We start from the raw sequence: 115,343 nt of genomic DNA on the forward strand, positions 1-115,343 counted from the left end.
GTTGACCTTCACCACCCGGGTGCCGATGGGCAGGTTCAGCACATAACGGAAGTTGAAGGCCTGACCGTAAAGCTTGCCCTCGGCCACCCCTTCCACATCGGCGGCCCGGCCCTCGTAGGTGTGTTCGTCGAGGCGTCTCAGGCGCCATACCCGCCGGTCTTTTTCACCGTCCAGGTAGACGAAATCCTCTTCCAGCACCAGTTCATCGTCTTCCACGTATCCCCGGATATCCACCGTGAACTGGCGCCTGACCTTGCCGAAACGATCCTGGAACAGTCCCCAGGCCCGCACGTCGCCGGTGAAATAGGCCTCCAGATCAAGGGCCGGTGTGGTGTTCGCATAGTCTTCGGGTTTCATGCCGCACCCCGTCAGTGTCAGAAGGAGAACAAGAAGGGCGGATGCCCATCCATATCGGGACGCAAGACCTTGCTGCGCCATGTCACGGGGCCTCCAGCACGGCGTGCATCAGATCCGTGTTGCGGGAGCGGAATCCTGCTTCGCAATAGGCCAGATAGAAACGCCAGGTGCGCAGGAATCGCTGGTCATAACCATCCAGGCTCAGGATGGCCGGTGCCTGCTCGCATACCCGCTGATACCAGTGGTGCAGGGTGTCCGCATAGTCCTGGCCGAAGAAGGCGGTTTCCCTGATCTTCAACCCGGCCTCGGTGGCGTGCTGTTCGAAGACCGGTACCGAGGGCAGCATGCCTCCCGGGAAGATGTAGAGCTGAATGAAGTCCGCATGGGTGCGGTAGTAGTCAAAGGCCTTGACGTCGATGGTGATGACCTGGACGGCGGCACGGCCGCCGGGACGCAGGCATTGCCGCACGGTCTGGAACCAGGTGGGCCACCACCGCTCCCCCACGGCTTCGAACATCTCGATGGAAACCACATGGTCGAACTGCTCGTTCAGATCGCGGTAGTCCTGCAGTCGCAGTTCCACCCGATCCGACAGTCCGGCGGCCTCAATGCGTCGGCGGGCATGGTCCAGTTGTTCCCGGGACAGGGTGATGCCGGTCACCCGGTAGCCCCGGCGGGCCGCGTGTTCGGCAAAGCCGCCCCAGCCGCAACCGATCTCCAGGATATGCGCACCGGGCGCGGCCTCCAGGCGTTCCAGCAGCCGGGCATACTTGCGTGTCTGTGCCGTCTCCAGGGATTCCTCCGGCTGCTCGAACACGGCCGCGGAATAGGTCATGGTGGAGTCCAGCCATAGCTGGTAGAAGTCGTTGCCCAGGTCGTAATGAAAGGCGATGTTGCGGCGGCTGCCGGGACGGCTGTTGCCCCGCAGGCGATGGCGCAGGATGTCCCACAGGTGGGCCGGCCTTGAACCGTTCACCAGGTGGGGAATATGGGGTTGATTCACCGCGCCCATGTTGAGCAGGGCCGGCAGGTCCGGGCTGTCCCAGTCACCCACCATGTAGCCTTCACCGAATCCCACCAGCCCCCGGGTGAGCAGACGTCGCACCAGCGCGAAGGGACGGTGGATGCGGATTTCTCCGCTGCCGCCGGGATGTTGCCCCTGGATGGTCCAGCGATGACCATCCGGCGTCTCGATGGTGAGATCCCCCTGATGCAAATGCCGAAGATGGCGCAGCAGCAGACGCAGGGCCAGGGACGGGGCGCGGGAGGCGAGGGTGCTGGTGCTGCCTTGGGTGGGGGTCTGTTCCAGGGACATCGGTGTTTCTCCTCTTCAGGACGGCGTCGGCTTGCTGTAGTACTGTCCACCCTTCCACCAGATCTTCAGGGCATGCCAGTGGATGGCGGCGATGACCTTGAGGGTCATGAAGGGAACGGCGACCGTCGCCCTGAGCAGCTCAGTGTCGTTGAGGGGACGGGCATGGCCGGTCTGGGCCGCGGACAGCATCAGTCGGGAATCCTGGTATTCGTGGATCAGGACATTCAATGTCTCATCGGGCTCCGACAGCCGGAACTGATAGCGGGCGTCCATCTCGATGAAGGGGGAGACGTAGAACAGCTTCTCCTGTGAGGCGCGCACCGGCCATGTCATGGGGGTGCCGTCGGCGTGCAGGAGGTAATGATGGCAGTCTCCCAGGGTGTTACTGACCTCGCAGATGATGGCCCGCAGGCTGCCGTCCCGGTGCCGGCAGTACCAGAGGCTCAGCGGGTTGAAGGTGTATCCCAGCACCCTGGGAAAACACAGCAGCTGGACCTGCCCCCCCTCCAGATCGATCCCGGCCCGACCCAGGCAGGTATCCACCCAGGGTCGCCAGGGTGAGCCGTCACGGGGGCCGTGATCGCGAACATTCAGGTTCAGCAGGTTGAAGCGGTTGACCGAGAGCAGGCGCAGGGACTGGTCCAGTTCGTCCAGCCGGTCCACGTCCACCAGCAGGCTGAAGACGCGATGGATGAAGCGGTACTCCACCGGGAACAACCGACGGTGCATGACCCGGGTGCGGTAGAGCCGATGAGGTTGTGTCATGCCTCAGACCGCCTCGACCCGGGGCAGGGTGCGAACCGGAAGGGCATCCACGGCCTGGGACGCCACGGTCCAGGGCGGGTTGACACCGAGTTGGGCGGCCACCTGCAGGGCTGAGCGCAGTCCGTCTTCGTGGAAGCCGTAACCGGTCCAGGCGCCGCAGAACCACAGGCGGTCGCGGCCCTGGATCGTGGGCAGGGCCTGCTGGGCCTCCAGGGCGCCCTGGTCGAAGACCGGGTGGTGATAGAGGATTTCCCGTATCACCTTCTCCGGCCGGGGTTCTTCAAGGGGGTTGAGGCTGACCAGATATTCCTCCGGCCCGTCCAGGGCCTGGAGGCGATTCATCCAGTAGGTGACGGAGACCTCGTTGGCCGGAGCATCGGTCAGACGGTGGCGGGCCAGGTAGTTCCAGGAGGACCAGACCTTGCGCAGCTTCGGCATCAGGCGGGTATCGGTGTGCAGGATGGCCCGGTTGGGTTGAAAGTGAAAGGCATCCAGGATACGGACTTCCTCGGCCGTGGGTGCTTCCAGCATGCCCAGGGCATCATCGGCATGACAGCCGAACACCACCTGATCGAAGAAGGCCTCGTCACCGTCATCGGTGATCAACCGGACCTGCGTCTCCTGACGCTGCACCGCCACCACCCGGCGGGCCACATGGACATTGTCAGGCAGGGCCTTGAGCATCTTTTTCACGTATTCCCGGCTGCCCCCGGTGACGGTGTGCCATTGGGGGCGATCGCGCAGGTCCAGCAGACCGTGATTGGCAAAGAAGTTCAGGAAGGACAGCAAGGGAAAGTCCAGCATCTTGTGGGTGGGGCAGGACCAGATGGCGGCGGCCATGGGCAACAGGTAGTCGTCCCGGAAGCCGGGGCCATAGCCTTCGTTGAGCAGATACCCCCCCAGAGTGATGTCCGTACAGCTGCCGGCCTGCAACAGGCGTTTGCCGGCCCGGTTGAAGCGCAGGATGTCCGCCAGCATCCTCAGGAAACGTGGATTGGTGAGATTGCGACGCTGGGCAAACAGAGTATTGAGGTCGGAGCCAGCGTATTCCAGACGCCCGTTGCCCACGGAAGCGGCAAAGGACATGTCGGTGGGCTGACTGGTGATCCCCAGATGCTGGAACAGGGCGGTGAGGTGAGGGTAGTTGCGGTGATTGAACACCATGAATCCCGTGTCCACGCCGCGGGGGTGTGGGCCTCCCGGGATATCCACCGTGTTCGTGTGTCCGCCGATGTAATCGTTCTTTTCGAACAAGGTCACGTCATATTGTCGGGACAGCAGCCAGGCGGCGGCGAGTCCGGCGATACCTGCGCCGACAACGGCGATACGTTCACGGGCCATGGGTTCAGTTCCTCTGATCTGGAATTGTTCTTATACATTATCTGTACAAGTCTTGTAAAATGCTGTACAAGCAATGGCGTGGCTGGTTTGCACGGCCCGAGCGTCTTCCGGCATGAGTCTGACAGACTGGTTCGACATTCACTGCTTCCGGATCGTTCCTGATTCGTACCGGCGCTTCCGTGCTTCCCTTGCCCCACACAGGCCAGCATAGCTGCTAAAACACTGGAAGCCAGCATCAGCAAGGCCGGGAAAGGCCGTGATGCCCGTGAAGATGGTTTGAAAAGGCGGCGACCACCCCTTTGGGCGGTGGTCTTTCATGAATCATCAGGAGATCAAGACATGAAGCCAGTTGCACAGATTGCCGGAGACGGCGCCATGAAAGCCCCGCTCAAGCTGATGTCGGCGGATGCCCTGGCGGACCATTACCGGAAGATGCTGGTGGGCCTGGGGGAGGACCCGGAGCGCGAGGGTTTGAAGGGCACCCCGCTGCGTGCCGCCAAGGCCATGCAGTACCTGACCCGGGGTTACCATGAGTCGCTGGATGAGTTGGTCAACGGCGCCCTGTTCGCCTCCGGCAGTGACGAGATGGTGCTGGTGAAGGACATTGAACTGTATTCCCTGTGCGAGCATCATCTCTTGCCCATCATCGGCAAGTGCCATGTGGCCTATCTGCCTGACGGGAAGGTGTTGGGATTGTCCAAGGTGGCCCGCATCGTGGACATGTTTGCCCGTCGGTTGCAGATTCAGGAAAGCATGACCCGGGAGATCGCCCAGGCCATCATGGATGTGACCGGGGCCAAGGGCGTGGCCGTGGTGGCGGAGGCGCGCCACATGTGCATGATGATGCGGGGCGTGGAAAAACAGAATTCCACCATGGTGACATCGGTGATGCTGGGTACCTTCCGTGAGGATGCCCGTACCCGGGCGGAGTTCATGGAGCTGATCCGGCGCGGCTGATCAGGTTCCTTTTCCCGTTTCCCTTGTGCCACAGCCCGGCTCCCCTTTCGTGACTCCCGCGAAGTCCCCCCCTTCGTCACTCCCGCGAAAGCGGGAGTCCGGCATCTTCGGTTCAGCACTGGATTCCCGCATTCGCGGGAATGACGGGATCGGCGCATCTTTGTCGCGGGGGGAGGGAAGGATTGCGGTTTCAGGGCATCCCTTACGTCCCTGAGCGTTCGGCGCCTTTCAGTTGCTCCCATGCCGCCAGGGCCGCCTTGCGGCTTTCTCCCAGATCCACCAGCGGACGCGGATAGTCCGCCCCCGGCAACAGACCGGCAGGTGCGTTCCAGGGGGCCTGCAGATAGCTGTCCGGTAGCCGTTTCAGCTCCGGCACCCAGCGCCGGATATAGTCTCCCCGGCCATCGAAGCGCTCTCCCTGCAATACCGGATTGAATACCCGGAAGTAGGGGGCGGCGTCGGCCCCGCAGCCGGCGGTCCATTGCCAGCCCAGGGTATTGGATGCCAGGTCCGCATCCACCAGGGTGTCCCAGAACCAGCGTGCTCCCGTCTGCCAGGGAATGCGCAGGTTCTTGACCAGCAGCGAGGCAGTGATCATCCGTACCCGGTTGTGCATCCAGCCCGTGTGCCACAGTTCCCGCATTCCGGCATCGACCAGGGGGATGCCGGTGCGGCCCTGACGCCAGGCTTGCAGCTCGGTTTCGTAGTCCCGGGGGGCACGCCAGGGGAAGTCCGCAAAACGTCCATCCAGCGGCTGTTCCGGGGTATGGGGAAAATGAAACAGCAGATGGAAGGCGAATTCCCGCCAGCCGATTTCCCGCATGAAGGCCTCCACCGAGGCGGTGCCGCTTGCCCCGGCTCCCTGTGTCAGCAGGGGCCGGCAGGCCCGGATCAGCTGCCTTGGGCCGATCTCACCGAAATGCAGGTGGGGGGACATGCGTGATGTGCCCGGCTGTCCCGGCAGGTCCCGGTGGGTCTTGTAGGTCAGGATCGCCCCGGAAAGGAAGCGCTCCAGCGCCCGGTGGGCACCTTCCTCTCCTGGCTGCCAGCAGGCGGCCATGCCCTGGTCCCAGGGGATGCGGGGCAGCAGGTTGAACCGTTCCAGGAGTTCGCTGCCGGGCCAGTGTGCCGGTGCTGTGATGGCTTCCGGCCTGGTTTCCATGTCATCGGGCAGCCCCATGGCGCAGCAGGCTTTCCAGAAGGGAGTGAATACCCGGTAGGGTTCGCCGCTCTTGTTGCGGACCGTCCAGGGTTCGAACAGCAGGGCGCTGTTGAAGCTTTCCACCACCAGACCCCGATCTTTCAGCGCTGCCTTGATCCGTTGGTCCCGTTCCATCAGGACGGGTTCATAAACCCGATTCCAGACCACCTGTTCGGCTTCCGTCTCATGGATCAGTTGCAGGAGTGCCTCAAGGCTGGGACCCCGGCGCAGCGTCAGGCGCGAGCCCAACCCTTCCAGGGACCGGGACAGGGCCGTCAGACTGTGATGCAGCCACCAGCGGGAGGCGGCTCCAGGGGGCCAGGGGGCCTCTTCTTCCGGGGCGTGGATGTGGACGGGGATCACCGGACGTCCTGTCCGCAGGGCATGGGACAGGGCCGGGTTGTCGGCCAGCCGCAGATCCCGGCGCAGCCACAGCAGGATGGGTTTCATGGGTATTTCACCATGGGATTCCGGGGTTGTAGCAGCCGGCCGCTGATCCATTCGGTGGCCGCTTGCGGATCCGGGGGCAACAGGTGAATGCCCTGGCCATGCCAGGCCGAGGGAGATTGTCCGCCCTCGGCCAGGGCCAGAAAGACCGGGATGTGCAGGGTGGCGGCCCATGGTTCAAGCTGCGCGGCCCGGGGATGCTGTCCGCACAGAACCATGCCTGCCGGTGCGGCCTGACGGGACAAGGACCCGATGGCCGCCAGGGAGAGCGGGCCCGAGAGACGCACGACCTGCAGTCCCCGGACGGCGAGCAGCAGGGACAGCAGGATCAGTTCCAGGTGGTCGGTTTCATGGGGCAGGGGGGCGATGCCCAGCACGGGGCCGGTGCCGTGGTGCAGCTCATGACGCAGGCGGGTACTCAGGGCGTGAAAGGCCCAGGCCTGGAAGAACCGGCTTTCCGCCTCCGCGTCTTGCGCCGTGTGTTGTGCCAGACTCTGGTGCAGCGGGTGGATCAGGTGGCACATCACCTGTTGCAGGGGAAACAGGGATATGGCGTCACCGTAGACCTTTTCCAGTCCCCGGGTGTCGAATCGTCGTGCCGCATGTTCCATCCGGTTGCGGTAATCCTGCCAGGCATCCGCCGTGACCCGGAGCGGGGATGCCTGTGGGGGAACGACGGAGGAGGCCGGTGGAGGGGTTTGTTCCAGCACGCCGGGAATCTGGCTGATGGAAATCCCCTGTTCCAGCAGGATCAGTACCTGTTGGATGCGCTCGATGTCCTGAATGCTGTAAAGCCGGTGTCCCTTGGGGGTGCGCCGTGGCGTGATCAGGCCATGACGTCGCTCCCAGGCCCGTAGTGTCACCGCGTTGACGCCGGTGACCGAGGACACGGTGCGGATGGGATAGAGCCCGTCTTCGTCCGAAGGGGGCAGGCGAAAGGCCGGCGCAGTGTTCATCTGCAGGATTGTACAATCATTGTATAATTTTTGTGTAGACCTTTGGGCGGCAGGAGAATGGCAATGACGCATCAGACACAGACAGTAACCCCGGTTTCGGTAGTCTGGCTGGTGGGTGCCAGCACCGGCATCGGCAAGGCCCTGGCCCTGCGCCTGGCCGCCACCGGTCGGCGCGTGGCGGTGACCTCTCGCAACCGCGAGCGGTTGCAGGCACTGGCGGATCAGTCTCCGGTGGCCGGTGCCATCGAGGTCTTTCCCGGAGATGTCACCGATACCCAGGGCATGACCCGCCTGGCCGCACAGATCGAATCCCGGATGGGTCCCATCGGGACGGCCATCTTCAACGCCGGTGACTATGAGCCCATGGGGCTGGAGGACTTCGATCCCGACCTGTTCCGGCGCATCATCGAGGTCAACTACCTGGGCGTGGTGAATGGGCTGGCGGCGGTGATGCCCTCCATGCTGTCACGGGGCGAGGGGCAGATCCTGGTGACCGCCAGCCTGGCCGGGTATCGGGGCTTGCCCAGGGCCGCGCCCTATGGGGCCTCCAAGGCGGCTGTGATCAACATGGCCGAGTCCCTGCAGCCCGAGCTGGCCATGCGGGGGGTGCAGCTGCGGGTCATCAATCCCGGCTTCGTGAAGACCCCCATGACCGACAAGAACCGCTTCCACATGCCCTTTCTCATGGAACCCGAGGCGGCGGTGGATGCCATCATGAGGGGGCTTGAGGGCAAGGGGTTTGAAATCAGTTTTCCCCGCCCCTTTGCCCTGATCATGAAAACCCTCAGAATATTGCCCCATCGCCTCTTTCTGGCGCTGACCCGACGCATGGTGGACAGTCGATGAATGAACAGATGGATGTCTGGGCACGGCAATACGCCGATTTTTTTTCCCATCTCAAGGAACCGGATCTGGGGCGGCTGGATGAGTTTTTCACGGTGGATGCCCGTTTCAAGGACCCTTTCAATGACGTCACGGGTCTGGATCAGATCGCTGCGGTATTCCGGCACATGTTCCGTCAGTGTCCCGCCCCCAGATTCTATGTGCACCGATGGGCCGTGCACGGCAATACCGCCTTCTTTCACTGGCGTTTCATGGATCGTGACGAGGATGCCCATGGCCGCATGAAGCTGGACGTGGACGGCATCAGTCGCGTGCTTTTCAACGATGAGGGAAAGGTGTTCAGTCACGTGGACTACTGGGATCCGGTGGAATATCTCTATGATCAGATCCCCCTGCTGGGTGGCCTGCTCAGGTTTGTGCGCCGGCGGATCGGGATCTGATGTCCCGCGGTGTTGAATCTTTGTCTTGCACCGAAGTCTTAAAAGACCATACCCTGCATAAGACTCAAGCTTGAGGCCGGTATCATGTCAGATCGCATCCATTCCCGTTCCCATGCCCTCTCCGGTGATCTTTCCTTCATGATGGGAAGTCTGGTCATGCTGACCGGACTGGTGTTCACCCTGCAGACGCCCGTGTCACAGGATGCCGTGGCTGATCTGTTCAGCGGCATGGAGAGCCCCACCCTGGCCCGAACCCTGGAGATGTGGCCCGGCAATCCGCCCCCCTGGATGGACGGGGATCAGCTGATGACCGAAGAGGTGGAAGATCTGCCGATGCTGCTCGGGGGTGATCGCCGGACCCATGATGACGCAGCGGCCTTGCGCGAGCGTCCCGCCGCCAGATGACCGGCAATCCCGCCGAGCCGTGACGGCCGCTCCGTGGGCGGTCATCACGGCTCGGCGGAATGGGATGATTCCGTTTGCGGGCCAAGCAGCTTTTCGCATTGATCCGGAGGAAGTGGGCGGCCGTAGAGATATCCCTGTGCCTGCTGGCATCCCCGTTCCCTTAGCCAGGCGGCCTGCGCCGGGGTCTCGACACCTTCCGCGATACAGATCAGGGACAGGCTCCTGGCCATGGCCAGCACCGCCTCAGCGACGCTTTCCCCCTCTTGGTCGCCCCCGGCTTCCAGATCCTGTACGAAGCGTTTGTCAAGCTTCAGGGTGTCTACCGGGAAACGCCTCAGATAGGCCAGGGAAGAATAGCCGGTGCCGAAGTCATCCACGGACAGTGAAATACCCCGTTCCACCAGTTGCCGCAGTACGGAGACCGCAGTATCCATGTCTTCCATCAGGCCACTTTCCGTCAGTTCCAGTTCCAGAGCCTCGGCGGGCAATCCCGACAGCGCCAGCGCCTTTTCCACCCTTTCCAGCAGATCCGCCTGGTAGATCTGCACGGTGGACAGGTTGACCGCCATGGTCAGTGTCGGATGACCGTGTTCCCGCCAGTACTGGGCCTGACGACACGCTTCCCTCAGGACATAATCTCCGATTTCAATGATGGTGCCGTTGGCCTCGGCCCTGGGGATGAACATGTCCGGGGGCACGTTCCCCCGGTCAGGGTGCTGCCACCGCAACAGCGCCTCCACACTGACGACAAGGCCTGTTTCCAGATCAATCTTGGGTTGGTAATGCAGGGTGAACTGCCCTTCCTTCAGCCCTCTTTCCAGGTCCTGGTCCAGTTGCTTGAGGCTGGTGTGATTGGCCAGCATCACCGGCTCGTACGAGCGGATGTTCCGCCGGTTGTCGGATTTTGCGTGTTCCAGGGCGAAGGCAGCCAGGGAGAGCAGTTCCGCGGCATGTTCGGGATAGGGAGGACAGGTAACCAGACCGGCCTTGCCGCCTGTGTCGATCCGCCTTTGTCCCACCTCCAGAGGGGTGTCCAGTGTCTGTAGGGCCCGTTCCGCCAGGGCCGTCGAATCCCTCGCATCTGCCTGATGTTCCATGAACAGGGCGAACTGATCTCCATAGATCCGTGCCAGCAGCATGTCCGGGGGACTGGTGGCCCGGATGTTGTCGGTCACCTGCAACAGCACCTGATCCGCTACCGACTCACCCCAGATCCGGTTCACATCCGCAAACCCCTTGAGGTCCAGCAGGCAAAGGCTGCATGGGGTTTGGGTCGATCTGGCGGATTGCAGTCTTTGCTCCAGCAATTCGGTGAAGTAACGTCGATCGGGCAGGTCCGTCAAGGGGTCATGGCGGGCCATGTGAGCAATCCGATCCATGGACGCCTGATACATCCTGTAGCGGCGGATGAGATCGCGGGCAATGGCGGCCGATAGTCCCAGGCTCAGACTCAATAGCACCAGAATGGTGATCAGCAGCACGGTCACCTCATGCCGGGCCCGTTTCCGGGCGTCACTGGCCTTGGTCATGATTTCCCTGGCAAGGGTTATCTCCAGTTCCAGCAGGGCATCAATCCGTTCGGTGGTGACATGGAACCATCGAACGGCGTTCAGATACTCGGGTTTGTCCGCCGCACCGTAATTGAGGATGGCGGCACGGGTGGCCAGCAACTCCTGGTTGGCTGGCTGGGCTTCGATGCTGATGAGGATGTCAGCCAGATGGGCGGGGGCGAGCGCCAGGAACTGGCGACGATGATTGCCCTGAATGGCAACCGCGCTGACATAATGCTGGAACACCAGCGAGTCTGGTGTTTGTGCGCTCAGCCAGGCGCTGCCCAGTGCCCGCTCAAGACCCGAGTACTCCTTGAAGAGGAGCAGCGGCCGGTAGGTGGTGATGAGTTTTTGGATATCCGCATTGGGCAGTGCCTCGGGGATATGGGTGGCAATGAGGATCATTGCTTCCACGAGGCGGTTGTAAAAGGGCAGGGCCTCTATGGGCTCCAGCCTGAGGTGGTCCACCTCGGTGCGGTGGTTTTCCAGTTGATCCAGATCGTTCAGCACCTTTTCCATGAGCTGCTGAAAGATGGGATCCCTGATATCCAGGGCATGTCTTGCCAGGGGTATGAATCGCTCCATGACGGCATCCGTGCTTTGTCGCGCCCCTTCCATAATCGTCTGGAAATCGTTGTCCTGGGCACTGAGAAAACCCACGGAACTGCCTCGTTCCGTCTGCAGGGCGTGGATCAATCTCTTTCCTTCCAGGGCGAGACCCGCGGCAGCCAGACCCCTGGACACGTCATGGCTGAACTGTTGCCGGTCAAAGAGCGCCATGCCGGCTATCACCATGAAGGCGATGATGGGGACGCCGATGGCCAGGCTGATTCGGGGTCCGAGTCGATCCATGAACCCTCCGGAGGGGGGGTGATCCACTGATGGAAACAGTATCCTGCGTCGTGGTTCGAGAGTCCATACCGGCAGAAAATACAGTAACTTCCCCGCGATCTCCTCCGGCAGGGTATCCACCGCTTCCAGGTCTTTCCGGGGCCGTGCACCATAGTAACGGGGCTTGGCCTCCATCATGTGCCGCAATAGCACTGCGCTGTATCCGCGGTTTCCCTCCGATAGCTTTCCTCCCCGATTTGCTTCTCTCTTTTGTTTTTTAAGGCATTGAATTTAAAGATTTAATATTTTGGCCGACACGCGGTCGACTTGTCCTGTCAGTGGGCGACGGGGCTATGCTGCCGTCACCGGTCACATTGATCATGTCTTCGGCGTGATCAATGTGAGAGTGCGGCACAACACGGGAAAGCAGGGGATGATGTCGATGGGTGGCAGGATTGGGTCCATGAAGTCCATGGTGGTTCGTGTGACCGGCATGTTGCTGGGCATTGTCCTGATGGCGGTTTTGCCCTTGCCTCTGCAGGCCGGTGGCGCAACCTGGGAAGCGGCCATCCTGGATCCGGATGTGGTGGACTGGAGTAGTCTGGATCGACCGGGATATCGCTATCGGGGCATGGAGCCTGCGCAGCAGCGTTTCCACGACTACATTCAGGAGAAAAGAGGCCGGGGGGAGTCCCTTTCCATGGCGGAAGAAGCGATGATCCGGCGCCTGCAGTCCATTCGCCGTTGGCCCGAGTCACCCGAGCCCAATGAATTCTGGCGTGAATTCATCCGCTATATCCGAGAACAGCCCGTTGATGATCTGAATGTTGCCCAGCGACTGCTGCTCTGGCAGGGAATGTCGCGAGGTTACATTCCCATGGACATGGCGGAATCTGAGGATGTACGCCGTGCCATCGACTATCTCAATTCCCGGCCGTTTCGGGCACGCAACTGGTTTGAGCGATCCTTCGGTCGGGTCGAACCTTGGATGGAGCAGTATCTGGGCTCACAGGGGGCGGATTTGCGCACGGAATCCGGTGGCGCTGGCCAGGGGGTCTTTCCACCTGGTGGCGCCTTCAACGGACTTCGCATCCGCTACAACCTGTCCGGTGTCACCTTGGGAACGCCGGAAGACAAAGATGGGTTCACGACCAGCCGCAGCTATTCCGGAACCATGGGACCGGGGGTGATACGGTTGTCCGGGTCTGGCCATCTGGACCTTGGCTGGGACGCGGTACTGCAGGTGTCTCTGCGGGCAGGAGGCGAGTCCGTTTCGGAAGAATGGCGCTTTGAATCACCTGGGGGGGAGTCCTTCAACCTCTTCGTGCCGGTGCCGGCGGGGGCAGACCTGAGCTCTGGAGGGCATTTTTCCATCAGGCTGACGGGACGGTATTCCACTGCGGGGGCCGGTTCCAGCATCACCTCCCGCGGGTTGGTGGTGTCCGGCACGCTCAGGGAGTCGGACGAGGCAGCGAGACTGCGTCAGGCCCTGGCCGATGCCGACTGGCGGGCCGAGGTGGAAGAAACCCTGCGCAGACTGGGCTACGAGCAGACGCCGGCAGTACGGGAGGCTGCCCGGATGCGGGAGGCCATGGCCGCTGGAGAGCCGGCCTGGCGTGACTACATCAACCGTCGGCAGCAGGAGCTGGGCTATGAGGAAGGGGCGCACGAACAGGCCTTTGACGCCCTGGAGCAGGCCATGCTGTCGGGTGGTGACAGTTGGGAGCAATATATCGTTGATCACAGCGATGACACTCGACGCGGGGTGGGGCCGCATGTGGCCAGGAAAGCACGGGAACATTTCAGTTCCGCACGTGCGCTCTGGAATGAAGGGCGCATTGATGAAGCCTTGTCCATGGCGCGGGAGGCCGCGGCCATGGACCCCGGCAGCAGTGATCTGGACGAGGGGGTTGCCGACCTGGCCGCCCGTTTCCGGGCCCACGAGGGTCATATCCGTGACATGAGGGAAGGCACCCGCATGGGGCTTTTGGATGAGGCTATTCTGGCCGCCCATTCCGCCCTGGAGGTCGTTCCCGGGGATCGGGAGGCTCAGGATAACCTGCGCCGTCTGGAATATCTCAAGCAGACCGTCGATCGCCGACTGGAGACCATTAATGACCTGATTGTCGAAAGGCATTTCACCGATGCCCGTCAGCAACTCAATGAGCTCCAGCATGCCCATGGGCTGTATTCGCCGATTCAGGCCATGGATGAACACCTGCGTCGTCAGCGCCAGATCCATCATGAGGGTTTTCTGCAGGCCCTGGATGCACTAAACCCTTATTGGCGGGACCATGACTATGAACGTGTCTTGGTCGGTCTGGCCGCTATTCGTGAGCAGTTTCGTCCGCATGGGGCCCAGATCCACATCCTTGAGCATCATGAGGTCCGCCTGCGGGACTTGCTGGAGCGCAGGCAGCAGGCACGCACACTATTGCGGGAGGGGGAGAGGCTGCTGGCGGCCCATGACCTTGACGGTGCTATTCATGCCCTGGAAGAGGGCCTGCACATGGCTACCTGGGCACCGTTCGATCCAGAACCCGAGCGCCATGGCGCAATCCTTGCCCAGGCCCGGGCAAATCAGGCGCGATTATCCGAGTTGTTACCTCCGATCCGTCGTGCAGCCTCGGCGGAAGGGCAGCGGCTATCCGGGGCTGCGCTTGAGGAGTATCTGCGTTATGCCGAGGAATCCCTGAAATTCAAGCCGGATGATCCGGTACTCTCCGGCTATCGGGAGGCGATCCAGCGGCATCTGTCCTCACGCCGAACCGCTCCGGCGGAGACGGGGGCAGACCTATCCCCTGAGCGTCTGGCACTGGCGGCGCTGTCGGGGTATGACGTCCCGGGTTCGGCCCGTCCGTCATCATTTGCCGGGGAGCTGAGCAGTGGTAGTACCGAGGCGAGGCATACCGTATCCCTTCCACAGCCGGGCCGCCTGTTGGTCATGGCCGAAGGCCAGGGAGAGTTGCGACTGCGTCTGGACCTGTACGATGAATCCGGTCGAAATCTCCTGGCTTCCGATCATGCGGGGCAGGCATCCGGCAGGCGGGTTGAACGCACGGATCTGCAAGCGGGAACCTATCAGTTCAGGGTCCAGCGTCAGTCCGGTCAGGGTGGCTATCGAGTCAGGACCGAATTTACACCGGCGCTTTTCCCGTTTGACGATGGTGGTCATGACAGCCATGAAGAGGCACGGTCGGTTTCGCCGGGAGTCGATCATGGTGGCTTGCTGGGATACATGCTGTCTGGCCTGACGGACCAGAATGATTGGTTCCGACTGGATACCGAACATCACGGCCGCCTCGACCTGACGGTGCAGGGGGAGGAGTCCCTGAAACTACGCCTGGACCTTTACGATGGGTCCGGCAGCCGCCTGTTAGGCTCCGACCACGGCGGTCAGGCCGCTGTCCGCCGCGTGAGCCGTGCCGATCTTGCACCCGGGACCTACCTGGTACGGCTTCAGCGTCAGGCCGGTCACGGTGCCTACGTTTTCAGCCCCCGCTTTGAACCCGCGCCGGTGAACGCCGTGTTCGGGGCTCATGATCGTCCCGAACAGGCCCGGGAGCTGTCACCGGGGGACAGTTCCGCCGGTTTACTGGGCTATGTCGATTCGGGAGTCACGGGACAGAATGAGTGGTTCCGCGTGACCACCGATGCCGCTGGTGTTTTGACGCTGGCGGTGGAAGCTGAAGACACCCTGACCCTGAGGATGGATCTTTACGATCACACTGCCAGCCGGTTGCTGGCCTCGGATCATGGGGGTCAGCAGTCGAAGCGATCCCTGGAACGTCCTGATCTGGCCGCGGGGACCTATCATGTACGGCTGCAGCGCCAGACCGGTCACGGGGCCTATCGATTCTCCTCACGCATGGAGCAGACCCATCTGCCCGGTGAACTAGAACCCAATGACACCCACGAGCAGGCCCGTCCGCTCTCCGTTGGTGAATCGGCGACCGGTCTGCTGGGGTTTGTCAGTGCCGGCATTACGGATTCCAATGACTGGTTTAGCGTGACGATGGAGCACCCGGGCCTGCTGCGAGTGAAGGTCGAGGCAGAGCCCGCGCTATCCCTGCGACTGGATCTTTATGATGCCTCCGGGGCGCGGAGTCTGGGTGCCGACCATGGTGGTCAGCAGTCAAGTCGCCTTGTGGAGCGCCCTGATCTTGCTGCCGGGACTTACCTGATTCGTGTGCAACGTCAAACGGGGCAGGGGGGCTACGTGCTGTGGCCCGAGGTTGTCAGAAATCCCTATCCGGCCACTGCTGCCGAATCGAACCATACGGCCCAGGATGCCGTGGATACCGTTCTGGGCCGGGATACCGCGGGCCTTCTGGGTTACTGGAGTCTGGGGATTACCGACCAGAATGACTGGTTCCGGCTCACGACGGATCAGGTTGGCGCATTGACCGTCACCGTGTTGGCGCAGGACAGCCTGAGCCTGCGTCTGGATTTGTACGATGAAGCCGGTGGTCGGGTTCTGGCATCGGATCATCAGGGGCAGTCTTCACGCCGGCGGGTTGTTCGGGAAAACCTGGACCCGGGAGTCTATCTGGTTCGTGTACAGCGCCAGCAGGGGCAAGGCGGCTACCGGCTACGCTCCGTGCTGTCCACGAAATAGCAGGATCATGGGGTCATCTTCCCGGATTTGAATAACAAACAGGACACGCTCATGCTCACAAAGCAAGGTATCAACCCGGAGTCAGGTTTTGACATCCCATGGGGTTCAAGCACTGGTCGTCATGGCCCAACACGACGAATCCCCATGCTGTGCGGCCTTTTGGTCCTGGCGATGTCGGGGCTACCCATTGGCGCGGCCATTGCCGATACCCGCTATCAGGTCCTGGAACTGGGCGATACGGTGGAGCGGGCGACGGGACCCGTGGAACTCCTGTCTCTGGATGCGGATGCGGCCATCACCTTAAGGGCCCTGCGTGCCTTCGGCAAGCTGCCTGATGAATTCAACCGTCTGGCCCTGTCCTTGAGAGGGAGCGGCATCGATCTCTTTGCCGCCGGGGAAAAAGAGGTCGAAGCACTGCTGGGGCAGGTTCGGGCGGGTAGCCTGTCGGCGGATGCGGAAGCCCTGGAACGGCTGCTGCAGTTGTTGCGCCAGCGGGATTACCTGGACTGGCAGCCCCTGACCGAAGGGGAGCAGGTACGGTTGAGCGACACCACTCGCCTGCGCGGTCAGGGCCGGGCTTTGCTGCAACCCGAGTCGGGAGAGCCCCTGCTGTTCGATTCGCACCTTGGGGTGCAGGCCCTGTCTGATCTGCGGGCGATGGACACGGACGTCAAAGGGTTGCCCACACCGGCCGTGGCGCTGTCATCCCGTGATGAGGAAATACGGGTCTACTGGCATGAGCGCCTTGACGAGGCGCGTGAGGCAGGCTGGCTCTACATGGATGGGGAGCCGGAATTCACCCCGTTACCGGGGGATCAGCTCCGGGTGGTGCTGCCGGCGGTGTCCCTGAGGACCCCTCTGGACCTGGGGCCTCACCAAGGGATCATGCTGATGCTGGATTCTCCGGTCATGACGCTGGACATGGGCCATGCGGCGCGTCCGGCGTTCGAGATCCGGCTCCCCGCCTCGATCCCCGTGCATGACCGTGACGGCGATGAAGTGGGGCTGTTCACCATGGGCCGGCCAGTACTCACGGGTGTCTGGGCCCGTGACCTGGATACCCTGCTCAAGGTCACCGTCGATACCGGTCCGATGCAACTGGGCATGCGGCCCGAGCCATCGTCTCAACCGTCCGCCCTGAAGGGGGCGGATGTCCCTCTGCCTGGACGGGATGAGCTTGAACAGTTTGCGGCCGAGGGACTGCGGCTGACGCTGGATCTGGCGCAGGGAAGTGATGGCCGCTTCAAGGGGCCGCTGGAGATGCAGCTGCTGGGTCTGACTGCGAAAAGTGTCCATGGCATCGTGCCCTTGCGCCTGGGCGCGGTTACCCTCAAGGCGGATTATCAGGACCTGGATCTGGTGGCCCTGAATCAGCTGACCGAACAGCTGGGGGACGACCCTGAAGTGCTGTTCTTGCAGGATCCGGAAGGGTTCTTCAGTCGTATGATCACGGCCATGGGCGTGGGCGGTACCGAACTGGGCATTTCGGACCTGGAAATCCGCAATCCCGATGGTGCCGGTGAGATGCATCTGGCCCTGGCGCGGCTCGGCAGTCGCTGGCTTTCCAGTGGACCGGAGCGTCTGGAACGGGACCTGCAGATTGCCTTGAGCATGGAAAACTGGCGCTTCGAGGATGATGAAATGCGGTTCGGGCTGGATGCCCTGGCCGTGGAGGGTGGGCTGCAGCGGATTTCTCCGGTGACATTATTCAAGCTCGGACTGGCCTCTGCGATGGGGGGGGAGTTGCCGGAGGAGGAAGTGCTACGCCTGTCCCAGAGCCTTGTGGGAGGCTTCCGCCTGAGCGTGGATCTCAAGGGGGGTGGCGTGCAGATGCCCACTGGATCTTCCGAAGGGGGAGAGCGCATGGAAGTCGGGCATTTCAGCTTCGGGCTGGATGGGACGGATCTGGATACGCCGACGCCGGGCCTGAAACTGGCCTACCGTCACCAGGACGTGACCCAGATCCTCGCGGACATGAATCCCTTGCCCGAGGGGCTGTTCCCCGGCCTTGTGGAGATCAATCTGTCGGCCACCGGTTTGCCCGCGGGCATGCTGGCGGACGATGCCCTGATGACGCAGATCAGGACCGGGCAGGTGGATGTGATGGAAGCGCTGATTACGCAACTGATCAGCAATGCCTCCCTGCTGGCGCTGGATAAGGTGCTCATCGACATGCCGGCCGGCCGGATCAGCATGAACGGGAGGGGCACAGCGGAAAGGCTGTCCGCCGAAGAGGCGGGGATGCTGGCGGGAACCCTGAACATCGAGGTGCGCGACCTGGATGCCCTGGCGGAACAGTGGGCCGCCCAGGCCGGTCATGAAGATGAACGACGTCAGATCCGGCAGATGGCCGCTTTCCTCAAGATGATGGGAGAGCCCCGTCAGGAAGGTTCCGGTGAAACGGTGCATGTGTTCCGGATCAAGGCCGACACCCGGGGCGAGATCACGGTCAACGACAACGATCTGGCCCCCTTGCTGGAGGGCTTTGGAGGATAGGCCGGATCCGTGGATCGGGTGGGGGTGGGCAAGCCGATCCACGGTCCTGGTCCGGATGGGATTCTAGAACGCCAGTGCCTCCCGCACGATCTCGTCCAGCAGGGTGTCCACCGCCTCCAGGGCTTCCCGGGAGCGTGCATCACCCAGCAGGGTGGGGCGCCGGTAGGCCAGATGAATGACGCCCGGTTCGTCCGCCAGTTCGTACACGCTGATGACATAGGGGCAGAAGACGATGTGATGGGGCTCGGCCTCCATCATGCGCCGCGACAGCACGGCACTGCAGAATTCCAGGGCCTCGGCCTGGATGAAGATCGCCTCTCCGCCGATGTCCGCCCCGGTGCGGGAGAGCATGGTGCCGATATGGGCCACGTTGTTGATGACGATGCCGCGGTCGATGATGGCCATCTCCAGGGCTTCCCGGTACAGGGCATAGTCCCCTTCGATGCTGTAGACCTTCATGTGTTCATCCACGATCCTCGGCTCCATGGCCTGGACGGGCAGGCCCAGGGCCAGGCAGCCCAGCAGAACAAGACACAGTGCACGGGCGGAAGTGGGCATCATGGCGGTGTGCTCCTTCAGGGTGAGTAGAAATGGCCGGCATGCAGGAACCGCCGGCTCCAGTAGGGGTGATCCAGGTCTTCCGTGGTGACGGGGCTGCCGCTGGAGGGGGCATGCACGAAACGCCCATCGCCGATATAGATGCTCACATGGCCGGGACCGGCCCGGCCGGTGCGAAAGAACAGCAGGTCCCCCGGCGTCAGTGCGCTGGTCGAGATTCGTCGTACGCCCTGACTCTGGGTGGTGGTGGTGCGCGGTACCGGGATGCCTGCGTTATGGTGGGTGAACCACACCAGTCCGCTGCAATCGAAGCCTTCCTCCGGTGACGTGCCGCCGTATCGGTAGGGTTTGCCTACCATGGACAGGGCGTGAAACACCACTTGGGAGCGTTGGGGATCCAGGGTCCCGGGGGGATGCGAGGGGGTGGTGCCGCAGGCCCCCAGCAGCAGGGCCGTGGCGACCAGGGCAAGGCGAAGCCATGGACTCATCAGGATTTGCCTCGTCAGCTCGATGGGGTACACAGCAGTTCCCGTATCTGATCCAGCGGTGGGGGGTGGTCTGCCAGGATGGTGATGACGGGCTCATCCGGTCCCAGCGGGTCATGGTGTTGCAACTGCATCTCCAGCACTTTCAGGTCGGCGTCCGAGGCATCATCGCCCGCGGCCATGCGCCGGCTGATCCGTTCCCGCAGACATTTCGGATCTGCCCGGTAATCCAGTATCCGGAACGGGACACCCAGGTCCCTGGCCAGATCGGCGAAGCGGGTGCGGGCGTCCGCCTTGAGAAAAGTGGCGTCCACGATCACCGGATGTCCGGCCCGGACCAGCAGATTGGACAGTGCCGCCAGCCGGTCGTAGGTCCGGGTGGTCTGGTCCCGGCTGTACAGGCCCTGCTGGTACCCGCCCTTGCCGCGCTCACGGGCGTCCATGCCCGACAGTCGCTTACGCTCCACATCGGAGCGGACGCGGATGGCGCCCGCGGCTTCCACCAGGGGCTGACTCAGGGTGGTTTTGCCGCTGCCGGAAAAGCCGTGGTTGATGAACAGGGCTGCCGCGCCAGGATGGGTGAAGTGTTCCGCCAGTTGCAGATAGGCGCGGCAGGCCGCCATGGCGGTGCGGGCCTCTGTGTCGGGCAAGTCCGGTTGTTTCAGGCGAATGGCGGCCACCTTGGCCCGCACCATGGCCCGATAGACCTGGTAGAAACGCAGCAGGGGGATGCCTTCGTAATCCCCCGTGAACTCCAGCCAGGCATTGAGAAAGCGGTGGGCGTGGGCCTGTGCGCCCCGGTCAATGAGATCCATGGTGAGAAAGGCGACTTCGCTGATGATGTCGATCCAGCGCAGGTCGGGGTTGAATTCAATGCCGTCGAACAGGGTGGGCTCCCCTGCCACCATGGCGATGTTGCCCAGGTGCAGGTCGCCGTGACATTCGCGGATGAAACCCTCCCGGCGCCGTTGCTCCAGCAGGGGAGTGAGTGTCTGGAGCCGTGTCCGGGTCCATGTTTCCAGGCGCGCCAGCGGCGCAAGATCCAGCCCGGCCGGTCGCAGGTGCCGGATGTGCTCGAAGTTCTGCAGCATGGGTTCCACGACCTGCTCCGGGCGTCCATGGTCCCGGGTGGACGGGATGTCGGCGTGGAAGCGGGCCAGCCGGGCGGCAATGGCATCCATCAGGTCCAGGGACAGCAGGCCCCGGTCATGCAGGTGATCCAGGGTGTTGCCGGGATCGAAGCGGCGCATGCGGACCGCATACTCAAGCACAGGACCTGAGCCGTCGAAGTCGGGGTGCTCCGGGTTGCCGGAAAAGGCGATGACGCCGTCGTAGATGTCGGGTGCCAGGCGACGGTTCAGGCGCAGCTCCTCCTCACAAAAGTGCCGTCTTCGTTCCAGGGTGGAAAAGTCCAGAAACCCCAGGTCCACCGGTTTCTTGATCTTGTAGGCAAACTCACCGGCCAGCAGTACCGTGGAGATATGGGTCTCGATGCACTGCACCTGCTCCACGGCATGGGGATAGGCGGCCGGATGCCTCAGGCTCCGGATGAGGGTCTGCTGAGTCGTCTGGTCGGGTTGCATGGGGATGTGAACAGACTCCGGAAGGGAAGTGGATTCAAGGGTATAGTGTAGGGCACGAAACCGCAGCCTTCCTGTCGATCAGCGTCATGACCAAGACCCGCAAGACTTCCACCTCCAGTCGCCCAGCCCGCAGCAAGGCGCGTGCCCGGGGCGCACCTCGCAAGGGTGGCAAGTCCCGGCCGCCCCGTCGGTTCCGGCTCTGGCCCTTGCTGCTGGTGATCCTGGTGGTGGGGGGTGTGTTGCTGGGGCATCACGCAGTGCAACTGGATCGACAGATCCAGGCCCAGTTCGAGGGTAAGCGCTGGGCGCTGCCGGCGCGGGTGTTCGCCCGTCCCCTGGAGCTGTATGTCGATTTGCCGCTGGATGCCGATGCCCTGCTCCGGGAACTGAGCCTGCTGCATTATCGGGAAGGGGATCGGGAGGGAGAGTACCGGCGCCAGGGAAACAGCCTGGTCATCCGTACCCGGGGATTCCCGTTCGCCGATGGCCATGAGCCGCCGCGTCGGGTCCGGGTGAGCTTCGCTGGTGGCCGGGTTTCGTCCCTGGAGGATCTGGATGCCCGCGCCCCCCTCTCACTGCTGCGGCTGGAGCCGACGCTGATCGCCAACATCTACCCCTCCCATGGGGAGGACCGGGTGCTGGTGCGCCTGGAGGATGTACCGCCGGAGCTGATCCAGGCCTTGGTGGTGGTGGAAGACCGCAAGTTTTATCGGCACTTCGGGATTGACCCCATGGGCATCGCCCGGGCCGCCCTGGCCAATCTGCGGGCGGGGCGCACCGTCCAGGGGGGCAGCACCCTGACCCAGCAGCTGGTGAAGAACTACTTCCTCACCCAGGACCGTACCCTGGCGCGCAAGTTTGACGAGGCCATCATGGCCCTGCTGCTGGAACGTCGCTATGACAAGAACGAGATCCTGGAGGCCTATCTGAACGAGGTCTACCTGGGCCAGGACGGGGCACGCGCCATTCACGGCTTCGGGTTGGCCAGCCAGTTCTATTTCCAGCGCCGTCTCAATGAGCTGGATGTATCGGAGATGGCCCTGCTGGTGGGCATCATCCGTGGGCCGAATTTCTATGAGCCAAGGCGTCGTCCGGAACGGGCCATGAACCGTCGCAACCTGATCCTGGGCCTGATGGGGCAGGCGGGTTATCTGAACATGGAGGAACTGGCCACTGCCCAGGCCCGGCCGCTGAACGTCAGTGCCCAGGCCCCGTCCGGTGTCAGCCCCTTTCCGGCCTATATCCAGTTGGTACGGGAGCAGTTGCGGCGGGATTATCGGGATGAGGACCTGCGGGAGGAGGGCCTGCTGATCTTCACCACCCTGGATCCGATGGCCCAGCTGGCGGCCGAGCAGGCCCTGACCCGGGAACTGGACCGGCTGGAGCGGGAGCGGCGTCTGGAGGCGGGGAGCCTGCAGGGGGCGGTGGTGGTGACCAGCGCGGACAATGGCGAGGTCCTGGCCCTGGTGGGGGACCGGCAGATGCGTCAGGCCGCCTTCAACCGGGCCCTGCAGGCCCGTCGGCCGGTGGGTTCGGTGATCAAGCCGATGGTCTATCTGGCCGCCCTGTCCCGACCGGAACGCTTCACCCTGGCCACCCTGCTGGATGACGAGGCCCTGACCGTGCGTCTGGAGAACGGCGATACCTGGAGTCCGCGCAATGCCAACCGTCAGTACCATGGCTGGGTCACCGTCCAGGAATCCCTGGTCCAGTCCTACAACATCTCCACGACCCGGCTGGGTCTGAATCTGGGCGTTGCCAACGTGGTGGATCAGCTCCATGCCCTGGGGCTGGACCGCCGGGTGCAGCCGTTTCCCTCGCTGGTGCTGGGGGCGGTAGACATGACGCCTCTGGAAGTGACGACCCTCTATCAGGGGCTGGCCTCCGGCGGCTATCAGGTCCCCCTGCGGGCGATCCGGGAAGTGGTGGATCGGGAAGGCCAGTTGTTGCAGCGTTATCCCTTGTCCCTGCGCATGGCGGCGGATCCCGAGGCGGTCTATCTGGTGACGGCGGCGTTGCATGAGGTGACCCGCAGCGGCACGGGCCGTGCCCTGCAGCGCCGTCTGCCGGCGGATCTGCCGGTGGCGGGCAAGACGGGCACCACGGATGAACTGCGGGATGCCTGGTTTGCCGGCTACAGCGGGGATGTGCTGTCCGTGGTCTGGGTGGGACGGGATGACAACCAGCCCACCGGGCTCACCGGCGCCAGCGGGGCATTGCCGGTATGGGGGGAAGTGATGGCCCGGGTGGCCCGCCGGGGGCTGTCGCAGAGTCCGCCGGAGGAAATCGAGTGGTTGCTGGTGGACCCGGCCTACGGTTTGCGGGCACTGGAGCAGTGCGAGACTGCGCGCTGGATGCCGTTCATCCGCGGCTCGGCCCCCCGGGAGTATTCACCCTGCGGGATGATGCCGTAAGCCCCTGTTCGCAGGCAGGCCGGCTCCCACGGAAGGCTCAACGCGCCATCGTGCGATCAGTCGATGGTGGCCGGCAGTTGCATGGTCACGCAATGGAGGCTGCCGAACTGGTGGATCAGGGCGCGACAGTCGATGCCCACGATCTCCCGGTCCGGGAAGGCTTCCGCCAGACGGGTGAGGGACACCGCATCAGTGGGGTCTCCGTAGGTCGGCACCAGCACCGCCCCATTGATGATCAGGAAATTGGCATGGGTTGCCGGCAGTCGGCGCCCTTCCTCGTCACGGATCGGGGCCGGCAGGGGCAGGGGAATCAGCCGGTAGGGCTTGCCCTCCGGGGTCCTGAAGGCCTCCAGCTCCGCCGTCATCGCCGCCAGGGGGGCATGGTGGGGATCTTCGGGGTCATCGCAGACCACGTGGGCAATGGTGTCGGGGCTGCACAACCGGGCCAGGGTGTCCACGTGGCTGTCGGTATCGTCACCTTCCAGGTGGCCATGGTTCAGCCATAGTACCCTCTCAACCCCCAGTTCCCTGCGGAGCAGGGCTTCTATGGCTGCCTCGTTCAGGTCAGGATTGCGCGTCGGGGACATCAGGCACTGGCGGGTGGTCAACAGGGTACCCTGACCGTCCGTTTCGATGGAGCCGCCTTCAAGCACGAAATCCAGCGTGGTCAGCGGCAGATTGCCGAAGATGCCCTGCTGGTGCAGTTGCCGGGAGATGGCATTGTCCGCGTCAGCCTCATATTTGCCGCCCCAGCCATTGAACGTGAAGTCCAGCAAAAGCGGTGATTCCGCGTCGGTGAGGACGGTCAGCGGGCCGTGATCCCTGGCCCAGGTGTCGTTTGACTCGGCCAGTCCGGTGACGACGCGCGTCATGTCCACGCCGGTGTCGGTGAGGCGCTGGCAAACGTGGATCTCGTGGGCTTCATTTCTGCAGGTCACTATCAGCCCCTGGCGTTTCGTGACTTCCAGGGCGATCCTGCAGAAGACTGCTTCGGCCTCCTCCAGAATAAAGGCCCAGTCGGTGTCTTCATGGGGCCAGGTGAGCATGACGGCGCTTTGGGGCGCCCATTCCGGAAGAAATATGCGGGACATGGAGTGGACTGCTTGAAAGGGAGGGATCAGGGATGCACCGTGGTGCTGGAAGTTTGGGTACTGCGGACCACCGTATGGATTACGAATCTACCCTCGAAGATCACTGAAAAGCCGTCATAGTCCCAGCGGGTGATGGGTGGGTCGCCTACCGTGGAATGTCGGATCTCGGGTTCACCATGACGGTTGAGCACGGAGTTCATATCCATGCCCCGGGAAGGCTGTTCCTTCTTCTGGATCACCTGCGGTTCGCCACTGGGCATGATGAGAATATCCGCTGTTGCGTTGGATACCATGAACATGGCCCCGGCAAGGACTGCAAAGAAGGGGGATATTCTTGGCATCATGCTCTCCAAAATGGTGTCATGTGTCTGAATATAGCATCGCATCCAGGGCGAGAAAACACCGCCTGATTCCGCTCGTTCCCCCTCTGAGGCCCTCTGTCCGATGATCTTTGCCCAGCCCCTGATATCCGGTGTGTTACAGCGTCGCTACAAGCGTTTCCTGGCGGATGTTCTCATGGATGATGGGGAGGTGATCACCGCCCATTGCCCGAATACCGGCTCCATGATGGGCTGCATGGAGCCGGGGTCGCGTGTCTGGCTCAGTCATTCCGATGGGGCCACGCGGAAATATCCCCATACCTGGGAACTGGTGGAGGCTGACGGGGTTCTTGTAGGTATTCATACGGGCCGCGCCAATGCCCTGGTGGAGGAAGCCATTCGGGCAGGAAGAGTGCCGGAATTGTCCGGTTTCAATACGTTGCGTCGCGAAGTGAAATACGGGCGGCATAACAGCCGCATCGACCTGTTGCTGGATCCGGGAGGTGTGGAGTGTTTCGTGGAGGTGAAGAATGTCACCGCGGCAGTGCGGGGCGGTGTCGCACTTTTTCCGGATGCGGTTTCCACTCGTGCCAGCAAGCATCTTCAGGAGTTGATCGCCATGGTGGAAGAAGGCTATCGGGCCGCCCTCGTGTTTTGTGTGCAGCGTGAGGATGTTTCCCGGGTCCGTCCTGCAGACACCATTGATCCAGCTTATGGGGAATGGTTGCGGCGGGCCCATGATGCTGGTGTGATGGTGCTGGCTTTGGGAGCACGGGTATCACCGCGAGGGATAGAGCTTACCCGCCGCCTTGAGGTGGATCTGTCGTTTCAGGGGCGGGAACCTCACTGCTGAAGGATTTTGTGACGCAGTCCTCACGTCTTCTTCGGAAGATCATTATGATTCCATCCTTTCCTGTGATTTAATCCGCGCATGTTTCGACCCCTTGAGATATTTGTCGGCCTTCGCTATACCCGTGCCAAGCGCCGCAATCACTTCATTTCCTTCATCTCCCTCATTTCCATGCTGGGGATCGCCTTGGGCGTGACCGCGCTGATCACGGTGCTGTCGGTGATGAACGGGTTTGAAAAGGAGCTGCGTGAACGCATTCTGGGCATGGCCTCACACGCCACCATTGCCGATTTCGATGGTCGACTGCGCCACTGGCCCGAGGTGATGGCCCAGGTGGAAGGGACTGGCCGGGTCGTGGGCGTGGCGCCTTTCGTGGAAGCGGAAGGCATGTTTTCCAGTGGTCGGCAGGTCAGCGGCGCCATGATTCGCGGCGTGGTTCCCGATCTGGAATCCCGGGTCTCCCGGGTGGGTGAACATATCATTCTCGGTAGCATGGATGAGTTGCAGCCGGGACGCTTCGGTGTGGTGCTGGGACGGGAACTGGCCCTGGCCCTGGGTGTGGGCGTGGGCGACAAGGTGACGTTGATCACCCCCAAGGCGGCGGTGACCCCCGTGGGCGTACTGCCCCGCATGCGTCGCCTGGATGTGGTGGGGATATTCGAGGTGGGCATGTTCGAATATGACCGAAGCAGCGCCTTCATTCACCTTGATGATGCCCGGCAGATTTACCAGATGGATGATGCCATCACGGGCCTGCGTCTGAGGCTGGATGACATGATGCGGGCACCGCTGATTGCCCGTCAGGTGGCTTCCGAACTGGAGGGGCGGTTCTGGGTCAATGACTGGACCCGCCAGCACGCCAACTTCTTCCGCGCCGTGCAGACGGAAAAGACCGTCATGTTCATCATTTTATCCCTGATCGTGGCGGTGGCAGCCTTCAATATCGTCTCCACTCTGGTGATGGTGGTGATCGACAAGCAGTCGGACATTGCCATCCTGCGCACTTTGGGGATGACGCCGTTCTCGGTGATGCTGGTCTTCATGGTTCAGGGTACGCTGATTGGTGTGGTCGGCACGGTGTTTGGGGTGATCGGTGGGATCTCGCTGGCCTTGAACGTGGAAACCATCGTCCCCGCCATCGAATCCCTGTTGGGACTGAAGTTCCTGTCGCCGGATGTGTATTACATTTCCGACCTGCCGTCCGACCTGAAACTGAGCGACGTCACCCGGATCGGTCTGCTGGCTTTCGGTCTGACGGTGATCGCCACCCTGTATCCGGCCTGGCGGGCTTCCCGCACCCAGCCGGCGGATGCCCTACGGTACGAGTAGCGGGAGAACGCGCATGGTGGATTGGCAGTTCGAGAACAACGGCCCGGTCATTCAATGCCAGGGCCTTGGCAAGACATTCGATGAAGGTGGGCTCAAGGTCGATGTCCTGCGTGCCATCGATTTGCAGGTACAGCCTGGGGAAAAGGTGGCCATTGTCGGTGCTTCCGGCAGTGGCAAGAGTACCCTGCTGCATCTGCTGGGGGGGCTGGATCTGCCTACCCAGGGGAATGTGACTATCTGTGGTCAGGATGTGGCGCAGCTCTCCGATGCCCGGCGGGGCATGTTGCGCAATCGGCATCTGGGTTTCATTTATCAGTTCCATCATCTGTTGCCGGAGTTCACGGCATTGGAAAACGTGGCCATGCCATTGCTTATCCGTGGTGAAAACCCGGGCATGGCCGCGGATCGTGCCGGTAGCCTGCTGGAACGGGTGGGACTGACCAATCGCGTATCCCACAAGCCCGGCGAATTGTCCGGGGGTGAGCGTCAGCGGGCGGCCATTGCCCGGGCGCTGATCACCGAGCCCCATGCGGTGCTGGCTGACGAGCCTACGGGCAATCTGGACCGAGGGCGGGCGGAGGAGATATTTCAACTCATGCTGCGCCTGAACCGTCAGCTTCGAACTGCTTTCGTGGTGGTGACCCATGATCTGCACCTCGCCGAGCGCATGGACCGGATCATGATGCTGGAAGAGGGGCGGCTTCGGCCCCTGCGCCGGACGCCCGCACCTGCGTAGGCGGGTTCCCGGGATTATCATGGACTGAGGAGCCTGGGCTCCCGCTTTGGCGGGAGTGACGGCAGGGACCCTCGGGGGTGGGGACTTTTTCAGTACCGCCCTATGGATCGGTGGGAGGCGATGAGGATTCCCGGCGGCGGCCGAGCCCGGGCAGGCGTCGCCGCTTGAGGTCCAGGCGCCGCACGATGTGGAAGCGCCACAGCAGCCGTATCGTGACGTATCCCGTCAGTCCGGCGATCACGCTCATCACCAGACTGCCCAGAAGCAGCGGTTTCCAGATCATCACCAACTCCCCGGTGAACCAGGACAGGTTCAACTCAAAGGGAAACCCCCGCCGCGGTTCCCCCATCAGGAACCGCCCGATGGTGTAGGCGACATAGTAGATGGGGGCCATGGTGAGGGGGTTGCTGATCCAGACCAGCAGCACGGAAATGGGCAGGTTCACCCGCACAATGATCGCCAGGGCTGCCGCGGTGAGCATTTGGGCCGGAATGGGCAGAAAGGCCACAAACAGGCCGACGCCGAAGGCCCCGGCTACGGAGCGTCGGTTCAGATGCCACAGGTTCGGGTCATTGAGTACCGCGCCGAAAAAGCGCAGGGATTCATGCTCCCGTACTTTGTGGTAGGTTGGAAACAGGCTCTTGATGAGCTTTTTTGCCATGGATTCTTGCACGGTTCGGGGGGCCACGGTCCGGCGGCGGATGCCTCGGGCGGGCCGCCCATTATGGATGCTTTTCCAGGGAGCGGAAGATGCAAAGCCAGGCCTTGGCGTTTCTTCTCGGGGTGGCGGTACTCCATAGCCTTCCCCGATTGCCCGCGCTTGCGTGGGTCGTTGTCTGCCTGGCCGTGCCCCTATTCTACAGATTCATGCCGTTGGCGCGATGGCCGGCCATCGCCCTGTTGGGCTTTTCATGGGCCTTGATGCATACCCATCTGGTGACCGGTCCATGGTTGCCGACAGGGCTCTCGGGGCAGGACATGACCCTGGTCGGGGTGGTGGACTCCCTGCCGGAAGCACTGGATCGCGGGGTTCGCTTCGGCTTTCGGGTCGAAGGCCGGGCGGACGGCAATCACGACCCGGCGGAGAGGCTGCCCCGGCGGGTACGGGTGGCCTGGTACGGGCATCCCCCCGAACTGGTGCCGGGGGAACGCTGGCAACTGACCCTGCGTCTGCGTCGGCCCACGGGATTTCGCAATCCCGGTGGTTTCGATTACGAGGGCTGGCTGTTTCGCCAGGGTTACGGCGCCACTGCCTATGTGCGCGAGCCGGACTCGGCACGGCGGCTCGGCATGGATGAACGTCCGACCCACCGGTTGAACCGCATACGGGCTGATCTGGTCGAGCGGATGGGACAGGCGCTGGACGAACGACCCTACGTCGGGACCCTGCAGGCACTGGCCGTTGGGGACCGTTCCGGTATCGCGCCGGAGCAGTGGACCACCCTGATCGATACCGGAACCAATCACCTGATGGCCATCTCCGGTCTGCATGTGGGCCTGATGGCGGGGATGGGCTATGGCCTGATGCTCTGGGGCTGGCGACGGGTGCCGGCGCTGGCGGTGCGACTGCCCGCCCAGCGAGCGGCGGTGATCGGCGCCCTGATCTGTGCCGCCGGTTATGCGGCCCTGGCCGGGTTTGCCATCCCCACCCAACGGGCCCTGGCCATGCTCGTGGTGGCCTTGGGGGCCCTGTGGCTTGGGCGCGTGGCCCGGCCGGGTCGGACCCTGGCGCTGGCGCTACTGGTAGTCCTGGTTCTGGACCCCCGGGCGGTGCTGGATGCCGGTTTCTGGCTCTCCTTCGCCGCCGTGGGGGTGATCCTGTATGCCATGACGGGGCGATTGCAAAGACCCCGCGGTATCAGGGCGGTACTGCGGATCCAGTGGGTGGCAGGGGTGGGGCTGCTGCCCCTGACCCTGGTCATGTTCCAGCATGGGTCGCTGGTTTCCCCGCTGGCCAACCTGGTGGCGGTGCCCTGGGTCAGCGTGGTGGTTGTCCCCCTCACCCTGGGCGGTGTGTTGCTGGCCCCGCTGATCCCCTGGGCCGCGCAGTGGTGCTGGCTGGTGGCCCATCTGGCGGTCAGCCTCCTGTGGCCGCTGCTGGAGCACATGGGGTCATGGCCCTGGTCCCTGTGGCAGGCGGCGCCACCGTTCTGGACCCTGTGGCCGGCCCTGCTGGGTTTGGCCCTGATCCTGGCGCCCCGGGCCCTGCCTGCCCGTTGGTTGGGGGGGCTTTTGCTGTTGCCCATGCTCTGGCCGGTCAGGCCATCACTGCAGCCGGGGGAGTTCCGGCTCACCGTGCTGGATGTGGGGCAGGGGCTGGCCACGGTGGTGCAGACCCGGGACCATACCCTGGTCTACGATACGGGCCCGCGCTTCAGTCCACGCTTTGATGCCGGATCGGCGGCGGTGGTGCCCTATCTGCGGCACGAGGGACGGGGGCGGGTGGACCGGCTGGTGGTCAGCCACGGCGACAACGATCATATCGGCGGCGCCCAGTCCGTTCTGGACAGCCTTCCGGTGGGCGAGGTGCTGAGCCGTTCTCCGGACCGCCTGGCCCATGCCCTGAGCCGGGAATGTCTGCGGGGTGAGACCTGGCAATGGGACGGGGTGACGTTCCGCATGCTGCATCCTCCGCCGGGCTGGGGGGATGACAATGCCTCTTCCTGCGTGCTTCATGTGAGCGGCCTCGGCGGTTCAGTGTTGCTGCCCGGGGATGTGGAGCATCTGGGAGAGGCCGTGCTGGTGCGTGGTGAAGGGGAGGGGTTGGCCGCAGACGTGTTGCTGCTGCCTCACCATGGTTCGCGCACGTCCTCGTCGGAGGCCCTGCTGGACCGGGTTTCACCCCGGTTGGCCCTGGTGAGCACCGGTTTTGAAAACCGTCTGGGGCATCCCCACCAGGAAGTTCTTGATCGGCTCGGAGCCCGGGGCATTGTGCTGCTGGACCCTGCCCATGAAGGTGCCCTGCGGGTGGACTTCGTGCCGGGGGAGGGGGTGGTTGTTCAACCGGGCCACCGTCACGTGGCCCGTCGCCACTGGCACCGCTGAGGGCTGGCACGTCATTTCTGCGGGCACGTCATTCCCCCTCAAGGGGGGATCCGGCAGATGGCGGTTGGCCGACGCGTCATTCCCGCGCAAGCGGGAATCCATTGATCGAATACAGAAACAAAAAGGTAAATTGATGATCACCAGCCTGAGTACCGGGATGATCCTGGGATTTTCCGCCGGCATGGCGCCCGGCCCACTGCTGGCCCTGGTGATCTCCGAAACCCTGCAACATGGCGCCCGCGCCGGGATCAAGGTGGCCCTGGCACCGGTGCTGACGGATCTTCCCATCATTCTGCTGACCCTGTTCGTCCTCAGCCGGCTTTCCGGACTGGACACCCTGCTGGGCCTGATTTCCCTGGGAGGTGGGGTGTTTCTGTGCTATCTGGCCTGGCAGGGCCTGACGTTTTCCGGCAGTCCCATGGGACCGGAGACGGCCCCCCGGGAACGGTCGCTGCGGAAGGCGGTGCTGGTCAATGTCCTGAGCCCTCACCCTTACCTGTTCTGGCTGACCGTGGGAGGCCCGCTCACGACCAGGGCGCTGGAGCAGGCATGGTTTGCCGCGGCAGCCTTCATCGGCAGCTTTTATCTGCTGTTGGTGGGGGCGAAGATGGGTATTGCCGTGCTGGTGGGGCGGTCGAGACACCTGCTCTCCGGCAGACCCTACATCTACACCATGCGGGCCCTGGGCGGGATGCTGTTGGTGTTGGCCCTGCTGTTGCTCCACGAAGGCTGGGAGATGATTACCGTCGTTTCATGAGGTCGGTGCCGGCCGGTATTGCTGACGGATCTGCTCATGCCGGCGTTCGATCTCCTGACGCAGTTCCCGGCGCATGGCGGCATTCTCGTATCGGCGGCGTTCGGTGGGCGTCTCGATCTGCAGCGGGGGAACCCGGACCGGGCGACCGTTGCCATCCACCGCCACCATGGTGAAATAGGAGGTCATGGCATGGCGGCTCTGGTGAAGGATGATGTCTTCCGCAATCACCCGGATACCCACTTCCATGGAGGTCTTGCCGGTGTAATTCACCGAGGCCATGAACGTTACCAGTTCCCCCACCCGAAGGGGTTCGCGGAAAAAGACCTGATCCACCGACAGGGTGACCACATAGTTGTTGGAGTAACGGGCCGCGCAGGCATAGGCGGCCTGGTCCAGAAGACGCAGTGTGGCTCCGCCATGGACATGCCCGGAAAAATTGGCCATGTCCGGAGTCATCAATATGCTCATGGTGAGGGTTTTCTGTTGTTTTTCCATATTCGTCATGTTGCAGCCTTGAAGACCCAAAAGAAACACCGAACGAGTCCGCCATCGTCACTCCTCGCCCGGGAGGGGGAATGATCATCCGGTGACTGGATTCCCGCTTGTGCGGGAATGACGGGTTCAGGTTATCCCGGGGAGCGACAGGGGATGTTTCCGTTGATGGCCCGGATGAATGTGTCGTGTTTGTGACGATTTGTCAGGTTTGTCCGCTTGCGGATAAGTACGATCCGTGGCGCAGCGGGGTTGTTCCGTCCAGCCTTTTCCTTCTCGCCCACATTTCAAGTATCATGCCCAACGCCTTTATTTCCCAAACAAACCCAAGGTATCGAAGTCGTGTTTGAACTGGTCAAAGCCGGTGGCTGGCTGATGTTGCCCATCATCGCATGTTCGGTGATTGCGCTCGCCATCGTGATTGAACGCTTCTGGACCTTGCGTCGGCGTCGGGTCATTCCTCCTCAGCTCGTGGTGCAGATCTGGCAGTGGATTCAGGCCGGGGAAATGAACGATGCACGGATTCGCACTCTGCGGGAAGGCTCGCCTCTGGGCCGTATCCTGGCGACCGGGCTGGTGAATCGGCGCAGCTCCCGGGAAGTCATGAAGGAAACCATCGAGGAAACCGGCCGTCGCGTGGCCCATGAGCTGGAACGCTTTCTCAATACCCTGGGTACCATCGCCGCCATCACCCCGCTACTGGGGCTGCTGGGGACTGTCGTCGGCATGATACAGGTGTTTTCCGTCATCACGGCGGTGGGGGTGGGTAGCCCCGGTGAACTGGCCGCCGGTATCTCCCAGGCGCTGATCACCACGGCAGCGGGGATTTCCGTGGCCATTCCCGCCATGATCTTCCATCGCTATTTCCGCGGTCGCGTGGACGAGCTGGTGCTGGATATGGAGCAGGAGGCCATCAAGCTGGTGGAAGTGCTCAAGGGCGAACGGGTGGCCGCGCCCCGGGTGAAGCCGTCTTGAATTTCCGTCGTCGACAGACCGAGGAGATCGGGGTCAATCTCACCCCCCTGATCGACGTGGTGTTCCTGCTGCTGATCTTTTTCATGGTCTCCACCACCTTCGATCGCCATTCCGTGCTGGAGCTGGAACTGCCCCGGGCCGAGTCTACGGAGCAGGAGACTCCCCCCCGCGCGCTGGATCTGATGATCGATGCCCAGGGACGCTATTTCCTGGATGGGGCCGAGCTGGTCAACACCCGTCCCGAGACCCTGCGGGCGGCACTGATGGAATTCCTCGGTGGCCGGGAAGATGTTCCCCTGGTGATCCGGGCCGATGCCCGTACCCCGCACCAGTCCGTGGTTACCGCCATGGACGTGGCCGGGCGTCTCGGGGTGTCCCGTGTGTCCATCGCCACCCTGGGTGGTGAGCCGGAATGAGTCGTGCCTCACTGCCTGGGCCACCCCAGTATCAGATCCCGGGTGTGGAGGTCTATCGCCGACTCCTGTCCCATTCCCTGAAATACTGGCCCTATCTGCTGGTGGCCCTGGTGACCATGCTCATCACCGCCGCCACCGAAACCGGCTTTGCCGCCCTCATGCGGCCCCTGATGGACGGCAGTTTCGTGGACCGGGATCCGGATGCCATCCGCTGGATTCCCCTGGCCATCATCGGCATCTTCTTCATCCGCGGTGTGGCGGAGTTCCTGTCCAACTACACCATGAAGTGGGTGGGTCGGCAGGTGGTGAAGGAATTGCGCGGGCGCATGTTCCGGCATCTTTTGCAGATGCCCGTATCCTATTTCGACCGCAATGCCGGCGGTCAGCTCATCTCCCGTCTGACCTACAACGTGGAACAGGTGGCGGCGGCCTCCACCGACAGCATCACCATCCTGATCCGGGATACGGTCACGGTCCTGGGTCTGCTGGGCTGGATGCTGTATCTGAACTGGAAGCTCACCCTGGCGGTGCTCATCGTGGCGCCGGCGGTGGCCTTCGCGGTGGACCGGGTGACCCGTCGATTCCGCAAGATCAGCCGCCGCATCCAGGCTTCCATGGGAGATGTGACCCATGTGGCGGGCGAGGTGATGGACGGCAACCGGGTGGTCAAGATCTTCGGCGGCGAGCACTACGAGCAATCCCGCTTCGACGAGATCAACGAACGTAACCGCCGCCTGCACATGAAGATGGTGGCTACCCAGGCCAGCAACCTGCCCATCATCCAGTTCTTCGTCGCTATCGCCCTGGCCCTGATCGTGTGGATCGCCACCCATGAGTCCCTGCTGCAGGATGTATCGGTGGGGACCTTCGTGTCCTTCATCACCGCCATGCTGCTGTTGCTGACCCCCATCCGCCGTCTGGTGAACGTCAATGCCATGCTGCAGAAGGGCATCGCCGCCGGACAGAACATCTTCGGTCTGCTGGACGAGCCCCTGGAGCAGGACCAGGGCACCCGGTCCCTTGATCGGTCCCGGGGGGAGATCCGGTTGCGGGATGTGAGCTTCAGCTACGATGCCGCCAAGGGGGAAGTGCTGCGCCAGATTGATCTTGACGTGGCCCCGGGAGAAACCGTGGCCCTGGTGGGCCGTTCCGGCAGCGGCAAGACCACCCTGGTCAACCTGCTGCCCCGCTTCTATGAACCCCAGCGGGGCGAGGTGTTGCTGGATGGGGTGGACATTCGCCAGTACCGCCTGGCGGATCTGCGTCGCCAGATCGCTTATGTGGGTCAGCACGTGACCCTGTTCAACGACACCATCGCCAACAACATCGCCTACGGCAGCCAGGTGGACCCGTCCGATGAGCGCCGGATCCTGGAGGCGGCGGAGGCGGCCCAGGCCATGGAGTTCATCCGTCGTCTGCCCGAAGGACTCAACACCCTGGTGGGGGATAACGGGGTCCTGCTCTCCGGTGGTCAGCGCCAGCGCCTGGCCATCGCCCGGGCCCTGCTCAAGGATGCTCCCATCCTGATCCTGGACGAGGCCACCTCGGCCCTGGACACGGAGGCAGAACGGCACATCCAGAAGGCGCTGGAGCTCCTGCTGCAAAATCGCACCACCCTGGTCATCGCCCACCGTCTGTCCACGGTGGAAAAGGCCGATCGTATCGTGGTGATGCAGGAGGGATGTATCCTCGAAACCGGTACCCATCGTGACCTGCTGGCCCGGGGCGGTATGTATGCCCACCTGCATCGCCTGCAGTTCAATGACGACGGGATGGACCAGGCTTGATACAGGGGGCGTGCAGCCGGTGAAATCCCTGGATCAATACTGGAACGACCGTAACCCGGTCGCCCTGGCCCTCTATCCGCTATCGTTGCTCTATACCGCCGTGGTCCTGCTCAACCGGGCCCGTCATCATCATCGCAATCGCTACCGTTCCCGGCTGCCGGTGCGGGCTGTGATCGTGGTGGGCAACCTGACCGTGGGGGGGACCGGCAAGACCCCCATGGTGGTCTGGCTCTGCGGTCTGCTCAAGGATCACGGTTATCGCCCCGGGGTGGTCAGCCGGGGGTATGGCGGTCAGGCCCGGCACTGGCCCCAGGCGGTGACGCCCGAGAGTGATCCGGCCCTGGTGGGGGATGAGCCAGTGCTGATCGCCATACGCAGCGGTTGCCCGGTCTATGTGGACCCGGATCGCAACCGGGCGGCGCGGGCATTGCTGGCGGCCCATGACTGCGACATCATCGTGGCCGACGACGGTCTGCAGCATCATGCCCTTGAGCGGGATCTGGAGATCGTGATGGTGGATGGGCAAAGACGCTTCGGCAATGGCCTGTGTCTGCCCGCCGGTCCTTTGCGCGAGCCGCTGGGTCGGCTGAATGAGTCGGATTTCGTGGTGGTCAATGGCCCGGCCCTGCCCGGCGAGCGTGCTCTGCAACTCATCGGTCGCATGGCGCTGTCGGTGCGCCAGCCGGAGCAGGTCATGCCCCTTGATACACTCTCCGGCCGGTGGGTCCATGCGCTGGCGGGCATCGGCCATCCACCCCGTTTTTTTGACATGCTCACGGCGGCCGGCCTGGAGGTGATCCCCCATCCCTTTCCGGATCATCATCCCTACACGGTGGATGAGATACGCTTTGATGACGGACTTCCGGTACTGATGACCGAGAAGGATGCCGTAAAATGCCGGGGCATCGCCGGCCCCGAACACTGGTTCGTACCCGTCAGCGCCGTGCCCGAGCCGGCCCTGGCATCGGCAATACTGCGCGCGGTCCAGGCCCTGGATCGCCTTCACAGCTTGAGGTAATGGAACGATGGATAAACGCCTGCTCGATATTCTGGTCTGCCCGGTCACCAAGGGCCCCCTGATCCATGACAAGGACCGGGGTGAACTCATCTCCCGCAGTGCCCGTCTGGCCTATCCCATCCGTGACGACATCCCGGTGATGCTGGAGGACGAGGCCCGTCGGCTGACGGAAGAAGAAGTGGAGAAATGGAAGGACAAGTGATCCGTCACGGATCATCCATGGCTGCAGTCACAGGGGAGAGGTACTGAATGTCCTTCAAGGTGGTCATCCCGGCCCGTTACGGTTCCACGCGTCTGCCCGGCAAGCCGCTGGTGGACCTGGCGGGCAAGCCCATGGTGCAACATGTCTGGGAACGTGCCCAGGCCAGCGGGGCTGAAGAAGTCATACTGGCCACGGATGACAGCAGGGTTGAGGCCACCGCCCGGACTTTCGGAGCCCGGGTCTGCCTGACGTCCGTCCACCATGCTTCCGGCAGCGACCGAATCGCGGAAGTGGCGGCGAGGATGGACTGGCCCGATGACGCCATCGTGGTGAATTTGCAGGGAGATGAACCCCTGACGCCCCCTTGCATCGTGCGCCAGGTGGCCGAGAACCTGGCAACCCATCCCGAGGCCGTGATTGCCACCCTGTGTACCCCCATTACCCGGGCGGCCCAGCTCTATGATCCCCATACCGTGAAGGTGGTGCGGGATGCCCGGAATTTTGCCCTTTATTTCAGCCGTGCCCCCATCCCCTGGGAACGTGATGCCCTGGACATGGAAGTATCACCGGCTCTGCAGGTCTGCCAGCGTCACATCGGCATGTATGCCTACCGGGTGGGGTATCTGAAGCGCTTTACCCGCATGGAGAGCTGCGCCCTGGAACGGATCGAGAGCCTGGAGCAGTTGCGGGCCCTCTATCAGGGGGCCAGGATTCACGTGGACGTGGCCCTGGAAACCCCGCCGGCGGGGGTGGACACCCCGGAGGATGTGGAGCGTGTATCCATGGTATTGAAACAGGCAGGATAGGTACTGTCTTTGCTTCTGACTGGCCCTCATGTCAGGGAGATGATCTGAAGATCAGTTGATTAACGGCTTGGGCACTCTGACGTTCGGGGGTGCGCGTGAAAAAATCCTTCTGCATGGAGTCCTCCCCGCCAAGAGGTAAAATTGCCAGAAACTTGCCTGACAGTTCAGGGTGTTGCGGGTGGTCATGGCGCGTCTCCCACATGGCCAGGAACTGACTCCGACTGAAGGTGCGGTTGCCCAGACTGGGATCTGAAAGCCATACCACGTCATCGCTGATACCGCGCAATACCGAGAAGTGATCGTCCTTGCGGTGCTTCAGGTAGACCACCACAGGTATCCGTAAACTGGTCATTTGTTTCCAGCTTGCTGCAAATCCTTGTGCCTTGAAACCGAATTGTGGCAGCGCCTGCTGCATGTCTTCGAAGCTTGCTCGCCCATCGCCCTTATTCATGGCTTTGAGCAGATCTATTTCGGTCAGGTTTTGACCGTAGAATTCGTTCAGCAGGGTGGCCAGTGATGCTGCTCCACAGGAATAGTCCAGTTCCTGTTTGACGATCCTGTCATCCCGAAGCTGTTTCCAGCTTCTGACCGCTATGGTACCCATGGTTGAGTGAGTGCTGAGTAATACACCCGAGAACTCTTCGAATGGTATTCCGTCCGCATGCAAGGCACCACACCACCACAGAGCTGTTGTCAGTATGCAGCAAAGGTTGGATTTTTTGATTGTTGGGGTCATTTCAAATGATTTGATCTGAGTTTGCGGCCTGGGGGGGTTCTGAACAAGCTATTTTTTCGAATGCGAGAATCCTGCGTTATATGGGGATTTCTGAACTCCCGCCTTGGCGGGAGTGACGGCAGGGAGGTCATTGATTCCTTTTTTGATTTTTGGATAATTTATGGAAAAGGAAGAATGTTGCAGTGGCAAATATGGCCACTATAGTGGATCTCCATAGTGATTCATGGATTCCATAATTATGTATTTGGTATGAGTAAAATGTTGTTGTTATTGTGAGTATGAATGGTATGAGTGAAAAGGTTAGTGGGTTGTATTTTTGGATTGCGCAGATTTTTGCGAGTAAGCCAATTACGATTACCATGGGCACTATAAGAAAATGAATGAGGATTTCATGATTCATGATTGTCTTCTTTCTGGAGGCGGCCATCGTGAGATGGACGCCTCAATGTTTTTCGTGGCTACCAATGATACCAAGATGCTGCCCCAAGCGCTCCTAAACCATAGGATAGAGGCTCCCCAAGCGCCCTGATTGGTATTATTGAGTTATAAAATCCAGCTGTTGCACCACTGCCAATTGCGCGGACCAACCCATCTGTATAGGTGGGCGGTGATTGAGACCCATCCATGCATCGGCAAATCGGGATTCACTGTGACTGGAAGAGGTTTCTCCGTTGTCATGGCGATACCAGTGCTTGATGAAGGTCGATCGGGCATATATTTCAGTGTCTCCCGTCAGACCATGACGCAAACCAATGCTGCCGGCCAAGGTGTCCATGTTCCACGTATTTTCGGAGACTATGCCAGGTAGTGTGATGAATGCAGTCGGGCCGATCTGTATCAGAATTGGATCGCCGGTAGAGAGATGCTTGCTGTCCGTATTGGCATAGGAAAGGGAAAGATCAAGTCTGATCTTTTTCTTGGCGGTGATGAGCTCTTCTACAGTAAGAGGCAGTTCGGAGTGAGCCGGCGCGGCAGCACAGAAAAATAAGCCGAACAAAGACAGGCCAGCCAGAAGGCGGAAAGTACGCATCGAATTCCCTTTCGTTTCATTTCTTCCCTGAGACTCATTATGTGACGGCCGTGTTGATTGTCAAGAGTCCTGGTTTATAAATTTCTTTTCGTCGATGATTTTTAGGCGCTTGGCACGCCACCACCGCGCAAGCAGGCCATGGCGGGGTGCCAGCAGCAGGGTGATCAGGAACAGGGCCGCCGCCACCAGCACGATGGCGCCTCCCGATGCCACGTCCAGCCTGAAGGACAGGTAGAGTCCCACCACCGATGCGGTCACGCCGACGGCCACCGACAGCATCATCATGGTGGTCAGCCGTTCCGTCAGCAGGTGGGCGGTGGCCCCCGGCGTGATGAGCATGGCCACCACCAGGATGATTCCCACGGTTTCCAGGCTGGCGACGATGGTCAGGGTCAGCAGCAGGATCAACCCGTAATGGATCAGCCCGGTGTTGAAGCCCAGGGCCTGGGCCTGCATGGGGTCGAAGGTGTACAGCAGCAGCGGCCGGTAGAAGGCCCATACCGCCAGCAATGCCAGCAGTCCCGAGAACAGGGTCAGCAGCAGGGCGGGGTACTGGACGCCCAGCACGTTGCCGAACAGGATGTGCATGAGGTGGGTGTTGGTGGCGATCTTGCCGATGATGACCACGCCCAGGGCGAAGGCCGCGGTAAACATGAGCCCCATGGCGGCATCCGCCTTGAGCCGGGTGTGTCTCTCCAGGGCGCCGATGCCCACCGAGGTGAGGGCGCCGGCGATGAAGGCGCCGATGAAAAAGGGCCAGCCCAGCAGATAGGCAATGGCTACGCCGGGCAGGACCGCATGGGAGATCGCGTCTCCCAGCAGCGACCAGCGCTTGAGCACCACAAAGCAGGACAGCAGGCCGCAGATGGCGCCCACCAGGATGGCGGTGAGCAGGGCTCGCTGCATGAAGCTGTAACTGAAGGGTTCCGCCAGGGTGTCGGGCAGCAGGCCCACTCCCAGCATCAGCACCCACAGCAGGGCGTCGATCAGCCCGATACCCAGGGTTTCCAGGATCTCCATCATGGAAAGGCCTCCAGGGGTGGGTCGCGCCGGGCTACCGGGCGCCACCCGGCCACCGCCGTGCGTGCCAGCATCTCATCCACCAGCATGTTGTCGGGCGCGCCCATGCCCACGATGGTGCGATTGATCAGCAGTACCTGATCGGCATAGCGTCGGGCACTGTCCATGTCGTGAGTGACCATCACCACCGTGCAACCGGCGGCCCGCTGCCGGGCCAGCAGGTCCAGGATCAGCCGTTCACTGGCGGTATCCACTCCGGCCAGGGGTTCATCAAGCAGCAGCAGCCGGGCTTCCTGGGCCAGGGCCCGGGCCAGTAGCACGCGCTTTTTCTGTCCCCCGGAGAGGGCACCGATGGGGCGGTGGGCGAAGTCCTGCATGTTCACCGCCTCAAGGCACCGGTGCACCACCTTCCAGTGGTGGGGTTCGGCCCAGCGGGGCGACAGCATTTGGCGCCACCAGGGATCTCCACGCATATGCCCGAAACGTCCCGTCAGCACCGTGTCCTGCACGGAGATGGGGAAATCCCATTCCACCGCTTCCTGCTGGGCCATGTAGGCGATATGCCCCAGGCGGCGCTGCCGGGCCGGGTCCTCTCCGTGCACCGTGACCTCTCCGCGCAGCGGTTTCATCACCCCCAGCAGGATGCGGAACAGGGTGGACTTGCCGGCACCATTGGGGCCGATAATGGCGGTCCACTTGCCCGTGGGCAGGGCGACATCCACATCCTCCAGCACGGGCTGGCCGTCATAGGCGGCGCTCAGGTGTTTCACCTCGACGGCCATGGGTTTGGGTGTCAGTCTCAGGACCACATCGGGTTTCCTCATGGTGTGCCCAGATGCCGGCGCAGCAAGGCGGCATTATGGCGCATCATGGCGGCATAATCTTCGGCACCGCTACCGGGTTCTCCCAGGGAGTCCACGTAGAGCGGTCCTGCCACGGCCACGCCGGTGTCGGCGGCCACGCTACGCACATGCCGGTCCGAAATCGTGCTTTCCCAGAATAGGGTCCGGGGCTGGCTTTCGCGTACCCGGTCCACGATGCGCATGAGTTGTCTGGGGGAGCCTTCGGTTTCCGCATTGGTACCCCAGACCCCGTCATGCTCGAAACCATAGGCGGCGGCAAAGTAGACGAAGGCAGCCTCGCTGGTGATCAGCAGGCGCTGATCATCGGGGATGTCGGCCAGGGTCTGTTCGAGTTCTTCATGCAGGGCCAGCAGGCGTTGTTCCAGACGGTCGGCCCGTTGCCGGAAATCCCGGGCCTGCTCCGGCCATTGTCCGGCCAGGGCTGTGGCGATGGCATGGCCGTAGGCGGCGGCCGCCCGTGGGTCCATCCACAGGTGGGGATCGGGCACGCCCGCGAATTCGCCGGTGATGATGGGGCGGGTCTCGAATCCGGAGGCTTCGGCGACAGCGATCACGGGGGTCCGTTGGCGCACGGTGCCTTTCACCTGAGGCATCCACTGTTCCAGATCCAAACCGTTGTAGAAAACGATATCTGCCCGTTCCAGGCTCATGAAGTTCCGTGGCGTGAGTTCCCAGTCGTGGACCTCGGCACCCACCGGGGTCAGCACGTCAACGGTGATGTCTTCACCGGCGACTTCCCTGACCAGGTCGCCCAGTATGGAAAAGGTGGCCACCACCCGGTCCTCCCGCGCCCCGGCGGGGGCGGTCCAGGTGATCAGGAGTACGAGCAGGGTGAGCAGGCTGGTGCGGAACATGGGGGCAATCCTTTTTTTGGGCGGCTTACCGTTATGATAATTGGACTTATTCAATATTGTAAGTTCCATGTTGTTCCTCTTTTGTCGCCTCAATGCTCCCTTCGTCAGTCCCGCGCAAGCGGGAATGACGAAGGATTGTCAGCATGGGAATGACAGGGCGTTGCCAGCAGGGGAATGACGGATCCGGAGCAGTCCCCTCGGGAAAAAGGGCTTATCATTTTCCCGCCTGTCTGATCTAGAATCGCCCCCCATGAATCATCCCCCCATGGCTCGCCACTTCGATGTGGTCATCATCGGCGCCGGGGCCTCCGGGCTCATGTGCGCTGCCGTCGCAGGCGCCCGAGGCAGGCGAGTGCTGGTGCTGGACCACGCCAACAAGGTGGGCAAGAAGATCCTCATGTCCGGCGGCGGGCGCTGCAATTTCACCAATCGTCATGTGGGCCCGGAAAACTATCTGTGCCGTAACCCCCATTTCGTCAAATCCGCCCTGAGCCGCTATACCCCGGTGGATTTCATTGCCCTGGTGGAGCGTTACGGCATCGCTTATCACGAGCGCAGCCACGGCCAGCTGTTCTGCGACCATTCCGCCAAGGACATCCTGCGCATGCTGCTGGATGAGTGCCGGTCCGGCGATGTGCGTATCGAGACCCGCAGCCCGGTCAGCGATCTTCAAATCGGTGAGCCCCACCAGATGCTCTGCCCTCAGGGGCCCGTGAGCTGCGAGTCCCTGGTGATCGCCACCGGCGGTTGCTCAATCCCCACCCTCGGTGCCACCGATTTCGGCATGGTACTGGCGCGTTCCCTGGGCATGACCGTGCATCCTCCCCGACCCGCCCTGGTGCCCCTGACTCTGTCCGGCCGCACCCTGGAACGGGTGCGTGATCTTTCCGGCATCGCCCTGGAGGCACGGGTGACCGTGGCGGGGTACGGCTTCAGGGAAAACCTCCTGTTCACCCACCGCGGACTCAGTGGCCCCGCCGTGCTGCAGGCCTCGTCCTATTGGGAACCGGGTCTGCCGGTAGAGATCGACCTGTTGCCGGGGCTGGATCTGGTGTCCCATATCGATTGTCTGCGCCGTGAGCGGCCCAAAATGGCCCTCAAGACCCTGCTGGGGCAGCACCTGACCCGGCGGGTGGCGCAGCGCTGGTGCGAGTGCTGGGTGGAGGACAAGCCGCTGGAGCAGCTCACCACCAGGGACATCGAGGCGGTGGAGGCCGCCTGCAAGCACTGGACCGTGTGGCCGTCCGGCACGGAGGGGTATCGGACCGCGGAGGTGACCGTGGGTGGGGTGGATACGGACGCCCTGTCGTCGAAGAGCATGGCCTGCCGGGATCTTCCGGGGCTGTATTTCATCGGCGAGGTGATGGACGTGACGGGGCATCTGGGCGGGTACAACTTCCAGTGGGCCTGGTCATCGGGCCACGCGGCGGGGCAGTGCGTGTGAGCTTTGTCACCGGAGCCTTCCCCCATCCGGGGGTTGCCTGAATCCGGCGGTCACTGTGACCGTGTCGACCGCCGGATACCGCCTACCGTCACCCAGGCGTTTCGATAAACGCCGGATGGTCGCCGCTACCCGGGAAATCGTTTCAGAGGGGAGCCAGCGACATCCCGTCCGGGCGGCACACCAGCACTCCCCCTGTGTCGTACCAGTCGTGCAGCACAATGCGGCGGGCGGGGTGGCCATCCACACTGAGATCATGAATGGCGGGCCGGTGGGTATGGCCGTGGATCAGGGTGTGGACACCATGGCGGCGCAGGGCATCTTCCACGGCACGGCTGTTCACGTCAGTGATATCCGCGGACTTGCCGCGGGTGGAGGAACGGCTCCGGGCCCTGGCTTCTTCCGCCTCGGCATGACGCTGGGGCAGGGGGCGGGCCAGGAACGCGGCCTGCCACTTCGGGTCCCGAACCATGGCGCGAAAGGCCATGTAGTCCACGTCGTCGGTGCACAGGCTGTCGCCGTGCATGATCAGGGTAGGGGTGCCGTAGAGGTCCACCACCGTCTCCGTGTCCAGCAGCCGGCAGCCGCAGCGCCGGGCAAAGGCCTCGCCCACCAGAAAATCCCGGTTGCCGTGAACGAAGTACAGGGGCATGCCCCGGTCGCTCAGTGACTTGAGCAGGTCGAAGGCCTGTTTCAGATGTTCCGCCGGATCATCGTCGCCCACCCAGTACTCGAACAGGTCGCCCAGGATGTAAAGGGCATCCGCACCGGGTACGCGGGTTTGCAGAAAACGTTCGAAGAGCCGCAGGCTGTGAGGACGATCCTTGTCCAGATGCAGGTCCGATATGAATAGCGTCTCGCTCACAGCCGTGGGGTCACTCGGCGCTGACGCGGGTCATGATGACGGGTTCGCGGGGGACATCCTGATGCATGCCGTGGTTGCCGGTGGGCACGGCAACGATGCTTTCCACCACGTCCATGCCTTCCACCACCTTGCCGAATACGGCATAGCCCCAGCCCTGGGGTGTCTCGGCGGTGAAGTCCAGGAAGCGGTTGTGCTGGACATTGATGAAGAACTGGGCCGTGGCGGAATGGGGATTGGGGGTACGGGCCATGGCCACGGTGCCCACTTCGTTGCTCAGGCCGTTGTTAGCCTCGTTGCGGATCGGGTCCTTGGTGGGCTTTTGCTGCATGTCCTGGGTGAAGCCGCCACCCTGGACCATGAAGCCGGGGATCACCCGGTGGAAGATGGTGCCGTCATAGAAGCCGTCATTGGCATAGGCCAGGAAGTTGGCGACGGTCTCGGGGGCCTTGTCGGCGTAGAGTTCAAGGACGATGGTGCCCTTGGTGGTCTCGATGGTGACCCTGGGGGCAGTGTTTTCGGCCATGACTTGAGTTCCCATGGTTGCAGACAGCAGGGTGAGGCAAAGGGCAAGCTGTCGAATCATTGATTTCATTGGTGGATGTCCGTCGGTATACCGTTTGACGATCTGCGATGATAGCCGCTAGCGGGCGGACGGGCAAAGCCCGGGGTGATGGCTCCGTATCCATCGGCTTGATAAGATCAATCCCCTGACGAACCAGAGACAGAATCCTCGATGCTCCATATCTACAACACCCTCACCCGTCGCAAGGACCCGTTCCAGTCCATGGAACCCGGCAAGGTGCGCATGTATGTCTGCGGCATGACGGTGTATGACTACTGTCACCTGGGCCATGCCCGGGTGCTGGTGGTGTTCGATGTGGTCTACCGTTACCTTCAGGCCCTGGGCTATGAGGTGACCTATGTGCGCAACATCACCGACATCGATGACAAGATCATCCGCCGCGCGGCGGAAAACGGTGAATCCATCGAGGCCCTGACCGACCGTTTCATCCAGGCCATGCACGAGGACGCCGATGCCCTGGGGGTGGCGCGGCCCAGCTTTGAGCCCCGGGCCACGGCCCACATCCACGACATCCTGCACATGATCGGCACCCTGCTCAGACGGGGCTTTGCCTATGTGGGGGATAACGGGGACGTGTATTACAGCGTCTCTCTGTTCGATGGGTACGGCAAACTGTCGGGCAAGCGGATCGAGGATCTGCGGGCGGGCGAGCGGGTGGCGCCGGACGAGTCCAAGCGGGACCCGCTGGATTTCGTGCTCTGGAAGGCGGCCAAGCCCGGCGAGCCGGCCTGGGACTCGCCCTGGGGACCGGGGCGGCCCGGCTGGCATATCGAATGCTCGGCCATGTCCACCCATTATCTGGGGCATCATTTCGATATCCATGGGGGCGGGCAGGATCTGCAGTTCCCCCACCATGAGAACGAGATCGCCCAGAGCGAGGCGGCCTCCTGCGAACATTATGTGAATTACTGGATGCACAACGGTTTCGTGCGGGTGAACGAGGAGAAGATGTCCAAGTCCCTGGGCAATTTCTTCACAGTGCGCCAGGTGCTGGAACATTACCGGCCCGAGGAGGTGCGGTATTTCATCCTGGGCAGTCACTATCGCAGCCCGCTCAACTACAGTGACGAGCCGCTCAACAATGCCCGTTCCGCCCTGAACCGTCTGTACACCGCCTTGCGGGGGATGCCGCCGCTGCCGCCGGAAGGGGAGGGGGCGTCGTTCCGGAGCCGGTTCGATGCCGCCATGCAGGATGACTTCAACACGCCGGTGGCGCTGTCGGTGCTGTTCGACATCGCCCATGAGGTGAACCGGCTGCGGGACAGTCAGCCGGAAGCGGCGGGGCGTCTGGCCGGATTGCTGCGGGAACTGGGCGGGGTGCTGGGGATTCTGGGATCGGACCCGGACGCCTATCTGCAGGGGGGGGCCGGCGAGGGACCGGACGAGGCCGGGATCCAGGCCCTGATCGAGGCCCGTCTGGAGGCCCGTCGGCGCAAGGATTTTGCCGAGGCGGACCGGATTCGGGATGCCCTCAAGGAACAGGGCGTGGTACTGGAGGATGGCCCGGGCGGCACCACCTGGCGCCGCGGCTGAGGGAACAGCAAAGTCCCTCTCCCCTTGCGGGAGAGGGGGTGGGGCGAGGGGACAGGTTCAGGGCAGGAAACAGCTGGCCACCCGCTCCGCGTCCTCACAGGCCTGCAGGGTGTTCTTCATCAGCATCGCCACGGTCATCGGCCCCACGCCGCCGGGGACCGGGGTGATCCAGGCGGCCCGTTGCGCCGCTGCATCGAATTCCACGTCTCCCGCCAGACTGCCGTCCTCCAGCCGGTTGATGCCCACGTCGATCACGGTGGCCCCCGGCTTGATCCAGTCCCCGCGCACCAGTCCCGGCTTGCCCGCCGCGGCCACCACGATGTCCGCGCGACCCACATGTTCCGGGGTGTCGGTGCTGAAACGATGGCAGATCGTGACCGTGGCGCCCGCCAGCATCAGTTCCAGGGCCATGGGGCGGCCGACGATGTTGGAGGCGCCCACGATCACCGCGTGACGGCCCTTGTAGGTTTCCCCCGTGGTTTCCAGCAGTCGCAGCACGCCATAGGGGGTGCAGGGGCGCAGGCGGGGCAGGCGCAGGGCCAGCCGGCCCATGTTGTAGGGATGGAAGCCATCCACGTCCTTGGCCGGGTCCATGCGCTCCACCACCTGCTCGGTATCGATATGCCTGGGCAGGGGCTGCTGGACCAGGATGCCGTCCACGGTGGGGTCGGCATTGAGTTCATCGATCACGTCCAGCAGGTCTCCCAGGGAGACGTTGTCCGGCAGGTCGACGGAGCGGGATTCCATGCCGATGGCTTCGCAGGTGCGGCGTTTGTTGCGGACATAGACATGGGAAGCCGGGTCGTCTCCCACCAGCACCACGGCCAGCCCGGGGGCCCGCTTGCCCGCGGCAAGACGGGCTTCCACCGCCTGGCGGACTTCCTGTTGAACGGTCTGGGCAATGGCGCGGCCATCGATGAGTCGGGCGGGCATGGGCGAGGTCCTGACTGAGGGGGGAACGAGTGTCTCTGGAACGGGTGGTATTTTCCCACCGAATGTCCTGATCGTCCAATCCCGGGTGGGGTGGCCCTGGATGGAGAAAGTGGTATTGGCAGGAACCCGGGCATTCGCGGGCGGGCTCGCTCTTGTATGCCGCATGGCCTTGTGGGAACCGTTAATGGTTGATGGTTGCGGTAGGCTTTGCATCCTTTCGGAGCCTCTGGTAGAGTCAAAACCAAGTTCAGAAATCATGCCCCCATGACCGATCCGCGCGCACAACACAGTGTGATCCAGGCCCCGCCCTCCAGGAGCGGCGCCTGGATGCGCGCATCCCGTATTGCCCGTCTGCTATCCCTGCTGCGACTGCCGCGCTAGCGGCACACTCTCTCACGCCTGGCGAGGCCAAACGCATTCGCTGATCCCATTGACATCCGCCCCAGGCCGGGTGCGGGTCATGTAGAATTTCCCCCAGAGAGCAAGCGCCCGGATCCCTCCGGCGCGCAGAGGTCACAGAACATGGCAGGCAAAGACAAACTCTTCATCTTCGATACCACCTTGCGCGACGGCGAGCAGAGTCCCGGCGCGTCCATGACCCGGGAAGAAAAGGTCCGCATCGCCAAGGCGCTGGAAAAGATGCGCGTGGACATCATCGAGGCCGGTTTCCCCGCCGCCAGCACCGGTGACTTCGAATCCGTGCGGGCGGTGGCCCGCGCGGTGCAGGACAGCACCGTCTGCGGTCTGGCCCGGGCCAAGGACGTGGACATCGATCGCGCCGGCGAGGCCCTCAAGGAGGCCAATTCCGCCCGCATCCACACCTTCCTTGCCACCTCGCCCATCCACATGCAGTACAAGCTGAAGATGTCCCCCGACGAGGTGCTCACCCAGGCGGTGGCCGCCGTCAAGCGGGCCCGGCAGTGGACCGATAACGTGGAATTCTCCCCCGAGGACGCGGGCCGTTCCGAGCTGGACTTTCTCTGTCGGGTGATCGAGGCGGTGATCGACGCCGGCGCCAGGACCATCAACATCCCCGACACCGTGGGTTACAACATCCCCCAGCAGTTCGGCGAGCTGATGAGGAATCTCATCGAGCGGGTACCCAACTCGGACAAGGCCGTGTTCTCGGTCCATTGCCACAACGACCTGGGCGTGGCCGTGGCCAACTCCCTGGCCGCCGTGCTCCATGGCGCCCGTCAGGTGGAGTGCACCATCAACGGTCTGGGGGAGCGGGCCGGTAACGCTGCCCTGGAGGAGATCGTCATGGCGGTACGCACCCGTCAGGATGTCTTCCCCTGCGATACCACCCTGGATACCACCCAGATCGTGCCCTGTTCCCGCCTGGTGTCCAGCATCACCGGCTTTCCGGTGCAGCCCAACAAGGCGATCGTGGGTGCCAATGCCTTTGCCCATGAATCCGGCATCCATCAGGACGGGGTGCTCAAGCATCGGGATACCTACGAGATCATGCGGGCCCAGGACGTGGGCTGGTCGGAAAACCGCATCGTGCTGGGCAAGCACTCCGGTCGCAATGCCTTCCGCACCCGCCTCAAGGACCTGGGCATCGAGTTCACCGCCGAGGAGGAACTGAACGAGGCCTTTTCCCGCTTCAAGGAACTGGCGGACAAGAAGCACGAGATCTTCGACGAGGACCTTCAGGCCCTGGTGTCGGAGGCGACCATGGCCATGGACAGCGAACAGCTCAAGCTGGTGTCCATGCGGGTCTGTTCCGAGACGGGGGAGACGCCGCTGGCCAATGTCACCCTCAGCGTGGACGGCGCCGAGCGCAGCGGCCAGGCCGAGGGCAGCGGTCCGGTGGATGCGGCCTTCAAGGCCATCGAGACCATCGTGCCCAGCGGCACCCAGTTGCTGCTCTACTCGGTGAACAACATCACCAGCGGTACCGATGCCCAGGGCGAGGTGACGGTCCGGCTGGAAAAGGCGGGGCGCATCGTCAACGGCCAGGGTGCGGACACGGATATCGTGATCGCCTCGGCCAAGGCCTATCTCAATGCCCTGAACCGTCTGGTGATGCCGGATCGTCGCGCCCACCCCCAGCGCGGCGACGTCTGATCCGACATGGAGGAAGGACTTCGGCGTCGTTATCTTGAGGCCATGGGCATCCAGCAATGGGTGCCCCGTGCCCCCTGTGTGGAAGCACCCTTGGCCGAGAAATCGGTACCTGTTCTTCGGCAGGCCAGCTCCCCCGTGGTGGAGGACGCCCCCCCGCGGGAGCGGCCGTCGGCCGCGAAGGCGGTACCTGCTCCCCGTCAGGCCGTCTCCCCCGGCGACAGGGTACCCGACTGGGAAACCCTGTCACGTCAGGTCGAGACCTGCGCCCGCTGCGCCGAACTGGCGGCAAGCCGCACACAGACTGTGTTCGGGGTCGGCGATCGTCAGGCCCCCTGGCTGTTTATCGGTGAGGCCCCGGGGGCGGAAGAAGACCGCCGTGGCGAGCCCTTCGTGGGGCGGGCCGGCAAGCTTCTGGACAGCATGCTGGCCGCCCTGGGTCTGGCCCGCGGGGAGGGCGTCTACATCGCCAATATCCTCAAGTGCCGTCCGCCCGGCAACCGCGATCCGAAGCCGGAAGAGGCCGATGCCTGCCGGGCCTTCCTGGATGGTCAGATTGCCCTGATCCGGCCCCGGATCATCGTTGCCCTGGGACGGATCGCGGCGCAGAACCTGCTCGCTACGGATGCCGCGCTCGGGGTTCTGCGTGGCCGCCCTCTGGACTACCGGGGCATCCCCGTAGTGGTTACCTATCATCCGGCCTATCTCCTGAGGAAGCCCCTGGACAAGCGCAAGGCCTGGGATGACCTTTGCCTGGCCCGGCGGCGGATGCACGGAGCTCCAGGCACACCACCCGCTGCATGGCCCTGATCATCACATCATGCTTGCCGAGATCGACACCCCGTTGCAGCTTCGTCCCATGCGTGCGAATGACCTTGGCGCCGTGATGGAGGTGGAGCCCAGGGCCTATGACTATTACTGGTCGGAAGGGATCTTCCGGGATTGCCTGCGGGTGGGCTATTCCTGCTGGGTTCTGACCACCCGGTCCACCGGGGAGCTGATCGGTTACGGGGTCATGTCCCTGGCGGTGGGTGAGTGCCATGTGCTCAATCTCACGGTCCGTCCTGAAAGTCAGGGGCAGGGATTTGGTCGTTATCTGCTCGGCGCCCTGCTGGACATCGCCAGGGAGCGTCAGACCGAAACGGCATTTCTTGAGGTTCGCCCATCCAACGTTTCCGCCGTCAGTCTTTACCGTTCCATGGGATTCAATGAGGTGGGTATCCGGAAGCGATATTATCCTGCCGAAAAGGGACGGGAAGATGCCCTGGTCATGGCCATGCAGCTTTAGGAAACGCTGAACGTCTTTACTGCGTGCTGCGTCTCCGCTTGGAAACCACCGCATAAGGTTATAGCATCGACGCTGACTGTCTTCAGGATGCTTGATCTCCCATGGAACGTGAAGTGCGTACAGAGGCCTCTACATTGCCGTCGGACCCTCCCGAGGACGATGCAGCCGAGGGGCGTGTCTCCTCTCCCGTGGTGGAGCATGAGGTGGCTGTTGCACCAGAGCCATTGAGAGAAAGTGGGCCTTCCCTGCCGGCCCTGGTCGGGATCGGTGCCTCCGCGGGAGGTATTGAGGCCCTGAGCCGGTTGGCCCGGGCGTTGCCCGTGCATTCCGGCCTGGCCTATGTGGTGGCCCAGCATCTATCGCCGGACTACCAGAGCATGCTGACGGAGATACTGGGCAGGGAAACCCGTCTGAAGGTGCTGTCCCTGTCCGATGGCATGGTGCCTCGACCGGATACCCTGTACATCACCCCGGCGGCCTTCAATGTACTGTTTGAGGATGGCCGGTTGCGGTTGCGTCGTACCAGCACCCGTGGAATCCCCAAGCCTTCCGTGGATCTGTTGTTCCGATCCCTGGCCGTCGAACTGGGCGATCATGCCGTGGGGGTCATCCTGTCCGGCACCGGTTCCGATGGGGCTGACGGGATTACGGCCATCAAACAGGCCGGCGGCAGGGTGTTCGTGCAGGATGAACAGACCGCCAAATACCCGGGAATGCCCCTGGCGGCGCTGGCCACCGGTCTGGTGGATGCCGTCCTGCCCCCGGAAGGGATTGCCGAGGCCCTTTCGCGGATAGGGTCCCAGTTTCCCGAACGGCATGGGCCACGCCCGGAAGATCTGGGGGATCCCGGAGAACTGGAGCGCATCCTGCGACTGGTCAGGAGTCGCACCGGGGTGGATGTCGGCCAGTACAAGGAAGCGACCATGCTGCGCCGCCTGCAACGCCGTCTGGCCCATACGGGTTCCGAGACCCTCTTTCAATACCTGGAATATCTGCATGAACATCCGGATGAGCCCGATGCTCTGGTCCGGGAACTGCATATTCTGGTCACCAGTTTTTTCCGGGATGAAGCGGCGTTCAAGGGGTTGCAACGCGCCATCGACGGAGTCGTGAAACAAAAGCCAGCCGGAGAGCCTCTGCGGGTCTGGATTCCCGGTTGCGCCACCGGTGAAGAGGCATACTCCATCGGCATCCTGATGCATGAGGCCCTGCGCGCCAGCGGTCGTGATCTCAAGTTGCAGATCTATGCCACCGACGTGGATCTGGATGCCCTGGCCCACGCCCGCCGGGGACTTTATGCCGCCGGTACCCTGGAAGTGCTGGACCCGGTCTGGCTGCAGCGTTATTTCACCCGTAGCAGAGAGCAGTTCCGTGTCAGTCAGATACTGCGGGACTCCATCGTGTTTGCACGCCACGACCTCATGAAGGATCCACCCTTCCTGCACCTGGATCTGATCAGTTGCCGGAATCTGTTCATTTATCTCAAGCCCCCCATGCAGGAGCGGGTGTTCGAGAGTTTCCACTATGCCCTGCGGGAGGGGGGAGTGCTGTTTCTGGGGCGTTCCGAGACTCCCGGCGGTCGTTCACATCTGTTCGGCCCGCTGTCCAAGCCGGCGCGGCTGTATCGGCGTGAACCCGGGGGCTCCCGTTATATCGCCGCCGGGCGGGACACCATTGCCAAGGGGGCTTTCCAGCCGGGTCGTGGACGTGGTGCCGGCTCCAGTCGCGAGGTTCAGCGTGTCCTGGACTCGGTATTGGAGGCCTATGTGCCTCCAGGTCTGCTGGTGGATGAGCGATTCGAAATCCGGCGAGTCTTTGGCAATGCGGGGCATTTTCTGAGTCATGGGGCGGGGCAGACCAGTCTCAATGCCCAGGAACTGTTGCCCCGGCCCCTGGCCCTGGATCTGCGAGCCCTGGTTTCCCGGGCCAAACGCACCGGTGCCGTGGCGTTCGGGCACCGGGTCCGTCCGGAGGGACCCCATGAGACCGGTCCCTTGCGGCTGGCAGTACGCCCCTTGCTTGCCGATGACGACGATGATCTGTATCTGGTGGTGTTTGAACCCTGCGACGCGGGGAAGGGAAGCCCGCCGGAGGCAACGAGATGGCGGGAGCCGCTGGAAACCGATGCGGTGCAGACCCTGGAGCATGAGCTCTCGACCACCCGTGAACATCTGCAGACCGTGGTGGAGGAACTGGAAACCACCAATGAGGAATTGCAATCGGCCAATGAAGAGTTGCAGTCCACCAACGAAGAGCTGCAGTCGGCCAATGAGGAGCTGGAAACTTCCAACGAAGAGCTACAGGCCACCAACGAGGAGCTGTTCACCGTCAATCAGGAGTTGCAGGGCAAGACCGAGGAACTGGCCACCCTGAACACCACCCTGCGTAACGTCAAGGACAGTCTGCCCTATGCCCTGCTGGTCGTGGACCGTAACCTGTGCATTGACCTCCTGAATCCCCGTGCCACGGAACTCTTTGGGGTGACGGAGGCAGATCTGACCCGTCCTTTCACGGCGGTGGATACCCTGCGGCGCCTGCCGGATCTGATCAGTCTGGTGCAGAGGGTCATTGCAACCGGGGAACCGGAACAGGCCCAGATCAGTCTTCCGTCCGAACAACTGGTGCGTGCCCAGCCCTTCACGGACAGGGCTGGACAGTACAGCGGTGCCGTGGTCACCTTCTGGGACAACTCGGAGATGCTCAGAGCCCATCGGGCCATGCGGGAGAGCGAGTCCCGCTTGCGGCAGATCATGGACAAGTCTCCCCTGTGGGCCTACGTCAAGGATCGCGCCGGTTCCTATCAGATCGTCAGCCATCATTTCCTGATGGGTCTGAATCTGGAACTGGACCGGGTGATCGGTCATGTGGACGAGCAATGTCTGCCTGTGACGGTGGCCCGACTGTTCCGGCAGGCGGATCATGAGGCCATGTGTCGGGACGATGTGCTGGAACGGGAGCATCATCTGACGCTGGACATGGGGGAGGTTGTGCTGCTGGCGCAGCATTTTGCCCTGAGGGATGAACAGGGGCTGGCCTATGCCGTCTGCATGAAGGCGTTGGACATCACCCAGCGCAAGCGGGATGAATACCGTCTTGCCAAGGCAAGGGATGAGGCGGAACGGGCCAACCGGGCCAAGAACGATTTTCTTTCCCACATGAGTCACGAGCTGCGGACGCCGCTCAATGCCATCCTGGGTTTCAGCCAGATTCTGGAGCACGAGTATGCCCAGGATCCGGCCCTGAACGAGCCGATCCGCGAGATTCTGCGCGCCGGCTGGCATCTGCTGGCCCTGATCAACGATATTCTTGATCTTTCCATGCTGGAGAGCGGGCGTCTGCATGTTCAGAAAGACACCTTCAGCGTGGATGCTATCGTGCAGGAGTGCGTAGCCACCTTGCGGCAGGCGGCCCAGGTCAAGGATATCTCCGTGAGCGTGGTTCCGGGGGAGGCGTTACATGTTCGTGCCGACCCCACCCGGCTGCGTCAGGTACTGATCAACCTGCTGTCCAATGCCATCAAATACAACCATCCCGGAGGAACGGTACGTGTCTCCGCCGTCCAGCAACAGCAACGGGTGCTGATCAGTGTCGAGGATGACGGCATCGGTATGACGCCGGAACAGACTGCAAACCTGTTTCGCCCGTTCGTCCGCATGAGCCGTGAGGTCAGTAACGAGGATGGAATCGGGATTGGTCTGTCCCTGTCGTTGCGTCTGATGCAGATGATGGGGGGGGATATCCATGTGAAGAGCGCGCCGGATCAGGGGAGTGTCTTTACCCTGGATCTCCAGTGGTCATCTGCGGAGTCCGTTCACCCACCCCCTCCCGGAGGCATGGCGGAAGAGGCGGGCACGGGGGGCGGGCAGGTTGCCGCGGGGTGCGTGCGGGCACTCAAGGTGCTTCATGTGGAGGACAATCCCGCCAATCTGCGACTGGTTCGCCGCATGCTGGACAGGCGCCCCGGGGTTCGGCTGTTGGAAGCAGGGGATGGTCAGTCCGCACTGGCACTGGCGCGCACCGAACTGCCGGGCCTGATCCTGTTGGATCTGGGGCTGCCCGATATCCATGGTTTCGAGGTGTTGCGGCAACTGCGGGCCGACAAGGATACGGCCGGTATTCCCGTGGCGGCCGTCAGCGCTGATGCCGGGGAGTTGCGGGTTTCCGAGGCCCTTGAACGAGGATTTTGTACCTATATTGAAAAGCCTTTCCGAATGGAGGTGCTGGACAAGCTGCTGTCGGCTTTTGGTCAGTGCCGGGATAGGGGGGATACGCCACACGGCGTCTGATGCAGCACCTCGTCCAGGGCCTTAAGGAACCGGGACAGTTCCAGCGGCTTGGTGAGATAGGCAGCGAAACCTTCCGAGCGCCCTCGTTCCATGTCCCTGCGGGTTGCGCAGGCGGTCAGCGCGATGACGGGAATGCCGGTTGTGGCAGGGTCCGTGCGAAGTCTTCTGAGTACCTGGTAGCCATCCATTTCTGGCATGTTGATATCCAGAAGGATCAGATCCGGCTGATGGGCAGCGGCCAGTTCAAGACCGAATCGGGGATTGGGGGAGTTGAGTAGTCGCAGTTGGCCGTGACGACGAAGTAACTGTGCCACCAGCCGGATATTGGCCGGATTGTCGTCAATATGCAGGATGGTGCGGGTGGATGGCTCCCGTTCTGCGTGATCGCCCAGGCTACCGTCCTGGGGGAGTCTGGTGCAGCTGTCGGTCTGCTCTCCCCGGGGCAGGCAAACACGAAATGTACTGCCCTTGCCCGGCAGACTCTCGACTTCGATGTGGCCTCCCATCACTTCGGCAAGGCGCCGGGAGATTGCCAGCCCGATGCCTGTTCCTTCCGTTTCCATGACGTCGGCATCCAGTCGGTTGAAGGGTTCGAAAAGTTCCGACAGGCGATCCGGTGCGATGCCTCGCCCGGTATCCGTGACACTGACCGTGATGGTGCCCTCCTGCGGATGATCCTCGCCGCGGATATCGAGCGTGCCGCCCTGGCGGTTGTACTTGATGCCGTTGGAGAGCAGGTTGATGAGTATCTGCTTGAGGCGCATGCGGTCGGCGAGGGTGATGCAGCCGGGGGGGCAGGCGTCATGGATGCGGATCCGGCGTTCTGCTGCCAGAGGCCGGACCAGGGTGATGCATTCCTCCAGGATTTCCTCAATGCACACGTTCTCCAGGGATAGATCGATTCGGCCCGCTTCCACGCTGGCCAGATCAAGGACCTGGTTGATCAGCTGCAGCAGGTGCCGACCGCCGCGGAGTATTTCCTGAACGTGTTCCTGCTGTTCGGGATTCAGTGCCGGGTCGATCTCCATGAGTTGGGCAAACCCCAGTACTGCGTTCATCGGTGTGCGCAGTTCGTGGCTCATGCTGGAGAGGAACTCGGATTTGGCGCGGCTGGCCCGTTCGGCTTCTTCCTTGGCTTCCAGCAGCGCTGTCTGATTGCGCTTGATATCGGTGATATCCTGATGACTGATCACCAGATAGCGTTGTTGCGCCGAGGGATTATTCAGGGGGGAGACCCGGATCATATGGGTATGGGGATCAAGGCGATATTCATCTTCGTAGCCCTCAAGGTCCCCGGTGATGACACGGCGGATACCTTCCGCAACACGGGCCGCATCCTCATCACCCCGTGCGGCGGCCTGGTCGCATACCTCAAGATAGTTGATGCCCTGGGAAATCCTGTTTTCCCGGGCGTGCCCCATGCGACCGTACTCCTTCCATGAGCGGTTGACGGCAACAATGGTGCCTGATGTGTCCAGCACGCAGATATTGGCTTTGAGCGAGTCGATGATGCCCTGGGTGAAGGCCCGGGCTTCGCTCTCCTGCTTCTGGTATTCCGCCTCCTTGGCCTTGCGTTGCCGTTCCCGGGCCATTTGCTGCAGGGCATGGGACAGATCCTCCACCACGCCCTTGAGCAGTTCGGTGACCTGGGGTGTGAAGTGATCGGTTTCTCCGGCAAGAAAGCTGGCCATGGCCACCAGCTCGTCCCCGACGAAGAGTGGAAAATGTCCGTGACTCTGGACTTGCTGGCTGATGGCCCATGTGCGCCACGGGGGGGGCACGCGGCTATCCAGGTGATGGCAGTTGTTGCAGATAAGAGGGTGCTCATTGATGAAGGACCAGGGCTGCTGGCGTATGAACTCCCAGATGGATTCCACGGGCATGGAGGCCTGCTGCGCCGGTGACAGGCCGTGGGAAGCCCATTCCGTGGAAGGTTTTCCGGGACGCGTCCTTGTGGTGAAAAAGCAGGCGCTGAAACCACCCCGCTCAACCGCGATGCGTGCCGTGGTCTTCAGGAGGCGCAGCTCGTCCTCCAGGCGGTTGATGGCCTGGTTGACCGCCGTGCGGGTGCTGTAAAGCCGGGTGAGGTGGGCAACCTGGGTTTCAGCCCTCTTGCGTGCGGTGATATCCCGGTTTACGCCACGACGGCCCAGATAGGTGCCATCCTTGTCAAAGATGGCCTGGCACTGATGCTCGATGTGTCGAAGCTGTCCATCGGCACGGCGGATGATGAATTCCATGGAGACATTTCGGTGCGCGGAGGCTTCCAGGACATCCTCCAGGTGCTGCTGCCATTGTTCCAGATGTTCCGGAATGATGATCTGCTGCATGAACTGGGGATTGTCCTTGAAGACCTGGGCAGGATAACCGCAGATGTCCTGACAGCCAGGCGAGACATAGACATATCTGCCTTCCGGGTGATACCAGTAATCCCAGTCGGGGGAGTGATCGGCGGCGATGCGGTAGCAGGTTTCCTGCTCCCTGAGTTGTTCATGGGCGATTTGCAGTGCCTCTTCATGGCGCATCCGTTCTGTGAGATCCACCACGGCACAGGAAAATTCGCAGGGACGGTTTTCTCGTCCCGGCAGCCGGGCGATGTGCAGTTCCGCCGGAAACGATCCATTCTGCGCCTGGCTGGTCAGCAGCCTGACCTGGCGCAGATCGGCATGGCCACGGGTCTCGGCCAGCAGGAGGGCCTGGCTGACCTTTGTTTCATCTTCGGGATGAATCAGTCGCCGTAGCAGGTAGTGCCGCGCCGGCTGCAGCCTGAAGCCAAATCGGATTTCAGCCTCCCGGTTGGCCTGAAGAATGAGTCCATATCGGTCAACCACAAGGGCAGCGATGGGTAATCCGTCGATGAATGCCGAGTAATTTTCCAGAATCCGATGGCTGAGCGCCTGTGACTCTCTAAGTTCTTCGTTCTGCAGCTCCAGCTCCCGCTGGTAGGCTCGCAAGGTTTCCAGCAGTTCGGCCAGGTCAAGTCGGTCGTCGTCCAGGAGCTGTTTGATATCCCCTTCCTTGATGGCCCTGGCCACGCGTGAGCGTGGGTCAGCTTGGTGGGGCTTTTCTTCAGGCATGGCGCCTTCTTTATTCGATGACGATGTGCGGGGAGGGGAGGCCGATCATTCTACCAATTCATGGGGGTAGCCGCAGGAAATGTCATTGACGGGGTAGGGTCTGGGATGCCGTTCCATGGGTTTGTCAACCGATGTCATGGCCGCGCGTATTGCGGATTGAAGGCCGGATGATGAGGCCGGCTCAACCAGGAGATCCATCATGAAATCATTCCAACTGCCTTTTTCCCGCCGTGTCACGGGCGCTGCCATACTGGTGGGCGCGGTTGCACTTTCCCTGTCCATGGGCGCCATGGCCGCTCCCGGTGGTCCTGGTGCGATGGATCGTGATACCCCCCGGCAGGTGTGCCGGGATCTGACCGATGACGCCTGGGCGGCCTGCCGCGAGGCCATGCGGACCACCCGTGGCGAGCGTCGTGCACAGTGTCCGGTGGCGGAAGACAGGCCCATGGAGCGTTCCTGGAGACAGGATCGCCGGGGCGATCCGATGTGGGGCGAGGCAAAGCATCCCCGCATGTCACCGGAAGATCGCCAGGCATTCCTTGCATGGCGCGAAGAACAGCGCGCGGCATGGGAGGCCATGTCGGCTGAAGAACGGGAGGCCTTCAGGGCAGAGCGTGCCGAGCGATTCGGTCCAAGGGGCATGGATGAGGAAAAACGGGCCGCGATGCGGGAACAGATTCAGGAACGGCGTCAGGCATGGGAGGCCATGAGTCCTGAAGAACGTCAGTCCATGCGGGATAATATGCGAAGCATGCGTGAACAGATGCGCAGCCTGGACCCGCAGGAACGTCTCGAACTTCGGGAAAGACTGCGGGACATGACACCCGAAGAGCGTCGCGCCTGGTTTGAACAGCAGCGAGGCTGAAAAACGATGACAAGGATCCATGATGCCGAGCCGGAGTCACAGTGATGCAAGGTCTTGCCCTGCGAACGGAGGTGTATGTGGATGATGCCGACGTGCATGGCGACACGCCCGCCGAGGCGGCATCACCCGCGACCCTGGAGCGGTTCCTGGAACAGGTTCAGGGTCGCGGGGTACGGATGGCGGCCCTGGCCCTGGGGGATCGGGAGGCGGCGCTGGATGTGGTGCAGGATGCCATGACCGCGCTGATTTCCCGTTACGGCGACCGGTCGGCGGAGGCATGGGAGCCCCTTTTCTGGCGCATCCTGCAGACCCGCATCCGGGATGTTTACCGGCGTCGCCGGGTGCGGCAGCGGGTGATGGCCGTGCTGGGGCTGGGGGATGACTCCCAGGAAGATCCCATGCTGACGCTGCCGGATACCTTCACCCCCGGCCCGGACCAGTCCCTGGAGAATGGCCGTTTTGCCGTGGATCTGGAGTCGGCCCTGAGACAACTGCCCCTTCGACAGCAGCAAGCCTTTTTGTTGCGTCACTGGGAGGGGCTGGATACCGCCGCCACGGCGGCGGCACTGGGCGTCAGCGAGGGCAGTGTGAAGACCCATCTGCACCGCGCCCTGCAAACCCTTCGACAGCACCTGGAGGCCTACCGATGAGTCCCGAAGATCGCGAGATGGAGCCCTGGCTCTGCCGGGTCCGGCAGAGCCTTGATCGGCAGGCTGGCCTGTCCTTGCAGGAGGAAATGCGTCTGCAGCGGGCCCGCCGGGAAGCCTTTGCAAGGGCGGAGGCCGGGGCCGGGCCGAGGTCGGTGGCGGGTGCCGGGAAAAGGCACGGATGGATGCCTCTGGGCGGCCTTGCCGCTGCGGCCTCGGTGATGCTGGCGGTGGTGCTGGTGCTCAATCTGGACACCATGGGGCATCCACCCTTGCCGGTGGTCCTGGCTGAGATGGATGACATTGAGTGGGTGCTGGATATGGATGAATCCTTCTTGATGAATGATCCGGTATTTCTGCAATGGGCGATGGAGGAATCGGGATGAGTCGGTATCTGCCTGGATTGCTGGTTATGTTTTTGTTATGTCTGCCGGGGGTGGTTTTCGGTGCGCCGCCCGAACCTGGCCAGGGTCCTTTCCCTGACCGGGGCCCCGGCGACCGTGGGCGAGGTGAACGGATGATGATGCCGATGGCCAAACCCGCTCCGGACTGGGCGGAACTGACCCGTGCCGAACGCGCCATACTGGCGCCGTTGGCGGAGCGCTGGGATGATCTGCCCCCGCACCGGCGCCTGCATTTGCTGCGCGTGGCCGATCGCTGGCAGGATATGACGCCCGAGCAGCGGGCCCGTTTCAGTGGCGATCTGCGGCGCCTTGAGTCGCTCTCGCCCGATGAGCGTCGGCAGTTGCATGATCAACGTCGTCGGATGGAGGCCATGCCCGAGCATGAACGGCGATTGCATCGGGAGCGGCTGGAGCACTTCCAGCGCCTGCCGCCGGATGAGCGGGAGCGTCTGCGGGAGCGCTGGTTGCAGATGAGTCCGGAGGAGCGTCAGGAGATCCGGGAGCGAAGCGGGTCGCCCGGGCGGTGATGCCGGCCGGCAATCCTTGGGCCATCCTCCCATCTGTCGTAAAATGCACGGCTTTACCCACAGGCCGTGCCACCCATGCCCTCCAGATACGCGACTGAAACCGCCCGCCGCCGTACCTTTGCCATCATTTCGCACCCGGATGCCGGCAAGACCACGGTGACCGAAAAGCTGCTGCTGTTCGGGGGTGCCATCCAGTTGGCGGGGACCGTCAAGGGCCGCAAGGCTGCCCGGCACGCCACCTCGGACTGGATGGAACTGGAAAAGCAGCGCGGCATTTCCGTGACTTCCTCGGTGATGCAGTTCCCCTACAAGGACCGCATCGTCAACCTGCTGGATACCCCCGGCCACCAGGACTTCTCCGAGGACACCTATCGCACCCTCACCGCGGTGGACTCGGCCCTGATGGTCATTGACGTGGCCAAGGGGGTGGAGGAACGCACCATCAAGCTGATGGAGGTGTGTCGCCTGCGTGATACCCCCATCATGACCTTCATCAACAAGCTGGACCGGGAAGGCCGCGAGCCCATCGAATTGCTGGATGAGGTGGAGGATGTGCTCAAGATCCAGTGTGCCCCGGTGACCTGGCCCATCGGCATGGGCAAGCGCTTCAAGGGTGTCTACCACCTCAAGCGGGATGCGGTGCACCTGTTCTCGCCCACCCACGGTGGCAAGATCCAGCAGGGGGAGATCATCCAGGGCCTGGACAATCCCCGTCTGGACGAGGTGCTGGGCAGCCAGGCGGCGGAATTGCGCGAGGAACTGGAACTGGTCATGGGGGCGTCCCACGAGTTCGACAAGGACGAGTACCTGGCCGGACGGCAGACGCCGGTATTCTTCGGTTCGGCCATCAACAACTTCGGCATCCAGGAGTTGCTGGATGACTTTGTCGAGCATGCCCCCGCGCCCCAGCCTCGCCCCACCGAGACCCGAAAGGTGTCTCCGGACGAGGAAACCTTCTCCGGTTTCGTGTTCAAGATCCAGGCGAATATGGATCCCCAGCATCGGGACCGGATTGCCTTTTTGCGCATCTGCTCGGGCACCTTCACCAAGGGCATGAAACTCAACCATGTGCGCATCAAGCGGGATGTACGCATCTCCGATGCCCTGACCTTCCTGGCCTCGGACCGGGAACACCTGGAAGAAGCCTATCCCGGGGACATCATCGGCCTGCACAACCATGGCACCATTCGCATCGGTGACACCTTCACCCAGGGCGAGGCCCTGGCCTTTACCGGGATTCCCAACTTTGCCCCTGAGCTGTTCCGGCGTGCCCAGTTGCGCGACCCCCTGAAGATGAAGCAGCTGCAGAAAGGGCTGCAGCAGCTCTGCGAGGAGGGGGCAACCCAGTTGTTCCGGCCGCTGACGAACAATGACCTGATCCTCGGCGCGGTGGGTGTGCTGCAGTTCGACGTGGTGGCCCATCGCCTGAAATCCGAATACAACGTGGACGCCGCCTTCGAGACGGTTTCGGTGCAGACCGCCCGCTGGGTCACCTGCGAGGACGAGCGCAAGCTGGAGCAGTTCAGGGACAAGGCCGCCGCGAACCTGGCCATCGACCATGGCGGCGATCTGGTGTACATCGCGCCCACCCGGGTGAATCTGCAGATGGCCATGGAGAAGTGGCCGGAGGTCACCTTCAGCGCCACCCGGGAGCACGGCATCAGCCAGTAGCAGGGTCCCACCATTCACCCGATTCCGCCGTTACCCGGCCGTGCCGCGGGTAACGGGTCCTGAAGACCGGTGATTTCCCGCACGATCATCGACACCGTCGCAAGGGCCCGGCCCCTTGGCGCCTTGCCAAGGGGGGCGGCTAGGCCTGCCTGGATGCCGATGATGTGCACGGCGTTCGGCAGCACCCCCAGTACCCTGGCCAGGGCCAGGGATTCGGCGACACCCAGGGCGTGGCTTGAAACCGCGCCGACGCCCGCCATCAACTCATCTGCCGAAAGCCGCCTGACCGTTCCGGCCGGCAGACCGGCTTCCATGGCATCCAGCAGGATGACGGCCGTTTCCCCGGAAATGGCCTGGATCAGCCCCGTTCCGGGACGATCAAGACAGTCAATCCGAAGATGATCCGCGATGCCGGGGAGCCGCGCCAGATACCTGGCCGCCTCCCAGCCCAGGGCGTCATCCCCGTGGGGAGAACCGATCCCGATCACCCGCATGGCGCCGTAACCGGGAGAATGCTGTCATGCACGGGTCACCCTCACCTTGAGAAAATGGGTGGCGCAGGAGATGCACGGGTCATAGTTGCGGATCACCATTTCTCCCCTCAGTTTCAGGGATTCATCATTCTGATCAAGACCGAAGTGTTCCAGGGAGTGGCGCAAATCCGCCTCCATGCGCCCCTGGTTCTGGGCCGTGGGCGGCACGATGCGGGCTGATATCACCCGTCCGGCCGCATCCAGTCGATAGCGATGCCAGAGCAGGCCCCGGGGGGCTTCCGTGCACCCGATGCCTTCGCTTTCCCGGGGCGTGACCTCTGACCAGGGGGAATCCGGCGGGGCATGATCCGCCAGCAGGCGATCCGCTTCCACCAGTGCCTCCAGCAACTCCACTGCCCGGGCGATCAGGGAGTGGAACATGTTGCGGCTGGGCAGGGTCAGGCCGGTGGCTGACAGGGCCTCCCGGCTTCGTGGTGAAAGTCGGTCATGGTTGAGGTTCAGGCGAGCCAGCGGCCCCACCAGATAAGGTTGGCCGTGAAGCCGGGAATACAGGGCCGTGGAGTGAGGCTGGTGATATTCTTCGAAATGGGCCTCGTAATCCTCCGGGGAGATATCCAGTCCCCGGTCCGAGACGATCCGACCTCCATTCATGGGGTATTCCTCTTCATGCCGGAGGGAGACGCTGACAAATGTCTGCTCATCTGCCGGTAAGGGCAGGGCGGCGGTGAAGGTCACCAGGTCTTCGGCATCCTTCAGGGCCGCCTGGATCCGCGAGCGCAGGGCCTGGATGTCTGCCTGGGCAGGAGCACGGTGGAAGCCGCCTACCCGGACCCCCACCGGATGCACGGAACGACCGCCGAACATCCGGATCAGATCATTCCCCAACTGCTGCAGGCCCAGTCCACGGCGCACGGTGTCGGGATGTTCGGCGGCCATGGCAATGGCATTGTCAAATCCCAGGAAATCCGGCAATGCCAGCAGGTGGATGTGCAGGGCATGGCTCTGCAGCCATTCACCACAGTAAAGCAGGCGCCGACCGTCCCGAACCCAGCGGGAGGGCTGCACGGCAAAGGCCTGTTCCACGGCCTGGACCGCGCTCATCTGGTAAGCCACCGGGCAGATGCCGCAGATGCGGGCCACGATGTCGGGAATTTCTTCCCAACCGCGTCCTTCCAGGAATTTTTCGAAATACCTGGGCGGTTCGAAGATCCTCAGGCACAGATGCTGGATATGTCCGTCGCGGGCATGGATCTCCAGGGCGCCTTCACCCTCCACCCGGGCCAGTACCGGAACCTGGATGCGGATGTTCCGCCGCCTGTCCGACGGTTCGCTCATGGCCGATCCTCCCGCCACGCCAGGCCTTCTTCCAGGAAGTCGGGGGCATGGCTGTTGATGAAGTGGAAGCGGCGGTTAATCTCTTCGGGCAGCAGCCCCAGTCCCTGGAAACGTCTTGCCATGGCCGCGGCATTGGGGTTTTCTCCCGGGCCGAAGCAGCCGTAACAGTCCCGGCCGAAGGCTGGACAGAGGGCACCGCAGCCGGTACGGGTCACCGGTCCCAGGCAGGGGATGCCCCGGGTGACGAGGGTGCATGTGATACCCCGGCGTTTGCACTCCTGGCACACCTTTTCGTTATCCACGAAGGGCAGGGCACCGTACAGCAGGCGCCGGATGGCGGCGAAGACCTGGCGGGTACTGACCGGGCAGCCCCACAGTTCCAGATCCACCTTGACGTGTCTGGCAATGGCGGTGGCCGTATCCAGGCTCTCGATGAATTCGGGGCGGGCATAGACCGCGTGGCTCCAGTCTTCCACGCCGCGGGCGTTGAAATTGCGCAGGGCTTGCAGGCCACCGGCGGTGGCACAGGCCCCCAGACTGATGAGATACCGGGTGGTTTCCCTCAGCCGGCGGATGCGCAAGGCCTCATCCTGGGTGGAGATACTGCCTTCCACAAAGGCGATGTCCACCGGCGCATCCGGGTCGACGGGGCCGGCTTCGGCGAAATGGACGATGTCCACCAGAGTCGCCAGTTCCAGCAAGGCCTCGCCGGCATTGATGAAGGCCAGTTGGCAGCCGTCGCAGGAACTGAACTTATGGACTGATATCCTGGGTTTCACCTCTGACGCTCCTTACGGTAGCCGGTCGGACCGGTGTGTCCGTGCAGGGCTTAAAAACCTTCCCGGTCAATCCAGTCCGCGATATCCGGATAGCGAAATACCGGTCCGTCCTGGCAAATGAAATGGGGGCCTACCTGGCAGTGACCGCAATGGCCGATTCCGCACTGCATGTTGCGCTCGATGCTCAGCCAGATCCTGAACGGGTCCATGCCCCGGTCTGTCAGCAGGGGGATGACGGCCTTCATCATCCGTTCCGGGCCGCAGAGCATGGCGATGCCGTCGGCGGGGATGCGGGCCTGATCCAGCAGGGTCGTCACATTGCCCATGGCATGGGGCCATTGCATTCCACCCTGGTCCGAGGCCAGCAGGACCTGCACATCGGGCAGGGCGGCCCAGGTCTGGTACTGGCGGCGCCAGATGAGATCCTCGGCGTGTTTGACTCCCTGCAGGAGGGTGATGAAGCCGAACGTTTCCCGGTGCCGCAGCATGTGGCGGACCATGGATATCACCGGGGCGCAGCCCAGGCCACCGGTGACCACGATCACATCGCTGCCTCGCGCCGCATCCAGGGGCCAGCCCCGCCCATAGGGGCCGCGCAGGCCCAGGGTATCGCCCACCCGCAGGCGTTCCAGTCCGTGGGTGACGCGGCCCACGGCCCTGATGGTGTGTTCCAGGGGGCCGCCGTCATCCGGGTCCGAGACGATGGAGATGGGGACTTCTCCCACGCCGAACAGGTACAGCATGTTGTACTGGCCTGGTACGGAGCGGTAGCCGGCTCGCTCGGTGGCGTCCAGCAGAGCCAGGCGCAGGCTGAAAATGTCGCGGGTTTCCTGCACACGGCCGACCACCCGCGCGGCCAGGGGCAGATCAGGATGGCTGCGCATGGATCTCCTCCGCCAGCAGGGCCGCCACTTCGGCGGTGATGTCGATACCCACCGGACACCAGGTGATGCAGCGGCCGCATCCCACGCAGCCGCTGCGCCCGTATTGCTCGTGCCACCCGGCCAGTTTGTGGGTCAGCCACTGGCGGTATCGCAGGCGGGTATCGGAACGGACCAGGAAATGCCCCATGTAACTGTGCTCGGCATTGAAGCAGGAACTCCACTGGCGCAGGTGTTCCGTGCGGTGGCCGCTCAGGGCCGGTTCGTCCAGTTCCATATGGCAGAAGCAGGTGGGGCAGACAGCCGTGCAGTTACCGCAGGAGAGGCAGCGTTCTCCCACGCGGCTCCAGTGGCGGGCTTCCAGGCGATCATGGATCGGTTGTTTGAGGTGCCGGCCCGGCAGGTGTCGCATCTGGGCCGCGGTGGCCCGTGCCGACGCCCGTTCCGCCCACTGTACCTGCGCCGCCGTGGCCGGCGGCAGTGCCATGTCCTTCAGTAACCGTCGGCCACCGCGGCTGCCGGCGCTTATCAGATAGCCCTCGTCCAGTTCCGCCAGCACCAGATCGTGGCCCCGGGTCACGGTCGGGCCATCGCCGGTGGAGGCACAGAAACAGGTGGATGCCGGGTGGGAGCAATGCACCGCAATGAGAAACAGGCTGCGCCGGCGCCGCCCGAAAAAGGGGTCCGGGAAACGGCCATGGGTGAAGTGTTTTTCCTGCAGTGCCAGGGCGGCCAGATCACAGGCTCTGATGCCCAGGACAGCGGTGGGTTCCGGGGTGTCTTCGGCATGCTCGAAGACGGGGGCTGCCGTCTCGTGATGGCGTTCGGCGCGCCATAGCAGTTCCCGGCCGGCAAAGGTGAGCGGTTTGAGGGCCTGTGGCCCGTTCGCCCAGGCAAAGCAGAGGGGGTCCGCATGTCTGTGCAGCCGGTAAGTCCCGGGGGTCTGCATGTCCCGGATACCGGCGGGCAGTTGGGACCATTGGTGGATCGGGCTGAAAACCAGACTGCCATCCCGGGCCACCGGGCCCAGGATGCGGGGAAAGCCTGAAACCCGGAGCCGTTCCAGTAGCTGATCCGCATCGGTCCGGGGCAGGAATCGCGTCTCGGAGTCCATGTCAGGAGCGTAGCAGGCGGGAGCGGAACTGTTGCCGTAATACTTGATCTGGATCGGATTGGGGATGACTGGGGCGGGGCCGGTGCCGTCACGGGGCATGGACCTGATGGACGGTTCGAGTTAGTTTAGCGCTGGATCACACAGTACATCAGGAGTCCCCCAGCATGGTCACAGCCATCATTCTCATGAATGTGGAACGGAGCAGGATCAACGCCATTGCAGATCATCTGGCGGCTATGAAGGAGATATCAGAAGTGTTTTCAGTGAGCGGTAACTACGATCTGATTGCCATCGTCCGTGTGCCGCGCAATGATGATCTGGCCGAACTGGTCACGAACCACCTGCTGACCATCCAGGGATTGGAGAAGACCAACACCCTGCTGGCCTTCAAGGCCTATTCCAGACACGATCTGGAGGCGATGTTCTCGGTATGACTCAGCCTGTTTCCGCAACCGTTCCGTCGTGCCGGAGCGGTTGCGGCCAGACCGGCAGGTGGGTCAGGCGGTGGTGTTGACGATGGTGCCCACGTTCGGAGGCAGGGCGACATTGCTCACATCCGGCAGGGCCTCCACCAGGGCCAGGGCACTCTGGGCCTGGGTATCGATGGCCTTTTTGAGTACCGCCGTGCCAACATCCTGGGCAAGCTGCTGCTGGGACAGTTGGGTGGACAGGGCGGCGATTGCGTTGACGTCCATAATGAACACCTTTGGGTTTTCGTGAGTGTCCGAGGTGCCTGCAAGGCCCCTCAGTCAGCAGATCGGCGGATCTGCCGCAGACTTGAGGGCTCGATCGGAAAAAATCCTCATCATTTGGCGGGAGGGCGTCGGCAAACCGCCCCGGGAAAGGCATCGTGCTGAAAATCTCCAATAGCGTGACACTGGCTGAATGGGAAATCGAACTGACCCAGATCCGGGCCCAGGGGGCCGGAGGGCAGAACGTGAACAAGGTGTCTTCCGCGGTGCACCTTCGTTTTGACATTCCCAGGTCCAGCCTGCCAAGGGTATTCAAGGACCGGCTGCTGCAACGGGCCGATCAGCGGATCAGCAAGGAGGGCGTGGTGATCATCAAGGCGCAGCGCTTTCGCACCCTGGAGCAGAACCGGGAGGACGCGCTCGCCCGGCTGAAGGATCTGATCCTGGATGCCATGAAGCCGGTCAAGACCCGCAAGGCCACCCGGCCCACCCTGGCTTCCCGCAGGCGGCGTCTGGAGAGCAAGATCCAGCGGGGCAGGATCAAGGCCCTGCGGGGCAAGGTGGAGTCCTAGCGGCTGATCGGTCAGGGCAACCGGTGCTGTTCCAGCAGGGCCTCGCGGATCTGTCGCGACAGGGGTTCGCCCGCCATGGTCATGATCACGGGATGAATGTCGGTGGCCTCGTCATTGAGTACCGGCAGGGTGAAGGTCTGCAGTACCCGCCGGTGGGGTTCGCCATGCTGGTCCGGCTGGATCACATGTTCGCCATCCATCTGGCCCACCACCACCCGGGGGCCGGCCTCCAGGATCTCGATCACCTCGCAGTGAATGCCGTCCACCGTGGCCTCGCGGCCGATCAGGGATTCCAGTAGTTTGAGCAGGTCTTTCATGGCTCTCAGTATACTCGATGTCTGGGGCTTGCCCGAGGGGTAGCCCGGCGTCATGGTGTGACGGGCGTGCCGATATCCTTGCCGTTTATAGGTAATCATTGCATGAAATGGGAAATACTCAAGCTCGAAGACCTGTACCGGGGGTTCTTCCACCTGCGGCGGTTGCGTCTGTCCCATGGCCGGTTTGAAGGCGGAGAGCCCATGGTCATTGATCGGGAACTCCTGGACCGTGGTCATGCGGCCGGCGTGTTGCCCTATGACCCGGTGCGCGATGAAGTGCTGCTGGTGGAGCAGTTCCGGGTGGGTGCGATCGAGTCACCCCATGGCCCCTGGCTGCTGGAGATCATTGCCGGTCTGATCGATGCGGGGGAACGGGCGCAGTCCGTGGCGTGCCGGGAGGCCCGGGAAGAAGCCGGTTGCCATCTGGATGAGCTGGTGCATATCCATGACTACTATTCCACGCCGGGCAGTTCCTCGGAGCGGATTTCCCTGTTCGTGGCGCGCGCGGATCTGGGTAACGCGGGTGGGATTCACGGTCTGGCACACGAAGGCGAAGAGATCCGGGTACATGTGCTGGCCGCAGCGGAGGCGTTTGACCGGCTGGACCGGATGCAGGTGGATACGGCGATGACCATCATTGCCCTGCAGTGGTTGCGCTTGAATCGGGATGCCCTCAGGGAGCGCTGGGGCGGATAAGGCGTTCCCAGGTCCACCATGAGAAGCGTCGACGGGGCATGAGCGGGCGTGGAAATGGCAGCGGGGGCATGATGCCCCCGCTGCCATTTTGTTGCCTGACCAGGATTACTTGTTCAGGCGGCTGTCGATCAGCACGTTCACCACTTCCGGGTCGGCCAGGGTGGAGGTGTCACCCAGGTTCTCCAGTTCGTTGGCGGCGATCTTGCGCAGGATGCGGCGCATGATCTTGCCCGAACGGGTCTTGGGCAGGCCGGGGGCGAACTGGATCAGGTTGATCTTGGCGATCGGACCGATCTCGTTGCGCACCAGTTTCACCAGTTCATCGGCCAGCTCCTTGCTGCCTTCCTCGCCCGCCATGAGAGTGACATAGGCATAGATGCCCTGACCGGTGATGTCGTGGGGGTAGCCCACCACCGCGGCCTCGGCCACCTTGGGGTGCAGCACCAGGGCGGATTCGATCTCGGCGGTGCCCAGACGGTGTCCGGAAACATTGAGCACATCGTCCACGCGACCGGTGATCCAGTAATAACCGTCCTCGTCACGACGGGCGCCGTCACCGGTGAAGTAGAGACCTGGGTACATCTTGAAGTAGGTCTCGACGAAGCGCTTGTGATCACCCCACAGGCTGCGCATCATGCTCGGCCAGGGGTTTCTGATGCACAGGTTGCCTTCCGCCGGGGTCTCGGTGATTTCGTTGCCCTGGTCGTCCACCAGCAGCGGCTCCACGCCGAAGAAGGGCTTGGTGGCTGAGCCGGGCTTCATGTCCACGGCGCCCGGCAGGTTGACGATCATGTGGGCGCCGGTTTCGGTCTGCCACCAGGTGTCGACGATGGGGCAGCGGCCGTCACCCACGACCCGGTGATACCATTCCCATGCCTCCGGGTTGATGGGTTCACCCACGGTGCCCAGCAGGCGCAGCGTGGAGCGCTTGTGCTTGGTGACGAATTCGTCGCCGGCGCCCATCAGCATACGGATGGCGGTGGGGGCGGTGTAGAAAGTGGCGACGTTGTGCTTGTCGCACACCTGCCAGAAACGGCCATTGTCCGGGTAGTTGGGTACGCCTTCGAACATCAGGCTCTTGGCGCCGTTGGCCAGCGGACCATAGATGATGTAGCTGTGACCGGTGACCCAGCCCACATCGGCGGTGCACCAGTAGACTTCTCCGTCCTTGTAGTCGAACACCAGCTTGTGGGTCATGGCCGCCTGCAGCAGGTAGCCGCCGGTGGTGTGCATGACGCCCTTGGGTTTGCCGGTGGAGCCGGAGGTGTAGAGGATGAACAGCGGATCTTCGGCATCCATCGGCTCGGCGGGGCAGTCGGCGCTGGCGGCGGCCACTTCCTCGTGGTACCACACGTCACGGCCTTCCTTCCATTCCACCGGCTCGCCGCCGCGCTTGACTACCACCATGGTGGTGATGGTGGGGCACTGGGCGGCTGCTTTGTCGGCGTTGCCCTTCAGGGGCACCTTGCGTCCGCCACGCAGGCTCTGGTCGGAGGTGATGATGACCTTGGCCTCGGCGTCCTGGATGCGGTCGCGCAGGGCGTCGGGAGAGAAGCCGCCGAACACGATGGAGTGCACGGCACCGATGCGGGCACAGGCCAGCATGGCCACGGCGGCCTCCGGGATCATGGGCAGGTAGATGGAGACCCGGTCACCCTTGCTCACACCCTTGGACTTGAGCACGTTGGCGAATTTGCAGACCTCAGCGTGCAGTTCCCGGTAGGTGATGGTGCGATCTTCGGACGGGTCGTCGCCTTCCCAGATGATGGCGGCCTGATCGCCCCGGGTGTCCAGGTGACGGTCCAGGCAGTTGTGGGCCACGTTCAGCTTGCCGCCCTTGAACCAGGTGACCCGGGCTTCGCCATTAAAGCTGCCTTCCAGCACGGAATCCCAGGGCTGGAACCAGTCAAGGTAGGTTTTTGCCTGCTCGGCCCAGAAGCCATCGGGATCCTGCACCGACCGGCGGTACATGGACTCGTACTGTTCCAGGTTGACGTGGGCGCTGGCGGCAAAATCTTTCGGTACTTCGTGAATCTTCACTTCCGACATGGGTTCCTCCTCAAAAAGACATTTGAAACGTTGCCAACCACGTTCGGGGTCGGCGGAAATCCTGTTCCCGGGTCTCTATGGACTGTGTTGCCTGTGTCTTGTCGCTGTGCGTTGGGCCTGGATGCCTGGTTCCTGTCATGGCCGAATTTATTCCAGAATAACCCGGGCTTATCATTGCTGCCACATTCCTGTGCAAATCCGCACCTTATTGGAGCAGGAACCCTGCGACCCTGCGTCCCGTCGTACTCTGAATGACTCGCACCACCTTGAATGCCTCCCGTAGCCGTCGCCTGTCTTCCTGGGAAAGGAGGCCGATATCAAGCCTGTTGTCCGCTTTCCGGCCCTGTTCCAGGCAACGTACCTGATGCCGGGCGCGCATCAAGGTCATGCAATCCCAGGCCGCCGTCAGATCACGTCCGCCGGATTCGCTCAGCCGACCGCTGGAGACGGCCGCCTGGATGCGATCCCGGGTACCCAGCACCATCACTCCGTCTGCCAGGGCCAGCAGACGGGCCAGACCGACGATGGGCAGGATGCCGACCTGCTTGATGTTCATTACCGGCGGCCGCCGGGTAAACCGCCACAGACGGCCGCCGGGCAGCCATTGGGGCGGTCGGTCATGCAGGGCCTCCACGGCCAGCGCCGCCATGAATCCGGCGCTATGCCGGGTCAGGGTCAGAACACGGCGGCGCAGGCGTTCCAGCAGTGCGTCTTCACCGTGAATGCAGCGCAGATCCAGGAAGTTCTGTGCCAGCATCACGGATTTTCGTTCCGGTTGTTCGATCCATCCCTTGAAATTCCGCTCCCACTGGTCCAGTGGCTGACGCCATTCCGGGTTGCGGGCCATCACCTCACCCGAGCAGAGGACGAACCCGCAGGCATCCAGCCCCGTGGTGACCTGTTCCGCCAACTGTTCGAAATACCCGAAGACCTCCCTGTCTGCAGTCCCGGACAGGATCAGGGCGTTGTCCTGATCCGTATGTACGGTCTGCTCCCTTCGTCCCTGTGATCCGCTGGCCACCCAGGCATAGGCCATGGGGGGCTTGCCCAGGGAGTCCTCCGCCAGCCGGATGAAACGCTGCGTGAAGGCATCCGCCAGGTCCGAGATGGCATGGCCCAGCGCGTTGGCATCCGTGCCGTCGCGGATCAGCCGGATCTGCAGTGCCGGGAGCCGGCTGCCCAGTTGCTCAAGGTCGCTTCGTCCATCAGCCTCGTTCACCTGGCTGATCAGCGTTTTGACATCCATCCGTTTCGTCTTCCGGGCCGGTACGGGAAAGCCCCATATCATGCCCATCCAACGTCATTCTGGCCATCGGCACGGCCAGGCCCCTGACAAGCAGTCTGTGCTGGTATCACGCGTTTCCGAATGGCGCCAGCACAGACATCTTGACCCGGTGGTGTAAGAGGGGACCCGCTTGTGCGGGTCCCCGGTTGGTGAAAATCAGGCGGTGTCGGCGCGCGGTACGCGCACGCTTTCCACCAGGGCCTGGATTTCCTTCGGCGGCGGTGCCGTCAGCTTGCAGACGATCATTGCCACAGCCACGTTCAGAACCGCACCGATGGTGCCGAAGCCCTGGGGCGAAATGCCCATGATCCAGCCGCTGGCGTTGTCAGGCAGCATGGCCGTGCCCGGAATGAAGAACCAGCCCTTGTACATGAAGATGTAGATCAGGGTGGTGAACAGACCGGTGAGCATGCCGGCGATGGCGCCTTCCTTGTTCATCCGCTTGTAGAAGATGCCCATCATGAGCACGGGGAACAGGGAGGATGCCGCCAGACCGAAGGCCAGTGCCACCACCTCGGCCGCAAAGCCCGGTGGATTGAGCCCCAGGTAACCGGCCAGGAGGATGGCTGCCGCCATGGAGATGCGTCCCGCCATGAGCTCGTTCTTTTCCGAGATCTTGGGCATGAACACCCCCTTGAGCAGGTCGTGGGAGATGGCCGAGGAGATGGCCAGCAACAGACCCGCCGCAGTGGACAGGGCCGCCGCGATACCCCCGGCCGCCACCAGCGCGATCACCCAGTTGGGCAGGCTGGCGATTTCCGGGTTGGCAAGCACCATGATGTCGCGGTCCAGACGCACCAGTTCATTGCCCTGCAGGTCGTCCTGGCCTGCAAAGGCAGGTGGGTTGTTCTGGTTGTAGTACTGGATGCGGCCGTCATTGTTCTTGTCTTCGAACACCAGCAGGCCGGTGTTTTCCCAGGTACGCATCCAGTCCGGACGCTCGTCGTAGACCATGGCTTCGCTGGTGTTGCCCACACCGCCGGGGTAGAGGGTGTTCACCAGGTTGTACATGGCCATGGCACCCACGGCCGGAGCGGTGGTGTAGAGCAGGGCGATGAAGATCAGGGCCCAGCCGGCGGACTTGCGGGCGTCGCGCACGCGGGGGACGGTGAAGAAACGGATGATGACGTGGGGCAGACCGGCGGTACCGATCATCAGCGCCATGGTCAGCAGGAACATGTTGAGGGTACTGAAGCTGGCGTTGGTGGTGTACTCGGCAAAGCCCAGATCCACCATCATGCCGTTCAGGGCGTCGAGCAGGTAACGGCTGTCGTCACCGGAGAGGGTGGCGCCCAGGCCGGTCTGGGGCAGGAAGTGGCCGGTGAGCTGGATGGAGATGAACACCGCGGGCACGGTGTAGGCAAAGATCAGCACCACGTACTGGGCGATCTGGGTGTAGGTGATCCCCTTCATGCCGCCGAGCACCGCGTACACGAACACGATGCTCATGCCGGCGACCAGACCCCAGAGGATGTCCACTTCCAGGAAGCGCGAGAAGGCGATACCCACGCCGCGCATCTGCCCGATCACGTAAGTGATGGAGATGATGAGCAGGCAGATCACCGCCACAATGCGAGCGCCGTTGGAGTAGAAGCGATCACCCACGAACTGGGGCACCGTGAACTTGCCGAACTTGCGCAGGTACGGTGCCAGCAGCAGGGCCATCAGCACGTAGCCGCCGGTCCAGCCCATCAGGTAGACCGAGCCGCTGTAGCCCAAAAATGCGATCAGGCCCGCCATGGAGATGAAGGAGGCCGCGGACATCCAGTCGGCCGCCGTGGCCATGCCGTTGGCGATCGGATTGACGCCCTTGCCGGCCACGTAGAATTCCCCGGTGCTGCCTGCCCGGGCCCAGATGGCGATGCCTATATACAGCGCAAAGGTGGCACCGACCACCAGGTAGATCATTACTTTAAGATCCATAGGATTATCCCCCAGTCGTTATCATTCTTCGTGGACGTCGAACTTCTTGTCCAGGCGGTTCATCCACCAGGCGTAGAAGAAGATCAGTACCAGGAAGGTGTAGATGGAGCCCTGCTGGGCCATCCAGAAGCCCAGCGGATAACCACCGATGGACATGGTGTTGAGCGCGTCCACCATGAAGATGGGCAGCAGGTAGCCGGCGATGAACCACACCCCCAGACACCAGCCGAGGATGCTCAGATTGGCTTTCCAGTAAGCGCTTCTCTGATCCTCCAGAGTGCCGGCGGAAGCCAGGGTCTGGCGGATCTGCTCCTTGGTCCTGTCACTGATGCTGGATTCTTCCGCCAGGATCTTTTTGAGAAGATCTCTCATTTTTTCACTCATAACTGACTCCTCCGATCAAATCGGTTTGCCGGGTAATGGTCGGACTGCATTTGTCTTGCCTCCATCTTGAATGCATGAATCAAGGGGCTTGTGTCCCTGTCCTGTTGCGGGTGATGGGCTCTGTATTCCCTTGGGCCCGGGTTCTGCCCTGATGTCCTTACAGCTGATATTCCAGCGCCAGGCGCGACTGCAGCTTGCGGATCTGCCGGAAGGATTCCTTGAGGATCCGCTGCTCCAGTTCGTCCAGACGCTCGGGGTTGATGAAATTGCTCAGGGGCTGGCCGGCCTGGGCCTGCTCATGGTGATTGCGCATGCGCAGCAGCAGGATGTAGTGGTAGGCATTGAGCCAGGCCGCCACGTCTTCCCGCTTCATCACCCCGGCCTCGGCACAGGCCTCGAAACGGCGTGTGGTGTTGCTGTCGGGCATCTCCAGTGCCAGGGCGAAGATGCGGGCCACGTCCACGAAGGGAGTGGTGCCGTTGACCTTGAGATCCAGGCTGCGCGGATGACGGGCGCCGCCTGAACTCACCTTGAAGTCGCCGAACAGCCCCAGCGGGGGGCGCAGGCGCAGGGCGTTTTCCGCCATCTGGCGGCGGAAACGGCTGTTCTGGGAAGTCTTTTCCAGGAACCAGGCCCGCAGTCCGGCGCCCGGTTGCTCGCCGCCGTAGAGCACCCGGAAATCAAAGTAGATATTGGCCTTGAGTAGATGCTCGGGAGTGCCCTGGTCGATCCAGCGGGAGAAACGGGCACGCCATTCCTCCAGGCTCAGGCAGCATTCCGGATTGTTGGCCATGACCCGCCCCCGGCACAGGGGGAAGCCGCAGATCCGCAGGGCTTCGTTGATCTGTTCCGCCAGGGGCAGCAGCCGGGCGCGGATCTGGTCCGGGCTCATGCCGTCCTGGGGCAGGAACAGCATGCCGTTGTCCTGGTCGGTCTTGAGGGTCTGTTCCTGGCGGCCCTCACTGCCGAAGGAGAGCCAGTCGAACTCGGGGATGTCGCCGTCGGCCTCGTGCAGGCAGAGGGTGATGATGCGGCGGGTGAGCTGGTCATTGAGCATGGCGATGATCTGGGTGATCTGATCCACCCGCACGCCCTGGGCAATCATCTGGCCGATCAGCAGGTGCACGTCGGTGCCCAGGCGGGCCAGGGCATTGACGTCCTCGGCCTGGCTCATGGAGCGGCTCAGGTTGGCCAGGCTGACCCGCTGCAGGGAGAACAGGTCGCCCTCGGAGATCACGCCCCGCAGCCGGCCCCGGTCGACAATGCACAGGTGATGGAAGCCGTGGCTGGCCATCAGCATGGCGGCCTCGAAGGCAAAGGCGCTGGAGGGCAGGGTGACCGGATCGGGGGTCATCACCGCGCTGATGGGCTGATCCAGGCCGATCCCGGGCAGGGCCACCCGCTTGAGCAGGTCGTGCAGGGTGAAGACGCCCAGGGGTCTTTGCTCGTCATCGGTGACGATGATGCTGCCGATGCGTTCGTCCTGCATGGCCTGCAGGGCCTGACGAATGGAGGCGTCGGGCCGAAAGGTGACGGGCTCACGCTGGAGGCGTTCACCGACGGTGGTGTTGAGGGAGGTGTCGCCGCCCAGCCCCGAGGCGGTGCTGAACTGCACGTGGCGTTGCACCGTGTCCAGCAGACTGGCCAGACGCCGGGTACAGAAGTCGTGGAATTCGGGGCACATCTTGAGCAGATGGTTGAAGTCGTCCCGGTCCATCTCGAAGCAGAAGGTATCCTCGGCGGCCCGGTAGCGGGTCTTCACCGGCCGGCGGGCCAGCAGGGCACCGATGGGAAAGCATTCCCCCGGGGCCAGCACCCAGGCGGTGCTGACGGGGTTGCCGTTGGGGTCCAGGGATTCCCCCAGCACCCGGCCCTGCTTGACGATGAAGAAACGGTCTGCGGGCCCGGACTTGGGGTTCAGGATCTGCTCGTCACGGGTGTAGAAGACCAGACGCAGGCGCTTGGCGAGGAATTCCAGATGGACCGGGTCCATCCGGGTAAAGGGCTCGTGGCGGCCCAGGAATTCCATCACGGGGATGAGGACACCCCGCTGCCGGTCTGCGCTGTTGCCTGGATCTGTCTGCATGGTGTCCATGGATGGCCGTGGTCTTGCCGGACATCAATGCAGAAGGTGTGCCAGGTATTTGTTCCCTTTGGAAACAACAGGTTGCAATGGGTGTGTGCGAGTCGCCTGTTACCTTGGGTAACGGATGTTACCCAAGGTAACATTCATGCTCAGGCCCTGGGGCGGGGAATGCCCATGCGGTTGCGTCGTTCCCAGAGGGCCTTGCGGCTGATGCCCAGCCGCCGGGCCAGTTCCGTTTCCGTCATCCGGGCCTGGTTTTCCAGCACGAAGCGGCGGAAGTAGTCCTCCAGGCTGGTGTCCGGGGTCGCTTCCTGGGTGGGGCCGGGGGTCAGGCCCAGATGTTCGGCGGCGATGCAGTCGCCGTCGGCCAGGATCACCGCCCGCTCCAGGGCGTTTTCCAGTTCCCGCACGTTGCCGGGCCAGCGATGGGCCTGCAGGGCCGCCAGGGCCGACGGTGCCAGTCGGGCCGGTGCCTGCTTGAGACGGCGGCAGGCCTTTTCCAGCAGGAATTCCGCCAGTCGGGGGAGGTCTTCCCGCCGTTCCCTCAGTGGGGGAAGGCTGATTTCCATGACCTTGAGCCGGTAGTAGAGATCCTCGCGGAAGTCTCCCTGCCGCACCATCAGTTCCAGGTCCCGGTGGGTGGCCGCCAGCAGGCGCACGTCCACCTTGCGGCTGCTGTTGGCACCCACCCGGCGAATCTCGCCGTCCTGCAGCACCCGCAGCAGCCGGGACTGGGCGGCGGGGGTGAGTTCGCCGATCTCGTCCAGAAACAGGGTGCCGCCGTCGGCGGCTTCCGCCAGTCCCTGGCGGCTTTGGGCGGCTCCGGTGAAGGCCCCCTTTTCGTGGCCGAACAGTTCCGATTCCAGCAGGCCTTCGGGAATGGCGGCACAGTTGACCGAAACCAGGGCGGCCTGGGCGCGGCGGCTCTTCTTGTGAATGGCCCGTGCCACCAGTTCCTTGCCGGTGCCGGATTCGCCCCGGATCAGGACCGTGGCATCGGTGGGCGCCACTTTCTCCAGGGTTCTGCATACCTGCTGCATGGCGGGCGACTCGCCCACCATGCCCTCCACCGGATAGGCCTGACCGAGCTGGGAGTGAAGCTGGGCGTTTTCCCGTTCCAGTTGCCGCTGCTTGAGGATGCGGGCCACGCACAACAGCATTTCGTCATGGTCGAAGGGCTTGGCGATATAGTCCGTGGCCCCCTGTTTCATGGCGTCGACGGCGGAGCGGACGCTGGCATAGCTGGTCATGATGAGCACTGGGGTGTCGCCGCAGTGGCCGAGCATCTCGATGCCTTCGCCGTCGGGCAGGCGCAGGTCGCAGATCAGCAGGTCGAAGCGGGAGGTCTCGCACAGCCGGCGGGCGTCGGCGATGCAGGCCGCCTCTTCGATGCGATAGCCTTCGTGTTCCAGAAGACGTCGCAGGGCGCGGCGGATCACCGCCTCGTCTTCCAGGATCAGAATTCGGTTCAAGCCAGGGTCTCCTCTTCGACGGCCGGCAGCCGGATATGGAAGCGGGCCCCGCCTTCGGGCAGGTTGTCCGCGTAGACCATGCCGCCGTGGTCCTGAATGATGCTGTACACCACCGACAGCCCCAGACCGGTGCCTTCGCCCGGGGGCTTGGTGGTGAAGAAGGGTTCGAAGATCCGGTCGAGCACGGATTCCGGAATGCCGCTGCCCTCGTCCTCCACCTGGATCTCCACGCTGCCCAGGGCGTATTCACCCCGGATGACGATGCGGTCGCCGGGGCGGCCGGCCTGCAGGGCGTTGTTGATCAGGTTGACGAAGACCTGCAGCAGGCGCTGGGCGTTGCCCCGGGCGATGAGGGTGTCGGGTATTTCGTTGAGGCAGCGCATGTCGCGCCCGCTGTCGCTCAACTGTACCAGATGGATGGCCTCGTCCACGCAGGCCCGCATGTTCACCGGGGCGGGCCGCATGCGGGGCACCTCGCCGCTATGACTGAAGGTGATCAGGGACTGGACGATGTCATTGATGCGCCGGGTCTGTTCCAGGATCTGGCGGGAAGTCAGGTCCACCTCCGCGGGGTCTTTCTCATAACGCAGGTTCTGGGCCAGGGAGGCAATGCCGGTAAGCGGGTTGCCGATCTCGTGGGCCACCCCGGCGGCGAGCCGGCCGATGGAGGCCAGGCGGTCGTTGTGGGCCACCTCGCTTTCCAGATTGTGCAGTTCCGTCAGATCCTCCACCAGTACCACCATTCCCCCCAGGCCATGGGCCACGGAACTGCCCAGCCCGGCGGACTCGATGGCGGCCTTGTGCAGGTTCAGCCGGCGCTGGCGGCCGTCCACGGTGAGCTGCAGCTTGTACAGGTGCCGGTCATCGCCGTTGATGAAGGTGCGCAGCACCCCGTCCCAGGGGTCCTTGAGTCCGTCCAGGGTCTGTCCCACCGCATAGGAGGAAGAAATGCCGGAGATGACAGCCATGGTGTTGTTCCAGATCAGAATGTCACCCCCCGAGGAAATGGAACAGACCCCCAGCGGCAGCTCGTGGAGTACCTGGCGGTGATAGCGACGCAGGGTGTCCAGCTCCGCCGCCAGTCCCTTGAGGCGCACGGTGGAGTGTTCCAATTGCTCCTCCACGAAGCGCAGGCTGTCCGCCAGGGCCACCTGGGTCTGGGGCGGGACTTCCAGGCGATTGTCCACGATCATGCGCGCCAGCAGCGGGCCCATCAGGCCGGAAAGGTTGCGTTCCAGCCGTGCCCGCAGCTTGCGCAGTTCGTTGGGGCGTTGTTCACGGGAGTCCAGCTTCAGGTCGCCCAGGGCGCGCTGGATCTCCAGGGCGGCGGTCTGCGGTCCGATCACCTGGGACAGGTTGGTGTGCAGCTGTTCCACGTTGCGAATCTCGCCATCGCCCAGCAACCTGCTGGGGGTGAGCTGTTCCCGACGACAGCTCTGGGAGGCCTCCAGCTCTTCCCGGGTGGGACGGGTGAGCAGGGAGCCGGCGACGAACAGCAGGCTGTTGAGGGTCAGTGACCAGAAGGTGGAGAAGGCCCAGCGGTTTTCCTCCTCCGCACCCATCCAGCGCATCAGGTTGAAGTCCACCATGGGCAGACCGGAGTCGTGAATCAAGGGGATGATCAGGGCCAGCAGCCATACCAGGATACCGCCCATCAGTCCGGCGATGAAGCCCACCCGGTTGGCCCGCGGCCAGAACAGCAGGCCCAGGATGCCGGGCAGGAACTGGGCCACGGCGACGAAGGAGATGAGGCCGATCTGGGCCAGGCCCTGGTTGAATTCCAGCAGCCAGTAAAAGCCGTAACCCATGCCGATGATGAGCAGTATCAGCACCCGGCGGCCCCACAACAGCCAGCCGTAGAGATTGTTCCGGGGCAGGGACTGCTGGCGGTAATGGGCCGGCAGGATCAGGTGATTCAGGCACATGGCGGCCAGGGCCAGGGTGGTGACGATCATCATGGCGCTGGCGGCGGAAATCCCGCCGATGAAGGTGAACAGGGCCAGCCAGCCCTGGTCCGCCGCCACCGGCAGTCCCAGCACGTAATAGTCTGGCGAGGTCTGCAGGTCGGTGGCCTGACCGGCCCAGAGGATCAGGGGAATGGGCAGGTTGAGCAGCAGCAGAAACAGGGGGAAGGCCCAGGTGGCCGTCTGCAGGGAGCGGGGGTTGATGTTCTCCACGAAGGTCATGTGGAACTGCCGCGGCAGCAGGAAGGCGGCGGCGAAGGACAGCAGCATGAGGGTCGTCCAGGGGCCTTCACGCACCGGCTCGTACAGGGCTTCCAGGGCTTCCGGGTGGGCGGTCAGCCATGCATCCAGTCCACCGAAACCGCCGAAGACCCCGAACAGGGCAAAGCCGCCCACGGCCAGCAGGGCCAGCAGCTTGACGGCGGACTCGAAGGCGATGGCCACCACCAGGCCCTCGTGCTTTTCCCGGGGGGTGATGTGGCGGGCGCCGAACAGGATCGCGAACAGCATCAGGGTGGCGCAAAAACCCAGGGCCAGCAGGTGAGGCGTATCCTGCCGGGTGAGCACGGAAACGGATTCCGTGACCGCCTTGATCTGCAGGGCGATGTAGGGAAGGATGCCCGCCAGCATGAACAGGGTGACGATGACCCCGGTCCACTGGCTGCGATAGCGGAAGGCAAACAGGTCGGCCAGGGATGTGAGCTGATACTCCCGCACCAGGCGCAGCAGGGGCGCCAGCAGTAACGGCGCCAGCAGGAAGGCGAGGGTGACCCCAAGATAGATGGTGAGGAATTGATAGCCTTCGGTGTTGGCAAACCCCACGCTGCCGTAGAAGCTCCATGAGGTGGCATAGACCCCCAGAGACAGGGTATAGACCAGCGGGTGGTGCACCAGCCGGCCCGGCAGCCAGCCCTTTTCCGCCGCATGGGCGATGAAGAACAGCAGCGCCAGGTAGGCAACCCCGACCGCATAGAGCAGACCGATCTCAGAGATCATGGCGGCCCCGTCGCCATTGCACCACCCAGGCCAGGGCGATGATGGTGCCCCAGAGCAGGTAAGGCAGATACCAGGGGGCACCCGAACGGCTCCACCACGCCACCAGCGGCGATGCGAACAGCAGCACGCCGAGCAGGAACAGCAGCAGTGTCTTGTCCTGGGATGACATGGGGGATGTCCTGAGGTTGATCCTTCAAACCCGCAAGGATGCAGTATCCGGCCGGCTCAGGCCAGCATCAGGTCCGGAAGGGCCAGTGCGCCAGGGCGTGATCCAGCAGTGCGGCAGGGGTGGCATCCCGCCAGTCCGGGGGCAGGGGCAGGTGGAGAAACCCCATCACGGCGGCCAGGTTGGTCAGAGGGGCGGTGCTGTCCACCGCCGGGGCGTGGGTCTGCTTGGAGAGCTTGTCGCCGTTACCGTCCAGCACCAGGGGGTGATGCAGGTAGACCGGCGTGGGCAGTGCCAGCAGTCGCTGCAGGTGGATCTGGCGGGGAGTGGAGTCCAGCAGGTCGCTGCCCCGCACCACATGGGTGATGCCCTGAAAGGCGTCATCCACCACCACCGCCAGCTGGTAGGCCGTGAGTCCGTCGGCACGGCGGATCACAAAGTCACCGATCTCCCGGCCCAGGCACTGGCTGACGAGGCCATGGTGGCGGTCGTGGAAGCCGATGGGGTCATCGTGGGTGCGTACCCGCAGGGCACGGGGGACCCGTCCGGGCGCCAGTCCTTGACGGCAGGTGCCGGGATAGACCGGGCCTTCCAGTCCGGCGAGGCCGGAGGCGGCGATCTCACGGCGGGTACATCCGCAGTCATAGGCCTGTCCCTTGTGCCGCAGCGCCGTCATGGCCTCGGCATAGGCCTCAAGGCGGGAACTCTGATAGAGGATGTCTTCGTCCCAGAGCAGGGCATGGGCTTCCAGGGTGCGCAGGATGGCGTCGGCGGCGCCGGGCTGTTCCCGGGGTGGGTCCAGGTCTTCGATGCGGACCCGCCAGATGCCCTGGTGGGCGCGGGCATCCAGAAAGGAGAAAACGGCGGCGACCAGGGAACCCTGATGCAGGGGGCCGGTGGGGGAGGGGGCGAAACGACCGATGTAGGTCACGGATGACCGGCAGATAAGACCCTCCCGTGGCAGGGCGGCACCTGCTCACGGGAAGGTGTTGTCAGTCCTGTTGCCTTGGCTGGCCGCGCCATCAGGCCATCTGCTTTTCCTTGATTTCCTGCAGGGTCTTGCAGTCGATGCACAGGGTGGCGGTGGGGCGGGCTTCCAGACGGCGGATACCGATTTCCACGCCGCAGGCCTCGCAGTAACCGTAGTCGCCGCTTTCGATGTCCTTGAGGGCTTCGTCGATCTTGCGGATCAGCTTGCGTTCCCGGTCGCGGGTGCGCAGTTCCAGGCTGAACTCCTCCTCCTGGGTGGCGCGGTCGGCCGGGTCGGCAAAGTTGGCGGCATCTTCCTTCATGTGGCCCACGGTGCGGTCCACTTCTTCCATCAGGTCCTGCTTCCAGGCCAGCAAAATGGCGCGGAAGTGATCCTTCTGGGGCTTGCACATGTACTCCTCGCCCTCGGCCGGCTGGTAGGGGGCGATACCCTGACCTGACTGGGAAAGACTGCCGGAACCGTTTGGCGTACTCTTGCTGGAGGCCATCGCTCGCAAACTCCTGAGTGTCAAAAGGCGAGTCTAGATACCAGAGAATCGGGTGGGACGCAAGCAAAAGGCCCGGGAAAAAGGCCGGATTTCCGCCCGGCGGAGTCCGCGAAAATGATGATCACCACGGGGAGGCAGCATGTCTGATCTGAAGGCTCTGATATTCGATGTGGACGGCACTCTGGCGGATACGGAGCGGGATGGCCATCGCCCCGCCTTCAATGCCGCCTTTCGGGAGATGGGTCTGGACTGGGACTGGAGCGTGCCGCTCTATGGCCGGCTGTTGCAGGTGGCCGGCGGCAAGGAGCGGATTCGCCATTACCTGGATGCGTTCGCACCGGAGTTCACGCCGCCCGCTGACCTGGACCGTTTCATTGGTGATCTGCATGCCCGCAAGACTCGCCACTTCGTGGACATGCTGGAGCGGGGCGGGATTCCGTTGCGGCCTGGGGTCATGCGGCTGATTGAACAGGCCCGCTCGACGGGTGTGATGCTGGCGATCGCCACCACCACGTCACTGACCAATGTGGAAGCCCTGTTGCGGGCCAATCTGGGCGAGGCGTCGGTGGGGTGGTTTCGGGTGATCGGTGCCGGCGACGTGGTGCCAGCGAAGAAACCTGCGCCCGATATCTATCATCACGTGCTGGAACGTCTGGATCTGCCGGCCCGGCATTGCGTGGCCATCGAGGATTCCTCCCAGGGACTGCGGGCCTCGCAAGGGGCGGGGATTGCCACGTTGATCACGGTGAGCGGATATACGGTGGAGGATGATTTTTCCGGGGCCACCGCGGTACTGGAGCATCTGGGAGAGCCTGGGATGCCGGGGCGGGTGATTCAGGGACGGGGGCCGGAGAACGGAATCGTCGATATCCGTTATCTGGAGGCCCTGCTTCCCTGATCAATCATTCCACCCGGCACCACAGCCGACCCTGGGCAAGGCGGGCTTCCAGACGCTCTCCGGATTTCACCTGTTCCGGGGTACGAATGGCCCGGCCCTCGGCACTGAGCAGGATGCTGTACCCCCGCCCCAGGGTGGCCAGGGGACTCACCGCATGCAGGGTGCGGGCCTGCAAGGATACCCGGCCACTCAGGCGTTCCAGGCGAAGGGCCATGGCACGCTCCAGGCGCAGGGCCAGGTCCTGCCGCTGATGCACCATGCCGGTCAGGCGGGTCCGGGGAGAACAGCGCCCCAGACGGGTCCACAGATGGGCCAGCTCGATGCGTTGCTCCCGAAGCCGTCGCCACAAGGCCCGGCGCAGTCGCAATTCCAGTTCATCCAGGCGCTGGGCCCGGGCCTGCAGGCGCCGCTCGGGGTGCTGATGCCGCAGCCGCTGCTCCAGGATTTGCACTCGCTGGCCGCACGTCAGCAGCCGACGGGAAAAACGTTCACACAGCAGTCGCTCCAGCTGATTCACCCGCTGCAGCAGTTCGCCGCCGTCGGGACTGACCAGTTCGGCGGCCACCGACGGGGTGGGTGCGCGGTGATCGGCCGCCAGGTCGGCAATGGTGATGTCCGTTTCATGGCCGATGCCGCTGACCACGGGGATGGGGCAGGCACGGATGGCACGGGCCACGACCTCCTCGTTGAAAGCCCACAGGTCCTCCAGCGAGCCACCGCCCCGGGCCAGAATCAGCACGTCACAGTCCCCCCGGGCCGCGGCGACCTCAAGCGCCTCGGCGATGCGCGGCGCCGCCTCGCTCCCTTGTACCGGTACGGGATAAACCATCACGGGCAACGCCGGGAAGCGGCGCTTGAGGACCGCCAGGATATCCCGGATGGCCGCGCCGGTGGCGGAGGTGATCACCCCCACGCAACGGGGAAAACGGGGCAGAGGGCGTTTGAAGGCGGGGTCGAACAGTCCTTCCGCCTCCAGCCGGCGATGCAGTGCCTCGAAGGCACGTCGCAGGGCACCATCCCCGGCTTCCTCCATGTGCTCGACGATGAGCTGATAGTCACCCCGGGGCACATAGAGGCTGACCCGTGCCCGGGCCAGTACCTGCATGCCGTCCCGGGGACGAAAACGCACTCCCTGGGCCCGGTTGCGAAACAGGGCGCAACGCACCTGGGCCCCTTCATCCTTGAGAGAGAAATACCAGTGGCCGGAGGCAGGGCGCGCCAGATTGGACAGCTCTCCTTCCACCCACAACAGGGCAAAGCCGCTTTCAATGTGTCCCTGCACCGCCTGATTCAGGCGGGAGACGCTGTAAATCTCTGGTTCCGGGACCTGGGCAGGCAAGGCAGGTACTCCGTGGTTGAGGAAAATAACCGGGAACCATGCCATGGAAACCGGCGTCATATCCAGTCCCCCCAGGAATGGTCGGGTTTACCCCATCCGGGTGCCTCTCTATAATTGGCCGATTCACCAATACCTCCCCCCGAGACATATCATGCGCATCGTCCAGGAAGCCCTCACCTTCGACGACGTCCTCCTGGTCCCCGCCCATTCGGCGGTGCTTCCCAGAGACGTGGACCTTACCACTCGCCTCACCCGCGACATCACCCTGAACATCCCCCTGGTCTCCGCCGCCATGGATACGGTCACCGAGGCCCGCCTGGCCATCGCCATCGCCCAGGAGGGGGGCATCGGCATCGTACACAAGAATATGAGCATCGAGGCTCAGGCCCAGCAGGTACGTCAGGTCAAGAAGTACGAAAGCGGTGTCATCAGCGACCCCATCACCGTCACCCCGGATACCAGTATCCGTGACGTGCTGGCCATCACCCGTGCCAATTCCATCTCCGGTGTTCCGGTGGTCAAGGGTGTCGACCTGGTGGGCATCGTCACCAGTCGTGACCTGCGTTTCGAAACCCGCATGGATTCTCCGGTGTCCGAGATCATGACACCCAAGGATCGCCTGGTGACCGTCCGCGAAGGGGCGAGCCGCGAAGAAGTCCAGCATTTGTTGCACAAGCACCGCATCGAAAAGGTGCTGGTGGTGAACGATCACTTCCACCTGCGGGGCATGATCACCGTCAAGGACATCCAGAAGTCCACCGACTTCCCCAGTGCCTGCAAGGACGACCGTGGTCGGCTGCGGGTGGGGGCGGCCTTGGGCGTGGGTGCCGGTACTGAGGAACGCTGCGCCGCGCTGGTGGAAGCCGGGGTGGACGTGGTGGTGGTGGATACCGCCCACGGCCATTCCCAGGGCGTGCTCGACCGGGTGGCCTGGGTGAAGAAGACCTATCCGGAGGTCCAGGTCATCGGCGGCAACATCGCCACCGCCGAGGCAGCCCGTGCCCTGGCACAGGCGGGCGCGGATGCCGTCAAGGTGGGCATCGGCCCCGGCTCCATCTGCACCACCCGTATCGTGGCCGGCGTGGGCGTACCCCAGATGACCGCCATCGACAACGTGCGCCAGGCCCTGGAAGGTACGGGCGTGCCCCTGATCGCCGACGGCGGCGTGCGCTTCTCCGGCGATTTTGCCAAGGCCATCGCCGGTGGTGCCCACTGCGTCATGCTGGGCAGCCTGTTTGCCGGTACCGAAGAGGCGCCCGGTGAAGTGGAGCTGTATCAGGGCCGTTCCTACAAGTCCTACCGGGGCATGGGTTCCCTGGGCGCCATGCAGCAGGGCTCCTCGGACCGTTATTTCCAGGAAAGCAGCGGCGTGGTGGACAAGCTGGTGCCGGAAGGCATCGAGGGTCGCGTCCCCTACAAGGGCACCATCGTGGCCATCATCCATCAGCTGGTGGGCGGACTGCGTTCCTCCATGGGCTATGTGGGCTGCAGCAACATCGACGAGATGCGGACCCGTCCCGGTTTCGTGCGGGTCACCTCGGCGGGGATGCGTGAAAGTCACGTCCATGACGTGACCATCACCAAGGAAGCCCCCAACTACCGGATGGATTGAAGAAGATGCCCCTGTCTGCCCCGGATATTCACGCCCATCGCATTCTCATCATCGATTTCGGCTCCCAGTACACCCAGCTCATCGCCCGGCGGGTGCGGGAGTCCGGGGTCTATTCCGAGATCCACCCCTGGGACATGGACGCCGCCGCCGTGCGCGACTTCAACCCCAGCGGCATCATCCTCTCCGGTGGCCCGGAATCCGTGATCGAAAGCGATCCGCCCCGCGCTCCCCAGTGCGTGTTCGAACTGGGGGTGCCGGTGCTGGGCATCTGCTACGGCATGCAGACCATGGCGGCCCAACTCGGCGGGCGGGTCGAGAGTTCCGATCATCGGGAGTTTGGCTATGCCCAGGTCCGGGCCCACGGCCATACCCGCCTGCTGACGGACATCGAAGACCACACCAGCCCCGAAGGCCATGGCCTGCTGGATGTCTGGATGTCCCATGGTGACCGGGTCTGCGCCCTGCCGGAAGGCTTCTCCCTGATGGCCTCCACGGACTCGGCCCCCATGGCCGGCATGGCCGACGAGGCGCGTCGCTTCTACGGCGTTCAGTTCCATCCCGAGGTGACCCATACCCGCCAGGGGCAGCGCATCCTGTCCCGCTTCGTCCATGACATCTGCGGTTGCGAAAACCTCTGGACCGCCGGCAACATCATCGATGACATGATCCATCGGGTGCGGGAGCAGGTGGGCACCGACGAGGTCATCCTGGGCCTGTCCGGTGGCGTGGATTCCTCCGTGGTGGGTGCCCTGCTGCACAAGGCCATCGGTGACCAGCTCACCTGCGTGTTCGTCGATACCGGTCTTTTGCGTCTCCATGAAGGGGACCAGGTCATGGCCACCTTTGCCCGCCACATGGGCGTGCGGGTGATCCGGGTGGATGCGGAAGCCCGTTTCCTTGAGGCACTGGCCGGGGAGTCGGATCCGGAAGCCAAGCGCAAGATCATCGGTCGTCTGTTCGTCGAGGTCTTCGACGAAGAGGCCGCCAAGCTCAAGAATGCCCGCTGGCTGGCCCAGGGCACCATCTATCCCGATGTGATCGAGTCCGCCGGTTCCAAGACCGGCAAGGCCCATGTGATCAAGTCCCATCACAACGTGGGCGGCCTGCCGGAGACCATGAAGATGGGTCTGGTGGAGCCGTTGCGGGAACTGTTCAAGGACGAGGTGCGGCGCATCGGCGTGGAGCTGGGGCTGCCGTCGGAGATGGTCTACCGGCATCCCTTCCCGGGGCCGGGGCTGGGTGTGCGCATCCTGGGTGAGGTCACCAAGCCCTACGCGGACCTGCTGCGCCAGGCGGATCACATCTTTATTGAGGAACTGCGCAGTGCCGACCTGTATGACCAGGTGTCCCAGGCCTTTGCGGTCTTTTTGCCGGTGAAATCCGTCGGCGTGATGGGAGACGGTCGCCGCTATGACTATGTGGTGGCCCTGCGCGCCGTCGAGACCATCGACTTCATGACCGCCCGCTGGGCGCACCTGCCTTACGAGTTCCTGGACAAGGTCTCGCGGCGCATCATCAATGAAGTGAAGGGCATTTCCCGCGTGGTCTACGACATCTCCGGCAAGCCGCCGGCGACGATTGAGTGGGAGTGAATTGACGTCCTTCGAGGACTATCGCCAGCTATCGAAAGAAAGTCGTAACGTGTTGATTATTTGAGAAAATACGTCACGGCAACTATCGGTGGCTATCGCCGGCCAGCAAAACAGGTTGACGGCAGCGCTGACGGTAAGAATCGAGGCCGGATTAAGACATTCTCGTTCACTATTCAGACTTTTACCGTCTTTGACGGTAAAAGTCTTCTCGGAAATGCTTGTTTTACAAGGCTTTCCGGGCATCAGCAAGTCTCCAGGTCCTTTTCGCTGGCGATGGCGTGTGAACTGCTCCGCGCCACTTGGAATGAGGTTGATTTCGAACGTGCGACCTGGACGATCCCGAAGCAGCGGATGAAGGGGCGTAATCCGCATGTGGTCTATCTGTCACGCCAGGCACTCGCCATCTTCGTCCAACTCCACGCCTGTGTGGCGGGCTCGCAATTTGTTTCCCCGTCTCGTTACGATCCAGGACGCTGCATGTCCAATGCGACCCTGAATCGGGTCACCCGGCTTGTCGTAGAGGCTGCAAAATCCAAAGGGCTACCGCTTGACCCATTCACTGTCCATGACCTGCGCCGCACCGGCTCGACGCTGCTGAATGAAATCGGCTTAAACCGTGACTGGATCGAAAAATGCCTGGCACACGAGGACGGGCGTTCCTCGCGCTCGGTTAACAGACCGGCAAGGTTGTCATTTGACAACCTTGCCGGTCACCCCCATACTGGAGACCACTGATGGCTCGTCCTTCTCATCCGAAGAAAGAGGTCGAGGAAGCTCTCAGGCACGCCGAAGGGCAGGGCTGGCGCGTCGAAGTCGGTGGTAGCCATGCCTGGGGGCGGATTTACTGCCCATACAACGACGAGGAATGCCGCTGCGGCGAGTTCTGTATCACCAGCGTATGGAGCACGCCGAAGAATCCAGCCAACCACGCCCGCGCTTTGAGGCGCGTCGTGGACAACTGCACCACGCATCGCAAGCAGAGTGAGGTTGATGACGGTGCCAAGGAGTAGCGCGATGGAGTACACCTTCACCCTGAAATATCAGCTTACTGACGGCGATAGCGACCTGGATGTGCTGGTCGAACGCTTAGGCGAAGCCGGCTGCGACGATGCCTTGGTCGGCATCGGCCAGCCGGGCCGCCTGGCGCTGGAGTTCACCCGCGAGGCAACCAATGCGGAGGAAGCCGTGCGCAGCGCGCTGGCCGACGTGCGCCGCGCTGTGCCATCGGCACGGCTGATCGAAGTGGCGCCGGATCTCGTTGGGTTGACTGATGTGGCTGAAATTGTCGGCGTATCGAGGCAGAACATGCGCAAGCTGATGCTGGCCCATCCGGGCAGCTTCCCGGCGCCGGTGCATGAAGGCAGTGCGTCGATCTGGCATCTGGCGGATGTGCTGGCCTGGTTGGATGCCAAGGGCAGTTATGCGCTGGCCAAGGACGTGCTGGATGTGGCGCGGGTGGCCTTGCAGGTCAACGTGGCGAAGGAGGTTCGGCGGCTGCCGCGCTCGGCGTCCAAGGAGCTGAAAGCCTTGGTTGGTTGAGAGCCGTTACCCGGCTTCATGTCTCGCTCGAACCCGCCCGAACAGGGCGGGTTTTTCGTAGATGGACATCCGGTTTGGAGGTGCTGCTGCGAGGCGCTTGCTTTCGTTCTTCCACCCGCGCTTCTACTTCGGCCAAGTCCCATACGACGCAGCGTGGCGTCAGGTTGAAGCGGTCTTGGAAGGCAAAGAAAGGCGACCCACCAAACATCAACTGCTATGTTGCATGTGAAATCTGAAAGGAGTCATGCAAAGAGTTTTTTCCGATGCCGTACATCGCTGGTACTTCCTGCGTTAAGGCAGCCCAGTCATTCAGAAGTACCTGAGCGTCTTTCAGGCGCAGGATATTGTCGAGCAGCGTACCGCGCTCCAGGCTCAACGCACGTGATCCGGTACGGATGGTGCGCAGGTAGAGGAAGCCTATCGCCCGCTTGACCTTGGTGGGAATCGACCTGGGATCGGCGTCATCATCGTCGCCTTTCAGATAGCCGGCATTGCGGAAGTCGAACTCCTCAACGGGCGGAGTTCGGTTCAGGCGATCCGGTCCAAGCACGAGATCGAGTGCTTCGCAGATAGTGCTTTTGCCGACGTTGTTGCCGCCAATCAAGAGCGTATGCCCTGAGAAATAAAGTTCCGCTTCCTTGATGCCGCGGAAGTTCTCTATCTGCAACCGTGAAACGCGCATGGTTCCCCCGGAAAATGCTTGTTGATGTTGTTGTCGTTATGCGACCGCTCTGTTCACCATGGCTTCCAGTTCGGCGCATGCTTCCAGCAGGCTGTCGAAGGATAGGGCGTCTCCTACCATCTCCCAAAAGGTGCGCGCGACGCTCATGACCAGCGGTGAGGCCGTGGGGAAGGACACCTCGGGCAGGTGTTCTGCAATGTCGCAGGTCACCCGAAATACCTCGTGTGGTTCTCCTGTGGCACGGCCACCGAACTCCAGCGTAACGACGGGTGCTACATACCCCGTGCCTTGCGCTAGGGCAGAGTAGTGCAGAAACAGTTTGTCGTTGTCTTGGCCACCGAGTTCGAGCCGGGCGTCCAGGTGGTCGCGAGTCAGGGCCGTTTGGATCACCGGCTGCACGTTCTGCGTGATCCACTCGGGCAGTCGGTGTCGCACGGCCTTCGTCCATTTGCCAGCCTGGCTGCGGCTCGCCGGCAAATCGCCTCCTTCGCCAATCAGGTCCGGAATCAGCTTGCGGATGTCATAGGTCAGGTCGATGTCTTCGGAGAAGCGGTCGATGACCTTGTAGACCTTCGAGAGTGATGTGCCGCCCTTGAAGGTTAGGTCGGCCGCCAGGGGCGATTCAAACAGAGCGCGTAGCGCCCAGACTACCCACACGTCCTTTTCGAGCAGGTGCGCGGGTCGGCCGGATTCGGCGCGACCGTACTCCAGTGCTTCACGTTGATCCTCTTTGCTCAGCTCGAAGAAGTTTTCAGCCACGAGCAGCTTCCTTGCCAATGGCCTGTGCCATCCAGCCGGGCAGTGTTGCCCGTGCCGAGGCCAGTGCCAGCCATTCGGAGCGGGGCAGGGTGCGATGAAGCGCCGCCAGCGACTCGCTGGCGTGCATCGGTCCAATCCACGCCAATGCGCGCACCGCCGCGCCAGCCGGCCGCGTGCCCAGCGCCAACATCCAGTGCGGTGCGTGCTTTACCAGCACTTCCGAGCGTCCGAGCTTGAGCTTCCGGGTCCTCCCGGAAGTCAGATAGACCTCGCGGATAGGCACCTGCTGCGTCAGGCCCAGGGCATTGGCGGCACTGGCGCCGTGCGGCACGACGATTTCGCCGCTCTGTTCGGCCAGCGCCTTGACGACTTTTTCGGGAGCAGGGGCGCGAGAGCCGAATCGGCTGGACACGGGCGCAGCGTAGGCGCCACGCGCCACGCGTAGCAATTTGCCAGTCTTGGCCAGCCGCGAGAACGCCTGATCCACCGCCGACCGGCTTCCCAAGTGCAGGAACTCCTTGGGCGACAGGACGCCCCCCTCGGGGAGGGATCGAGCTTGTTGCAGGATGGTCTCGGGCAGCGTGTTCATGGGTATGGGGCACCTCTTTAACAGAGAAATAATGCACTAGTTTCTGACATTTTGACAGTGGTCTAATCCTGCCAGTGCGGGGTGGGGCGGTTGGGTGGAAGAGAGCAGCAAGGGCGTGGGGACGACCAAGATTTACTGCACAGCACGTCTGGCACTGGCTGGCCTGCAGATGCCAAAAAGCCCGCATAACCGCGGGCTTTTTTCTGTATCTCGTGGAGAACCGGCATCGCCGATGCCTGGGCACGTGAGCTCCCGGAGCCGGGACTCACATGAAGATCCGGCTGACCTGCTCCATGGCTGCGGGGTCTGCGTCCCAGTGCAGGGTGGGATCTTCGGGGGTGCAACCCAGGCGCCGGAGCGATGGAACCGTGAGACGATCCACCTTGGCCAGGCGATGTCCGGTAGACTGATAGCTTTCGATATTGGCAGCCTGAACAATATCCACGTAGTCGATCGGGGATTCATCGCCCGGATCCCGTTGCAGATTGTCATGTTCACCCGCTACATCGATCATCTGCTGATCAAAGTTCCAGGCTTTGAGGATGGCGCGGCCCACGCTCATGTGCAGGGTCGAGATGATCATGTCCAGGTATTTTTCGTTTTCCACGATCACATCGATGTTCTTTGCCTTGTTCAGAATCGGGATGACGCCCACGTCGTGAACCAGACCTGCCAGCAGGGCAACTTCCTGGTCCAGATGGCTTTGCTGCCATGCCAGCAGGCTGCTCAGAATGGCAACTTCCACGCTGTGGTTCCAGAGTGTTTCCATGCGTTCCCGGATCCCTCGGTGACCGGTGTTGAAAACATCACGCATGGCCAGCGTCAGTACTACATTCTTGGTTTTTTCCAGCCCCAGTCTGGTAATGGCCGACTTGATGGTGGTGCATCGGCTCAATCCCCGGTAGACGGGGCTGTTGGCGTAGCGGATCAGCCGGGCCGCCATGGCGGTGTCTCTGGCCACCACGGCGGTGATCTCGTCGATGGAGCTGTCATCCCGATTGATGGTGAACAATGCCTGGATGGAGATGTCAGGCAATGTGGGAATCTGGATCCCGTTGTTCTGCAGGTCCTGGCGCAGATCGTTGATGAACTCGTCAACGATTTCTTTGGGGTCGAGACGTCTGATCACGAGGGGCTGGGGACGATGAGTTGCGGTGCGTTCCAGTATGACATAACGGCGTTCATTGCGCGTGCGGAGTGATGATGGATTTTGATCAGGACAAATTCTGGATGGAGAGGGCGCGGATACTGGCCAAACAGTCCGCCGATGAGGGGGAGGTTCCGGTGGGCGCCGTGCTGGTCAGGAGGGGGCAAGTGCTGGGCGAGGGCAGGAATCGCTCTATTGCCCTGTGTGATCCAACAGCCCATGCCGAGATCCAGGCCTTGAGGGCTGCCGCGCTGGTGGAAGGCAATTACCGGCTGCCCGGCACAACCCTGTATGTGACTCTGGAACCCTGCATCATGTGTCTTGGGGCAATGGTGCATGCACGGGTGGGGCGGGTGGTGTTCGGTGCCCATGACCCCAAGACGGGGGCGCTGGGAGGGGCCGCCGATGCTCTGGGGTTACCCCTGTACAACCATGTCATGGAGGTGACCGGTGGGCTGATGGCGGAGGTGTGTGGAGAGCAACTCCGGTCGTTTTTTCGCGCCCGCAGAAAACGGGGCGTCATGGATAGCCAAGGATTACAGTCCGAGGGGTAATATCTCCAGGGGCGGGAGCGGTTGTGGGGGGGCGTGATCCGATCCTGGCGCCCGCCCTTTGGCCGATTCATGCTCCCGTTCGAGTTCCGGCGTGGTGAACCACGTCAGAATGTCGTAAAAGCTTCGAATGTTCTGGACGTATTGAACCGGTTCCCAGCCCCTGGCATAACCATGGCGGGTGTCGCGATACCAGTCTGGTTGGCTCAGAAGGGGGAGATGTTCCATGACATCAATCCATCGGTCCGGGTCCTTGCCCTGTGAACGGGTGATGCGGCGGGCATCGTACAGATGGCCTATGCCGACGTTATAGGCGGCGAGTGCCATCCAGGTTCGGTCCGGGTCCTCAATACCCATGGGCAGGCGGTCACGAAGATTGATGAAGTATTCCGCACCACCGAAAACCGATTCTCGGGGATTGGTCCTGTCCTGGATGCCAAGCTGTCCGGCGGTGGCCAGGGTCAGCATCATGAGTCCGCGCACCCCGGTTCTGGAAACGGCATCGGGATTCCAGTGGGACTCCTGATAACTGATGGCGGCCAGCAGCCGCCAATCCATGTCGAACTGTTCGGCTGCCTCCCGGAACAGCGACTCGTAGCGGGGCAGTCGCTCTCGGATGCGGTTCATGAATGTAAGGATGCCGGGATAGTCCAGTACTTCCATGTGACCGAAATACCGTTCCAGAGTCTGGGCCAGTCGACCGCTGGTTGCGTATTCTTCAAAGAACAGTTCCGCGGCACCGATCAGGCTCTGATCCTTGTGTCTGGGAAATGCCCAGGCCAGAAAATGGGGTTCGGACAGGTCCATGGCTGCACTCAGCTCAGGATAGAACCGGCGCATGGAAGCCAGCTCAAGGGAATCGGCAATGGCCACGGCCACATCACCCTCCCAGACCTGCTTGAGTAATTCCGTGGGTGTGATGTTGGCCAGTTCTTCCCATTGGATTCCTGGAAACTGGCTTTTCAGCCCTCGCAGGGTTTCCACATGGCTGCTGCCGGCAATGACCTTCACTGGAAATTCCTGTAATGCTTCCAGGGTTTCAGGTGCGGGATTCCCGCTACGGTAGACTACCTGTTCTGTGACCTGGTGGTAGGTGGGACCAAATCGGACCTGACCCAGACGGGACCGCGTCACGGTGATGCCGGCTGCCGCCATGTCTACCCGGCCATTGCCAACCAGGGGCAGGATATCCTCGAAACGTCCGGGGATGACCAGTCGCAGACTGACACCCAGACTCTCGGCAAAGGCGGTTGCCAGATCGTATTCCAGACCGTCAGGACCATCGGGCCATGCCTGATAAGTGGTGGTGCCGATGCGGGTGGCCACCACCAGCTCGCCGCGAGCGAGGATCCTGTCCAGTTCCGTCATCGGCCGAACGAAGGCAAACAGCAGAACCAGCATCAGTAACAGCAGAAAGGCGAGGGCTTCCAGGCGCTGGTTGAGCGTCCATCTGGGGCGTCGACGTTTCAAGGGCTTAAAAAAATATTGGGATCGGATATAATAGCGCGATTAACCATCAGGCAGCACGGTTGAGTGTCTTGTGCCATACAGGTGGTTTTCGACCCTATAGGAGAGGTGCCGGAGTGGTCGAACGGGGCGGTCTCGAAAACCGTTGTACTCGCAAGAGTACCGAGGGTTCGAATCCCTCCCTCTCCGCCATATTGATGCGGATGTACCGTCGCCCCGCAGGCCAGTGCCTTGCGGGGTTTTTTTTCGCCATCATGTTCATCCTGGGCGGGGAGGGGGCTTCCCGGCGGTGATGGCGGCTCTTGATATTCACTTTCATACACTACAATCCTACTGACCCCCAGCCTACTGAAAGCATTCCATGACACACACTAAGGACGCCCCGACCAATGCCGAACCCATGATGGATGCCGCTGAAGATGCGAAGGCGTCCCATGGCCCAGAGGTGTTGACTCCGGTATCGGCTGAAGAGGGAGACACGATCGTGGGAGAAGACGCCTTGCAGGATGGGGGCACGCCTGATTCGATGGGGGCGGTCTCTTTGCCGGAGGGCATGCGTGACGGCTTTCATGGCCATGTTGTCGGTATTGGCGCCTCGGCGGGGGGGCTTGAGGCCCTGGAGCAATTGTTCGATTCCATGCCTTCCGGAACCGGCGCCGCCTTTGTGGTGGTTCAGCATCTGTCGCCGGATCACAAGAGCCTGATGGCGAATCTGCTGGCCCGTCATACCAGCATGCCGGTGGTGACGGTCAGGGACGCAATGGAACTGGAAGCGGAAACCATCTATCTGATCCCTCCGGGCAACCTCATGACCCTTTCCGAGGGGCAGCTCAGGCTGAGCCCGAAAAATCCCAAGGCGCTGTCCCTGCCCATCGACCTGTTCTTTTCCTCCCTGGCAGGGGAGTTTCGGGACCGCTGCATCGGCGTGATCCTGTCCGGTACGGGCTCGGACGGCACACGGGGCGCCGTGGTCATTAACGATGCCGGGGGATTGTTGCTGGCCCAGGACCCGGAAAATGCCAAGTTCGACGGTATGCCCCGCAGTGTTATTGCCACCGGGCTGGTGGATGAAATCCTGCCTGCGGAGACCCTGGGCCGGCGCATCAAGGATCATATCCTGCAAAAACCGGAAACCCGGGTGGGGCCGCCCCCGAGGACGCCCTCTGACCTGGATACCGGTTCGGCGCTGGAAGGCATATTTCACCTGTTGCACAACCACGGCGGGGTGAACTTCCGAGACTACAAGCCTGCCACGGTGCTCAGACGCATCGAACGCCGCATGCAGGTACGCCATGTGCCGGATTTTGAACATTACCTGGAACTGCTGGAGAATGACGCCGGTGAGGTATCGGTACTGCGGCGGGAAATCCTCATTCCGGTCACTAATTTCTTCCGGGATCCCGAGGCCTTTGACACCATTGCCTCCAAGGCGGTGGAGCAGATCGTACAGCAGGCTTCCGGTTCTCACCCCATCCGGGTATGGGTGGCGGGCATGTCCACTGGCGAAGAGGCCTATTCCATTGCCATCCTGTTTGCGGAGGCGTTTGATCGGGCAAGGCGCTGGCCGGATATCAAGATTTTTGCCACGGATGTGGAGCAAAAGAATGTGGATGCCGCCAGTGCCGGCACCTTTTCCGAGGCCATCATGGCCGAGGTGTCCCCCGAACGTCTGGAGCGCTTCTTCATCAAGCGGGGCAGCCACTTTGTGGTCAAGCCGGATCTGCGGCAGACCCTGGTCTTTGCGCGCCACAATCTGCTGGAAGACCCGCCGTTCACGCGCATGGACATGGTGTCATGCCGTAATGTGCTGATCTATTTCGTGCCCGGTGCCCAGGAACGCGCGTTGCGTCGGTTCCAGTACGCCCTGGCCCCGGGAGGCTATCTTTTCCTGGGCAGCAGTGAGTCCCTGGCGGGGCTGAGTTCGGATTTCACGCCGGTGAGCAGTAAACACAAGCTGTTCCAGATGTTGCGCAGCACGACGCTGCCACTGGACTCCCATTCCGGGGCATCGTTCCTGGGGTCCCGTGGGCCATCGCCGGGCCGTGGACGACGTCTGGGCATGCAGGGCGGGCAGACCCGCGATGCTTCCGCCATCGAGAACGCCCAGCAGCAGCTCCTTCAAGAGCATGCGCCGCCAAGCATCCTGTTGTCCGAAACCATGGAGCTGGTCCATATCTTCGGTCAGGCTCAACGCTATCTGCATTTTCCTACCGGCAGCATTTCCCTGGAGATCTCCAAGCTGCTGCCGAACGGTATTGTGCCGGTGGCGCAGGCATTGCTGAGACGCGCCGCCAAGAGCCGTGAAGTGGTCCGTTCCGAATTCAGTACCTTCAAATTGCCCGATGGGTCATCCCAGCGGTTGTGCATTTCCGTCCGGCCATTGGTGGGGGAAGACCGCAATACCATCTTCATGCTGTTGTCGTTTGAAGCCCAGGACAGCGGCAATTCCGTCGAGACTGATGGCGGGCAGCTGCTGGATGTGAATGTGGAGGCAATGGAGCGCATCCAGTCCCTGGAACAGGAGCTTGCCGCTACCCGGGAAAGTCTGCAGGCCACCATTGAAGAGCTGGAGGCGTCCAACGAGGAACTGCAGGCCACCAACGAGGAGATGATGGCGTCCAATGAGGAATTGCAGAGTTCCAACGAGGAGCTGCAGTCCGTCAACGAAGAACTTTATACGGTCAACGCGGAAAACCAGGAAAAGATCCAGATACTCAACCGGCTCAATGCCGATCTGGACAGCATGGCCAAGGCAGCATCCATCGCAACCCTGTTCCTGGACGAGTCCATGCGCATCACCCGCTTCACTCCGGAGGCCACACAGATCTTCAAGATCCGGGACGGCGATGTGGGTCGGCCCATTGATGACTTTACCCATTCCCTGGATTATCCGGGCCTCATGCATGATCTGCGTACCAGTTTGCGCGAAGGCGTGATGCAGGAGCATGAGGTGAGCTCGGAATCCGGACGCCATTACCTGCTTCGCATCCTGCCTTACATTTTGCAGGGGGCTTCCACCCGGGGGGCGGTAATCACCTTGGTGGATATTACTTCCATACGGGATGTCGCCTTGCTGCAGGCGGTGCTGGATTCCCTCGACCACCGTGTGGCCGTGCTGGACAATCGCGGCACCATCATGATGGTCAACAACGCCTGGCAAACCTTTGGTCTGGAAAACGGAAATCGGGTGCTGGGTGCATCCTCCATCGGTGCCAACTACCTGGAAGCCTGCAACGTCAAGGATAACGACAACCCGAATGCGCCTTTTGCACACAAGGTGCTCAATGGCCTGCGTAAGGTTCTCAGGGATGAAATTGATGGCTTTGGCTTCGAATATCCCTGTCATTCATCAGACAGGCCGCGCTGGTTCCTGATGCACGCGGGGAAACTGCACCATCCCGAGGGTGGGGCGATCGTCAGCCATCTTGAGATCACGGACTGGGTATTGGGGCAGGCGGAGAATGCACCTGAAGACGGGTGACGGTTTCAGATGTTTCCGTTCTCAGGAACCGTCACCCACTGTTGCCACCGTGCCGAGATTGATTCTGCAGGCAGAGGCATGCTGAACAGATAGCCTTGTCCGGCCATGCATCCTTCCTGCAAAAGGAAACGTAGCTGCCGGTCTTCCTCTATGCCTTCAGCCACGGTTTCAAGCCCCAGACTCTTGCCCAGGCCAATGATGGCGCGGACAATGGTTTCATCATTGGAATCATGGCCGACATCCCTGACAAAGGACTGATCGATCTTGATCCTGTCCAGTGGCAGGCGCTTGAGATAGGACAGGCATGAGTAGCCGATTCCGAAGTCATCCACCGCCAGCTTGACGCCCATGGATTTGAGTTCCTTCAATACCGTCAATGTCCTTTCCGGGGCATGCATGATGAGGGATTCCGTGACTTCCAGTTCCAGGCATTCGGCGGGAAGCGTGAAGTCAATCAAGGCCTGACGGACCTGTGCCACCAGATTGCCCCGCTCCAGTTGCTGAACGGACAGATTGACGGACACCTGAGGTATGGAGATGCCTTCCCTGTACCACCGGTTCATCTGGCGACAGGCCTCGCGGAGGACCCAGTTGCCAATTTCCCCGATGATGCCGATATCTTCTGCCAGGGGAATGAAATCTGACGGTGAGGTGAGGCCCAGGTCCGGATGGTGCCACCTGACCAGGGCTTCTACACCCACAAGGTTGCGCGAATCCAGATCGATCTGTGGCTGATAATGGAGGATCAGTTCATCGTTGCTGCTGGCCCTGCGCAATGCCGCTTCCAGTTTCAGACGTTCCAATACGCCTTCTGAAAGATTCGGTGCAAAGAAATGATAGTCGTTGCGGCCTTCGCTCTTGGCATGGTACATGGCCAGGTCCGCGTGTTTCAGCAATGTATCCGCGTCTCTCCCGTCATCCGGATACAGGGCGATGCCGATACTTGCCGTGACCACGACCTCGTGTTCGTCCAGTCTGATGGGATTTTTCAGTACACCAAGGATCTTCTGGCACAGGCTCTGGATATTCTCCATGGAGGCATCGTTTTCCAGGAGCAGCACAAATTCGTCCCCGCCAAGGCGCGCCAGCGTATCGGATGCACGCACGTTGTCGGTCATTCGTTTTGCCACGGTCTGTAACAGGCGGTCTCCGAGGCTATGTCCGAGGGTGTCGTTGATGGTCTTGAAGCGATCCAGATCGATGAACAGAAGGGCCAGGCTGCTGCCATGGCGCTGAATCCTTCGCAGGCTGTGGGTGAGTCGATCCTTGAACAGTGCCCGGTTGGCCAGTCCTGTCAGGGGATCAAAATGGGCCATGAATTCCAGTTGCCTCTGGGCCTCCTTGATCTGGCTGATATCACTGAAGACACCCACGTAATGGGTGATCAGGCCCTGATCGTCCCTGACCGCACTGATGGTCAGCCACTCCGGGTAGATGGATCCATCCTTCCGTCTGTTCCAGATTTCGCCTCGCCAGTAGCCTGAAGACTGCAACTGAGACATGAGATTCTTGTAGAAGCTTTCGTCCTGCTGGCCGGATTTCAGCAGGGAGGGGGTTTTCCCAATGGCATCGTCTCGGGAGTAGCCGGTAATTTCGGTGAAGGCAGGATTGACCGCCACGATGCACTGGTGCACATCGGTGACCATGATGCCTTCCGCGGCCGCCTGAAAGACACGATCAGCCAGACGCAGACGTTCTTCGTTGCGGATTCTGTCGGTGATGTCATGGACGACGGCATGCAGCAGATCCTGGCCCTTGACCTGGATCATGCCGGTATAGATCTCCACCTGTCTGATGTCGCCATTGGCCAGTTGATGGACAGCCCTGAAAAGCTCCTGACCTTCCCGGATGATGTGATCCAGATGCTGGCGCGTATGCTGGAATCCCCCCGAGGTGATTTCCTCAAGATACATTTTTTTCAGTGTTTCACGTGTTCTCCCATAGAACAGACAGGCCCCTGGATTGGCATCAACGATGCGCCCATCATCGGGGTTGATCAGCAGCATGACGGAGTGACGGTTTTCAAACAGGCTGCGATACCGCGATTCACTCTCCTGAAGCGCCGCTTCGGTAGCCTGCCGTTTCTGTTCAAGGGCCAGGTGTTGCAGGGCATAGGAAAAATCTTCAGTGATGTCCTGCACCAGACGATCGATCTGCGGGGTATAGCTTTCCGCCTTATCCGACATGAAACTGGCAATCCCCACCAAGTGGGATTCCCGCATCAGTGGGTAATGCCCGAAGGTATGGATACCATTGCGCCTTGCCCAGGCCTTCCATTGCGGCGGAGCATCCGGGTCGTCACGGTGAGCGTAGACGTAGGGTTGCCGATTAATGGCCTGCCAGGCTTCCATGAGCGGCATATGACGACACTGTTGCGGGGTCAGTCCGTTGAAAGATTTGGGGACGGGGGGCATCCCGGGTTCCGGACACAGGCTGATGACGCAGGCGTTGAACCGCCCATAGTCAACAGCGATGCGTGCCAGGTTATCCAGCAGCAGTTGTTCATCCTCGATGCGAACAATGGCCTGATTCACCGCGCTCAAGGTGGCATAGAGCATGCTGATCTGAGCCACCTGGAGTTCAGCGCGTTTGCGCTCGGTGATATCCCGGTTGACGCCTCTTCGCCCTTGATAATGGCCGTTTTCATCGATGACGGGCTGACATTCGTGCTCAATCCAGCGGGTTTCGCCATTGGCATGCTGGATGCGGAACTCCAGGCATCTGTGGGGCAGCGGGCCTTGGGAGGATCTGATCTCTTCCTGGTGTGCCGCCCAGAAGCCGACGTCTGATGGAATCAGGATTCGTTCCATCAGACCGGGGTCATTCATGAAGGCATCGGGTTCATGGCCACTGATCTGGAGACAGCCGGGAGAGACGTACTGATAATCTCCATCCTCGCTGATCCAGTAGTCCCATACCGGGGAGTAGTCAGCCAGGATTCTGTAGCGTGTTTCGCTTCGGTGAAGTTCGTCATGGGCCTGGGTGATCTCCCTTTCATGACGAATATGTTCCGTCAGATCGACCACGGCACAGACGTATTCATGGTTGTTGCCGTCCCTGCCGGGGAGTCGGGCGACATGCAGTTCCGCCTCGAAAATATCTCCTTGGGAACGATTGAAGCGGATTGTTTCGAGGCGATGATGGCCTTTTTCTTCAGCCCGCAGCAGGGCCTGATGCAGTCGCGTTTCTTCTTCCCTGGGAATCAGTCTGCGAATGAAATGACGACGCTGATGGCTGGTTTTGCAACCGAGCAGTTGGTGGGCCTGGTCATTGGAATCGAGAATAAGGCCGTGACGATCCACCACCAGTGCGGCAATGGGAATGCCGGCGAAAAAGGCGGTATATCGGTCCAGGGCCCGTTGGGTGCCGAGCTGCGCCTCTCTGAGTTCCGTATTCTGGATCTCCAGTTCGGCCTGATAGATCCTGAGTTTCTGCGTCACTTCGGCGAGATTGATTTCGCCTTGTTCCAGTAGGTGCTCGGCCAGATCAAACTCACCTCTGCGCAGCGCCTCTTGGGCCTGTTCTCGGATGAGTCTGAGTTGTTCCGGGGATTGATCGTCTCTGGCCATCGGCTGGATAGTGTATTGGACTTGTGGGAAATCCCGCGTTAGGCGCCAGCAGACATCGCGGTGGTCCTGTTGCGTGCTGCAATCATGGGGCCAGCCATGGCATCATACCCCACGGACCATCGGCTTTCCTCAAGATTAAGGATGTCCTGAACAGCATCCCCCTGCGAAACACGGGAATCCGGGGTGGCGTGCAACAAGGCCTGGCTCGTTACTGATGTCATTCCCGCGAACGCGGGAATCCAGTAATAGACTGGAATTTCTGGATGCCCGGCACTCGCGTGCGTGACGACAGTGGGCTTGTTCGGTGTTTCGTTGCAGAGGGCAAAACCGCCGCCTATCGTGGTGAGCCGGCTCTCTCCTCAGCGGGACGAGGACTTCTTTCCCTGGAGCAGGTCTGTCAACGGTTCACTATGGTGTAACCTTGTGACACGTTTTCAAGACGGGCCATCATCCATGACGCTTTCCTGCTCAAATTCCTGTGCCCCGATGCCGGTTTCGGATGACAGGTTGTTCCGGGATGCTCTGGGGCGTTTTGCTACCGGCATCACCGTGATCACCTGCCGGGATCCCCAGACCGATCAGCCCCAGGGATTTACCGCGAACTCCTTCAGCTCGCTTTCCCTTGATCCGCCCCTGGTGTTGTTCAGCCTGCGCAAGCAGGCCCAATGCCTGCCGGCCTTTCTCGGCAGCGAAGCCTTTGCAGTCAATATCCTGGCTGAAGATCAGGTCGACCTCTCTGCCCGGTTTGCCTCCAGTGATCCCGGCCGCTGGGAGGGCCTTGAGCATCAGACTTGGTCCACGGGTGCCCCGATTCTTCCGGATATGCTGGCAAGTTTTGAGTGTCGCACGGTATCCACCCATGAAGGGGGCGACCATGTGATCTTCATCGGCCAGGTGCTGGCGCTGTCAATGCCCCGTGAGGCCCCCCCACTGCTGTATTTTCGGGGTGCCTATCACGGAGTGAAGCCTTGAGTGAATGCGGGGGGTGTCCCGCCGGAGTCTGCCGAACCCATGATTCATGCCGGAGAATTGCAGCGCCTGCCGTTATTTGAGCCACTGACGGACGCACAACTGGAGCGTGTTCGCAACGCCTCCAGGGAACGATCCTGCATCGCGGGTGAATCGCTCTTCGCCCAGGGTGACGAGGCAGGCAGTTTCTTCATGGTCAGGCAGGGCGCCATCAAACTCTTTCTGCTTTCCCGCGAGGGAGACGAGAAAGTCGTGGAGGTGATCCAGGCAGGGCAGCTGTTTGCAGAGGCCGTCATGTTCATGGAGCAGCGACGGTACCCGGTGAATGCTTCGGCCCTTACGGACACGGAGCTGGTGATATTTGATCACGATACCTTTTTGTCCCTGTTGTCGGAGACACCCGATCTGGCCCTGAAAATGCTGGGCAGTCTCAGCCGGCGGATACATGGTCTGCTCAGCCATATTGATGAACTCACCCTCCATAATGCCACTTACCGGCTGGTGGCCTATCTTCTGTCCCAGTCCGGGGGGGAGGCTGGTGAGATTCGTCTGAATCTGCCCAAGCAGATCATCGCTTCGCGCCTGTCCATGAAGCCCGAAACCCTTTCACGCATCCTGGCCCGACTTCGGGCCCAGGCGCTGGTAGAGGTATCCGGCGATACGCTGCTGCTCAGGGACAAGTCCGGTCTTCGCCGGCTGTTAGGTCAGGGGGACTGAGGGTTTGGGAATGTCTCTACGGTATTTATTGGTCTGATCAATGATGAGACGTCGATTTAATCCTTTGATCTTTGTGTTGTTACTGGCGGGTGTTTTGGGGCCGCTCATCGGCTGGATTGTCTGGACCGAACACCATCCGGATCTGGAGCGGGAATTCCGCATGACCGTCCAGGAACGGCTGGAAATCTGGTTCCCCGAGGCCATGTCACTGCCGCCGGAACTGGTGGGTTTCCTTCCCCGGGATGGCAGTGAGGGCGATGGTCCCCCCGATGTGGTGCTGATTCATGGCCTGGATGAACCGGGGGGGATCTGGGATGAACTCGTGCCCAGGCTGGGGGATGCCGGTCTGGTCTCATGGGAATTTCGTTACCCCAACGATCAGGCCATCGACCTGAGCGCGGATCTGCTGGCGGAGCGTTGGGAGGCTCTCGATCCGGGCCGGTCGGTGGTGCTTATCGGTCACAGCATGGGGGGGCTGGTCATCCGCGATTTTGTCACCCGTTGGCGACATCCCGTGGAGTCCGGGGCAGCGGTTTCCGGCCCTTCAGTGGCGGGCGTCATCCTGGTGGCAACACCCAGCCAGGGCTCGGAATGGGCCCGGTTGCGGGCCTGGCTTGAGGTGCGCGAATGGCTGGCGGATATTCCGGAGGGGCGTTTTTCACTTTGGGCAGGCTTGCGTGACGGCACCGGCGTGGCCAAGATCGACCTGCGACCAGGCAGTGAATTCCTGCGGGACTTGAACCGGAGGTCCTGGCCTGCCGACGTGCCGGTGTTCGTGATCGGCGGCCAACTCACCGAGCCCACACCCACGATCCGCGCCAGTCTGGATGCCCTGTCCGAGGAACTGGAGATTGATGATCTGGCCGTCCGGGTCGAGGCCTGGTGGTCGTCCACCGGTGAGTCCCTGGGAGATGGTGTCGTACCGGTCTCATCCCTGGCCTTTGACGGCGCGCCGGAGCCGGTGATCGTTCCCGCCTCCCATCGAGGCCTGCTGGTGCGTATGCCCCTTGCCGAGCAGGAGCCGCCGGCAATCTCCCTGATAGTCGGGTGGCTTCGAGACTGGACCGGCGAGCACGAAGGCGAACAATCATCACAAGGCAAGGCCAGGATGCCTGATCTCCATTGAGGAAAAGTTCCCATGCCCGTTATCACCCATATTGAAGATCTGCGCCGGATGCATGAGCGCCGTGTTCCCAGGATGTTCTATGACTATGTGGAGTCGGGCAGTTGGACTGAACAGACCTTCCGCGAAAATATCACCGATTTTTCCCATATCCACCTGCGTCAGCGGGTGGCGGTCGACATGTCCGGGCGCAGCACAAGGTCACGGATGATCGGCGAAGAGGTGGCCATGCCGGTGGCGCTGGCCCCGGTGGGCCTGACGGGCATGCAATCGGCGGATGGCGAAATCAAGGCGGCCCGCGCAGCCGAGGCATTCGGCGTGCCCTTCACGCTGTCCACCATGTCCATCTGCTCGATCGAGGACGTGGCGGAGCACACCACCCGGCCCTTTTGGTTTCAGGTTTACACACTCAAGGATGATGATTTCATGGCCCGGTTGTTTGAGCGCGCCCGTACCGCCCGATGTTCGGCCATTGTGGTCACGGTGGATCTGCAGGTGCTGGGGCAACGGCACAAGGATCTGAAGAATGGCCTGTCCGCGCCGCCTAAGCTGACGCCCAAATCCATTGCCAATCTGATGACGAAAATCCCCTGGGGGCTGGAAATGCTCGGCACCAGGCGCCGCTTCTTCGGCAACATCGTGGGCCATGCCAAAGGCGTGACGGACCCTTCCTCTCTCTCCACCTGGACGGCGGAGGCATTTGACGTGTCCCTTGACTGGAAACGCATCGCCCGGTTCAAGGAGATGTGGGGCGGCAAGATGATCATCAAGGGCATCATGGAACCGGAAGATGCCCGTCGCGCGGTGGACGTGGGGGCGGACGCGATCGTCGTCTCGAACCATGGGGGACGCCAGCTGGATGGAGCGGTCAGCTCGATCCGCATGCTGCCCTCGATTCTGGATGCCGTGGGTGATCAGGTTGAGGTCCATCTCGATGGAGGCATCCGCTCGGGGCAGGACGTTCTCAAGGCCCTGGCACTGGGGGCAAAGGGCACCTATATCGGGCGGGCCTACAACTACGGGCTGGGCGCCATGGGGGAGCAGGGCGTGACCAGGGTCCTTGAGATCCTTCACAAGGAACTGGACGTCACCATGGCGCTCTGCGGCGAGACCGATGTGAGCCGGCTGGGCCCCCATAACCTGTATGTGCCCCAGGGGTTCGGAGATCCGACGGTCCCGCTGTAATCCTGTGTGGTTGAACACGCACGTCTCACGCTCCGGGGCGGGCGTGGGTTGAGACGGAGGGGAAACAGAATAAAAAAAGCCCAGACGAATGTCTGGGCTTTTCTTTTGCCTGGCTCCCCGGGACGGGCTCGAACCGCCGACCTAGTGATTAACAGTCACCCGCTCTACCGACTGAGCTACCGGGGAATTGCTTTGGAAGCCCGGCATAATACGTATCCCGCCGGGCTTCGTCAACACCTTCTATGAACTTTTATTCACCTTCCACCGCGCGGGCGATTCTTTCCACCGCCTGCTTCAGATTGTCCATGCTGGTGGCGAAGGAAATGCGCACGTGACCGTCGGCGCCGAAGGCGGAGCCGGGCACCAGGGCCACGCCCACCTTGTCCAGCAGGTACTCGGAGAACTTCACGTCGCTGTCCATGCCCAGCTTCTCCATCGCACCCTTGACGCTGGGGAAGGAGTAGAACGTGCCGTCGGAGGGCAGGCATTCCACGCCCGGGATGGCGTTCAGGGCCGCCACCAGGTAGTCATGACGCTGCTCGAAGGCCTTGCACATCTCACCCACGCAGCCCTGGTCGCCGTTGAGGGCGGCCTCGGCGGCCTCCTGGGCAATGGAGGTGGGGTTGGAGGTGCTCTGGGACTGGATCTTCTTCATGGCGGAGATCAGGGCCTTGGGGCCGCCGGCATAGCCGATACGCCAGCCGGTCATGGCATAGGCCTTGGAGACGCCGTTGAGCACGATGGTGCGGTCATACAGTGCCGGGCAGGCCATGAGGATGTTCACGAAGGGCACGCCCCGGAACATCATGTGCTCGTACATGTCGTCGGTGGCCACCAGCACATGGGGATGACGCAGCAGCACTTCGGCCAGGGCGGCCAGTTCCTCGCGGCTGTAGGCCACGCCGGTGGGGTTGGAGGGGCTGTTGATCACCACCAGGCGGGTGCGCGGGGTGATGGCGGCTTCCAGCTGCTCGGGGGTCATCTTGAACCCCTGGGACTGATCGGCGGAAACGATCACCGGCTTGCCGTCGGCCAGCAGCACCATGTCCGGGTAGGAGACCCAGTAGGGCGCGGGGATGATGACTTCGTCGCCTTCGTTCAGCAGTGCCTGGGCCAGGTTGAAGAAACTCTGCTTGCCGCCGCAGGAGACCAGGATCTGGTCGGGCTGGAAGTCATGCCCGTTGTCACGCTTGAACTTGTCGATGATGGCCTGCTTCAGGCCGGGGGTGCCGTCCACCGCGGTGTAGCGGGTCTTGTTGTTGCGGATGGCGGCAATGCCGGCTTCCTTGATGGGATCCGGCGTATGGAAATCGGGCTCGCCGGCACCCAGACCGATCACGTCGCGACCCTGGGCCCGCAGCTGGGCGGCAAGGGCGGTCACGGCCAGGGTGGGGGAGGGCTTGATGCGCTGAACGCGGGAAGAGAGCTTGATGTCCAAGGCGATGTCCAGGGAATGCGTGTGTGGATGGGGTTCTGCGTGTGCACACCCGGCGGGGGTGCAAGGGCGCGTACAGGAAAGACGCGCCGAGTCAAGGTAGGATGATACTGAAACCAGGTGGATAAAATAAGCCCATGGACTCATGTTTCCAGCTCAAGACCTCATACACCCCGGCCGGCGACCAGCCTGCCGCCATCGCGCAGTTGCTCGACGGTCTGGATGCTGGGCTGGCCCACCAGACCCTGCTGGGGGTGACCGGTTCCGGCAAGACCTTCACCATTGCCAACGTCATCCAGCGCGCCCAGCGCCCGGCCATCATCCTGGCCCCGAACAAGACCCTGGCGGCCCAGCTCTACGGAGAGATGAAGGAGTTCTTCCCGGACAACGCAGTGGAGTATTTCGTCTCGTACTATGACTACTATCAGCCGGAGGCCTATGTCCCGTCTTCGGACACCTTCATCGAGAAGGACTCCGCCATCAACGATCACATCGAGCAGATGCGCCTGTCCGCCACCCGCGCCCTGCTGGAGCGGCGGGATGCCATCATCGTTGCCAGCGTGTCCGCCATCTACGGTCTGGGGGACCCCCGGGCCTACCTGCAGATGGTGCTGCACCTCAAGCGCGGCGATGTCATCGACCAGCGCCTGATCCTGCGCCGGTTGGCGGAACTGCAGTACACCCGCAATGATCTGGACCTCAAGCGAGGCACCTACCGGGTGCGGGGCGAGGTCATCGACATCCACCCGGCGGAGTCGGACCGGGAAGCGGTGCGCATCGAACTCTTCGACGAGGAGATCGAGCAGCTCTCCTACTTTGATCCCCTCACCGGGGAAGTGCTGCGCCGGGTGCCGCGCCTGACCATCTACCCCAAGACCCATTACGCCACCCCCCGGGAGACACTGCTGGCGGCCATCGAACAGATCAAGGACGAACTGCGGGATCGCCTGGAGGTGCTGCGCCGGGCGGATCAACTGGTGGAGGCCCAGCGCCTGGAACAGCGTACCCGGTTCGATCTGGAGATGATGCTGGAGCTGGGCTACTGTTCGGGGATCGAGAACTACTCCCGTTACCTGTCCGGGCGCAACGCCGGTGAACCGCCCCCCTGTTTCTTCGACTACCTGCCCGATGACGCCATCCTGGTCATCGACGAGAGTCACGTCACCGTGCCCCAGCTGGGGGCCATGTACAAGGGGGACCGGTCCCGCAAGGAGACCCTGGTGCAATACGGCTTCCGGTTGCCGTCCGCCCTGGACAACCGGCCGTTACGCTTTGAGGAGTTCGAGGCCCTGTCGCCCCAGACCCTTTTCGTCTCCGCCACGCCCGGCCCCTATGAACAGGGGAAGGCCGGTCAGGTGGTGGAGCAGGTGGTGCGTCCCACCGGACTGGTGGACCCGGAGGTGGAGGTGCGACCCGCCTCGACCCAGGTGGATGACGTGCTGTCCGAGATTCGTCTGCGGGTGAAGGCCAACGAGCGGGTTCTGATCACCACCCTGACCAAGCGCATGGCCGAGGACCTCACCGATTATCTGGGTGAACACGGGGTTCGGGTACGCTACCTGCACTCGGACATTGACACCGTGGAGCGGGTGGAGATCATACGCGATCTGCGTCTGGGAGAATTCGACGTGCTGGTGGGTATCAACCTGTTGCGGGAGGGGCTGGACATGCCGGAGGTATCCCTGGTGGCGATCCTGGATGCGGACAAGGAAGGCTTCCTGCGTTCGGAGCGTTCCCTGATCCAGACCATCGGCCGGGCGGCCCGCAATCTCAACGGCAAGGCCATCCTGTATGCGGACACCATCACCGGCTCCATGCGTCGGGCCATGGACGAGACGACTCGCCGCCGGGACAAGCAGATCGCCCACAATCAGGCCCATGGCATCACCCCCAGGGGGGTGCAAAAGCGCATCGCCGATATCATGGAAGGGGCCTATGCCGGCAGTGCCATGGCCACGCCGAAACGCCATGCCAGGGTGGCCGAGGAGGAGGCACGCTACGGACGACTGTCGCCCCGGGACACGCTCAAGGAGATCAGTCGCCTGGAGGCACGCATGCTTGAGCATGCCCGTAATCTGGAATTTGAAGAAGCGGCCCGCCTGCGGGACGAAGTCGCGCGTCTGCGCGAGGGGATGTTGGGGGTGGTGGAATCATGAAGCCCAGAAGCTTGTCTGCCCTGACCCTGCTGGGGGCATGGGCATGGAGTCTTTCCGCCGGTCTGGGGGCAACGACCCTGTCGCTGCAACCGGGCTCGGATCTGGTGGGTGAGTTGCGGCATGTGGAGGCCCGTCATGAACACACCCTGATTGATATTGCCCGCAGTCATCAGGTGGGGTTCGAGGCCATCCGCAATGCCAATCCGGACCTCAACACCTGGATTCCCGGCGAAGGGGCCAGGGTATTGCTGCCGCTGCAGTTCGTGCTGCCGGAGGCGCCGCGTCGGGATATCGTCATCAACTTGCCGGAGATGCGGCTTTACTATTTTGCCGCCGACGGCAAGCAGGTGATGTCCTATCCCGTCAGCATCGGGCGCATGGATTGGAACACCCCCCTGGGCACGCTGAAGATCACCGAAAAGCGTGAAAATCCCACCTGGACCCCCCCCCAATCGGTGCGGGAGTCCTACGCGGCCCAGGGCAAGAGCCTGCCGGCGGTGGTGCCGCCGGGACCGGACAACCCCATGGGTGAGTTCGCCATGCGGCTGAGCCGCCCCAGTTACCTGATCCATGGCACCAACTGGTCCACCGGCATCGGCATGCGGGCCACCCATGGCTGCATCCGCATGGACAATAACGACATCCGCACCCTCTATGGCCGGGTGCCGGTGGGGACATCCGTCAATATTGTCAATCAGCCCTTCAAGGCCGGCTGGAAGGGGGATGTCCTGTATCTGGAGGCCCACCCGCCCCTGGAAGAGTTCAAGGCGGATCACAGCATCACTCCGGCGATCCAGCGCATCATGGCGGTGGTGGGGGAGACGCCTGCCCGGGTGGACTGGACACGGGTGCGTGAGGTGGCCGAGGCCGCCACCGGCGTACCCCAGCCCGTGGGCTACCGGGGGGAACTGACGGCCCTGCCGGAGCTGCGTCTGGGGCAGCGTCCCGCAATGGCGGCGGTGTCGGAAGCCGCCGGCGACTGGTTCGTGCAGATGGGCAGTTTCAGCGAGGTGGACCGCGCCCGGATGCTGAGCGCCAGGCTGGAGCAGGAGGGCTTTCCCGTCAATGTCTCCCAGTTCAGCAAGGGCGAGCGACCGATGTACCGCGTATTACTGGGGCCGGTGCAGGACCGGGCTTCCGCCACCGAACTGGGCGAGCAGGTGGCCCGCCGGATGCTGATCGAAGGGATGGTGATACAGTTGCCGCACTAGTCGTTCCATCAAGTCCACCTTCGCGATGCCGCTAACTCCCATGCATCCTGATGGCGATGCGTCCGCGATGATAAATAGGGGGCTGCACCAAGGCCACTCGCCCCTTGTTGACGGGGAATGAGGGGAACCCGGGTCTTTTCGCGTGAAATCAGGCGGAAGCTTGTTTCTGCCTGTTCGTTATCCTTGCCCGTTCAGGCGCCACCCAACCGACGGAAGTCTGTCATGATCATTTCTCGAATGACCATTGGCCATAAGCTGGCCTTGTCCTTTGGCATGGTACTGCTTTTGTTGCTTGGGATTGCCGTTATCGGCTGGAGCGGGCTCCACCGGGTCAGCGAGGCCAATACCCATGCAGCCGCGATTTATGAGCAGGCCATCTTCCAGGTCCAAAAGGAGGTGGATCACTTGGTCTGGGTGAACGGGCTGGCCAATGTTTTCATCCTGGGTAGCCGTTTTACTGGTCAACTTGATCACACTCGATGTGATTTTGGGCAGTGGTACTACGGCTTCAAGGACAGCCAAGCCTACCAGCTGGCGACAGGTGATTTTCGTCTTGCCTTTGATGCTATCGAGATGCCCCATATCCAGCTGCATCAAACCGCATTGCGTATTCTGCGCACGGTGGAGAACGGTAATACCCAGGTAGCCCTTCGAGTTTATCAGGAAGAGACGCTCACCCATCTGAATACCCTGCGACGCCTGTTGACAGACCTTGGGCAAGCGCTGGAAAGGGAACGGGATCAGGCTCTGGAACAGGCTGGGGCCGCGGCATCGACTGCAGCACGCATTATGGCTGTGACCGCTCTGGCGGCCTTGCTGGCGGCGATGTTGCTTGGCTTGATGCTGACAAAGGGCATAGTGAATCCCCTGAGACAAACCACTGGTCATCTGCGTGCCATCGCCGAGGGTGACGGGGATTTGACCCGGCGTCTGCCCGTCTCCGGCAGGGACGAGATCACCGATCTTTCTTCTGCCTTCAATATTTTTGCCGAACGGATTCATTCCCTGGTAAGGCAAGTTGTTGGTGCCTCCGCCCAACTGGCGGCAGCGGCGGAACAGCTGTCGACCACCAGTGAAGAGACACGGGAGCAGGTGCGGCGCCAGCAGTCCGAAGTGGGGCAGGTGGCTACCGCCATGAATGAAATGGCCGCCACGGTACAGGAAGTTGCCCGTAATGCCGCTGAAGCATCCTCCACGGCACGTACCACGAACGCACAGGCACAGGCGGGGGGGCATGAGGTGGAGCAGACCGTCCGCACCATCAAGGACCTGGCTGCGGAAGTGGAACTCACCGCCTCTGTGATCGGCAGGCTTTCGGGAGACAGTGACGAAATCGGCAAGATCCTTGATGTCATTCGGGGAATCGCCGAGCAGACCAACCTGTTGGCTCTCAATGCCGCCATCGAGGCGGCCAGGGCCGGTGAACAGGGGCGGGGATTTGCGGTGGTGGCCGATGAGGTCAGGACACTGGCCTCTCGAACCCAGGCTTCCACCAACGAGGTTCAGACGATGATTGAACGTCTCCAGAGCGGAGCTGCCGAAGCGGTTCGGGTCATGGAGCAGGGGCGAGGCAAGGCTCGGCAGGGGGTGGAGCAGGCGGGCAAGGCTGGTGAATCATTGAACGTGATCACCCGGTCCATCGGCACCATCAACGACATGAATGCCCAGATCGCCAGCGCAGCGGAAGAGCAGTCCGCCGTGGCTGATGAGGTCAACCGCAACGTGGTGAACATCAGTGATGGTGTGGAGCATGCCGCCACTGGCTCCAGTCAGATCGCCGCCGCCAGCGATGAGTTGGCCCGTCTGGCCGCCGAATTGCAGGAGCGGGTCGGGCAATTCAAGGTTTAGCCATGAAACTGGATTCCCGCTTTCGCGGGAATGACGTGTCTGGGGGGCCTCCGGCAATGCCTGTCTGGGGGCGTCTCCGGGAATGACGTGACGGCTTTTGATTGCCGGATTAATAGTTTTGTCGGATCGACGGTTTAACTAATATCTACACGAGATTACGCAGCAGACGTGTATCGGTTTGCAGAGACCGGGGCTTGCCAATGAATGGTGATCCGAGTGAACTCGGGGTCATGCGCGTCTCCGGCGTCAAGCCAGTTGGCATTCAGTTTGGTCAAAAGTGGCGCGAAAGTCTATCTAGTGATAGAAAACCCCCAGCCTTTCTCCCAGTTCCTTGAGTTTCCTTTTCAGCCGGATTTCATCCAGCAGAAACTTCTCGATTTTCCCGTCATGGGCTTGCAGCCCATGGGCCAGGGCATTGCGCAGGTTGTTCAATTGGCGGAAACCTTCCGTCGAGTGCTTGAGGGTGTCACGGGCGGTTTCTCGATCTTCGTACTGATTCACCTGTCCCCCACTCCGCAGAACTTCCGCCGAGATCGCCGACTCCAGGGAAAAGATGGCTGCCCGCACATAATCCCCCCGATCCAGATACTGCCGGGCCAGGGCGCCTTCCCAGGCCGCCCGGTCACGTCGCTTGTACCAGGCCACTCTTTGCTCCAGTTCCCGGCGAAACAGGGTGGCCGCCGGGTCATCCGCCGGAAAACGATCCGGCTTGCTGGACCATCCCGTGAGCGCCTCGCGCGCCTTCACCGGGTTGTTGGTGCGCTCCAGGAACGCGGCCCGGGCCAGTTGTTCTCCCGCGGGACCCAGCAAGGGGGCAAAGGCACCATAGTCTCCATCCTTGTCATAAGTATTGAGTGCCTGCAGCCAGTCCGCGATGCCCAACAGACCAATCAGATTGTGTACCGGCGCCTGACCGGTATCAGGGTCATAGGCCCCGTACCAGATTCCGTCGATGCTCGCGCCACGGGCCACTCGCAGATACAGGGCTGCCAGCAGCGCAAGCATGGGCAGGTGCCGGAAACCGTGAGTGACATCGATATGCACCCGATCATTGGCCTGTACATGGTGGGCCATGATGCTCAGGATGTCCGTCTGTTCCTTCTCGGTGCGACAGTAGGGGATGAGTACCAGGTGCACCTCACAGCCGCCCAGGTGGTCCGCCAGCGGCCCGGTCAGCGGGGCGAGCAGATCCGGTGTCACCCGTTTTTCCTCCACCGCCTGCATCAATCGCAGGTGATCCCCTTCGGGCAGATTCACTCCGTCATCGAACAGGTGATCCCACATACTGCCGGATGTGCCCATGATGATCAGTCGTTCGGCACCCAGACGCCGACGCAGGGGCCAGCCGAAAAAAGCCGCCGGCTCGGCGTCCATGCCGTCGCCGAAGTCATAGCAGGTGGTGCGATACCGCCCCTCCTGTCTGGGGGCACGGCCGAGGAAGGTGAGGAGTGTGGTCATGGGCGCCTTTCCCTTGGTTATTTTGCTTTGCCTGGCGCATTGGCAAGGCCATCAATGATGACCAAAACCTCCTGGTAAAGCCGCTCCAGTTCATCCTGGAGTTTGCGGGCGGAGGTGGCTTGAACAAATCCGCCGTGATTGATGTCATTGCGCAGTTTGGTGATGCGCCCGTAACAGCCCGCCAGTTCACCGGGAATTTGTTGCCGTAATTCCAGGGCGATATCCCGGTATTCTGCCAGTTCATGTTCCCATGCTTCCGGCGGTGGGGGCTGTTTGGCTGACAGTACCCCCATGAGCCTTGAAATCAGGGTTCGGCGCTTGGTCTGTGCGGCCTGCTCATCCCGTGTGTCGCTTCGTACCTGCTCCAGCAGTGGCTGATTGGCGTCAACCATCAGGCTGATGATGCCCTCCTGCAGCAGTGTATAGCCTTGCTGGATCTGGCCATGCCGATGGCACCAGGCCACCGCGCGCAGCACGTTCAGGGGAGAGGCATCCTCCCAGTCCTTGAGTTCGCCGGTCAGCTTGTCAATGACCGGACGTAGAGGGGGAAGAAAGTCTTCGCGAACCTGGGCCAGTGGATCGGTGATGCGGGACTTCACCATGAGCCGAGTCAGTTCCCGCCCGCGCACAGTGCTGATGGCCTGACCCAATTCATCCAGGGCACGGCTTGCCTTTTCCAGCGCCTTCGCTGTCGCATCCTTACCCCGGGTGTCCCTCAGCACCGGCTGGGTATGCTGGTTGACCAGCGCGATCACCTCGCCTGGGTCGCCCGAGCGAATGAGCCGGTCAATGCCGATGCTCCAGTCGAACAGGGTCAGAAACGGGGTCAGATCCAGGATCGGGGCATTGCGCTCGGCCATGGGCATGTCTTGCACCACGTTGGGGGTGCCCAGTTTTTCAAAGGCACCGTAATGCACCCCGGCCAATTGAACACCTCGGGTGACCTTGAGGTATTGGATCAGAACAGTGAACAGCATCGGCAGGAAGCGAAACGAGTGGGTGATGTCAAAACTGATTTCATCTCCTTCGCCGACTTCCACCGAGAGTCGCTCAAAGATCTCCCAGAGCTCGGCCTCGCCCGTGATATCGGGCAAGTCGATCACCTCCACGGGGATCGAGTCCGACCAGCCGGAGGCGGCGAGCTCTTCCTCAAAGGCGCTCAGATTCCTGGCTCTGGCGCCGGCGGTGCAGCCAAGAAGGATCCGGTCACCCGGCTCAAAATGTCCGCACTTCAGATGGAGTAGGGCAGTCTGG

Annotated in this window: 97 protein-coding genes and 2 tRNA genes (2 of these 99 cut by a window edge); 48 read left to right on the forward strand and 51 right to left on the reverse strand. The window is 62.3% G+C overall.

Annotated features, from left to right (window positions below):
• The 4 genes in view from CKO35_RS02610 to CKO35_RS02625 are tightly spaced (at most 15 nt apart) and all read right to left on the reverse strand, a layout consistent with a single transcriptional unit that may run on beyond the window.
• Positions 1-438: the 5' portion of a DUF3833 domain-containing protein gene (locus tag CKO35_RS02610; RefSeq protein WP_200172318.1), read on the reverse strand. The gene continues 132 nt to the left of window position 1, outside the view; only the first 438 of its 570 coding nucleotides appear in the window; it begins with the start codon at positions 436-438; its stop codon lies off the left edge, out of view.
• A gap of 1 nt (position 439) precedes the next feature.
• On the reverse strand, positions 440-1,672 hold the full coding sequence (locus tag CKO35_RS02615; RefSeq protein WP_200172320.1) for an SAM-dependent methyltransferase: 1,233 nt from the start codon (positions 1,670-1,672) through the stop codon (positions 440-442).
• Positions 1,673-1,687: 15 nt separating this feature from the next.
• Positions 1,688-2,437: a DUF1365 domain-containing protein gene (locus CKO35_RS02620; RefSeq protein WP_200172322.1), complete on the reverse strand. Its 750-nt coding sequence runs from the start codon at positions 2,435-2,437 to the stop codon at positions 1,688-1,690.
• Between the two features lie 3 nt (positions 2,438-2,440).
• On the reverse strand, positions 2,441-3,778 hold the full coding sequence (locus CKO35_RS02625; RefSeq protein ID WP_200172324.1) for an NAD(P)/FAD-dependent oxidoreductase: 1,338 nt from the start codon (positions 3,776-3,778) through the stop codon (positions 2,441-2,443).
• Positions 3,779-4,153: 375 nt separating this feature from the next.
• On the opposite strand from CKO35_RS02625, the gene folE reads away from it, so the two are divergent.
• A complete protein-coding gene (gene folE / locus CKO35_RS02630) occupies positions 4,154-4,735 on the forward strand; it encodes a GTP cyclohydrolase I FolE (protein WP_242466989.1) in 582 nt (193 codons plus the stop codon).
• Positions 4,736-4,937: 202 nt separating this feature from the next.
• Here the strand turns inward: folE and CKO35_RS02635 are convergent, their stop codons facing one another.
• Both CKO35_RS02635 and CKO35_RS02640 read right to left on the reverse strand, forming a co-directional pair.
• Positions 4,938-6,386, reverse strand: coding sequence for a cryptochrome/photolyase family protein (locus CKO35_RS02635; protein WP_200172328.1), 1,449 nt, complete (start codon positions 6,384-6,386; stop codon positions 4,938-4,940).
• The gene (locus tag CKO35_RS02640; RefSeq protein ID WP_200172330.1) at positions 6,383-7,339 is read right to left on the reverse strand and encodes a MerR family transcriptional regulator; all 957 of its coding nucleotides are present in this window, start codon (positions 7,337-7,339) and stop codon (positions 6,383-6,385) included. The genes CKO35_RS02635 and CKO35_RS02640 overlap by 4 nt, the downstream gene beginning before the upstream one ends.
• A 63-nt stretch (positions 7,340-7,402) precedes the next feature.
• On the opposite strand from CKO35_RS02640, the gene CKO35_RS02645 reads away from it, so the two are divergent.
• From CKO35_RS02645 to CKO35_RS02655, 3 genes are all read left to right on the forward strand, one after another.
• Positions 7,403-8,185 carry an SDR family NAD(P)-dependent oxidoreductase gene (locus CKO35_RS02645; RefSeq protein WP_200172332.1) on the forward strand — a complete coding sequence of 261 codons (783 nt, stop codon included), beginning with the start codon at positions 7,403-7,405 and terminating at the stop codon, positions 8,183-8,185.
• Complete coding sequence (locus CKO35_RS02650; protein WP_242466975.1) at positions 8,182-8,622, forward strand: nuclear transport factor 2 family protein; 441 nt, start codon at positions 8,182-8,184, stop codon at positions 8,620-8,622. Before CKO35_RS02645 ends, CKO35_RS02650 begins: the two co-directional genes overlap by 4 nt.
• Before the next feature lie 84 nt (positions 8,623-8,706).
• The gene (locus CKO35_RS02655; RefSeq protein WP_242466976.1) at positions 8,707-9,027 is read left to right on the forward strand and encodes a hypothetical protein; all 321 of its coding nucleotides are present in this window, start codon (positions 8,707-8,709) and stop codon (positions 9,025-9,027) included.
• A gap of 44 nt (positions 9,028-9,071) precedes the next feature.
• Here the strand turns inward: CKO35_RS02655 and CKO35_RS02660 are convergent, their stop codons facing one another.
• Entirely contained in the window at positions 9,072-11,621 is a 2,550-nt protein-coding gene (locus CKO35_RS02660) for an EAL domain-containing protein (protein ID WP_200172334.1), read from the reverse strand.
• A gap of 250 nt (positions 11,622-11,871) precedes the next feature.
• On the opposite strand from CKO35_RS02660, the gene CKO35_RS02665 reads away from it, so the two are divergent.
• Together CKO35_RS02665 and CKO35_RS02670 are read left to right on the forward strand one after the other, a co-directional pair.
• Positions 11,872-16,026, forward strand: coding sequence for an ATP-binding protein (locus CKO35_RS02665; protein WP_200172336.1), 4,155 nt, complete (start codon positions 11,872-11,874; stop codon positions 16,024-16,026).
• A gap of 144 nt (positions 16,027-16,170) precedes the next feature.
• Positions 16,171-18,522, forward strand: a complete 2,352-nt coding sequence (locus CKO35_RS02670; RefSeq protein WP_200172338.1) for a hypothetical protein — start codon at positions 16,171-16,173, stop codon at positions 18,520-18,522.
• Between the two features lie 63 nt (positions 18,523-18,585).
• On the opposite strand, the gene CKO35_RS02675 is transcribed toward CKO35_RS02670, so the two are convergent.
• Genes CKO35_RS02675 through CKO35_RS02685 form a run of 3 tightly spaced genes read right to left on the reverse strand, consistent with a single transcriptional unit; the run spans position 18,586 to position 21,148 of the window.
• On the reverse strand, positions 18,586-19,083 hold the full coding sequence (locus CKO35_RS02675) for a DUF302 domain-containing protein (protein WP_200172340.1): 498 nt from the start codon (positions 19,081-19,083) through the stop codon (positions 18,586-18,588).
• 14 nt (positions 19,084-19,097) lie between these two features.
• Positions 19,098-19,568 carry a C40 family peptidase gene (locus tag CKO35_RS02680; RefSeq protein ID WP_200172342.1) on the reverse strand — a complete coding sequence of 157 codons (471 nt, stop codon included), beginning with the start codon at positions 19,566-19,568 and terminating at the stop codon, positions 19,098-19,100.
• A gap of 14 nt (positions 19,569-19,582) precedes the next feature.
• Positions 19,583-21,148 (reverse strand): bifunctional aminoglycoside phosphotransferase/ATP-binding protein, encoded by a 1,566-nt coding sequence (locus tag CKO35_RS02685; RefSeq protein ID WP_200172344.1) that lies wholly within the window; start codon positions 21,146-21,148, stop codon positions 19,583-19,585.
• Positions 21,149-21,234: 86 nt separating this feature from the next.
• On the opposite strand from CKO35_RS02685, the gene mrcB reads away from it, so the two are divergent.
• A complete protein-coding gene (gene mrcB, locus CKO35_RS02690; protein WP_200172346.1) occupies positions 21,235-23,562 on the forward strand; it encodes a penicillin-binding protein 1B in 2,328 nt (775 codons plus the stop codon).
• Positions 23,563-23,618: 56 nt separating this feature from the next.
• Here the strand turns inward: mrcB and CKO35_RS02695 are convergent, their stop codons facing one another.
• Complete coding sequence (locus CKO35_RS02695; RefSeq protein ID WP_200172348.1) at positions 23,619-24,653, reverse strand: agmatine deiminase family protein; 1,035 nt, start codon at positions 24,651-24,653, stop codon at positions 23,619-23,621.
• A 26-nt stretch (positions 24,654-24,679) separates the two neighbouring features.
• Positions 24,680-24,913, reverse strand: a complete 234-nt coding sequence (locus CKO35_RS02700) for a hypothetical protein (protein ID WP_242466977.1) — start codon at positions 24,911-24,913, stop codon at positions 24,680-24,682.
• Between the two features lie 184 nt (positions 24,914-25,097).
• Between CKO35_RS02700 and sfsA the strand changes: the two genes are divergently transcribed.
• The 3 genes from sfsA to lolD all read left to right on the forward strand — a co-directional run bounded on the left by sfsA (position 25,098) and on the right by lolD (position 27,888).
• The gene (gene sfsA / locus CKO35_RS02705) at positions 25,098-25,826 is read left to right on the forward strand and encodes a DNA/RNA nuclease SfsA (protein ID WP_200172352.1); all 729 of its coding nucleotides are present in this window, start codon (positions 25,098-25,100) and stop codon (positions 25,824-25,826) included.
• A gap of 78 nt (positions 25,827-25,904) precedes the next feature.
• On the forward strand, positions 25,905-27,152 hold the full coding sequence (locus CKO35_RS02710; RefSeq protein WP_200172354.1) for a lipoprotein-releasing ABC transporter permease subunit: 1,248 nt from the start codon (positions 25,905-25,907) through the stop codon (positions 27,150-27,152).
• A gap of 13 nt (positions 27,153-27,165) precedes the next feature.
• The gene (gene lolD / locus CKO35_RS02715) at positions 27,166-27,888 is read left to right on the forward strand and encodes a lipoprotein-releasing ABC transporter ATP-binding protein LolD (RefSeq protein ID WP_200172356.1); all 723 of its coding nucleotides are present in this window, start codon (positions 27,166-27,168) and stop codon (positions 27,886-27,888) included.
• A 100-nt stretch (positions 27,889-27,988) separates the two neighbouring features.
• On the opposite strand, the gene CKO35_RS02720 is transcribed toward lolD, so the two are convergent.
• Entirely contained in the window at positions 27,989-28,549 is a 561-nt protein-coding gene (locus CKO35_RS02720; protein WP_200172358.1) for a DUF2062 domain-containing protein, read from the reverse strand.
• Positions 28,550-28,638: 89 nt separating this feature from the next.
• Here CKO35_RS02720 and CKO35_RS02725 point away from each other — a divergent pair, with 89 nt between their 5' ends.
• Both CKO35_RS02725 and CKO35_RS02730 read left to right on the forward strand, forming a co-directional pair.
• Positions 28,639-30,933, forward strand: a complete 2,295-nt coding sequence (locus CKO35_RS02725) for a DNA internalization-related competence protein ComEC/Rec2 (RefSeq protein ID WP_200172360.1) — start codon at positions 28,639-28,641, stop codon at positions 30,931-30,933.
• A 133-nt stretch (positions 30,934-31,066) separates the two neighbouring features.
• Entirely contained in the window at positions 31,067-31,690 is a 624-nt protein-coding gene (locus CKO35_RS02730) for a LysE family translocator (RefSeq protein ID WP_200172362.1), read from the forward strand.
• Here CKO35_RS02730 and CKO35_RS02735 read toward each other — a convergent pair.
• Positions 31,685-32,158: an acyl-CoA thioesterase gene (locus tag CKO35_RS02735; protein ID WP_242466978.1), complete on the reverse strand. Its 474-nt coding sequence runs from the start codon at positions 32,156-32,158 to the stop codon at positions 31,685-31,687. The two genes, CKO35_RS02730 and CKO35_RS02735, sit on opposite strands and share 6 nt — an antisense overlap.
• A gap of 366 nt (positions 32,159-32,524) precedes the next feature.
• Here CKO35_RS02735 and CKO35_RS02740 point away from each other — a divergent pair, with 366 nt between their 5' ends.
• The 6 genes from CKO35_RS02740 to kdsB are packed head-to-tail and all read left to right on the forward strand — an operon-like array spanning position 32,525 to position 37,386.
• Entirely contained in the window at positions 32,525-33,157 is a 633-nt protein-coding gene (locus CKO35_RS02740; protein ID WP_200172364.1) for a MotA/TolQ/ExbB proton channel family protein, read from the forward strand.
• Complete coding sequence (locus tag CKO35_RS02745; protein ID WP_200172366.1) at positions 33,154-33,573, forward strand: ExbD/TolR family protein; 420 nt, start codon at positions 33,154-33,156, stop codon at positions 33,571-33,573. Before CKO35_RS02740 ends, CKO35_RS02745 begins: the two co-directional genes overlap by 4 nt.
• Positions 33,570-35,360 carry a lipid A export permease/ATP-binding protein MsbA gene (msbA, locus tag CKO35_RS02750; RefSeq protein WP_200172368.1) on the forward strand — a complete coding sequence of 597 codons (1,791 nt, stop codon included), beginning with the start codon at positions 33,570-33,572 and terminating at the stop codon, positions 35,358-35,360. The genes CKO35_RS02745 and msbA overlap by 4 nt, the downstream gene beginning before the upstream one ends.
• Positions 35,361-35,370: 10 nt before the next feature.
• A complete protein-coding gene (lpxK, locus tag CKO35_RS02755; protein WP_420870732.1) occupies positions 35,371-36,378 on the forward strand; it encodes a tetraacyldisaccharide 4'-kinase in 1,008 nt (335 codons plus the stop codon).
• Between the two features lie 7 nt (positions 36,379-36,385).
• Positions 36,386-36,580 carry a Trm112 family protein gene (locus tag CKO35_RS02760; RefSeq protein ID WP_200172372.1) on the forward strand — a complete coding sequence of 65 codons (195 nt, stop codon included), beginning with the start codon at positions 36,386-36,388 and terminating at the stop codon, positions 36,578-36,580.
• Positions 36,581-36,627: 47 nt separating this feature from the next.
• The gene (gene kdsB, locus CKO35_RS02765; RefSeq protein WP_200172374.1) at positions 36,628-37,386 is read left to right on the forward strand and encodes a 3-deoxy-manno-octulosonate cytidylyltransferase; all 759 of its coding nucleotides are present in this window, start codon (positions 36,628-36,630) and stop codon (positions 37,384-37,386) included.
• 31 nt (positions 37,387-37,417) lie between these two features.
• On the opposite strand, the gene CKO35_RS02770 is transcribed toward kdsB, so the two are convergent.
• The 5 genes from CKO35_RS02770 to CKO35_RS02790 form a co-directional block, all read right to left on the reverse strand.
• Positions 37,418-38,122 (reverse strand): C39 family peptidase, encoded by a 705-nt coding sequence (locus CKO35_RS02770; protein ID WP_200172376.1) that lies wholly within the window; start codon positions 38,120-38,122, stop codon positions 37,418-37,420.
• A 535-nt stretch (positions 38,123-38,657) separates the two neighbouring features.
• Entirely contained in the window at positions 38,658-39,152 is a 495-nt protein-coding gene (locus tag CKO35_RS02775) for a hypothetical protein (protein ID WP_200172378.1), read from the reverse strand.
• Positions 39,153-39,212: 60 nt separating this feature from the next.
• Positions 39,213-40,175: a metal ABC transporter permease gene (locus tag CKO35_RS02780; RefSeq protein WP_200172380.1), complete on the reverse strand. Its 963-nt coding sequence runs from the start codon at positions 40,173-40,175 to the stop codon at positions 39,213-39,215.
• Positions 40,172-40,981 carry an ATP-binding cassette domain-containing protein gene (locus CKO35_RS02785; protein WP_200172534.1) on the reverse strand — a complete coding sequence of 270 codons (810 nt, stop codon included), beginning with the start codon at positions 40,979-40,981 and terminating at the stop codon, positions 40,172-40,174. The genes CKO35_RS02780 and CKO35_RS02785 overlap by 4 nt, the downstream gene beginning before the upstream one ends.
• An 11-nt stretch (positions 40,982-40,992) precedes the next feature.
• Positions 40,993-41,889 (reverse strand): metal ABC transporter solute-binding protein, Zn/Mn family, encoded by an 897-nt coding sequence (locus tag CKO35_RS02790; RefSeq protein ID WP_200172382.1) that lies wholly within the window; start codon positions 41,887-41,889, stop codon positions 40,993-40,995.
• 250 nt (positions 41,890-42,139) lie between these two features.
• Here CKO35_RS02790 and CKO35_RS02795 point away from each other — a divergent pair, with 250 nt between their 5' ends.
• Positions 42,140-43,333, forward strand: coding sequence for a BaiN/RdsA family NAD(P)/FAD-dependent oxidoreductase (locus tag CKO35_RS02795; protein WP_242466979.1), 1,194 nt, complete (start codon positions 42,140-42,142; stop codon positions 43,331-43,333).
• Between the two features lie 142 nt (positions 43,334-43,475).
• Here CKO35_RS02795 and CKO35_RS02800 read toward each other — a convergent pair whose 3' ends face one another.
• Together CKO35_RS02800 and CKO35_RS02805 are read right to left on the reverse strand one after the other, a co-directional pair.
• Positions 43,476-44,195, reverse strand: a complete 720-nt coding sequence (locus CKO35_RS02800) for a UDP-2,3-diacylglucosamine diphosphatase (protein WP_200172385.1) — start codon at positions 44,193-44,195, stop codon at positions 43,476-43,478.
• Between the two features lie 10 nt (positions 44,196-44,205).
• Positions 44,206-44,778 carry a peptidylprolyl isomerase gene (locus CKO35_RS02805; RefSeq protein WP_420870733.1) on the reverse strand — a complete coding sequence of 191 codons (573 nt, stop codon included), beginning with the start codon at positions 44,776-44,778 and terminating at the stop codon, positions 44,206-44,208.
• 150 nt (positions 44,779-44,928) lie between these two features.
• Between CKO35_RS02805 and cysS the strand changes: the two genes are divergently transcribed.
• The gene (cysS, locus tag CKO35_RS02810) at positions 44,929-46,311 is read left to right on the forward strand and encodes a cysteine--tRNA ligase (RefSeq protein WP_200172389.1); all 1,383 of its coding nucleotides are present in this window, start codon (positions 44,929-44,931) and stop codon (positions 46,309-46,311) included.
• Between the two features lie 57 nt (positions 46,312-46,368).
• Here the strand turns inward: cysS and folD are convergent, their stop codons facing one another.
• Positions 46,369-47,244: a bifunctional methylenetetrahydrofolate dehydrogenase/methenyltetrahydrofolate cyclohydrolase FolD gene (gene folD / locus CKO35_RS02815; RefSeq protein ID WP_200172391.1), complete on the reverse strand. Its 876-nt coding sequence runs from the start codon at positions 47,242-47,244 to the stop codon at positions 46,369-46,371.
• Between the two features lie 522 nt (positions 47,245-47,766).
• Between folD and CKO35_RS02820 the strand changes: the two genes are divergently transcribed.
• From CKO35_RS02820 to CKO35_RS02835, 4 genes are all read left to right on the forward strand, one after another.
• Complete coding sequence (locus CKO35_RS02820; protein ID WP_008930708.1) at positions 47,767-49,317, forward strand: 2-isopropylmalate synthase; 1,551 nt, start codon at positions 47,767-47,769, stop codon at positions 49,315-49,317.
• A 42-nt stretch (positions 49,318-49,359) separates the two neighbouring features.
• On the forward strand, positions 49,360-50,124 hold the full coding sequence (locus tag CKO35_RS02825) for a uracil-DNA glycosylase (protein ID WP_420870734.1): 765 nt from the start codon (positions 49,360-49,362) through the stop codon (positions 50,122-50,124).
• A 10-nt stretch (positions 50,125-50,134) separates the two neighbouring features.
• On the forward strand, positions 50,135-50,602 hold the full coding sequence (rimI, locus tag CKO35_RS02830; RefSeq protein WP_200172395.1) for a ribosomal protein S18-alanine N-acetyltransferase: 468 nt from the start codon (positions 50,135-50,137) through the stop codon (positions 50,600-50,602).
• 101 nt (positions 50,603-50,703) lie between these two features.
• Complete coding sequence (locus CKO35_RS02835) at positions 50,704-54,888, forward strand: chemotaxis protein CheB (protein ID WP_200172397.1); 4,185 nt, start codon at positions 50,704-50,706, stop codon at positions 54,886-54,888.
• On the opposite strand, the gene CKO35_RS02840 is transcribed toward CKO35_RS02835, so the two are convergent.
• Positions 54,849-57,965 (reverse strand): PAS domain S-box protein, encoded by a 3,117-nt coding sequence (locus CKO35_RS02840; protein ID WP_200172399.1) that lies wholly within the window; start codon positions 57,963-57,965, stop codon positions 54,849-54,851. The genes CKO35_RS02835 and CKO35_RS02840 overlap by 40 nt on opposite strands.
• 199 nt (positions 57,966-58,164) lie before the next feature.
• On the opposite strand from CKO35_RS02840, the gene CKO35_RS02845 reads away from it, so the two are divergent.
• The 5 genes from CKO35_RS02845 (at position 58,165) to CKO35_RS02865 (ending at position 62,079) form a co-directional block, all read left to right on the forward strand.
• On the forward strand, positions 58,165-58,830 hold the full coding sequence (locus CKO35_RS02845; protein WP_200172401.1) for a type 2 periplasmic-binding domain-containing protein: 666 nt from the start codon (positions 58,165-58,167) through the stop codon (positions 58,828-58,830).
• Positions 58,831-58,874: 44 nt separating this feature from the next.
• Positions 58,875-59,480 (forward strand): RNA polymerase sigma factor, encoded by a 606-nt coding sequence (locus tag CKO35_RS02850; RefSeq protein ID WP_200172403.1) that lies wholly within the window; start codon positions 58,875-58,877, stop codon positions 59,478-59,480.
• Entirely contained in the window at positions 59,477-59,863 is a 387-nt protein-coding gene (locus CKO35_RS02855) for a hypothetical protein (protein ID WP_200172406.1), read from the forward strand. Before CKO35_RS02850 ends, CKO35_RS02855 begins: the two co-directional genes overlap by 4 nt.
• Before the next feature lie 131 nt (positions 59,864-59,994).
• A complete protein-coding gene (locus tag CKO35_RS02860) occupies positions 59,995-60,408 on the forward strand; it encodes a DUF3106 domain-containing protein (protein WP_200172408.1) in 414 nt (137 codons plus the stop codon).
• A gap of 75 nt (positions 60,409-60,483) precedes the next feature.
• A complete protein-coding gene (locus tag CKO35_RS02865) occupies positions 60,484-62,079 on the forward strand; it encodes a peptide chain release factor 3 (RefSeq protein WP_200172410.1) in 1,596 nt (531 codons plus the stop codon).
• Positions 62,080-62,093: 14 nt separating this feature from the next.
• Here CKO35_RS02865 and CKO35_RS02870 read toward each other — a convergent pair whose 3' ends face one another.
• From CKO35_RS02870 to CKO35_RS02890, 5 genes are read right to left on the reverse strand one after another with little or no spacing between them, the layout of a single operon-like run.
• Positions 62,094-62,573, reverse strand: coding sequence for a hydrogenase maturation protease (locus CKO35_RS02870; RefSeq protein ID WP_200172412.1), 480 nt, complete (start codon positions 62,571-62,573; stop codon positions 62,094-62,096).
• A 24-nt stretch (positions 62,574-62,597) separates the two neighbouring features.
• Positions 62,598-63,908, reverse strand: coding sequence for a Ni/Fe hydrogenase subunit alpha (locus tag CKO35_RS02875; protein ID WP_200172414.1), 1,311 nt, complete (start codon positions 63,906-63,908; stop codon positions 62,598-62,600).
• A complete protein-coding gene (locus CKO35_RS02880; protein ID WP_200172417.1) occupies positions 63,905-64,687 on the reverse strand; it encodes an NADH-quinone oxidoreductase subunit B family protein in 783 nt (260 codons plus the stop codon). The genes CKO35_RS02875 and CKO35_RS02880 overlap by 4 nt, the downstream gene beginning before the upstream one ends.
• A gap of 50 nt (positions 64,688-64,737) precedes the next feature.
• Entirely contained in the window at positions 64,738-65,571 is an 834-nt protein-coding gene (locus CKO35_RS02885) for an FAD/NAD(P)-binding protein (RefSeq protein WP_200172418.1), read from the reverse strand.
• Positions 65,555-66,781 (reverse strand): 4Fe-4S dicluster domain-containing protein, encoded by a 1,227-nt coding sequence (locus CKO35_RS02890; RefSeq protein WP_242466980.1) that lies wholly within the window; start codon positions 66,779-66,781, stop codon positions 65,555-65,557. The genes CKO35_RS02885 and CKO35_RS02890 overlap by 17 nt, the downstream gene beginning before the upstream one ends.
• A gap of 65 nt (positions 66,782-66,846) precedes the next feature.
• Here CKO35_RS02890 and CKO35_RS02895 point away from each other — a divergent pair, with 65 nt between their 5' ends.
• On the forward strand, positions 66,847-67,116 hold the full coding sequence (locus CKO35_RS02895; protein ID WP_200172420.1) for an Lrp/AsnC family transcriptional regulator: 270 nt from the start codon (positions 66,847-66,849) through the stop codon (positions 67,114-67,116).
• Positions 67,117-67,179: 63 nt separating this feature from the next.
• Here CKO35_RS02895 and CKO35_RS02900 read toward each other — a convergent pair whose 3' ends face one another.
• Positions 67,180-67,377 carry a YjfB family protein gene (locus tag CKO35_RS02900; RefSeq protein WP_200172422.1) on the reverse strand — a complete coding sequence of 66 codons (198 nt, stop codon included), beginning with the start codon at positions 67,375-67,377 and terminating at the stop codon, positions 67,180-67,182.
• 152 nt (positions 67,378-67,529) lie between these two features.
• Between CKO35_RS02900 and arfB the strand changes: the two genes are divergently transcribed.
• A complete protein-coding gene (gene arfB, locus CKO35_RS02905) occupies positions 67,530-67,946 on the forward strand; it encodes an alternative ribosome rescue aminoacyl-tRNA hydrolase ArfB (protein WP_200172539.1) in 417 nt (138 codons plus the stop codon).
• Positions 67,947-67,957: 11 nt separating this feature from the next.
• Here the strand turns inward: arfB and CKO35_RS02910 are convergent, their stop codons facing one another.
• Complete coding sequence (locus tag CKO35_RS02910) at positions 67,958-68,263, reverse strand: hypothetical protein (protein ID WP_200172424.1); 306 nt, start codon at positions 68,261-68,263, stop codon at positions 67,958-67,960.
• A gap of 102 nt (positions 68,264-68,365) precedes the next feature.
• Here CKO35_RS02910 and CKO35_RS02915 point away from each other — a divergent pair, with 102 nt between their 5' ends.
• Positions 68,366-68,959: an NUDIX domain-containing protein gene (locus CKO35_RS02915; protein ID WP_200172426.1), complete on the forward strand. Its 594-nt coding sequence runs from the start codon at positions 68,366-68,368 to the stop codon at positions 68,957-68,959.
• 105 nt (positions 68,960-69,064) lie between these two features.
• Here CKO35_RS02915 and acs read toward each other — a convergent pair whose 3' ends face one another.
• From acs to dksA, 10 genes are all read right to left on the reverse strand, one after another.
• Positions 69,065-71,008, reverse strand: coding sequence for an acetate--CoA ligase (gene acs / locus CKO35_RS02920; RefSeq protein WP_200172428.1), 1,944 nt, complete (start codon positions 71,006-71,008; stop codon positions 69,065-69,067).
• A gap of 205 nt (positions 71,009-71,213) precedes the next feature.
• On the reverse strand, positions 71,214-72,254 hold the full coding sequence (locus CKO35_RS02925) for a DUF294 nucleotidyltransferase-like domain-containing protein (RefSeq protein ID WP_200172430.1): 1,041 nt from the start codon (positions 72,252-72,254) through the stop codon (positions 71,214-71,216).
• 195 nt (positions 72,255-72,449) lie between these two features.
• On the reverse strand, positions 72,450-74,216 hold the full coding sequence (locus CKO35_RS02930; protein ID WP_200172432.1) for a sodium:solute symporter family protein: 1,767 nt from the start codon (positions 74,214-74,216) through the stop codon (positions 72,450-72,452).
• 21 nt (positions 74,217-74,237) lie between these two features.
• Complete coding sequence (locus CKO35_RS02935; RefSeq protein ID WP_420870735.1) at positions 74,238-74,492, reverse strand: DUF4212 domain-containing protein; 255 nt, start codon at positions 74,490-74,492, stop codon at positions 74,238-74,240.
• A gap of 265 nt (positions 74,493-74,757) precedes the next feature.
• A complete protein-coding gene (locus CKO35_RS02940) occupies positions 74,758-76,686 on the reverse strand; it encodes a putative nucleotidyltransferase substrate binding domain-containing protein (RefSeq protein WP_200172442.1) in 1,929 nt (642 codons plus the stop codon).
• 149 nt (positions 76,687-76,835) lie between these two features.
• Positions 76,836-78,158, reverse strand: coding sequence for a sigma-54-dependent transcriptional regulator (locus CKO35_RS02945; RefSeq protein WP_200172444.1), 1,323 nt, complete (start codon positions 78,156-78,158; stop codon positions 76,836-76,838).
• Entirely contained in the window at positions 78,155-81,118 is a 2,964-nt protein-coding gene (locus CKO35_RS02950) for a sensor histidine kinase (protein ID WP_200172446.1), read from the reverse strand. Before CKO35_RS02950 ends, CKO35_RS02945 begins: the two co-directional genes overlap by 4 nt.
• Positions 81,108-81,287: a hypothetical protein gene (locus CKO35_RS02955; protein ID WP_200172448.1), complete on the reverse strand. Its 180-nt coding sequence runs from the start codon at positions 81,285-81,287 to the stop codon at positions 81,108-81,110. Before CKO35_RS02955 ends, CKO35_RS02950 begins: the two co-directional genes overlap by 11 nt.
• Positions 81,288-81,354: 67 nt before the next feature.
• On the reverse strand, positions 81,355-82,215 hold the full coding sequence (gene gluQRS, locus CKO35_RS02960) for a tRNA glutamyl-Q(34) synthetase GluQRS (protein WP_200172450.1): 861 nt from the start codon (positions 82,213-82,215) through the stop codon (positions 81,355-81,357).
• A gap of 91 nt (positions 82,216-82,306) precedes the next feature.
• Positions 82,307-82,762: an RNA polymerase-binding protein DksA gene (gene dksA, locus CKO35_RS02965; RefSeq protein WP_200172457.1), complete on the reverse strand. Its 456-nt coding sequence runs from the start codon at positions 82,760-82,762 to the stop codon at positions 82,307-82,309.
• A gap of 139 nt (positions 82,763-82,901) precedes the next feature.
• On the opposite strand from dksA, the gene CKO35_RS02970 reads away from it, so the two are divergent.
• Positions 82,902-83,660: an HAD family hydrolase gene (locus tag CKO35_RS02970; RefSeq protein WP_200172459.1), complete on the forward strand. Its 759-nt coding sequence runs from the start codon at positions 82,902-82,904 to the stop codon at positions 83,658-83,660.
• A gap of 4 nt (positions 83,661-83,664) precedes the next feature.
• Here the strand turns inward: CKO35_RS02970 and xseA are convergent, their stop codons facing one another.
• Positions 83,665-84,999: an exodeoxyribonuclease VII large subunit gene (gene xseA / locus CKO35_RS02975; protein WP_242466981.1), complete on the reverse strand. Its 1,335-nt coding sequence runs from the start codon at positions 84,997-84,999 to the stop codon at positions 83,665-83,667.
• A 151-nt stretch (positions 85,000-85,150) separates the two neighbouring features.
• Here xseA and guaB point away from each other — a divergent pair, with 151 nt between their 5' ends.
• From guaB to CKO35_RS03000, 5 genes are read left to right on the forward strand one after another with little or no spacing between them, the layout of a single operon-like run.
• On the forward strand, positions 85,151-86,611 hold the full coding sequence (gene guaB / locus CKO35_RS02980; protein WP_200172463.1) for an IMP dehydrogenase: 1,461 nt from the start codon (positions 85,151-85,153) through the stop codon (positions 86,609-86,611).
• A 5-nt stretch (positions 86,612-86,616) separates the two neighbouring features.
• The gene (guaA, locus tag CKO35_RS02985) at positions 86,617-88,203 is read left to right on the forward strand and encodes a glutamine-hydrolyzing GMP synthase (protein ID WP_200172465.1); all 1,587 of its coding nucleotides are present in this window, start codon (positions 86,617-86,619) and stop codon (positions 88,201-88,203) included.
• Between the two features lie 60 nt (positions 88,204-88,263).
• Entirely contained in the window at positions 88,264-88,938 is a 675-nt protein-coding gene (locus CKO35_RS18665; RefSeq protein WP_242466982.1) for a tyrosine-type recombinase/integrase, read from the forward strand.
• Positions 88,938-89,213: a hypothetical protein gene (locus CKO35_RS02995; RefSeq protein ID WP_200172467.1), complete on the forward strand. Its 276-nt coding sequence runs from the start codon at positions 88,938-88,940 to the stop codon at positions 89,211-89,213. Before CKO35_RS18665 ends, CKO35_RS02995 begins: the two co-directional genes overlap by 1 nt.
• Positions 89,214-89,217: 4 nt before the next feature.
• Positions 89,218-89,742: a helix-turn-helix transcriptional regulator gene (locus tag CKO35_RS03000; protein ID WP_200172470.1), complete on the forward strand. Its 525-nt coding sequence runs from the start codon at positions 89,218-89,220 to the stop codon at positions 89,740-89,742.
• A gap of 214 nt (positions 89,743-89,956) precedes the next feature.
• On the opposite strand, the gene CKO35_RS03005 is transcribed toward CKO35_RS03000, so the two are convergent.
• From CKO35_RS03005 to CKO35_RS03020, 4 genes are all read right to left on the reverse strand, one after another.
• Positions 89,957-90,424, reverse strand: coding sequence for an AAA family ATPase (locus tag CKO35_RS03005; protein ID WP_200172472.1), 468 nt, complete (start codon positions 90,422-90,424; stop codon positions 89,957-89,959).
• 36 nt (positions 90,425-90,460) lie between these two features.
• The gene (locus CKO35_RS03010) at positions 90,461-91,183 is read right to left on the reverse strand and encodes a nucleotidyl transferase AbiEii/AbiGii toxin family protein (RefSeq protein WP_200172473.1); all 723 of its coding nucleotides are present in this window, start codon (positions 91,181-91,183) and stop codon (positions 90,461-90,463) included.
• Entirely contained in the window at positions 91,176-91,772 is a 597-nt protein-coding gene (locus tag CKO35_RS03015) for a DUF6088 family protein (protein ID WP_200172475.1), read from the reverse strand. Before CKO35_RS03015 ends, CKO35_RS03010 begins: the two co-directional genes overlap by 8 nt.
• Before the next feature lie 265 nt (positions 91,773-92,037).
• A complete protein-coding gene (locus CKO35_RS03020; RefSeq protein ID WP_200172478.1) occupies positions 92,038-92,901 on the reverse strand; it encodes an HDOD domain-containing protein in 864 nt (287 codons plus the stop codon).
• 74 nt (positions 92,902-92,975) lie between these two features.
• Between CKO35_RS03020 and tadA the strand changes: the two genes are divergently transcribed.
• Positions 92,976-93,473 carry a tRNA adenosine(34) deaminase TadA gene (gene tadA, locus CKO35_RS03025; RefSeq protein WP_242466984.1) on the forward strand — a complete coding sequence of 166 codons (498 nt, stop codon included), beginning with the start codon at positions 92,976-92,978 and terminating at the stop codon, positions 93,471-93,473.
• Here tadA and mltF read toward each other — a convergent pair.
• Positions 93,456-94,940 carry a membrane-bound lytic murein transglycosylase MltF gene (mltF, locus tag CKO35_RS03030; RefSeq protein WP_242466985.1) on the reverse strand — a complete coding sequence of 495 codons (1,485 nt, stop codon included), beginning with the start codon at positions 94,938-94,940 and terminating at the stop codon, positions 93,456-93,458. The two genes, tadA and mltF, sit on opposite strands and share 18 nt — an antisense overlap.
• Before the next feature lie 99 nt (positions 94,941-95,039).
• Between mltF and CKO35_RS03035 the strand changes: the two genes are divergently transcribed.
• Both CKO35_RS03035 and CKO35_RS03040 read left to right on the forward strand, forming a co-directional pair.
• Positions 95,040-95,129 (forward strand) — tRNA-Ser (locus CKO35_RS03035).
• A 334-nt stretch (positions 95,130-95,463) separates the two neighbouring features.
• Positions 95,464-98,418, forward strand: a complete 2,955-nt coding sequence (locus CKO35_RS03040) for a chemotaxis protein CheB (protein ID WP_200172543.1) — start codon at positions 95,464-95,466, stop codon at positions 98,416-98,418.
• 5 nt (positions 98,419-98,423) lie between these two features.
• Here the strand turns inward: CKO35_RS03040 and CKO35_RS03045 are convergent, their stop codons facing one another.
• Positions 98,424-101,987, reverse strand: coding sequence for a bifunctional diguanylate cyclase/phosphodiesterase (locus tag CKO35_RS03045; protein ID WP_200172482.1), 3,564 nt, complete (start codon positions 101,985-101,987; stop codon positions 98,424-98,426).
• A gap of 486 nt (positions 101,988-102,473) precedes the next feature.
• Here CKO35_RS03045 and CKO35_RS03050 point away from each other — a divergent pair, with 486 nt between their 5' ends.
• The 4 genes from CKO35_RS03050 to CKO35_RS03065 are packed head-to-tail and all read left to right on the forward strand — an operon-like array spanning position 102,474 to position 105,981.
• Positions 102,474-102,959: a flavin reductase family protein gene (locus tag CKO35_RS03050; protein WP_200172484.1), complete on the forward strand. Its 486-nt coding sequence runs from the start codon at positions 102,474-102,476 to the stop codon at positions 102,957-102,959.
• A 39-nt stretch (positions 102,960-102,998) separates the two neighbouring features.
• A complete protein-coding gene (locus tag CKO35_RS03055) occupies positions 102,999-103,673 on the forward strand; it encodes a Crp/Fnr family transcriptional regulator (protein ID WP_200172486.1) in 675 nt (224 codons plus the stop codon).
• Between the two features lie 43 nt (positions 103,674-103,716).
• Complete coding sequence (locus CKO35_RS03060; protein WP_242466986.1) at positions 103,717-104,799, forward strand: esterase/lipase family protein; 1,083 nt, start codon at positions 103,717-103,719, stop codon at positions 104,797-104,799.
• Positions 104,800-104,811: 12 nt separating this feature from the next.
• The gene (locus tag CKO35_RS03065; protein ID WP_200172491.1) at positions 104,812-105,981 is read left to right on the forward strand and encodes an alpha-hydroxy acid oxidase; all 1,170 of its coding nucleotides are present in this window, start codon (positions 104,812-104,814) and stop codon (positions 105,979-105,981) included.
• A 110-nt stretch (positions 105,982-106,091) separates the two neighbouring features.
• On the opposite strand, the gene CKO35_RS03070 is transcribed toward CKO35_RS03065, so the two are convergent.
• Positions 106,092-106,167, reverse strand: a tRNA-Asn gene (locus tag CKO35_RS03070).
• 64 nt (positions 106,168-106,231) lie between these two features.
• Positions 106,232-107,419, reverse strand: a complete 1,188-nt coding sequence (locus CKO35_RS03075; RefSeq protein ID WP_200172493.1) for a pyridoxal phosphate-dependent aminotransferase — start codon at positions 107,417-107,419, stop codon at positions 106,232-106,234.
• A gap of 134 nt (positions 107,420-107,553) precedes the next feature.
• On the opposite strand from CKO35_RS03075, the gene uvrB reads away from it, so the two are divergent.
• The 3 genes from uvrB to CKO35_RS03090 all read left to right on the forward strand — a co-directional run bounded on the left by uvrB (position 107,554) and on the right by CKO35_RS03090 (position 112,631).
• Positions 107,554-109,572, forward strand: coding sequence for an excinuclease ABC subunit UvrB (uvrB, locus tag CKO35_RS03080; RefSeq protein ID WP_200172495.1), 2,019 nt, complete (start codon positions 107,554-107,556; stop codon positions 109,570-109,572).
• Entirely contained in the window at positions 109,569-110,783 is a 1,215-nt protein-coding gene (locus CKO35_RS03085) for a L,D-transpeptidase family protein (RefSeq protein WP_242466987.1), read from the forward strand. Before uvrB ends, CKO35_RS03085 begins: the two co-directional genes overlap by 4 nt.
• A gap of 222 nt (positions 110,784-111,005) precedes the next feature.
• Entirely contained in the window at positions 111,006-112,631 is a 1,626-nt protein-coding gene (locus CKO35_RS03090) for a methyl-accepting chemotaxis protein (RefSeq protein ID WP_200172497.1), read from the forward strand.
• A 294-nt stretch (positions 112,632-112,925) separates the two neighbouring features.
• Here the strand turns inward: CKO35_RS03090 and csx2 (CKO35_RS03095) are convergent, their stop codons facing one another.
• Together csx2 (CKO35_RS03095) and csx2 (CKO35_RS03100) are read right to left on the reverse strand one after the other, a co-directional pair.
• Positions 112,926-114,089, reverse strand: coding sequence for a TIGR02221 family CRISPR-associated protein (gene csx2, locus CKO35_RS03095; protein WP_200172499.1), 1,164 nt, complete (start codon positions 114,087-114,089; stop codon positions 112,926-112,928).
• A 17-nt stretch (positions 114,090-114,106) separates the two neighbouring features.
• Positions 114,107-115,343: the 3' portion of a TIGR02221 family CRISPR-associated protein gene (gene csx2, locus CKO35_RS03100; protein ID WP_200172501.1), read on the reverse strand. The gene runs 110 nt beyond the window's last position; only the last 1,237 of its 1,347 coding nucleotides appear in the window; the start codon falls outside the window, past its right edge — the gene reads right to left on this strand; it ends in the stop codon at positions 114,107-114,109.

Source organism: Ectothiorhodospira shaposhnikovii, assembly GCF_016584105.1.
Lineage (GTDB): Bacteria > Pseudomonadota > Gammaproteobacteria > Ectothiorhodospirales > Ectothiorhodospiraceae > Ectothiorhodospira > Ectothiorhodospira shaposhnikovii.

Excerpts from the sequence above, each read along its gene's own strand:
- CKO35_RS02675 (WP_200172340.1), bottom strand. The coding sequence starts at position 19,083 with ATGATGCCCACTTCCGCCCGTGCACTGTGTCTTGTTCTGCTGGGCTGC.
- CKO35_RS02730 (WP_200172362.1), top strand. The coding sequence starts at position 31,067 with ATGATCACCAGCCTGAGTACCGGGATGATCCTGGGATTTTCCGCCGGC.
- uvrB (WP_200172495.1), top strand. The coding sequence starts at position 107,554 with ATGGACTCATGTTTCCAGCTCAAGACCTCATACACCCCGGCCGGCGAC.
- CKO35_RS03000 (WP_200172470.1), top strand. The coding sequence starts at position 89,218 with ATGGAGTACACCTTCACCCTGAAATATCAGCTTACTGACGGCGATAGC.
- acs (WP_200172428.1), bottom strand. The coding sequence starts at position 71,008 with ATGTCGGAAGTGAAGATTCACGAAGTACCGAAAGATTTTGCCGCCAGC.
- CKO35_RS03090 (WP_200172497.1), top strand. The coding sequence starts at position 111,006 with ATGATCATTTCTCGAATGACCATTGGCCATAAGCTGGCCTTGTCCTTT.
- dksA (WP_200172457.1), bottom strand. The coding sequence starts at position 82,762 with ATGGCCTCCAGCAAGAGTACGCCAAACGGTTCCGGCAGTCTTTCCCAG.
- CKO35_RS03065 (WP_200172491.1), top strand. The coding sequence starts at position 104,812 with ATGCCCGTTATCACCCATATTGAAGATCTGCGCCGGATGCATGAGCGC.
- CKO35_RS03015 (WP_200172475.1), bottom strand. The coding sequence starts at position 91,772 with ATGAACACGCTGCCCGAGACCATCCTGCAACAAGCTCGATCCCTCCCC.
- CKO35_RS02670 (WP_200172338.1), top strand. The coding sequence starts at position 16,171 with ATGCTGTGCGGCCTTTTGGTCCTGGCGATGTCGGGGCTACCCATTGGC.
- CKO35_RS02930 (WP_200172432.1), bottom strand. The coding sequence starts at position 74,216 with ATGGATCTTAAAGTAATGATCTACCTGGTGGTCGGTGCCACCTTTGCG.
- CKO35_RS02795 (WP_242466979.1), top strand. The coding sequence starts at position 42,140 with ATGAATCATCCCCCCATGGCTCGCCACTTCGATGTGGTCATCATCGGC.
- CKO35_RS02855 (WP_200172406.1), top strand. The coding sequence starts at position 59,477 with ATGAGTCCCGAAGATCGCGAGATGGAGCCCTGGCTCTGCCGGGTCCGG.
- CKO35_RS02845 (WP_200172401.1), top strand. The coding sequence starts at position 58,165 with ATGAAATCATTCCAACTGCCTTTTTCCCGCCGTGTCACGGGCGCTGCC.
- CKO35_RS02650 (WP_242466975.1), top strand. The coding sequence starts at position 8,182 with ATGAATGAACAGATGGATGTCTGGGCACGGCAATACGCCGATTTTTTT.
- CKO35_RS02725 (WP_200172360.1), top strand. The coding sequence starts at position 28,639 with ATGCAAAGCCAGGCCTTGGCGTTTCTTCTCGGGGTGGCGGTACTCCAT.
- CKO35_RS02695 (WP_200172348.1), bottom strand. The coding sequence starts at position 24,653 with ATGTCCCGCATATTTCTTCCGGAATGGGCGCCCCAAAGCGCCGTCATG.
- CKO35_RS02875 (WP_200172414.1), bottom strand. The coding sequence starts at position 63,908 with ATGAGCGAACCGTCGGACAGGCGGCGGAACATCCGCATCCAGGTTCCG.
- CKO35_RS02895 (WP_200172420.1), top strand. The coding sequence starts at position 66,847 with ATGGTCACAGCCATCATTCTCATGAATGTGGAACGGAGCAGGATCAAC.
- CKO35_RS02680 (WP_200172342.1), bottom strand. The coding sequence starts at position 19,568 with ATGAGTCCATGGCTTCGCCTTGCCCTGGTCGCCACGGCCCTGCTGCTG.
- CKO35_RS03050 (WP_200172484.1), top strand. The coding sequence starts at position 102,474 with ATGCCGGTTTCGGATGACAGGTTGTTCCGGGATGCTCTGGGGCGTTTT.
- CKO35_RS02805 (WP_420870733.1), bottom strand. The coding sequence starts at position 44,778 with ATGATTCGACAGCTTGCCCTTTGCCTCACCCTGCTGTCTGCAACCATG.
- CKO35_RS02770 (WP_200172376.1), bottom strand. The coding sequence starts at position 38,122 with ATGACCCCAACAATCAAAAAATCCAACCTTTGCTGCATACTGACAACA.
- CKO35_RS02640 (WP_200172330.1), bottom strand. The coding sequence starts at position 7,339 with ATGAACACTGCGCCGGCCTTTCGCCTGCCCCCTTCGGACGAAGACGGG.
- CKO35_RS02685 (WP_200172344.1), bottom strand. The coding sequence starts at position 21,148 with ATGCAACCCGACCAGACGACTCAGCAGACCCTCATCCGGAGCCTGAGG.
- folE (WP_242466989.1), top strand. The coding sequence starts at position 4,154 with ATGAAAGCCCCGCTCAAGCTGATGTCGGCGGATGCCCTGGCGGACCAT.
- CKO35_RS02780 (WP_200172380.1), bottom strand. The coding sequence starts at position 40,175 with ATGATGGAGATCCTGGAAACCCTGGGTATCGGGCTGATCGACGCCCTG.
- CKO35_RS03060 (WP_242466986.1), top strand. The coding sequence starts at position 103,717 with ATGAGACGTCGATTTAATCCTTTGATCTTTGTGTTGTTACTGGCGGGT.
- CKO35_RS02825 (WP_420870734.1), top strand. The coding sequence starts at position 49,360 with ATGGGCATCCAGCAATGGGTGCCCCGTGCCCCCTGTGTGGAAGCACCC.
- kdsB (WP_200172374.1), top strand. The coding sequence starts at position 36,628 with ATGTCCTTCAAGGTGGTCATCCCGGCCCGTTACGGTTCCACGCGTCTG.
- msbA (WP_200172368.1), top strand. The coding sequence starts at position 33,570 with ATGAGTCGTGCCTCACTGCCTGGGCCACCCCAGTATCAGATCCCGGGT.
- cysS (WP_200172389.1), top strand. The coding sequence starts at position 44,929 with ATGCTCCATATCTACAACACCCTCACCCGTCGCAAGGACCCGTTCCAG.
- CKO35_RS02615 (WP_200172320.1), bottom strand. The coding sequence starts at position 1,672 with ATGTCCCTGGAACAGACCCCCACCCAAGGCAGCACCAGCACCCTCGCC.
- CKO35_RS02775 (WP_200172378.1), bottom strand. The coding sequence starts at position 39,152 with ATGCGTACTTTCCGCCTTCTGGCTGGCCTGTCTTTGTTCGGCTTATTT.
- CKO35_RS03005 (WP_200172472.1), bottom strand. The coding sequence starts at position 90,424 with ATGCGCGTTTCACGGTTGCAGATAGAGAACTTCCGCGGCATCAAGGAA.
- CKO35_RS02710 (WP_200172354.1), top strand. The coding sequence starts at position 25,905 with ATGTTTCGACCCCTTGAGATATTTGTCGGCCTTCGCTATACCCGTGCC.
- lolD (WP_200172356.1), top strand. The coding sequence starts at position 27,166 with ATGGTGGATTGGCAGTTCGAGAACAACGGCCCGGTCATTCAATGCCAG.
- CKO35_RS02790 (WP_200172382.1), bottom strand. The coding sequence starts at position 41,889 with ATGTTCCGCACCAGCCTGCTCACCCTGCTCGTACTCCTGATCACCTGG.
- CKO35_RS02700 (WP_242466977.1), bottom strand. The coding sequence starts at position 24,913 with ATGCCCAGTGGCGAACCGCAGGTGATCCAGAAGAAGGAACAGCCTTCC.
- CKO35_RS02665 (WP_200172336.1), top strand. The coding sequence starts at position 11,872 with ATGAAGTCCATGGTGGTTCGTGTGACCGGCATGTTGCTGGGCATTGTC.
- CKO35_RS02735 (WP_242466978.1), bottom strand. The coding sequence starts at position 32,158 with ATGAGCATATTGATGACTCCGGACATGGCCAATTTTTCCGGGCATGTC.
- CKO35_RS02955 (WP_200172448.1), bottom strand. The coding sequence starts at position 81,287 with ATGTCATCCCAGGACAAGACACTGCTGCTGTTCCTGCTCGGCGTGCTG.
- CKO35_RS02625 (WP_200172324.1), bottom strand. The coding sequence starts at position 3,778 with ATGGCCCGTGAACGTATCGCCGTTGTCGGCGCAGGTATCGCCGGACTC.
- CKO35_RS02620 (WP_200172322.1), bottom strand. The coding sequence starts at position 2,437 with ATGACACAACCTCATCGGCTCTACCGCACCCGGGTCATGCACCGTCGG.
- CKO35_RS03085 (WP_242466987.1), top strand. The coding sequence starts at position 109,569 with ATGAAGCCCAGAAGCTTGTCTGCCCTGACCCTGCTGGGGGCATGGGCA.
- CKO35_RS02860 (WP_200172408.1), top strand. The coding sequence starts at position 59,995 with ATGATGATGCCGATGGCCAAACCCGCTCCGGACTGGGCGGAACTGACC.
- CKO35_RS02885 (WP_200172418.1), bottom strand. The coding sequence starts at position 65,571 with ATGCGCAGCCATCCTGATCTGCCCCTGGCCGCGCGGGTGGTCGGCCGT.
- CKO35_RS02820 (WP_008930708.1), top strand. The coding sequence starts at position 47,767 with ATGGCAGGCAAAGACAAACTCTTCATCTTCGATACCACCTTGCGCGAC.
- CKO35_RS02865 (WP_200172410.1), top strand. The coding sequence starts at position 60,484 with ATGCCCTCCAGATACGCGACTGAAACCGCCCGCCGCCGTACCTTTGCC.
- CKO35_RS02940 (WP_200172442.1), bottom strand. The coding sequence starts at position 76,686 with ATGCAGACAGATCCAGGCAACAGCGCAGACCGGCAGCGGGGTGTCCTC.
- CKO35_RS02835 (WP_200172397.1), top strand. The coding sequence starts at position 50,704 with ATGGAACGTGAAGTGCGTACAGAGGCCTCTACATTGCCGTCGGACCCT.
- CKO35_RS02760 (WP_200172372.1), top strand. The coding sequence starts at position 36,386 with ATGGATAAACGCCTGCTCGATATTCTGGTCTGCCCGGTCACCAAGGGC.
- CKO35_RS02870 (WP_200172412.1), bottom strand. The coding sequence starts at position 62,573 with ATGCGGGTGATCGGGATCGGTTCTCCCCACGGGGATGACGCCCTGGGC.
- rimI (WP_200172395.1), top strand. The coding sequence starts at position 50,135 with ATGCTTGCCGAGATCGACACCCCGTTGCAGCTTCGTCCCATGCGTGCG.
- CKO35_RS02970 (WP_200172459.1), top strand. The coding sequence starts at position 82,902 with ATGTCTGATCTGAAGGCTCTGATATTCGATGTGGACGGCACTCTGGCG.
- CKO35_RS02900 (WP_200172422.1), bottom strand. The coding sequence starts at position 67,377 with ATGGACGTCAACGCAATCGCCGCCCTGTCCACCCAACTGTCCCAGCAG.
- tadA (WP_242466984.1), top strand. The coding sequence starts at position 92,976 with ATGGATTTTGATCAGGACAAATTCTGGATGGAGAGGGCGCGGATACTG.
- sfsA (WP_200172352.1), top strand. The coding sequence starts at position 25,098 with ATGATCTTTGCCCAGCCCCTGATATCCGGTGTGTTACAGCGTCGCTAC.
- guaB (WP_200172463.1), top strand. The coding sequence starts at position 85,151 with ATGCGCATCGTCCAGGAAGCCCTCACCTTCGACGACGTCCTCCTGGTC.
- CKO35_RS02720 (WP_200172358.1), bottom strand. The coding sequence starts at position 28,549 with ATGGCAAAAAAGCTCATCAAGAGCCTGTTTCCAACCTACCACAAAGTA.
- CKO35_RS03040 (WP_200172543.1), top strand. The coding sequence starts at position 95,464 with ATGGGGGCGGTCTCTTTGCCGGAGGGCATGCGTGACGGCTTTCATGGC.
- CKO35_RS03045 (WP_200172482.1), bottom strand. The coding sequence starts at position 101,987 with ATGGCCAGAGACGATCAATCCCCGGAACAACTCAGACTCATCCGAGAA.
- mrcB (WP_200172346.1), top strand. The coding sequence starts at position 21,235 with ATGACCAAGACCCGCAAGACTTCCACCTCCAGTCGCCCAGCCCGCAGC.
- CKO35_RS02915 (WP_200172426.1), top strand. The coding sequence starts at position 68,366 with ATGAAATGGGAAATACTCAAGCTCGAAGACCTGTACCGGGGGTTCTTC.
- guaA (WP_200172465.1), top strand. The coding sequence starts at position 86,617 with ATGCCCCTGTCTGCCCCGGATATTCACGCCCATCGCATTCTCATCATC.
- CKO35_RS02645 (WP_200172332.1), top strand. The coding sequence starts at position 7,403 with ATGACGCATCAGACACAGACAGTAACCCCGGTTTCGGTAGTCTGGCTG.
- CKO35_RS02890 (WP_242466980.1), bottom strand. The coding sequence starts at position 66,781 with ATGCCCCGTGACGGCACCGGCCCCGCCCCAGTCATCCCCAATCCGATC.
- CKO35_RS02850 (WP_200172403.1), top strand. The coding sequence starts at position 58,875 with ATGCAAGGTCTTGCCCTGCGAACGGAGGTGTATGTGGATGATGCCGAC.
- folD (WP_200172391.1), bottom strand. The coding sequence starts at position 47,244 with ATGCCCGCCCGACTCATCGATGGCCGCGCCATTGCCCAGACCGTTCAA.
- CKO35_RS02635 (WP_200172328.1), bottom strand. The coding sequence starts at position 6,386 with ATGAAACCCATCCTGCTGTGGCTGCGCCGGGATCTGCGGCTGGCCGAC.
- CKO35_RS02995 (WP_200172467.1), top strand. The coding sequence starts at position 88,938 with ATGGCTCGTCCTTCTCATCCGAAGAAAGAGGTCGAGGAAGCTCTCAGG.
- csx2 (WP_200172499.1), bottom strand. The coding sequence starts at position 114,089 with ATGACCACACTCCTCACCTTCCTCGGCCGTGCCCCCAGACAGGAGGGG.
- CKO35_RS02910 (WP_200172424.1), bottom strand. The coding sequence starts at position 68,263 with ATGAAAGACCTGCTCAAACTACTGGAATCCCTGATCGGCCGCGAGGCC.
- CKO35_RS02950 (WP_200172446.1), bottom strand. The coding sequence starts at position 81,118 with ATGATCTCTGAGATCGGTCTGCTCTATGCGGTCGGGGTTGCCTACCTG.
- CKO35_RS03055 (WP_200172486.1), top strand. The coding sequence starts at position 102,999 with ATGATTCATGCCGGAGAATTGCAGCGCCTGCCGTTATTTGAGCCACTG.
- CKO35_RS02925 (WP_200172430.1), bottom strand. The coding sequence starts at position 72,254 with ATGGATGTCAAAACGCTGATCAGCCAGGTGAACGAGGCTGATGGACGA.
- CKO35_RS02840 (WP_200172399.1), bottom strand. The coding sequence starts at position 57,965 with ATGCCTGAAGAAAAGCCCCACCAAGCTGACCCACGCTCACGCGTGGCC.
- CKO35_RS02655 (WP_242466976.1), top strand. The coding sequence starts at position 8,707 with ATGTCAGATCGCATCCATTCCCGTTCCCATGCCCTCTCCGGTGATCTT.